The 115,343-nt window shown below is 43.0% G+C and carries 102 protein-coding genes (2 of these 102 only partly in view); 55 read left to right on the top strand and 47 right to left on the bottom strand.

Translation table 11 applies throughout. The features are described from left to right. The 4 genes from recD to rpsI all read left to right on the top strand — a co-directional run. On the top strand, positions 1 to 1,466 hold the 3' portion of the coding sequence (gene recD / locus DK415_RS03250; RefSeq protein WP_109432444.1) for an exodeoxyribonuclease V subunit alpha. 514 nt of this gene lie to the left of the window's left edge; 1,466 of the gene's 1,980 nt are visible here — the last part of the coding sequence; the start codon falls outside the window, past its left edge; it ends in the stop codon at positions 1,464 to 1,466. 10 nt (positions 1,467 to 1,476) lie between these two features. After that, the gene (locus DK415_RS03245; protein WP_109432443.1) at positions 1,477 to 2,073 is read left to right on the top strand and encodes a class I SAM-dependent methyltransferase; all 597 of its coding nucleotides are present in this window, start codon (positions 1,477 to 1,479) and stop codon (positions 2,071 to 2,073) included. Positions 2,074 to 2,315: 242 nt separating this feature from the next. Further along, positions 2,316 to 2,744 (top strand): 50S ribosomal protein L13, encoded by a 429-nt coding sequence (gene rplM, locus DK415_RS03240; protein ID WP_006718336.1) that lies wholly within the window; start codon positions 2,316 to 2,318, stop codon positions 2,742 to 2,744. Positions 2,745 to 2,761: 17 nt separating this feature from the next. Continuing rightward, a complete protein-coding gene (gene rpsI, locus DK415_RS03235; protein WP_006718334.1) occupies positions 2,762 to 3,154 on the top strand; it encodes a 30S ribosomal protein S9 in 393 nt (130 codons plus the stop codon). 472 nt (positions 3,155 to 3,626) lie between these two features. Here rpsI and DK415_RS03230 read toward each other — a convergent pair whose 3' ends face one another. The 4 genes from DK415_RS03230 to DK415_RS03215 all read right to left on the bottom strand — a co-directional run bounded on the left by DK415_RS03230 (position 3,627) and on the right by DK415_RS03215 (position 9,531). Further along, on the bottom strand, positions 3,627 to 5,798 hold the full coding sequence (locus DK415_RS03230; protein WP_109432442.1) for a TonB-dependent receptor: 2,172 nt from the start codon (positions 5,796 to 5,798) through the stop codon (positions 3,627 to 3,629). Between the two features lie 118 nt (positions 5,799 to 5,916). After that, a complete protein-coding gene (fhuB, locus tag DK415_RS03225) occupies positions 5,917 to 7,887 on the bottom strand; it encodes a Fe(3+)-hydroxamate ABC transporter permease FhuB (RefSeq protein WP_109432441.1) in 1,971 nt (656 codons plus the stop codon). Beyond that, complete coding sequence (locus tag DK415_RS03220) at positions 7,881 to 8,765, bottom strand: iron-siderophore ABC transporter substrate-binding protein (protein ID WP_109432440.1); 885 nt, start codon at positions 8,763 to 8,765, stop codon at positions 7,881 to 7,883. Before DK415_RS03220 ends, fhuB begins: the two co-directional genes overlap by 7 nt. A 1-nt stretch (position 8,766) precedes the next feature. Then, a complete protein-coding gene (locus DK415_RS03215; RefSeq protein WP_109432439.1) occupies positions 8,767 to 9,531 on the bottom strand; it encodes an ABC transporter ATP-binding protein in 765 nt (254 codons plus the stop codon). Positions 9,532 to 9,715: 184 nt separating this feature from the next. On the opposite strand from DK415_RS03215, the gene truA reads away from it, so the two are divergent. After that, positions 9,716 to 10,501 (top strand): tRNA pseudouridine(38-40) synthase TruA, encoded by a 786-nt coding sequence (gene truA / locus DK415_RS03210; RefSeq protein ID WP_109432438.1) that lies wholly within the window; start codon positions 9,716 to 9,718, stop codon positions 10,499 to 10,501. A gap of 99 nt (positions 10,502 to 10,600) precedes the next feature. Here the strand turns inward: truA and DK415_RS03205 are convergent, their stop codons facing one another. Then, a complete protein-coding gene (locus tag DK415_RS03205; protein WP_109432437.1) occupies positions 10,601 to 12,058 on the bottom strand; it encodes a DASS family sodium-coupled anion symporter in 1,458 nt (485 codons plus the stop codon). A gap of 209 nt (positions 12,059 to 12,267) precedes the next feature. Here DK415_RS03205 and DK415_RS03200 point away from each other — a divergent pair, with 209 nt between their 5' ends. After that, positions 12,268 to 13,044 (top strand): MmcQ/YjbR family DNA-binding protein, encoded by a 777-nt coding sequence (locus DK415_RS03200; RefSeq protein ID WP_109432436.1) that lies wholly within the window; start codon positions 12,268 to 12,270, stop codon positions 13,042 to 13,044. 76 nt (positions 13,045 to 13,120) lie between these two features. On the opposite strand, the gene DK415_RS03195 is transcribed toward DK415_RS03200, so the two are convergent. Beyond that, positions 13,121 to 14,605 (bottom strand): aldehyde dehydrogenase family protein, encoded by a 1,485-nt coding sequence (locus tag DK415_RS03195; protein ID WP_109432435.1) that lies wholly within the window; start codon positions 14,603 to 14,605, stop codon positions 13,121 to 13,123. Positions 14,606 to 14,895: 290 nt separating this feature from the next. Here DK415_RS03195 and thiI point away from each other — a divergent pair, with 290 nt between their 5' ends. Further along, positions 14,896 to 16,344 (top strand): tRNA uracil 4-sulfurtransferase ThiI, encoded by a 1,449-nt coding sequence (thiI, locus tag DK415_RS03190; protein WP_109432434.1) that lies wholly within the window; start codon positions 14,896 to 14,898, stop codon positions 16,342 to 16,344. 91 nt (positions 16,345 to 16,435) lie between these two features. On the opposite strand, the gene pepE is transcribed toward thiI, so the two are convergent. The 3 genes from pepE to DK415_RS03175 form a co-directional block, all read right to left on the bottom strand. Then, entirely contained in the window at positions 16,436 to 17,146 is a 711-nt protein-coding gene (gene pepE / locus DK415_RS03185) for a dipeptidase PepE (RefSeq protein WP_109432433.1), read from the bottom strand. Between the two features lie 165 nt (positions 17,147 to 17,311). Next, positions 17,312 to 17,899, bottom strand: coding sequence for an aminotransferase class IV family protein (locus DK415_RS03180; RefSeq protein ID WP_109432432.1), 588 nt, complete (start codon positions 17,897 to 17,899; stop codon positions 17,312 to 17,314). Between the two features lie 2 nt (positions 17,900 to 17,901). Continuing rightward, positions 17,902 to 18,894, bottom strand: a complete 993-nt coding sequence (locus tag DK415_RS03175) for an aminodeoxychorismate synthase component I (protein ID WP_109432431.1) — start codon at positions 18,892 to 18,894, stop codon at positions 17,902 to 17,904. Between the two features lie 94 nt (positions 18,895 to 18,988). Between DK415_RS03175 and DK415_RS03170 the strand changes: the two genes are divergently transcribed. From DK415_RS03170 to DK415_RS03135, 8 genes are all read left to right on the top strand, one after another. Then, entirely contained in the window at positions 18,989 to 19,555 is a 567-nt protein-coding gene (locus DK415_RS03170; protein WP_109432430.1) for an anthranilate synthase component II, read from the top strand. Between the two features lie 152 nt (positions 19,556 to 19,707). Continuing rightward, entirely contained in the window at positions 19,708 to 20,652 is a 945-nt protein-coding gene (locus tag DK415_RS03165) for a 2-hydroxyacid dehydrogenase (protein ID WP_109432429.1), read from the top strand. Positions 20,653 to 20,739: 87 nt separating this feature from the next. Next, complete coding sequence (locus tag DK415_RS03160; protein ID WP_109432428.1) at positions 20,740 to 22,686, top strand: TonB-dependent receptor plug domain-containing protein; 1,947 nt, start codon at positions 20,740 to 20,742, stop codon at positions 22,684 to 22,686. 66 nt (positions 22,687 to 22,752) lie between these two features. Continuing rightward, the gene (locus DK415_RS03155) at positions 22,753 to 23,559 is read left to right on the top strand and encodes a substrate-binding domain-containing protein (protein ID WP_109432427.1); all 807 of its coding nucleotides are present in this window, start codon (positions 22,753 to 22,755) and stop codon (positions 23,557 to 23,559) included. A gap of 100 nt (positions 23,560 to 23,659) precedes the next feature. Further along, positions 23,660 to 24,142: an REP-associated tyrosine transposase gene (locus DK415_RS03150; protein ID WP_109432426.1), complete on the top strand. Its 483-nt coding sequence runs from the start codon at positions 23,660 to 23,662 to the stop codon at positions 24,140 to 24,142. Between the two features lie 72 nt (positions 24,143 to 24,214). Next, on the top strand, positions 24,215 to 25,192 hold the full coding sequence (locus tag DK415_RS03145) for a FecCD family ABC transporter permease (RefSeq protein WP_109432425.1): 978 nt from the start codon (positions 24,215 to 24,217) through the stop codon (positions 25,190 to 25,192). 4 nt (positions 25,193 to 25,196) lie between these two features. Continuing rightward, positions 25,197 to 25,958: an ABC transporter ATP-binding protein gene (locus tag DK415_RS03140; protein ID WP_109432424.1), complete on the top strand. Its 762-nt coding sequence runs from the start codon at positions 25,197 to 25,199 to the stop codon at positions 25,956 to 25,958. A 383-nt stretch (positions 25,959 to 26,341) separates the two neighbouring features. Continuing rightward, positions 26,342 to 27,130: a YadA C-terminal domain-containing protein gene (locus DK415_RS03135; RefSeq protein ID WP_239305539.1), complete on the top strand. Its 789-nt coding sequence runs from the start codon at positions 26,342 to 26,344 to the stop codon at positions 27,128 to 27,130. Positions 27,131 to 27,272: 142 nt separating this feature from the next. On the opposite strand, the gene uvrC is transcribed toward DK415_RS03135, so the two are convergent. The 6 genes from uvrC to DK415_RS03105 all read right to left on the bottom strand — a co-directional run bounded on the left by uvrC (position 27,273) and on the right by DK415_RS03105 (position 35,519). Beyond that, positions 27,273 to 29,102 carry an excinuclease ABC subunit UvrC gene (gene uvrC / locus DK415_RS03130; RefSeq protein WP_109432422.1) on the bottom strand — a complete coding sequence of 610 codons (1,830 nt, stop codon included), beginning with the start codon at positions 29,100 to 29,102 and terminating at the stop codon, positions 27,273 to 27,275. 234 nt (positions 29,103 to 29,336) lie between these two features. Further along, positions 29,337 to 30,110 carry a 3-deoxy-manno-octulosonate cytidylyltransferase gene (kdsB, locus tag DK415_RS03125; protein ID WP_109432421.1) on the bottom strand — a complete coding sequence of 258 codons (774 nt, stop codon included), beginning with the start codon at positions 30,108 to 30,110 and terminating at the stop codon, positions 29,337 to 29,339. A 1-nt stretch (position 30,111) separates the two neighbouring features. Continuing rightward, complete coding sequence (locus DK415_RS03120) at positions 30,112 to 30,291, bottom strand: Trm112 family protein (protein ID WP_006717924.1); 180 nt, start codon at positions 30,289 to 30,291, stop codon at positions 30,112 to 30,114. A 6-nt stretch (positions 30,292 to 30,297) separates the two neighbouring features. Next, positions 30,298 to 31,278: a tetraacyldisaccharide 4'-kinase gene (gene lpxK, locus DK415_RS03115; protein WP_109432420.1), complete on the bottom strand. Its 981-nt coding sequence runs from the start codon at positions 31,276 to 31,278 to the stop codon at positions 30,298 to 30,300. Between the two features lie 18 nt (positions 31,279 to 31,296). Continuing rightward, positions 31,297 to 33,045: a lipid A ABC transporter ATP-binding protein/permease MsbA gene (msbA, locus tag DK415_RS03110; protein WP_109432540.1), complete on the bottom strand. Its 1,749-nt coding sequence runs from the start codon at positions 33,043 to 33,045 to the stop codon at positions 31,297 to 31,299. Positions 33,046 to 33,089: 44 nt separating this feature from the next. Continuing rightward, a complete protein-coding gene (locus DK415_RS03105) occupies positions 33,090 to 35,519 on the bottom strand; it encodes a DNA internalization-related competence protein ComEC/Rec2 (RefSeq protein WP_109432419.1) in 2,430 nt (809 codons plus the stop codon). A gap of 294 nt (positions 35,520 to 35,813) precedes the next feature. On the opposite strand from DK415_RS03105, the gene dksA reads away from it, so the two are divergent. The 3 genes from dksA to folK all read left to right on the top strand — a co-directional run bounded on the left by dksA (position 35,814) and on the right by folK (position 38,323). After that, the gene (gene dksA / locus DK415_RS03100) at positions 35,814 to 36,251 is read left to right on the top strand and encodes an RNA polymerase-binding protein DksA (protein WP_006717934.1); all 438 of its coding nucleotides are present in this window, start codon (positions 35,814 to 35,816) and stop codon (positions 36,249 to 36,251) included. Between the two features lie 115 nt (positions 36,252 to 36,366). Continuing rightward, positions 36,367 to 37,824: a polynucleotide adenylyltransferase PcnB gene (gene pcnB / locus DK415_RS03095; protein ID WP_239305522.1), complete on the top strand. Its 1,458-nt coding sequence runs from the start codon at positions 36,367 to 36,369 to the stop codon at positions 37,822 to 37,824. Beyond that, positions 37,817 to 38,323: a 2-amino-4-hydroxy-6-hydroxymethyldihydropteridine diphosphokinase gene (gene folK, locus DK415_RS03090; RefSeq protein ID WP_109432417.1), complete on the top strand. Its 507-nt coding sequence runs from the start codon at positions 37,817 to 37,819 to the stop codon at positions 38,321 to 38,323. Before pcnB ends, folK begins: the two co-directional genes overlap by 8 nt. Before the next feature lie 141 nt (positions 38,324 to 38,464). Here the strand turns inward: folK and pta are convergent, their stop codons facing one another. Beyond that, positions 38,465 to 40,600, bottom strand: a complete 2,136-nt coding sequence (gene pta, locus DK415_RS03085; RefSeq protein ID WP_109432416.1) for a phosphate acetyltransferase — start codon at positions 40,598 to 40,600, stop codon at positions 38,465 to 38,467. 71 nt (positions 40,601 to 40,671) lie between these two features. Beyond that, positions 40,672 to 41,874, bottom strand: a complete 1,203-nt coding sequence (locus tag DK415_RS03080) for an acetate kinase (protein ID WP_109127904.1) — start codon at positions 41,872 to 41,874, stop codon at positions 40,672 to 40,674. Between the two features lie 293 nt (positions 41,875 to 42,167). Here DK415_RS03080 and yfbV point away from each other — a divergent pair, with 293 nt between their 5' ends. The 4 genes from yfbV to DK415_RS03055 all read left to right on the top strand — a co-directional run bounded on the left by yfbV (position 42,168) and on the right by DK415_RS03055 (position 46,001). Continuing rightward, positions 42,168 to 42,611, top strand: a complete 444-nt coding sequence (gene yfbV, locus DK415_RS03075) for a terminus macrodomain insulation protein YfbV (protein WP_109432415.1) — start codon at positions 42,168 to 42,170, stop codon at positions 42,609 to 42,611. Positions 42,612 to 42,788: 177 nt separating this feature from the next. Beyond that, positions 42,789 to 43,334, top strand: a complete 546-nt coding sequence (locus tag DK415_RS03065; protein ID WP_109432413.1) for a CvpA family protein — start codon at positions 42,789 to 42,791, stop codon at positions 43,332 to 43,334. 13 nt (positions 43,335 to 43,347) lie between these two features. Continuing rightward, positions 43,348 to 44,859, top strand: a complete 1,512-nt coding sequence (purF, locus tag DK415_RS03060) for an amidophosphoribosyltransferase (protein WP_109432412.1) — start codon at positions 43,348 to 43,350, stop codon at positions 44,857 to 44,859. Between the two features lie 179 nt (positions 44,860 to 45,038). After that, on the top strand, positions 45,039 to 46,001 hold the full coding sequence (locus DK415_RS03055) for a hypothetical protein (RefSeq protein ID WP_109432411.1): 963 nt from the start codon (positions 45,039 to 45,041) through the stop codon (positions 45,999 to 46,001). Positions 46,002 to 46,155: 154 nt separating this feature from the next. On the opposite strand, the gene moeB is transcribed toward DK415_RS03055, so the two are convergent. Then, entirely contained in the window at positions 46,156 to 46,884 is a 729-nt protein-coding gene (moeB, locus tag DK415_RS03050; protein ID WP_109432410.1) for a molybdopterin-synthase adenylyltransferase MoeB, read from the bottom strand. A gap of 15 nt (positions 46,885 to 46,899) precedes the next feature. Next, complete coding sequence (moeA, locus tag DK415_RS03045) at positions 46,900 to 48,114, bottom strand: molybdopterin molybdotransferase MoeA (protein ID WP_109432409.1); 1,215 nt, start codon at positions 48,112 to 48,114, stop codon at positions 46,900 to 46,902. A gap of 192 nt (positions 48,115 to 48,306) precedes the next feature. Here moeA and folE point away from each other — a divergent pair, with 192 nt between their 5' ends. Beyond that, entirely contained in the window at positions 48,307 to 48,963 is a 657-nt protein-coding gene (folE, locus tag DK415_RS03040) for a GTP cyclohydrolase I FolE (RefSeq protein ID WP_109432408.1), read from the top strand. Between the two features lie 110 nt (positions 48,964 to 49,073). Here folE and dacB read toward each other — a convergent pair whose 3' ends face one another. Beyond that, positions 49,074 to 50,492, bottom strand: a complete 1,419-nt coding sequence (dacB, locus tag DK415_RS03035; RefSeq protein WP_109432407.1) for a serine-type D-Ala-D-Ala carboxypeptidase — start codon at positions 50,490 to 50,492, stop codon at positions 49,074 to 49,076. A gap of 183 nt (positions 50,493 to 50,675) precedes the next feature. On the opposite strand from dacB, the gene greA reads away from it, so the two are divergent. After that, entirely contained in the window at positions 50,676 to 51,152 is a 477-nt protein-coding gene (gene greA / locus DK415_RS03030) for a transcription elongation factor GreA (protein ID WP_109432406.1), read from the top strand. Between the two features lie 64 nt (positions 51,153 to 51,216). Here greA and yhbY read toward each other — a convergent pair whose 3' ends face one another. Both yhbY and DK415_RS03020 read right to left on the bottom strand, forming a co-directional pair. After that, positions 51,217 to 51,519, bottom strand: a complete 303-nt coding sequence (yhbY, locus tag DK415_RS03025) for a ribosome assembly RNA-binding protein YhbY (RefSeq protein ID WP_109432405.1) — start codon at positions 51,517 to 51,519, stop codon at positions 51,217 to 51,219. Positions 51,520 to 51,619: 100 nt separating this feature from the next. Further along, the gene (locus DK415_RS03020) at positions 51,620 to 52,234 is read right to left on the bottom strand and encodes a riboflavin synthase subunit alpha (RefSeq protein WP_109432404.1); all 615 of its coding nucleotides are present in this window, start codon (positions 52,232 to 52,234) and stop codon (positions 51,620 to 51,622) included. A gap of 26 nt (positions 52,235 to 52,260) precedes the next feature. On the opposite strand from DK415_RS03020, the gene DK415_RS03015 reads away from it, so the two are divergent. The 3 genes from DK415_RS03015 to DK415_RS03005 all read left to right on the top strand — a co-directional run bounded on the left by DK415_RS03015 (position 52,261) and on the right by DK415_RS03005 (position 57,846). Then, entirely contained in the window at positions 52,261 to 53,658 is a 1,398-nt protein-coding gene (locus DK415_RS03015) for an MATE family efflux transporter (RefSeq protein WP_109432403.1), read from the top strand. A 155-nt stretch (positions 53,659 to 53,813) separates the two neighbouring features. Continuing rightward, on the top strand, positions 53,814 to 56,045 hold the full coding sequence (locus DK415_RS03010; RefSeq protein WP_109432402.1) for a TonB-dependent siderophore receptor: 2,232 nt from the start codon (positions 53,814 to 53,816) through the stop codon (positions 56,043 to 56,045). A gap of 55 nt (positions 56,046 to 56,100) precedes the next feature. Continuing rightward, on the top strand, positions 56,101 to 57,846 hold the full coding sequence (locus tag DK415_RS03005; RefSeq protein ID WP_109432401.1) for an ABC transporter ATP-binding protein/permease: 1,746 nt from the start codon (positions 56,101 to 56,103) through the stop codon (positions 57,844 to 57,846). Between the two features lie 114 nt (positions 57,847 to 57,960). Here DK415_RS03005 and ybaK read toward each other — a convergent pair whose 3' ends face one another. Beyond that, entirely contained in the window at positions 57,961 to 58,440 is a 480-nt protein-coding gene (gene ybaK / locus DK415_RS03000; RefSeq protein WP_109432400.1) for a Cys-tRNA(Pro) deacylase, read from the bottom strand. 60 nt (positions 58,441 to 58,500) lie between these two features. Between ybaK and DK415_RS02995 the strand changes: the two genes are divergently transcribed. Together DK415_RS02995 and DK415_RS02990 are read left to right on the top strand one after the other, a co-directional pair. After that, complete coding sequence (locus DK415_RS02995; RefSeq protein ID WP_109432399.1) at positions 58,501 to 59,472, top strand: oxidoreductase; 972 nt, start codon at positions 58,501 to 58,503, stop codon at positions 59,470 to 59,472. Between the two features lie 58 nt (positions 59,473 to 59,530). Further along, positions 59,531 to 60,160 carry a DUF1919 domain-containing protein gene (locus DK415_RS02990; RefSeq protein ID WP_109432398.1) on the top strand — a complete coding sequence of 210 codons (630 nt, stop codon included), beginning with the start codon at positions 59,531 to 59,533 and terminating at the stop codon, positions 60,158 to 60,160. A gap of 73 nt (positions 60,161 to 60,233) precedes the next feature. Here DK415_RS02990 and DK415_RS02985 read toward each other — a convergent pair whose 3' ends face one another. From DK415_RS02985 to msrB, 3 genes are read right to left on the bottom strand one after another with little or no spacing between them, the layout of a single operon-like run. Then, positions 60,234 to 60,716, bottom strand: coding sequence for a redoxin family protein (locus DK415_RS02985; RefSeq protein ID WP_109432397.1), 483 nt, complete (start codon positions 60,714 to 60,716; stop codon positions 60,234 to 60,236). A gap of 15 nt (positions 60,717 to 60,731) precedes the next feature. Further along, positions 60,732 to 61,373 carry a cytochrome c biogenesis protein CcdA gene (locus DK415_RS02980; RefSeq protein WP_109432396.1) on the bottom strand — a complete coding sequence of 214 codons (642 nt, stop codon included), beginning with the start codon at positions 61,371 to 61,373 and terminating at the stop codon, positions 60,732 to 60,734. Between the two features lie 3 nt (positions 61,374 to 61,376). Then, complete coding sequence (msrB, locus tag DK415_RS02975; RefSeq protein ID WP_109432395.1) at positions 61,377 to 62,447, bottom strand: peptide-methionine (R)-S-oxide reductase MsrB; 1,071 nt, start codon at positions 62,445 to 62,447, stop codon at positions 61,377 to 61,379. Between the two features lie 212 nt (positions 62,448 to 62,659). Here msrB and can point away from each other — a divergent pair, with 212 nt between their 5' ends. After that, positions 62,660 to 63,352, top strand: coding sequence for a carbonate dehydratase (gene can, locus DK415_RS02970; protein WP_109432394.1), 693 nt, complete (start codon positions 62,660 to 62,662; stop codon positions 63,350 to 63,352). A gap of 94 nt (positions 63,353 to 63,446) precedes the next feature. Here the strand turns inward: can and dolP are convergent, their stop codons facing one another. From dolP to DK415_RS02950, 4 genes are all read right to left on the bottom strand, one after another. Further along, positions 63,447 to 64,034, bottom strand: coding sequence for a division/outer membrane stress-associated lipid-binding lipoprotein (dolP, locus tag DK415_RS02965; protein WP_109432393.1), 588 nt, complete (start codon positions 64,032 to 64,034; stop codon positions 63,447 to 63,449). A gap of 65 nt (positions 64,035 to 64,099) precedes the next feature. Beyond that, positions 64,100 to 64,684: a D-sedoheptulose-7-phosphate isomerase gene (locus DK415_RS02960; protein ID WP_109432392.1), complete on the bottom strand. Its 585-nt coding sequence runs from the start codon at positions 64,682 to 64,684 to the stop codon at positions 64,100 to 64,102. A 5-nt stretch (positions 64,685 to 64,689) separates the two neighbouring features. Further along, entirely contained in the window at positions 64,690 to 65,049 is a 360-nt protein-coding gene (locus DK415_RS02955) for a YraN family protein (protein WP_109432391.1), read from the bottom strand. A gap of 9 nt (positions 65,050 to 65,058) precedes the next feature. Then, on the bottom strand, positions 65,059 to 66,777 hold the full coding sequence (locus tag DK415_RS02950) for a penicillin-binding protein activator (protein WP_109432390.1): 1,719 nt from the start codon (positions 66,775 to 66,777) through the stop codon (positions 65,059 to 65,061). Positions 66,778 to 66,853: 76 nt separating this feature from the next. Here DK415_RS02950 and rsmI point away from each other — a divergent pair, with 76 nt between their 5' ends. Continuing rightward, a complete protein-coding gene (gene rsmI / locus DK415_RS02945; RefSeq protein WP_109432389.1) occupies positions 66,854 to 67,702 on the top strand; it encodes a 16S rRNA (cytidine(1402)-2'-O)-methyltransferase in 849 nt (282 codons plus the stop codon). A 149-nt stretch (positions 67,703 to 67,851) separates the two neighbouring features. Here rsmI and glpK read toward each other — a convergent pair whose 3' ends face one another. After that, on the bottom strand, positions 67,852 to 69,351 hold the full coding sequence (gene glpK, locus DK415_RS02940; RefSeq protein ID WP_109432388.1) for a glycerol kinase GlpK: 1,500 nt from the start codon (positions 69,349 to 69,351) through the stop codon (positions 67,852 to 67,854). Between the two features lie 34 nt (positions 69,352 to 69,385). Next, on the bottom strand, positions 69,386 to 70,180 hold the full coding sequence (locus tag DK415_RS02935) for an MIP/aquaporin family protein (RefSeq protein ID WP_109432387.1): 795 nt from the start codon (positions 70,178 to 70,180) through the stop codon (positions 69,386 to 69,388). Between the two features lie 319 nt (positions 70,181 to 70,499). Here DK415_RS02935 and DK415_RS02930 point away from each other — a divergent pair, with 319 nt between their 5' ends. Together DK415_RS02930 and DK415_RS02925 are read left to right on the top strand one after the other, a co-directional pair. Further along, entirely contained in the window at positions 70,500 to 72,089 is a 1,590-nt protein-coding gene (locus tag DK415_RS02930) for a glycerol-3-phosphate dehydrogenase/oxidase (protein ID WP_109432386.1), read from the top strand. A gap of 257 nt (positions 72,090 to 72,346) precedes the next feature. Then, positions 72,347 to 73,684 (top strand): NAD(P)/FAD-dependent oxidoreductase, encoded by a 1,338-nt coding sequence (locus tag DK415_RS02925; protein WP_109432385.1) that lies wholly within the window; start codon positions 72,347 to 72,349, stop codon positions 73,682 to 73,684. A 90-nt stretch (positions 73,685 to 73,774) separates the two neighbouring features. On the opposite strand, the gene DK415_RS02920 is transcribed toward DK415_RS02925, so the two are convergent. Further along, positions 73,775 to 74,365 (bottom strand): FMN-dependent NADH-azoreductase, encoded by a 591-nt coding sequence (locus tag DK415_RS02920; RefSeq protein WP_109432384.1) that lies wholly within the window; start codon positions 74,363 to 74,365, stop codon positions 73,775 to 73,777. A gap of 199 nt (positions 74,366 to 74,564) precedes the next feature. On the opposite strand from DK415_RS02920, the gene sohB reads away from it, so the two are divergent. Then, on the top strand, positions 74,565 to 75,623 hold the full coding sequence (gene sohB, locus DK415_RS02915) for a protease SohB (protein ID WP_109432383.1): 1,059 nt from the start codon (positions 74,565 to 74,567) through the stop codon (positions 75,621 to 75,623). 59 nt (positions 75,624 to 75,682) lie between these two features. Here sohB and DK415_RS02910 read toward each other — a convergent pair whose 3' ends face one another. Then, positions 75,683 to 76,558 (bottom strand): fructosamine kinase family protein, encoded by an 876-nt coding sequence (locus tag DK415_RS02910; protein WP_109432382.1) that lies wholly within the window; start codon positions 76,556 to 76,558, stop codon positions 75,683 to 75,685. A gap of 239 nt (positions 76,559 to 76,797) precedes the next feature. Here DK415_RS02910 and thrS point away from each other — a divergent pair, with 239 nt between their 5' ends. From thrS to rplT, 5 genes are all read left to right on the top strand, one after another. After that, positions 76,798 to 78,729 (top strand): threonine--tRNA ligase, encoded by a 1,932-nt coding sequence (gene thrS / locus DK415_RS02900; protein ID WP_109432380.1) that lies wholly within the window; start codon positions 76,798 to 76,800, stop codon positions 78,727 to 78,729. A 104-nt stretch (positions 78,730 to 78,833) separates the two neighbouring features. Beyond that, positions 78,834 to 79,709: a hypothetical protein gene (locus tag DK415_RS02895; protein WP_109432379.1), complete on the top strand. Its 876-nt coding sequence runs from the start codon at positions 78,834 to 78,836 to the stop codon at positions 79,707 to 79,709. Between the two features lie 292 nt (positions 79,710 to 80,001). Beyond that, complete coding sequence (infC, locus tag DK415_RS02890) at positions 80,002 to 80,550, top strand: translation initiation factor IF-3 (protein ID WP_446053820.1); 549 nt, start codon at positions 80,002 to 80,004, stop codon at positions 80,548 to 80,550. Between the two features lie 207 nt (positions 80,551 to 80,757). Then, complete coding sequence (gene rpmI, locus DK415_RS02885; protein WP_005542274.1) at positions 80,758 to 80,955, top strand: 50S ribosomal protein L35; 198 nt, start codon at positions 80,758 to 80,760, stop codon at positions 80,953 to 80,955. Between the two features lie 55 nt (positions 80,956 to 81,010). Next, a complete protein-coding gene (gene rplT, locus DK415_RS02880) occupies positions 81,011 to 81,364 on the top strand; it encodes a 50S ribosomal protein L20 (protein WP_005596075.1) in 354 nt (117 codons plus the stop codon). 388 nt (positions 81,365 to 81,752) lie between these two features. Here rplT and dxs read toward each other — a convergent pair whose 3' ends face one another. From dxs to DK415_RS02860, 4 genes are all read right to left on the bottom strand, one after another. Further along, a complete protein-coding gene (gene dxs, locus DK415_RS02875) occupies positions 81,753 to 83,609 on the bottom strand; it encodes a 1-deoxy-D-xylulose-5-phosphate synthase (RefSeq protein ID WP_109432378.1) in 1,857 nt (618 codons plus the stop codon). An 81-nt stretch (positions 83,610 to 83,690) separates the two neighbouring features. After that, positions 83,691 to 84,581, bottom strand: coding sequence for a (2E,6E)-farnesyl diphosphate synthase (ispA, locus tag DK415_RS02870; RefSeq protein WP_109432377.1), 891 nt, complete (start codon positions 84,579 to 84,581; stop codon positions 83,691 to 83,693). Between the two features lie 10 nt (positions 84,582 to 84,591). Continuing rightward, positions 84,592 to 84,837 carry an exodeoxyribonuclease VII small subunit gene (xseB, locus tag DK415_RS02865; protein ID WP_109432376.1) on the bottom strand — a complete coding sequence of 82 codons (246 nt, stop codon included), beginning with the start codon at positions 84,835 to 84,837 and terminating at the stop codon, positions 84,592 to 84,594. Between the two features lie 138 nt (positions 84,838 to 84,975). Continuing rightward, positions 84,976 to 85,926 (bottom strand): alpha/beta hydrolase, encoded by a 951-nt coding sequence (locus DK415_RS02860; protein WP_109432375.1) that lies wholly within the window; start codon positions 85,924 to 85,926, stop codon positions 84,976 to 84,978. Positions 85,927 to 86,122: 196 nt separating this feature from the next. On the opposite strand from DK415_RS02860, the gene accD reads away from it, so the two are divergent. Together accD and folC are read left to right on the top strand one after the other, a co-directional pair. Continuing rightward, positions 86,123 to 87,010, top strand: coding sequence for an acetyl-CoA carboxylase, carboxyltransferase subunit beta (gene accD, locus DK415_RS02855; RefSeq protein WP_109432374.1), 888 nt, complete (start codon positions 86,123 to 86,125; stop codon positions 87,008 to 87,010). Between the two features lie 2 nt (positions 87,011 to 87,012). After that, entirely contained in the window at positions 87,013 to 88,359 is a 1,347-nt protein-coding gene (folC, locus tag DK415_RS02850) for a bifunctional tetrahydrofolate synthase/dihydrofolate synthase (RefSeq protein WP_109432373.1), read from the top strand. A 58-nt stretch (positions 88,360 to 88,417) separates the two neighbouring features. Here folC and DK415_RS02845 read toward each other — a convergent pair whose 3' ends face one another. From DK415_RS02845 to DK415_RS02835, 3 genes are read right to left on the bottom strand one after another with little or no spacing between them, the layout of a single operon-like run. Further along, a complete protein-coding gene (locus DK415_RS02845) occupies positions 88,418 to 89,059 on the bottom strand; it encodes a histidine phosphatase family protein (protein WP_109432372.1) in 642 nt (213 codons plus the stop codon). A 58-nt stretch (positions 89,060 to 89,117) separates the two neighbouring features. Further along, the gene (gene cls, locus DK415_RS02840) at positions 89,118 to 90,575 is read right to left on the bottom strand and encodes a cardiolipin synthase (protein ID WP_109432371.1); all 1,458 of its coding nucleotides are present in this window, start codon (positions 90,573 to 90,575) and stop codon (positions 89,118 to 89,120) included. 13 nt (positions 90,576 to 90,588) lie between these two features. Then, positions 90,589 to 91,497, bottom strand: coding sequence for a LysO family transporter (locus tag DK415_RS02835; protein ID WP_109432370.1), 909 nt, complete (start codon positions 91,495 to 91,497; stop codon positions 90,589 to 90,591). A 138-nt stretch (positions 91,498 to 91,635) separates the two neighbouring features. On the opposite strand from DK415_RS02835, the gene DK415_RS02830 reads away from it, so the two are divergent. The 3 genes from DK415_RS02830 to DK415_RS02820 all read left to right on the top strand — a co-directional run bounded on the left by DK415_RS02830 (position 91,636) and on the right by DK415_RS02820 (position 93,638). Continuing rightward, positions 91,636 to 92,316, top strand: coding sequence for a TIGR01621 family pseudouridine synthase (locus tag DK415_RS02830; RefSeq protein ID WP_109432369.1), 681 nt, complete (start codon positions 91,636 to 91,638; stop codon positions 92,314 to 92,316). A gap of 44 nt (positions 92,317 to 92,360) precedes the next feature. Next, positions 92,361 to 93,242, top strand: coding sequence for a DMT family transporter (locus DK415_RS02825; RefSeq protein WP_109432368.1), 882 nt, complete (start codon positions 92,361 to 92,363; stop codon positions 93,240 to 93,242). A gap of 72 nt (positions 93,243 to 93,314) precedes the next feature. Then, entirely contained in the window at positions 93,315 to 93,638 is a 324-nt protein-coding gene (locus DK415_RS02820) for a zinc ribbon domain-containing protein YjdM (RefSeq protein WP_048750901.1), read from the top strand. A 127-nt stretch (positions 93,639 to 93,765) separates the two neighbouring features. Here the strand turns inward: DK415_RS02820 and tdeA are convergent, their stop codons facing one another. The 3 genes from tdeA to DK415_RS02805 form a co-directional block, all read right to left on the bottom strand. Further along, complete coding sequence (gene tdeA, locus DK415_RS02815; protein WP_109432367.1) at positions 93,766 to 95,136, bottom strand: toxin/drug exporter TdeA; 1,371 nt, start codon at positions 95,134 to 95,136, stop codon at positions 93,766 to 93,768. A gap of 87 nt (positions 95,137 to 95,223) precedes the next feature. Then, the gene (locus DK415_RS02810; RefSeq protein ID WP_109432366.1) at positions 95,224 to 97,155 is read right to left on the bottom strand and encodes a MacB family efflux pump subunit; all 1,932 of its coding nucleotides are present in this window, start codon (positions 97,153 to 97,155) and stop codon (positions 95,224 to 95,226) included. Between the two features lie 19 nt (positions 97,156 to 97,174). Then, positions 97,175 to 98,350 (bottom strand): efflux RND transporter periplasmic adaptor subunit, encoded by a 1,176-nt coding sequence (locus tag DK415_RS02805; protein ID WP_109432365.1) that lies wholly within the window; start codon positions 98,348 to 98,350, stop codon positions 97,175 to 97,177. Positions 98,351 to 98,556: 206 nt separating this feature from the next. Here DK415_RS02805 and DK415_RS02800 point away from each other — a divergent pair, with 206 nt between their 5' ends. The 4 genes from DK415_RS02800 to DK415_RS02780 all read left to right on the top strand — a co-directional run bounded on the left by DK415_RS02800 (position 98,557) and on the right by DK415_RS02780 (position 102,610). After that, positions 98,557 to 98,832: a type II toxin-antitoxin system RelB/DinJ family antitoxin gene (locus DK415_RS02800; RefSeq protein ID WP_109432364.1), complete on the top strand. Its 276-nt coding sequence runs from the start codon at positions 98,557 to 98,559 to the stop codon at positions 98,830 to 98,832. A gap of 171 nt (positions 98,833 to 99,003) precedes the next feature. Beyond that, positions 99,004 to 100,674, top strand: a complete 1,671-nt coding sequence (gene glnS, locus DK415_RS02795; RefSeq protein WP_162540458.1) for a glutamine--tRNA ligase — start codon at positions 99,004 to 99,006, stop codon at positions 100,672 to 100,674. A 485-nt stretch (positions 100,675 to 101,159) separates the two neighbouring features. Continuing rightward, positions 101,160 to 102,047, top strand: coding sequence for a GH-E family nuclease (locus DK415_RS02785; RefSeq protein ID WP_162540457.1), 888 nt, complete (start codon positions 101,160 to 101,162; stop codon positions 102,045 to 102,047). A 2-nt stretch (positions 102,048 to 102,049) separates the two neighbouring features. Continuing rightward, entirely contained in the window at positions 102,050 to 102,610 is a 561-nt protein-coding gene (locus DK415_RS02780; RefSeq protein WP_109432360.1) for an ankyrin repeat domain-containing protein, read from the top strand. Between the two features lie 201 nt (positions 102,611 to 102,811). Here DK415_RS02780 and DK415_RS02775 read toward each other — a convergent pair whose 3' ends face one another. The 3 genes from DK415_RS02775 to DK415_RS02765 are packed head-to-tail and all read right to left on the bottom strand — an operon-like array spanning position 102,812 to position 104,572. Further along, the gene (locus tag DK415_RS02775; protein ID WP_109432359.1) at positions 102,812 to 103,486 is read right to left on the bottom strand and encodes a DUF799 domain-containing protein; all 675 of its coding nucleotides are present in this window, start codon (positions 103,484 to 103,486) and stop codon (positions 102,812 to 102,814) included. Next, complete coding sequence (locus tag DK415_RS02770; RefSeq protein WP_109432358.1) at positions 103,483 to 103,893, bottom strand: DUF4810 domain-containing protein; 411 nt, start codon at positions 103,891 to 103,893, stop codon at positions 103,483 to 103,485. Before DK415_RS02770 ends, DK415_RS02775 begins: the two co-directional genes overlap by 4 nt. A 10-nt stretch (positions 103,894 to 103,903) precedes the next feature. Next, positions 103,904 to 104,572 carry a CsgG/HfaB family protein gene (locus DK415_RS02765; RefSeq protein WP_048750344.1) on the bottom strand — a complete coding sequence of 223 codons (669 nt, stop codon included), beginning with the start codon at positions 104,570 to 104,572 and terminating at the stop codon, positions 103,904 to 103,906. 286 nt (positions 104,573 to 104,858) lie between these two features. Between DK415_RS02765 and DK415_RS02760 the strand changes: the two genes are divergently transcribed. The 7 genes from DK415_RS02760 to glgX all read left to right on the top strand — a co-directional run. Next, a complete protein-coding gene (locus DK415_RS02760) occupies positions 104,859 to 105,563 on the top strand; it encodes a DUF6882 domain-containing protein (RefSeq protein WP_162540456.1) in 705 nt (234 codons plus the stop codon). A 159-nt stretch (positions 105,564 to 105,722) separates the two neighbouring features. Further along, a complete protein-coding gene (gene codB / locus DK415_RS02755) occupies positions 105,723 to 106,949 on the top strand; it encodes a cytosine permease (RefSeq protein ID WP_109432355.1) in 1,227 nt (408 codons plus the stop codon). 9 nt (positions 106,950 to 106,958) lie between these two features. Further along, positions 106,959 to 108,221, top strand: a complete 1,263-nt coding sequence (locus DK415_RS02750; protein WP_109432354.1) for a cytosine deaminase — start codon at positions 106,959 to 106,961, stop codon at positions 108,219 to 108,221. A 174-nt stretch (positions 108,222 to 108,395) separates the two neighbouring features. After that, complete coding sequence (locus DK415_RS02745; protein WP_109432353.1) at positions 108,396 to 108,845, top strand: YcgN family cysteine cluster protein; 450 nt, start codon at positions 108,396 to 108,398, stop codon at positions 108,843 to 108,845. A gap of 246 nt (positions 108,846 to 109,091) precedes the next feature. Beyond that, complete coding sequence (gene malQ, locus DK415_RS02740; protein ID WP_109432352.1) at positions 109,092 to 111,185, top strand: 4-alpha-glucanotransferase; 2,094 nt, start codon at positions 109,092 to 109,094, stop codon at positions 111,183 to 111,185. Between the two features lie 12 nt (positions 111,186 to 111,197). Then, positions 111,198 to 113,387 carry a 1,4-alpha-glucan branching protein GlgB gene (gene glgB / locus DK415_RS02735; protein WP_109432351.1) on the top strand — a complete coding sequence of 730 codons (2,190 nt, stop codon included), beginning with the start codon at positions 111,198 to 111,200 and terminating at the stop codon, positions 113,385 to 113,387. Between the two features lie 3 nt (positions 113,388 to 113,390). Beyond that, positions 113,391 to 115,343: the 5' portion of a glycogen debranching protein GlgX gene (gene glgX / locus DK415_RS02730; RefSeq protein WP_109432350.1), read on the top strand. Its footprint extends 63 nt past the window's final position; the window shows 1,953 of its 2,016 coding nt (coding positions 1-1,953); its start codon is at positions 113,391 to 113,393; its stop codon lies beyond the right edge, outside the window.

Here is a 115,343-nt window from a genome sequence, read left to right as displayed (position 1 = left end):
AAGAGCAGGGCATTGATTGGCAGAAAATCGCTGTTGCCATGGCGTTACGTCAGCGTTTTTGTTTAATTACCGGCGGGCCGGGAACGGGGAAAACAACAACCGTAACCAAGTTGCTTTTAACCTTGCAAGAACTGCATCAAAACGGCTTACGTATTAAATTGGTTGCGCCAACAGGTAAAGCCGCAGCGCGTTTAACGGAATCTATTGTGGATGCCGTGGAACGTTTAAAACAGATATTTGCACAGGAACCAAGTAAGCGGGAAATCATCGAAAATTTGCACATTCCGATGAACGCAGAAACGATCCATCGTTTGCTTGGTGTGCGTTTTTTCAGTGAAGAAACCCGTTATCACGCCGAGAATCCATTGCCGTTAGATGTGTTGGTGGTGGATGAGGCGTCCATGATCGATCTCACCTTAATGGCTAAATTACTTAATGCCCTCAAACCGGAAACCAAACTGATTTTGTTGGGTGATAAAGACCAACTTGCTTCCGTAGAAGCCGGTGCTATTTTGGGCGAATTAGGGCGTTTTGTGAATGCGGCAAAACCGACATACAGCTCGTCGATGGCGCAATATTTACAGGCAACAACAGGGATGACATTGCCATCAGAAGATAAGATAAACGCCATTAGCGACAGTATTTGTTATTTACAAGTCAGTCGCCGTTTTGGGGCGAATCCGGAAGTGGGTGAGTTGGCAACGACCGTGAATTTAGGCAATGCGGTGAAGAGTTGGCAGTTATTGCAACAATATCAGCAACATCAAGATAAGCATTGTGGTGTGTACTTAACGGATTTTGCGCATTATTTGAGTAATAAAGACGACGTGCAACAGCGTAAAGCTTGTGTGAAATTGATTGTCGATCGTGCTGCGGAAGAATACGCGCGCTATTTGCAACAAATTCCGTCCGATGGCGTTCTTCAGGAAGATAAAGTGCGGTCAATTTTTGCTGCGTTTAATCATATCCGTTTTTTAACCGCATTACGCGTAGGGGAGTTTGGTGTCGAGCAGTTAAATTTGGCTATCGCGGAAAAATTGCGTCAAAAACGGTTGTTGCAATTTCATCAGGAACGGGAATGGTATATCGGCAAGCCGATTATGGTGACGCAAAATGACAGCGGTGTCGGCTTGTATAACGGCGACATCGGCATTTATTTAGGCCATGGGCGCGTGTGGTTTGAACAAGGACAAAATAGCTACAAAACGGTGCTGGCAAGCCGTGTGCCGAATCATGAGACTGCCTTTGTCATGACCGTGCATAAATCTCAAGGCTCCGAATTTCCACATACGTTCCTGATTTTACCGTTGGAGAATAGCCCGGTTTTATCCAAAGAGCTGGTTTACACGGGAATCACCCGCACTAAAGATTTCCTCACGGTGTTTGCATTGCAAAGTGTGTGGGAAAGTGCGGTGAAAAATCCGGTGCAACGCCAGAGCGGATTAGGGCAGTTATTAGAAGAATAAAGGAAAATACATGACAAAATGGGATGAGCGTTATCAAACGGAAGAATACATTTTCGGCACGGAACCCAATGAGTTTATCGCCAGAATTCAGCCTTACTTGCCAACCTCGGGAAGAGCCTTAGATCTTGCCACGGGAGAAGGGCGTAATGGCATCTTTTTAGCCCGTCACGGATTAGAAACGGAGGGCGTGGATCTCTCTCAAGTGGGATTGCGAAAAGCGCAAGCGTTAGCACATCGTTATCAGGTGCCATTCACAACGAGATTGGCAAATATTGCCGAAATGACAATGCCCACGGCGCATTATGCCGTGATTACGTCTGTTTTTTGTCATTTTATGGAACCAGAACGAACCCAAATCATGCAACGTATTGTGAATGCCTTGCAACCGGGCGGCTTGTTTGCCGGCGTCTTTTATCATCCTGATCAACTTCGTTATGGCACCGGCGGGCCTAGTCACGTTGAAATGCTCGGCACCTTAGCGGAGATGCAACAAGCATTATTGGGGCTGGAATGGCTATTGGCAGAGCATGATGTGCGAGAAATGAATGAAGGCAGCCGTCATGTTGGCGCCAGTTCCGTGATTTGTCTTTTAGGGCGCAAACCCTAGATTTTTTATTTGACGGTGAAGAACAAAAAGACAAAGTGCGGTCAAAATTTATCCTATTTTTCCTGTAAAACCGTTAGCTTTTCGCTGAAATTTTCTGTATAATCGTCCGACCCTGTAAATGCTGCGGATTCCCACCGCACATTAATTTTGTCGAGATCGCACTCGAAGGGGTGAAGATTAAGATAACTGGTTGTGCTTTTTTAAGCACTGGGTATTAATATTATTATATTGGTAATTAATTAATGAAAACTTTTGTAGCAAAACCAGAAACGGTTAAACGCGACTGGTATGTAGTAGATGCGACAGGTAAAACTTTAGGTCGTTTGGCGACTGAATTAGCGCGTCGTCTTCGTGGTAAACATAAAGCTGAATATACTCCGCACGTTGACACAGGTGATTACATCATCGTTATCAACGCGGACAAAGTTGCTGTAACCGGTAACAAAGACAGCGATAAAATTTACTACTGGCACACAGGCTATGTAGGCGGTATCAAACAAGCGACTTTCAAAGAAATGATCGCACGCCGTCCTGAAGCAGTGATTGAAATTGCGGTTAAAGGTATGTTGCCAAAAGGTCCATTAGGCCGCGCAATGTTCCGTAAATTAAAAGTGTACGCAGGTGCTGAACACCAACACGCTGCACAACAACCACAAGTATTAGATATTTAATCACGAGGTTTTAGGATATGGCAGAGAATCAAAACTACGGCACAGGTCGCCGCAAAAGCTCTTCAGCTCGTGTATTTATCAAACCGGGCAATGGTAAGATTGTTATCAACCAACGCGAATTAGACGTTTATTTCGGTCGCGAAACTGCTCGCATGGTAGTTCGTCAACCGTTAGAATTGGTTGAATTAACTGATAAATTAGACCTATACATCACTGTTAAAGGTGGTGGTATTTCCGGTCAAGCGGGTGCAATCCGTCATGGTATTACCCGTGCATTGATGGAATACGATGAAACCCTACGCCCAGCACTTCGTGCAGCAGGCTTCGTCACTCGTGACGCACGTCGCGTTGAACGTAAAAAAGTGGGTTTACACAAAGCACGTCGTCGTCCACAATACTCCAAACGTTAATTTTTTATTTTCGTTTTACAAAAATGGCAACCGAAAAAGGTTGCCATTTTTTTATGTCGTTCCAAGCAATTAAGAAGGCGTAACTTTAAGCATGGATAAATGATTTTACGAGGTTGAACCTCCCGTTTTTAGTGGGGATTTCTTATAGTCCATTGGGGATCAAACAAAGTACACAAGGGAAATTAAGAAGTACAATGGGGATCAAGCTCAGTCTTGTTGTACATAATGACTTCCCGTCACGCCTAGGCTATTTTTATGCCTAAGCTGCATAAAGTTTAAGTGAAAAAGGTTTTTTGTCTTTGTCTCTACTGATTTTACGGCGAATACAATCAAAAAGATTGAATTGAGAAAAGTAGTCACTTATCTCAACGCCAAGCTGGAATAAAAAGTGTGGTGGGTTTTTCCAACGTTTTTTTCAACATTCCTTCATTTGATAAAAATAATAAGGGTCGGTTTTAACCGACCCTTTTGCTTAGAAATCAAATGACGCGTTGAATGAGAATGTGCGCGGTGCGCCGGATACAAGGTAGCCTTGACCCGGATAGCCGCCGGCGGATTCCCAGTATTTTTTATTCGCCAAATTGTCAATGCGGGCGCGCAAGGTTACCGGCGTGTTGCCCAACATCACGATATAGCGTGCGCCGACATCCACGCGCGTCCAGTCGCCCACTTTAAGCGTGTTTTGCGCATTGGCGTAGCTGGATCCGGTGTAAGTCAGGCGAGATTCTAAGGTTAAACCTTGCAATGCCGGAACGTCCCATTCTGCGCCGAGGTTGGCTTGGAATTTCGGTACGCCGATAGTGTATTTGCCGTCCGTATCGGCAGAACCAGTGTTGCGTTGTTTAGCGTGTAAGAAAGTGGCGCCGCCTAACAAGCGTACATTGTCGGTTACTTGACCGTACACATTGATTTCAGCGCCGTTGTGACGATCTTTCCCTTTTTCGCTGAAAATCAGATTTTCATCTACATAACCGCGCGGTTTTTCCGTTGAGAACAAGGCTAAACTTGCGCCGAAACCGCTTTGCGATTCATATTTCACGCCAATTTCTTTCTGTTTGGAAACGTACGGGCTGAGCATATCACCTTGGTTGCGTGCGGTTGACGGTGCGGTTTCGCCTTGCGCCAAACTTTCAATATAGTTAGCATACGCGGATATTTCCGGCGTGAAACGGTAAACTACGCCGAGGCTTGGGCTGACGTGCACTTCTTTATAACGTTGATTCAACGCGCCGGTATTATAAGCGAAGTTTTGCGTATAAAGCTGTTGCCAACGTGCGCCAAGGGTAACTTGTAAAGTTTTATCCAAGAACGATAGCGTATCGGCAAGCGCCACGCTGTTTAAGACAACGCGGTCGGTCAATGCCGGCGAAGCAAGATCGTTACCTTTTAGCGCATTGGCGGAATAGCTAATGCCGTTAATGTAAGTCGGACGATATAAATTGGTGGCAAAAGTATTCTGCCAGTCCATGACATAGGCATTTTTGCGTTTTTCCTGATAACGATTAGCGGCAAGCACAACTCCATGATCTACCGCACCGGTTGCAAAGGAACCTTTTACGCCCACTTCGCCAGTATGGATAATATTGCGACGCGCATTGTCAAAACGATATTCCGTGCCGTCACCGTTTACGTCTCGTACGGTAAGGTTGGCTAATACGTTTTCTTCTTTACCGTCGCGGAAACCGTAAGCGGCATAGCCGGTTAAGTTCGGTAGGAAATCATATTCCGCCCGCACGGTACCGAATACGTCGCGTTCGTCGGAATAAGTCCAGCGTTGCGCCCAGTTTGAGGTGGCTTTTGGTGCCGCCGGTACGCTGCTGACACCGGATAAGGTGATGCTTGGGCGTGTGCCGCTCAGATTATTTTTTTGATAGCCTAAGTCGGCGGATACGCGAGCTTGTTCACCTTTCCAGTCCAAGCCGAGGTGGAACATGGTATTACGCGCATTGTCGTGATCAATTTCGCTTTCGCCTTCCGTATGCGCCACATTTAAACGCACGCCGAATTCTTTGTTATCACCAAAACGACGGGAAATATCCGCGCCGACGTTGGTGCGTTCACTGGAACTGTAACCGATGTTTAAACGGTTTAAATCTTCTTGCGGTGCACGTTTCGGCATTAAGGCAATCGTGCCGCCGATAGAGCCGCCTCCCGGCGCCATGCCGTTTAAGAATGCCGACGCGCCGCGTTGCACATCAACCCGCTCGAACATTTCGGAGGCGATATATTGGCGCGGTAATAAGCCGTATAAGCCGTTATATAAAATGTCATCGGAGTTGGTAATGAAACCGCGCATAAAATAGGCTTCCTGAAAATTACCAAAGCCGCGCGCCACCCGAACGGTCGGATCGTTTTTGAGCACGTCCGCCACGCTGCGGGCTTGTTTGTCCTGAATGAATTTATTGGTGTAGCTGGTCGTCGAGTACGGATTTTCCAAATTGGCTTTGTTGCCTAAAATACCGACACGGCTTCCGGCGGCAACCTGTCCGCCGGCAAATTCTTTGCTTAAGCCGTCATAGGAAGCGTCCGCACTGATTTCGATCGCCTCCAATTGTTCGCTTTGGGTTGATTCTTGCGCATAAGCGAAATTAAGCGCAAAAAGCACTGCACTTGCGATCGTGGTGCACATAAAGGTTTTTTGCATAAAAATGCTCCTAAATAAAAGTTAAATTGCGTAGTCGTCAAACTACATTTACATTTTCGGCAAGCCGCGTTGTGTGTTTGGCGCAGAACGGGTTTACCATAAAAATTCCTGTGGCGGATTAAATTTTCCGTATCATGAACAAGAAATAAGTGCCGCCGAGTAGGGTGGCGACCAAGCCCGCCGGAATTTCGTACGGAAACAAAATTTGCCGCCCGAACCAATCCGCCAGCAACATAATCGTGCCGCCTAACAAAGCGGAAATCAGCAGTTGCGCCTTGGCTTTGTGCACGCCTAAGGAATAAGTCAGATGCGGCACTAACAACCCGATAAAACTTAACGGACCGATCATCAGCGTGGCAAGTGCGGTCAGCACGGCGCTGAATAAAATCAGCAGCAGGCGCGCACGTTTTAAGTTCAAGCCTAAAGCCTGCGCCATTGGCGCTTGCAGGCTCAACAATTCCAGCCAACGGCTGAACAATAAACTGCCCGCTAGCAGAACAAGGCTCAACCCCATAAACGGCACGGCAAGTTCCGGCGTGGTGTTTTGCGTCGAGCCGGAAGTCCACGCGATCAGTTGATTGGTGCGCGGATCGCCGCTGGCAATCGCAATCCGTTGTAAGGTGTCGAACAGCGCGGACAAACTGATACCGGTCAGCAACACTTTTTCCGGCAACATACCGTTGCGGCGATTAATCGCGGATAAAATCAACAGGGCGACCAGCCCGCCGCCGATGCCCGCCAGCCAGAACCACAGCGGCTGCTGGGCGGAAAACACGAACAATAGCAGCAAAATCCCCATACTCGCGCCGGAAGACACGCCCAATAATTCCGGGCTTGCCATTGGGTTTAAGGTCAGGCGCTGCAATAACACGCCGGCAACGGACAGCAAAATGCCGGCGCACAGCGAGATTAAAATGCGCGGATAGCGCAGATTGAGGATTTCCGGCGCAAACGGGTGATTTAAATCCAGCACCGACCACTGATCGAACGCGCTTTTGCCTACATTCAGCGCCAGCCACAAACTGACGGCGAACAGCATAATCAGCAGCCAAGTAAAGTACGGTCGAAATCGGCGTTGTTTTTTCCGTTCCTCGCCGGTTAGCCGTCCGCTGTGTGGCAACGCGCGGAACATCAGCCACAGCAATAACGGCGTGCCTAATAAGGCGGTGACTGCGCCGGTCGGGAAACTGAGTTGCGTATAAAAATTAAGTAGTTGTAGGAATAAATCGGTGATCGCCAATAACAACGCGCCCACCAAAAATGCCGAAATTAACTGCCACGCTAAAGTGCGCACGCCGAGCTGGCGCACAATGGTTGCCGCCGCCAAGCCGATGAAACCGAGCATACCCACCGCGCTGACCACGGCGGCGATTAAATACGCGCTGACGATCACCGCAAACAGGCGCAATTTGCCCACCGGCACACCGAGGCTCTGCGCGTTGCTGTCGTTCAAGGTCAGAATGGTGAGCGGGCGGATAAATGAAAAAACAAGGCAAAAACCGACCGCACTTTGCGCCAGCAGCCACTTGCTGTCGCGCCAGCTTTCCTGCACCAATGAGCCGGCGCCCCATTGCGCCAAGCCGCGCGATTCTTCCGGATAAAATAACATCATCATGCCGGTGAACGCGCCGAAATATAAATTAACCACCAAGCCCGCCAAAATTAACAATAACGGCGACATGGTTTTGCGCAGCGACAAGCTCATCACCAACAATAAACTCAAGCTCGCGCCGAGCAACGCGATTAAGCCGCTGCCGTATTCCAATAACTGCGGCGCGAAAATAGCGCTTAAAAACAGCCCGAACTGCGCGCCGCCGCTGATACCGAGGGTGTTGTCGGAGGCGAGCGGATTGCTCATCACTTGTTGCAACAATAACGCGGCGAACGCCAGCCCGCCGCCGGCGAGTAACGCGATGCTAATGCGCGGCAGAGTATAGCTTTGCACCAACAATAACGGCAGCGAATCGCCGGCGCGCAATAAATCGGTCAGTGCCGCATCGGGCGGCAGTTGCAGGTGCAGTAAGAATGCGCCGAGCGCGACGAAAATCACGCTCAACACGACAATCAATAATGCGGCGCGGTTTACCATGCGTCACCTCCGTGCAGTAAGCCATCGGCAAACACATGGGCGAAACGCAGTGCCGATGGAATCGCGCCGAACGACCACACCGCCGGCAGAATCAACGCTTCTCTGGTCATCGGCAAATGTTGCCACAGCGTATTATGCGTGAGCGCGCTGGCAATGTTGGCGGGATAAGGTTTGACGATCACAAAACGAGTGTTCGGCGGCAGTTTGGCGAGTTCGGTGATTTCGATATTCTGAAAACCCCAGTAATTCACCTCCGGCAGATAGGCGTTGCGGAAGCCGAGTTGTTTCGCCACTGCGCCGAACAGACTGTTTTCGCCGTAAATGCGCAGGTGACGGGTATCGATAAATTGCAGCAAGGCGAGCGGGCGAGCGGTAAAGGCGCTTAATTCTGTTTTCAGCCGTTGCACGTCTTGTTCATATTGCGCTAGCAGTTGTTGCACCGCCTGCGGTTTGCCGATAATTTGCCCGATAGTTCGGGTGGCGTTCAGCACGTTTTGCCACGCGTCGCCCGCCTGATAAAAATCTACGTTATGCACTTGCGCATAAGGACGCAGTAAATTATTGAGTGACGCATAAAAATTGCTGTTAATGAAAACTAAATTCAGGTCATCGACAGAATGTGACAAGGTGGCGATAAGTTCTAAATTCGGCTGCAAACGAACGCCTAAATCGACGGTAGTTTTCGGCAATTCAGGTTGCTTGACCCAAGTTTGATAACTTTGCATATCGCCCACCGCGAGCGGCGGTTCGCCCAATGCAATGAGGGTTTCCGCCACCGTCCAATCCACCGTGGCGTAGCCGTTATGCGACGCGGCAAATAGCACGCTGTGCACTAAAAGTGCGGTCATTCCGAGCAGTGTTTTTAATAATTTACGCATTTTAATAAAAACTCACCGGACGTTGGGTTTGTGGGTGCGGGATCACGTTCAGCCGAATGCCGTAAATCGCCTCCAACGACGGCGGGGTGACGATTTGCTGCGCGTCGCCCTGCGCCAGCAGTTTGCCGCTGTGCAGCGCCACCAAATGATCGCAAAAACGCGCCGCCAGATTGATGTCGTGAATCACGATCACCACGCCCAGCCCCAAATCGCGACTTAATTGATGCACTAACTGCATAACTTCCACTTGGTGCGCAATATCCAACGCGGCGAGCGGTTCGTCCAACAGCAGAAAACGGCTTTGCTGCGCCAACAGCATGGCGAGCCAAATGCGCGAGCGTTCGCCGCCGGACAGCGTATCCACCAGCTGATCGGCAAATTTTTCCGTGTGGGTCAGGCGCAACGCTTCGGCGATCGCCTGTTTATCCGCCGCCGTTTGGCGTCCGAACAGCCCGTTCCACGCATAACGTCCCATGCCGATTAATTCGCGCGCGGTTAAATTGGTGGCGGCGGGCAGATGTTGCGGCAGATAGGCGACCCGTTTGGCAAATTCTCGTTGGTTCCAGTGCGCAATATCTTTGCCGTCCAACAAAATCGAACCGCCGGACAGTTGGGTCTGACGCGCCATTAATTTGATTAAGGTGGATTTACCGGAACCGTTATGCCCGATCAAACCGTACACCTTGCCGGCATCAAACGTTAATGAAGTGGGAAAGAGCAAGGTACGCTGCGGAATGCGAAAAGAAATCTGATCAAGTTGGAACACGGTTTCACCACGGCTTATTTAGTCGGTTGTCAAAAGTCACGCAATCTTATATGAAAACTATTTTCATTTCAATTTAAACGCTGAATTGTTTCAGGCGGGTAAAGTGCGGTTGTTTTCGCGGGCGTTTTTTCAAGCCGCAAGCCTTGCTATAATGTCGCCCGTTTGAATGAAATTAAGGGAAAACATGAAAATTGCATTAGGTGTGGAATACGACGGAAAACGGTATTTCGGTTGGCAGAAACAAGAAAAAGTAGCCAGCGTACAGGCTGAATTGGAGCGGGCGATTTCCACTGTTGCCAATGAAGGCATCAGTATTTTCTGTGCAGGTCGTACGGATTCCGGCGTACATGCCACAGGGCAGGTGATCCATTTTGAAACAACAGCCAATCGTCCTGAAAAAGCCTGGAGTTTTGGTGTCAACGCCAATTTACCTGATGATATTGCTGTGCGATGGGCGAAAGTGGTTGATGATGATTTTCATGCCCGTTTTAGCGCCATCGCCCGCCGTTATCGTTACATTTTATATTGCAACAAACTGCGTTCAGCCATTTTGCCGCAAGGCGTGACGCATTGTCATTTGGAACTCGATCATCAATTAATGTACCAAGCGGGGCAAGCGTTGCTCGGTGAAAATGATTTCAGTTCTTTCCGTGCTGCACAATGTCAATCCAACACGCCATGGCGCAATGTACATCATTTAAACGTGAGCCGTCTGGGGCAATATATTGTCGTGGATATTCAAGCAAACGCCTTTGTGCATCACATGGTGCGTAATATTGTGGGGAGCTTAATTGAAGTGGGGTGTGGTAATCAACCGGTGGAATGGTTAGCTTGGTTGTTAGCGCAAAAAGATCGTACTCTCGCCGCACCGACAGCGAAACCGGAAGGATTATATTTGGTCAATGTGCTTTATCCTGACCGATTTGCATTGCCGAAAATGCCGATGGGGCCATTATTTCTCGCAGATTAATTTAAAAATATTGAAAAAAGTGACCGCACTTTAGGTTGAAAAATAAAGTGCGGTCATTTTTTTATAAGAATTTTAGGTGATCGATAAAGCGCAATATAGTTACCACCAACCTAATAGCTTCATCCATAAACCGCCGACACCAAACCAGATAATCAGTGATACGATGGAGGTGGCGAAGCTGACGCCCCACCATTGGCCGGTTGAGTTATAACCGGAACCATAGAGAGCTGGGCCAGGGCCGCCGGCGTATTGGGTTAAGCTCATTGAGAGGGTAGAGGTATAACCTAAGCCGAGAGCAGCAATAATCGGTGGGGTGCCAACGGCAATGGCTGCCGCAACGAACGCCAAGTACATGGCTGAAATATGTGCCATGGCAGAAGCGAAAAAGTAGCGAGTGTAGAAATACACTAAGACTAAAATCGTAAAGGCAACCGGCCAACTGAATGCCCCCACAGAGGAGGAAATATGGCTGGAAATCCAGGCAATAGCCCCGTATTTATTCAAGGCATTTGCCATCATCACCAAAACCGCGAACCAGAACATGGTGTCCCATGCGGTGGTTTCGGCAACGATATTTTTCCAACTCATAATGTTGGTGAGTAACAAAATCACCAAACCGATAAAGGCGGAAACTGTTGCCGGAATATGGAAGACCAAATCACCTACGGTCCATAAGAACAACAATAAGATGAAATCAAGCGCTAAAATCCATTCTGCTTTGCTCATTGGCCCCATATTATGCAATTCTTCACGCGCCATTTCTGCCATTTTCGGTGTGTCTTTGAGTTCAGGCGGATAAATTAAATAGACGAAATACGGCAACACGATCAAACTGATAACGCCCGGTACGATGGCACCTAAGAACCAAGTCATCCACGTAATTTCAACGCCTTGACCTTTGGCAAGTTCTGCGATTAACGGGTTGCCCGCCATGGCGGTGAGGAACATGGTACACACGATTGTGTCGATTTGTGATACGGCGATGGCAAGAAATGCACCGGCACGTCTGGCAGTTGGACCCGGTTTGGAATCATAGGCATCCGCAATGGATTGCATGATTGGGTACATGATACCGCCACCACGCGCAGAGGCAGACGGAATCCCCGGACCAATGACCACATCAGCTAGTGCGATACCATAAGCAACGCCCATCATTTTTTTACCGAAACGTGCGACGAAATAGAGGGCAATGCGTTTTCCCAAACCGGTTTTGATGACCGCGCGAGATAAAAACATCGCAATGGCGATTAACCAAATGGTTCCGTTGGAGAAACCGGATAACATGCCCACTTCCCCTTTGGCGGGCGATAACGGTGTTAAGCCGGTTAAACCGCTAATAACAAGCGCAACTAAGGTTGCCGCCCCCATAGGCATGGCTTTAGCGATAATCGCTACAATAGTGGCAACAAACAGGGCAAGCATACCCCATGCTTTGGCAGAAAGGCCTTCCGGTATTGGAATCAACCAAATTGCCATCCCGACAATCACTGAAAGCAGTAACCCTTGCCATTTGAAGCCTATTTTTACTTCAATTGGTGCAATTGTTTTCCCTTCCATATAACTCCTCCGAGTTTATTAATTAGAGTGAGATTGCTCTCTGCGGTGAATAATCCATTATTCATATGATTAAATTGAGTCCTTTCTCAAGGAATATAATATGCCTGTTGAACTAAAAAGCACAATAATGATGTGGAAATTAATGTCTTTTATTTTGAGGGCTAAGTTGGCGTAAAATGATGTTATCAAAGTAATAAGAGGAACCTGGAATGGCTGAGCTAACCCAACAAATTTTCGACTATGTCTTCACCCAATATGGCACTAAACCGGAATATTTGTGGAAGGCCCATCCAGATTATGCGGTGTTGCGTCACGCCGATAATCGAAAATGGTATGCCATTGTGATGAATGTCGAAAAATCGTCATTAGGGCTAAGCGGAGCAGGGAAATTGGCGGTGATGAACGTGAAATGTTCCCCTGAAATGCTGAGCGTATTTTTGCTGCAAGCAGGTTTCCTACCGGCGTACCACATGAATAAAAATCATTGGCTGACGGTGTTGTTAGATGGCTCAGTAGAAAAAGACACCATACTGTTTTTATTAAATGCCAGTTTTGATCTCACCGCCACCCGACAAGTGAAAAAACAACTTGGAATCGCCCGTTATACGGAATGGATCGTGCCGGCAAATCCAAAATATTATGATGTGGAGAAAGATTTGCGTGAAGGTGGCGAAATTTACTGGAAGCAGAGTAACAATATTGCCGTGGATGACATTGTGTATATGTACGTCACCGAACCTACGGGCGCCATTCGCTATAAGTGTTTGGTATTAGAGGTGAATATTCCGTATCACCAAAAACGTACGGATAATTTACAGGTGAATCGTGTGATGAAAATTCGTTGTCTGAAAGAATACGATAAGCGTCTTATTCCCCGCGCGAAAATGGCGCAATTCGGTGTCAGTGCCGTACGCGGACCACGGCATATGCCGTATGCATTAAAACAGGAAATTGCGCAGTTGAGCGGAGAGTCCTGCGAAAAGTAAAAACATATGAAAAATAAACCGCACTTTGAGGGATTGAATCAAAGTGCGGTTTGTTTTTAGACTGGAAATGAAGAGATTAATACATGCCTTCGCGTTCTTCACGGGTGCTGATAAAGATATTTTTCACCTGTGTATAAGCGGCAAGCATCATTTTATGGGTTTCACGGCCGATACCGGAAGTTTTATAACCGCCGAATGGTGCGCCGGCCGGTAAACGGTTATAGCAGTTCACCCAAACACGACCGGTTTCGAGTGCGCGTGCAACCCGCAGTGCACGGTTAATGTTATACGTCCACACCGCACCGCCTAGGCCATAATCACTGTCATTTGCCATTTGGATCACATCTGCTTCATCTTTAAACTTGATCACCACAGCAACCGGCCCAAAAATTTCTTCTTGCGCGACACGTTTTTTGTTGTCCGGCGCCAAAATTAAAGTCGGTTGGAAAAATTCGCCGCGAGACAATACCGGATCGGTTGATTTGCCGCCACCAAGGATGATTTGGCAACCTTCTTCTTTGGCAATATCTACGTATTTACTGATCACTTTAATTTGATTTCCGTTTACCTGTGCGCCCATTTGCGTGTCATCTTCCCAAGGCAAACCAACTTTAACTTTCTTAAATTCTTCTTTTAATGCCGCGATGAATTTATCGTAAATGCTTTCTTGTACGAAGATCCGTGAACCGGCACAACACACTTGCCCTTGGTTGAAGAGAATCCCTTTTTGTGCGCCTTCTAATGCTTTATCAAATGGCATATCGTCAAAGAAAATATTGGCGGATTTGCCACCTAATTCCAAGGTGGATGGAATCAACATTTCAGCCGCAGCCATACCAATTTTTCGACCGATTTCGGTGGAGCCGGTGAACGCCAGTTTGCTAAATCCCGGGTGACGTAACATATATTCGCCGGATTTAGATCCCTTGCCGGTAATGACATTGAAAACGCCTTTCGGCAACAAATGATTAATTTTTTGCGCCAAGGAAAGCAGACTCAATGACGTGGAGGAAGACGGGTGAATTACAACGGTACAACCTGCCGCCAACGCCGGCGCAATTTTCCATGCGGCCATTAAAAACGGGAAGTTCCACGGAATAATTTGACCAACAACGCCAATCGGTTCGCGTAAAATCAACGATAAGTCTTCGTTATCCAGTTGGTTTGCCACACCTTCTTCGGAACGAATTACACTAGCAAAATAACGGAAATGATCGGATGCCAACGGAATATCGGCAGCGCGTGTTTCGCGAATCGGCTTACCGTTATCCAGCGTTTCTTGCAAGGCAAATAACTCGGTATTTTCGTCAATAATGTCTGCGATTTTATTTAAAATCGTGGCACGTTCTGTCGCACTGGTATTTTTCCAGGTTTTAAAGGCTTCTTTGGCGGCATTTACGGCAGCATCCACATCCGCATCGGTGGCGTCAATAAAAGTGGCTAATGCTTCACCGTTTGCCGGATTATGGGCTATTAAGGTGTTGCCTTCTGAACCATCCGTCCATTCGCCGTTGATCAATAAACCGTAGTGTTTGTCAAAGACATTAAGATCTTTTGCCATCTGTTCTCTCCTTTTTTCTACGTTGTGAATCAAAGTGATACCTGATTTTTTATCGTCAGGTCTTTAACATTTGTCCGTAAAAGAGGACCGTCGTTCAATTTGAGCACAACGCGAGACTTGAAACTGGGAGAACGATCACATTTTGGCGGTGATGAAGAAAGGCAGGAAAAATTAATGGCGGAGCAGAGTAGATAATTGTTCATTATTAATAAACAACCCTCAGCATGGTAATTTCTGCGCTATCTGCTAAAATACGCCGCATTTTTCTATTGAGTAAAAAGTGAATTAACATGAAATTTATCGTCAAATTATTTCCTGAAATTATGATTAAAAGCGAATCTGTGCGGAAACGGTTCGTGAAAATTCTGACCAGCAATATTCGTAATGTATTAATAAAGCATGATGATACGGTCACGGTGGTGAAACATTGGGATTACATTGAAGTGCGGTCGAAAATTGAGGCGAATTTTCCGATGCTCATTGAGCAACTGCAACGCATTCCTGGGATTCACCATTTTCTGCAAGTAGAAGAGAAACCGTTTTCCAGCCTACATGATGTTTTTGAACAAACCTTGTCAGACGTGGCATCTCAGTTAGAAAACAAGACTTTTTGCGTGCGAGTGAAACGTAAAGGGAAACACGAATTTACGTCAATAGAAGCAGAGCGTTATATCGGTGGCGGATTGAATCAACATATCGCCAGCGCCAAAGTGCAACTGAAAAATCCTGATGTGACGGTGCGTATTGAAATTGAAGACGACAAAATGATGTTGGTTCGCGCCCGTTATGAAGGCGTCGGCGGTTATCCGATTGGCACGCAGGAAGATGTGTTATCGCTGATTTCCGGCGGGTTTGACTCCGGTGTGTCCAGTTATATGCTGTTACGTCGCGGTTCACGTGTGCATTATTGCTTCTTTAATTTAGGCGGTGCGGCGCATGAAATCGGCGTAAAACAAATGGCGTATCACATTTGGCAACGTTACGGTAGCTCCCACAAAGTGCGTTTCGTAGCGATTAACTTTGAAGGCGTGGTGGGTGAGATCCTCGAGAACGTGGATAACGGGCAAATGGGGGTGGTGCTTAAACGGATGATGGTACGTGCAGCGTCTAAAGTGGCTCAACGTTTTGATATTCAGGCGATTGTGACCGGCGAGGCGCTAGGCCAGGTTTCCAGCCAAACCTTAACCAATTTGCGTCTAATTGATGAAGCTGCCGAGGTGTTGGTGTTACGCCCGTTAATTACGCACGACAAAGAACAAATCATCGCCATGGCAAAACATATCGGCACCGATGACATCGCTAAATCCATGCCGGAATTTTGCGGTGTGATTTCCAAAAATCCGACAGTGAAAGCGATAAAAGCGAAAATTGAACAAGAAGAAGGCAATTTCAATTTTGCTGTCTTGGAAAGTGCGGTGGAAAATGCGCAATATTTAGATATTCGCCAAATTGCCGAGCAAGCGGAGAAAGAAGTTGTTTCCGTGGATGCCGTGTCTGTGTTGGGTGAAAATGATGTGATTATTGATATTCGTAGCCCGGAAGAAATCGACGAAAACCCGTTGCACATTGAACATCAAGCAATGATTCTGCTGCCGTTCTATAAACTTTCCAGTCAATTTGCTGAGTTGGATCAAAGCAAGAATTATGTGCTGTATTGCGAACGAGGTGTCATGAGCAAATTGCAGGCGTTGTATTTAAAAGAAAGCGGATTTAACAACGTGAGAGTGTTTAAGAAATAACTTTCTTTAATCATGCCTCTAAAAGTGCGGTCGATTTTCAAAACGTTTTTACATTCGAAAAACAAGCTGAAAACCGACCGCACTTTTTTATTCACAATGAGATTTCAAACACCGAGCCGGCAGGAATGTCACAGCGCTGCATATTTTTACTGAAATGCACAATATTATTCTCACCCAGAATTTTCACCTGATTGCCGTTAATTAAAAACGCCGTGCCTTCCGGCATGGCGTAAATTTGTGCCGTTGGGTTCACCAGTAAAAATTCCTCAAAACGTTCTTCACGGCTTTCCCCGTTATGCCCAGGCATTTTTCCTGAAATGAAGTGCGGGTTGATTTGATAAGGGAATAGATTAAGCGCATCAAAAGATGGTGGATAGGTGATAGGCATATCGTTGGTGGTCATAATGGATTTGCTCGCCATATTGGCACCGGCGCTCCAACCGAAATATGGCGTGCCACTTTTCACTTTTTCTCGAATAATACCCAATAAATCATGTTCATACATTTGCTTTAGCAAACAAAACGTATTGCCGCCACCAATGGCGATCACATCCACTTGTTCAATAATGGCGCTGTGCGGTTTGCCATGATGTACTGACTGAATTTCCATATTTAAGGGCGCCAAAATTTGTTGCACTTTTTGTTCGTATTGATCGTTAGTTTGACGCACACCTGCGTAAGGCACAAAGGCGATTTTCTTGCCTTGGTATGCTGCTAAAAAATCTTGTAACCATGGGATCGCATGTTCTAAATAACCTGTATTGCCATATCGAGAACCGCTAAGCAGTAACATTTTTTGCATAATTCAATCTCCTGATGAAATAACCTTTACCATTATGCTGACTTGTGCATTTTTATTAAACAAAAAATGTGAATTTTGTGATCTGAATAAAGATTTAAGTGCGGTGAAAATTCTCGCTGTTTTTTCATCGCACTTTTTCTTGCTTAAATATTGCAGGATGATTTTTTATTCCAATCCATTCAACGCATTGATCAACCTGATTTCTTCAAACAAACTCAAATCCGTCGCTAAAATTGACCGCACTTTTAGGCGACCTTGGGCTAATAATGCAGCCCGTTGGGTGCCTTCAAGGAGTGGCGTGTCGGGGGTGAACCATTGTGTGCCTTGGCGGAAAATAAGATTGCCGATAGTGCAATCGGTGACATGCCCGTTTTTGATGATCATGATTTCATCGCAATCGCCTTTTTGCGCGAGTAATTCGTTTAATAAAGTGCGGTCAGCGTATTTCAAGCCGTAGTCAATGTGGTCGCAGACAACCGGTTTAAAGGTGCGGTAATGTTTACGCTGATAAGGAAAATAGCGGCATTGAATTTGCTCCGCATTGTAATCGATTCGGCAACGAATCAGCGGTTCGGTAGCCAGTTCGAGTGGTACACGAATATGTTCGGCAAGCTGAAAAATGCGAGGAAAAACGACCGCACTTTGTTTGCCATAAAACGCCTGTAAACTGCGTTCGTAGCGTTGTTGATGGCGTTCGATATTGCGGATCTTGCCTTGTTCGATGGCAAGGGTTTCAAATAGCGAAAATTCCATGATTAAGCCCTCTGTAACGGCACATACACTTTTTGAATCAATTCTTGATATTCTTCCCGTGCGTCACTTTGAATGGTAATGCCACCGCCACTGCGGAAAACAAAGCCTTTTTCTGTGTCTTCAATAAAACGAATTGCCACCGCACTTTGTAATTTTTCCCCATCAAAAATACCGAATATACCGGTGTAATAGCCACGAGGTTGTTGTTCCGCCTGTTGAATAATTTGTACGGTTTTTTCTTTTGGGGCGCCACTGATAGATCCGGCAGGTAACAGTTTGGCAAGAAGAGAACCGATTTCTTTCTGCCAGTTTTCCGCCAATTCACCACGAATTTCGGAGCTGGTTTGCAAAATGGCGCCGCGTTCTGTTTGGATTTCTTCCACATAACGAAAGCGAGTCACTTGAATGTTTTCAGCGATGGTGGCTAAATCATTGCGCATTAAATCCACGATGGTGTAATGTTCTCGCTGTTCTTTCTGATTGTTGAGCAAGGTGGCTTGGGCATGGGGTAGCGTGGCATCAATGGTGCCTTTCATCGGATAAGTGAAAATCTCGTTGTCGTATAAATTGACAAAACATTCCGGTGAAAAACACACAAATTGATCTTTGAACAACAACTTGTATTTTGCCTGGCTGTATTGGAAGAGTTGACGCAGTGAATAATGGGTTTCAATTGGCGTCGGATACGTCAGATTCAGCAAATAGGAATTACCGAAGCGCTGTTCCTGTTGTACTAAATCAAACCCCTTTTGATATGCGGCAAAATCCATTGGCTGTTTATGTAAATAAAAAGGTGGCATCGGCGATGTTTTATGCGGTAAATCTTCCCGCCAATTCACGTTGGTATAATCAGGAAATTGGACGAAAATCCCTTGTTCAGCCATTTCATTTAACGGACACAATATCGGTTTTTGTTGCTCAAAATCGATTAAAAAGAAGAAGGGTGTTTTCGCTTTGCCAAATTGGTTTGCTTGTTGAATAAAATCTTGCCACATAACATTATCTCGTGAAAAATTGGCGAAAATTTTAGCTTAAATCGCCATAAAATTATATACTTCACCGCCTACTTAGCCCTTTGAGAAAGATGTTATGTCGCTACTGATCATCAATAATCACGATTCTTTTACGTTCAACTTAGTGGATCTCATCCGTCGCTTGGATGTGCCATTTCAAGTGGTCAATGTGGAAGAATTGGATTTAGATGCCGTGGGCGATTTTTCTCATTTATTGATTTCTCCCGGCCCGGATGTGCCGGGTGCTTATCCGATATTATTTGACTTGCTGGCACGTTATCAGCACAGCAAATCCATTTTGGGCGTGTGTTTAGGGCATCAAATGTTATGTGAATTCTTTGGCGCAGAATTACATAATCTTCCTACCCCTCGTCATGGGCAAGCCAAGCGGTTGCAGTGTGTGGCGGAATCCCTTCTCTTTAAAGAGGTGCCGCAGGCCTTTCAAATTGGCTTATATCATTCTTGGGCGGTAAGTGAGCAGAATTTCCCAAGCGCATTACAAATTACCGCCCGTTGTGATGACAACATCATTATGGCCATGCAGCATAAAACGTTGCCGATTTACGGTGTGCAATTTCACCCGGAATCCTATATTTCGGAATATGGTGAGCAAATTTTGCGAAATTGGTTGCTGGACTCTTAAGAATCGCCATCAAAGTGCGGTGCTTTTTCGCTGTATTTTTTAGATCGAGATCACACAAATCACAAAAATCCTTTCTCTCCCTTGTTTTTGCGCAAGGGCTTCTTTAAGGTTAGACGCTATATTTAAACGTTGTGAAACTAAAGGAGTTTTTGATGAACATTGTTTTTCTCGATCGTACCGGTATTCCCGCAAGCCATGATATTCCACGCCCAAGCTTTCCACACACGTGGACGGAATATGACCGCACTTTGCCGGAGGAAACGTTTGAGCGCACCAAAGACGCCGATATTGTGGTGACCAGCAAAGTGATGTTTGATCGAGAGTTATTAAGCCGATTACCGAAATTAAAACTCATCGCCATTACGGCGACCGGTACCAACAACATTGATTTAGACGCTGCGAAAGACTTGGGTATTGCTGTGAAAAATGTGACGGGTTATTCCAGTGTGACCGTGCCGGAGCATGTATTGGGCATGATTTTCTCATTAAAACATAGCCTTATTGGGTATCATCGCGATCAAGTGACCTCTGATCGTTGGGCCACCTGCGGACAGTTCTGCTACACCGATTACCCGATAACAGATGTGCGTGGCGCGACGTTAGGTGTATTTGGTAAAGGTTGCTTAGGAACAGAAGTGGGGCGTTTGGCCCAATTATTGGGCATGAACGTGTTGTATGCGGAACACAAAGGGGCAAGCCATATTCGTGAAGGCTACACTGAATTTGAAACCGTATTGAAACAGGCTGATATTGTTACGTTGCATTGCCCGTTAACCGACACCACCAAAAATTTAATCAATGCGGAAACGTTGGCATTAATGAAACCGACGGCTTATCTCATCAATACCGGCCGTGGCCCATTAGTGGATGAAGCTGCATTATTAGATGCGCTAGAAAACGGCAAAATTGCCGGGGCAGCCTTGGATGTATTGGTTAAAGAACCACCGGAAAAGGACAACCCATTAATTCAAGCGGCAAAACGTTTGCCGAATTTATTAATCACGCCACATATTGCGTGGGCGAGTGATTCAGCAGTGACCACCTTAGTGAATAAAGTCGCGCAAAATATCGAAGATTTTGTGGCGCACGGTAAGTAATTTTCGCTTCCTGTGCTATGATGTGGCGCCTGAAAAAGGGCGCCATTTTTTGTGGCAAATTTCGTCTTTCACATTGGAAAATTTAGAATGAAGAAGAATCTTATTACGACAGCAATGTTATTCAGTTTACCGGCGCTTGCCTTTGCCGCTGAACAAGCAAAAACCGAATTAAAACCTATCAGCGTTTATTCTGCGTATGCCACACCGGTGAACCAAGATCAAACCGCTTCCTCTGTTACCGTTCTCACTGAAAAAGATTTTGCTGAGCGCAACGCCACTTATGTGAGCGATGTGTTGAAAACCGTGCCGGGCGTGGCAATGGGCGCCAGCGGTGGACGTGGTGCGATAACAAGCCTTTTCCTACGTGGCGCAAATTCAAAACATACTGCGGTCATTATTGACGGCATTCGCGTTAATCCGGCTGATACTAACTTTGATTTTGGCGGTTTGGCATTAAGTAACATTGAACAAATCGAAGTGTTACGTGGCGAGCAATCTGCACTTTGGGGCAGTGATGCCATGGGTGGCGTGGTTTATATCACCACCAAAAGCGGATTATATAAAGACAAAGAATTTAACGTTGATTTCGACTTAGGTGCAGGTTCACACCGCACCCGTGGTGGCTCTGTCACCCTTTCCGGTCAACATCACGGTCTTTATTATGCCCTTCATGGTGATAGTCATCGTACGCAAGGGATCTCTGCGCGTAGTGAACGCGTATTTAATTATACGAGCGTATCCGGCGCGAAAAGTACAAACGTGCCGGCGACTGAAAAGGATGGCTTCCACCGTGATAACGTGTCTATGCGTTTAGGTTTTGATGATGGTAAAAAAGGCGTTGATTTCCTGGCTTCACATTCATCTCAAACGGTTCATTTTGATAATAGTGCTGAAAATGAACGTGCATTTGATGACAATACCCGTACACGCGAAACTCGTTATAAATTAAGCGGTTATTTTGGTAATGCAGAAGATTTATTCGTGCATAAAGCGGCGGTAAGTCACGTTAAAACGGATGCTGATACTGCACAATATCAAAGTTGGGCTTCCGCTGTTGGTAAAACAGAATACGACAGCAAAAAGTTGAATACGAACTATCAACTTGATATTAACTTCGACCGTGAAGGCGAAGTCAAACAAGCCGTCAGCGTATTAGCGGATTACCAAAATACGAAATATATCGCTTCCGCTTACAATTTTGCCGAGAAAAAATTAACAGAGAAAAGTGTTGCCGCAGAGTACCGTTTATTTACTGAAGCGGACCACAGCCTTTCTGTTAGCGGTCGTTATACTGACAACAGCGTATTTGAAAATGCTTTCACCGCACGTCTTGCCGGTGCTTATCGCTTCTCACCAAATGTAAAAGCACACGCTAGTTTGGGTAAAGCTATTCACAATCCGACCATGTCCGAATATTACGGTTGGGGCGGTACTTGGTTAGCTAACCCGAACTTGAAAGCAGAAAAAAGCTTGGGGGGCGAATTTGGTGTCTTACTTGAAACTGATGATAAGCGTCATAGCTTGGATACGACCTATTTTGCCCGTAATGTAGATAACTTTTTAAGTGACGAAAATTCTCTTACCGGCAATTACATGAATCCAACAAATCGTGCAGTAAACCGCGATGGTAAGACGAAAATCAAAGGCGTAGAAGTGGCGTATAACGGTAAATTTACCGATAGCCTTTCAGGTTATGTAAACTACACTTACACTTATATTAAATCTGAAAATGATCAATATGGTTCAAACTATGTTCGTCGTCCGAAACACACCGGAAACCTAGGGTTAGCTTATCAAATCACGGAAAAATTAGGTTCTGATGTCAATGTGTCTTATGTGGGTAAACGTCTTGATTCCGGCGATTTCAAAATACCTTCATATACCTTGGCAAATCTTGGCGTGAACTACCAACTTACGTCAAACCTCAACATCTATGCGAATTTAAACAACGTATTCAATAAAAAATACGAAAACGTCCTTGGCTATGGTCAAGACGGACGTCATGTTTATGTTGGCTTGAGAGGAGCGTTCTAATTGTAAGGCGGGCTTTAGTCCGCCGAATTTTTTAATCATGGCGGGCTGAAAACCCGCCTTCGTTATATGAAAAAAACATCCGTTATTTTCACCGCACTTTTTCTTTCCTTTTCTGCACACGCTGAGCAATTTGTTTCGCTCACCTTGTGCAGCGACCGACTGCTTGCGGAAATTGCCCGTCCGGAACAAATCGCGGCGATGTCGCCTTACTCTCAAAATCCGCGCATGATGCTGGATAAAATTAATCGAGATAAACCTATCCTTGAACCGCAACTTACCGCATTGTTGCCTTATTTGGATAAAACGCTGTTGATTAATGAAACCTTTTATCCGCAATTGGTCGCCGATTTAAAACGCCTCGGCGCAAAAATTGTACCCATTAACGACAGCCCGAAAACGCCAGAAGAATTGTTTGATTTGATGTTACAACTGGGCAAACTCACTGGTAATGAAGCTCATGCGGAACAGTTGGTGGCAAAATTAAAATCTCAAAAGACCAAACTGGATGTGACATTGACCGATACGCTAATGTTGTCGGAAACCGGCGTAGTGGAACCCATTTTCCCGCAATATAATGTGCTATTAACATTGCTTGGTTTAACACCGTTAAAATACCCATTGACCCCGCAAAATTTTTCATTGGAAAAAGTGCTGCTTGCCCAACCTAACTGGTTGATCGAAATTACCGATCAACAAAGCTATAACGAACAGGCGGAATTGCTTGACCATCCGTTGTTAAAAAAATACTTTGAAAATCGACCGCACTTTCGCATTCCGATGAAATATACTTATTGCTTTGATCACGGCGTGTGGCAGGGAGCGGAGAGGATTTATAATCAAAGTATTCACAATCAGAAACTTATGAAAAAATGATCGTAGGGACAGACTTTATGTCTGTCCGATGGCATAACAAATATTGATAGAACAGAGATAAGTTTATTTCTACAAAAGCAAGAGAAAATAAAAGGTCAACATGATTCAGTCATCTTATCGCCGCCGTGAACATTTACGATTACCGTTTTTCGATTATTCTCAATACGGTTGTTATTTTGTTACGATTTGCACTAAAAATCGTCAGTGTGTATTTGGCGAAATTATTGATGGTGTAATGCAATTAAATGTATTTGGTGAAATATTAAAAGAAATTTTATTAAGTCTAACGAAGTATTATCCGAATAGTATTCTTACGGATTTTGTCATTATGCCAAACCATTTACATTTTATTTGGTTTAATCAAGATAATGTGCAGTTATCAGAAATTGTCAAAAAATTTAAAGGAAATGTAACAAAGCAGTACCATAGTTTTATGATTTCTCAAAATAAAGCTTATGAACCTTTATGGCAACGTAGTTTTTATGAACATATTATTCGGGATGATAAAGATTATGAACGAATTGCTACATACATTGAAAATAATCCTTTGCAGTGGGAATTAGATCGATTTTATAACTCGTAGGAGTTTATCCCTGTCTGATATTACTCATAATATTTATAGGACAGACATAAAGTCTGTCCCTACGGAATAATAATGAAGAATCCAAAACGTCTAAACGCAATACTTTTTTTATTCTTGCTGCTGATAACAGGCATCGCTCTTTATCATCAACTTGGCGATTTTGCGCATCTTAAAAATGCAGATGGGGTGCTGACTGATATGCGTTCTCTCGTGCTGTGGGATGTCCGTATGCCGCGCATTGGTTTAGCGATTTTAACCGGTGCCAGTCTTGCCCTTGCGGGCAATGCCATGCAGGGTATTTTTCAAAATCCATTGGCAAGTCCCGGTTTGCTCGGCAGTAGCGCCGGGGCAACTGCTGCCAGTGTGCTCATTCTTTATTATTTTTCTGTGCCGTTTACGGTATTGCTATTTGGCGGTATTGCAGGGGCATTAGCGAGTTTTTTATTGGTGTATGCCATTGCCAAAAATCATGGCACGACCATGATGCTCCTTAGTGGTTTGGCGGTGAATATGTTGCTTGGCGCCGCCATTGCGTTGTTGTTATCTAACGCTGAAAGCCCTTGGGCATTGGCAGAGCTTTACCGTTGGTTGCAAGGCTCATTGGTGTGGGCGAAGCTTGATACATTGTTGATTTCACTGCTGATTGTCTTGTTTGGTTTGGTTTGCTTACACCGCCAACGTCGTTATGTGGATTTACTCAGTTTCGGTGAAGAGACCGCCGGCACCATGGGGATCGATCCGAAACGCAGCTTTTTTATTACCACCTTTGGCGTTGCGTTGCTCGTCGGCGCAACCATTCCACAAACGGGTGCCATCGGTTTTATCGGTTTAATCGCACCGCACTTTGCACGAATTTTATTGAAGCAACGCCCATCACAACTTTACATAACAAGTGCCTTATTTGGGGCTTTATTGCTGTTAATTGCAGATCTTTGTGTGCAATATGTGCCGTTTTTCTCTCACATTTATATTGGCACACTCACGGCAATGATTGGTGCCCCATGCTTGATTTGGATTTTATTGACGGAACAACGCAGATTGGCAAGGTAACTTTATGATTAAAATCGAGAATCTCTCCCAACCTTACGGCTTAAAAGACATTAACTGTACTATTTCAAAGGGCAAATTGGTCGGCATTATGGGCCCTAACGGTGCGGGCAAATCGACGTTGCTGAAAACCATCGCCGGTATTTTGCCTATCAAAAGCGGTGAAATTTGGTTAGACAACCACAAATTAACCACCATGAGCGCTGTACAAAAAAGCCAACAGTTAGCTTACCTTGCACAAAACACGGAAATTCACTGGGATTTATCTGTGTATGACGTTATCGCGTTGGGCCTGCCGAATCCACTTAACCGAGCTAAAGAACAAGAAAAAGTGCGGTCGATTTCAGAAACGTTTTCCGTTTCGCATTTATTAGAAAAATCCTTTCGCCAACTTTCCGGCGGCGAAAAAGCTCGTGTACAACTTGCCCGTTGTTGTATCAAAAACGCCCCTTTATTGCTCGCTGACGAACCGATTGCCGCCCTCGATCCGTTTTATCAAATCGATATTATGGAACAACTGAAATCTCTTACGCCTAGCCACACCTGCGTGGTCGCAATCCATCACCTTTCTTTAGCCTATAAATTCTGCGACGAAGTAATTTTATTGAATCAAGGACAAATCATTGCCAACGGCGAAACAACGCAGGTGTTAACTGCTGAGAATTTGGCAAAAGCGTTTGGCATTCGGGTAGAGATTGATGAAGAGAAAAAAGAAATTATGGGGATTGAGAAGTTAAGTAGATCCTCATCTACCCAATGCTATGAATGATACATCTATAAACATGAAGATAGGTATTAAATTTGTAGATTAGATAATATCTTATTACCTTTTTATATAAGTTATTATATTTCTATGTGTTAAGCAATTTGGGTTTTTATATATTTTCTTATATTTAATTATTGTTACATTGATCACAAAATTAAATAAAATCCATTGAATAAAATAATTTTAGTATTAGCTTAGTAATTGATTGCAGGGAAGCTCTAAGTGCAATCAAATGAAGGACTGTTGTATATTGTCTATAGTTTATAGTAGTGATATTAAGAGGGTCTAAATATGAAAAACGCCACATTTAAAAGTAGCCTAATTGCATTATTTGTCGCAGGGATGTGTGTAGGCACTGTGACTGCAGCGACAGGACAGTAGATGATTTGGATAAAATTGTTACTCAGCACGGAAAGGTCATTGGTTCCCATGAGAAAGTAATCCAAGCTCATGAGAAGGTAATTCAAGATCATGAAAAGGTAATTCAAGTTCATGAGAAAGTAATTAATAAGCATTCTGATCAGTTGGCTGATCAGAATGATAGATTAGTGAAGTATAAAAGAGAGATTGATGGCAATAAGGCTACAATTGATAAGCATGATGGCATCATTACAGCGCATGAGAATGTAATTCAAGCGCATGAAAATGTCATTCAGGCACATGAGGGCGTTCTCAAAACTCATGAGGGAGCAATCCAAACTCATGAGAAGGCCATTCAAACTCACGAGAAAGCAATCCAAACCCATGATGGAGTTCTCAAAACTCATGAGGGAGCAATCCAGACTCATGAGAAAGCAATCAATGCGCATAGAGAAGTTTTAAACACACATGAAGGTGCAATCAATGCACATAAAGCCGTATTAAATATTCATGAAACGGCTATCCGTGAAAATAGAGCTAATATTGCTAGTTTGAATACTCGAGTAGATAGATTAGACCGTGAAGTTAAAAATGGTTTATCTACGCAGTCTGCATTAAACGGTCTCTTCCAACCTTATAATGTTGGTAAGCTTAACGTGAGTGCAGCGGTTGGGGGATATCGTGATAAAACTGCTTTAGCGGTAGGTACCGGTTTCCGTTTTAATGAAAAATTTGCAATGAAAGCCGGTGTAGCAGTGAACACCAATGGTGGTGGCGGTATGGCGTATAATGTTGGTGCTAACTTTGAATTTTAATTCAAGTTTTTACTAAATTTGAAAGCGCTATTTCGAGAGAAATGGCGCTTTTTGTTTTGATTGTATTAAAAGTGCGGTTCGTTTTTTCAACATTTTTCATTTGAAAAATACCAAGAAAACTGACCGCACTTTCTATTTAAATCTAATGCTGCAATGTTTCAAAAATCTTTTCTGCCAATGCTTTTGAAATGCCGGGGACGGAGGCAATTTCATCGAGGGTAGCGTTTTTAACGCCTTGTAAGCCGCCAAGGTATTTGAGAAGGGCTTGGCGGCGTTTGGCGCCTACGCCTTCAATGCTTTCTAAGCCACTTTGGGTAAAATGCTGTTGGCGTTTTTTGCGGTGTCCGCTGATGGCGTGATTGTGGCTTTCATCGCGGATATGTTGGATTAAATGGAGCGCGAGGCTGTCCGATGGCAAATGTAATTCTTTATCCCATTTGCTTAAAATCAGGGTTTCCAAGCCGGCACGACGATCGACGCCCTTGGCAACACCGATTAAGTGCGGTCGGTTTTTATTCCATTTTACCTTGAGATTTTCAAACACCTGTAATGCACGATTGAGTTGCCCTTTGCCGCCGTCGATAAAAATAATGTCGGGGATTTTGTCTTCTTCTAGATCTTTGTCGTAGCGTTTTAACAGTACTTGCTCCATAGCCGCGTAGTCATCGCCTTTGGTAATGCCGCTGATGTTGAAACGACGGTAATCGGATTTTAGCGGCCCGTCCTGATTGAACACCACGCAGGAAGCGATGGTTTGTTCGCCCATCGTGTGGCTGATATCAAAACATTCCATGCGTTTGATAACATCAATGCCGAGTAACTCCTGCAGGGCTGCATAGCGATCATGTTGCAAGGTAGATTGTTTTAACTTGGTCACTAACGCGGCTTTGGCATTCATTTGTGCGAGTTGCAGATATTTGCTTTTATCACCTTTGGCATGATCTTGAATGATAACTTTTCGCCCCGCTTGGTCGCTTAATAAGGTTTCCAAATCCGCTTTTTCTTCCAGTTTTTGATCCACGATAATGGTATTCGGAATAGTTCTGCCTTGGTGTGCCTGTAGATAAAATTGCCCAACAAAGGTTTCAGTGAGTTCTGCCAGGTTGGTATTGCTTGGTACTTTCGGGAAGTAGCTACGATTACCCAAAATCTTACCTTGACGGATAAACAACACCTGCACGCAAGCCACACCAAGTTGGTAGGCGATGGCGATAATATCAATGTCATCATGGCGGTCGTTAGCGACAAATTGTTTTTCAATTACTGCGCGCACCGCCTGAATTTGATCGCGAACCCGTGCCGCCTCTTCAAAATTCAGTTGCTGACTTGCCTGTTCCATTTGTTTCACTAAATGATCCAACACTTGTTGATCTTTTCCCTGTAAGAACAAGCGGGCAAAATTCACTTGCTGCGCATAGGCTTCGTCTGTCACATAACCTTTCACGCAGGGGGCAAGACAACGCCCGATTTGATATTGCAAACAAGGGCGCGAGCGGTTGTTATACACAGAATTTTCACATTGCCGAATAGGGAACAATTTTTGCAACAAAGACAAGGTCTCACGCACCGCGCCAGCATTGGGGTAAGGGCCGAAATATTCTCCTTGGATTTTTTTCGAGCCACGATAAGAGGTAATACGAGGATGCGTTTCTTTGGTTAATAAAATATACGGATAGGATTTATCATCGCGTAACAACACGTTATAACGCGGCTGATAGGTTTTGATGTAATTGTGCTCAAGCAGGAGTGCTTCTGTTTCCGAGGTGGTAATCGTGGTTTCAATATGATGAATTGATGCCACCAATGCTTCCGTTTTTTTGCTGTTTAACTGCTTACGAAAATAACTGGATAAGCGTTTTTTCAGATCTTTCGCCTTGCCCACATAAATCACTGTGTTGCTATCGTCATACATACGATAAACGCCCGGTAAGTGCGGTACGTTAGCGAGGAATTTTTTGGCGTCGAAAGTCATCATGAGTGATTAAGTCAGATTTTATATTGAAATGATTTTAAACATTATCGTCGTTGAATTTTTAAAGCAAATTCCCCTCTTTAGTAAAGAGGGGTTAGGGGAGATTTGTTATTCCTGATAGCAACACAAAATTGTAAATTGCTTAATTGCGTTGAGAAATACATTATTTTCTCTGTCAATTCCGTATGTCAAATCTCCCCCAGCCCCTTTTTTCTAAAGAGGGGAGTATCTTCTTTAATACGATTTCTTCGCCAAAATCGACCGCACTTTTTCCAGATCCTCGGCTGTATCTACGCCCACAGCCGGCACTTCTTTGGCGAGCTCTACATGAATTTTTTCGCCGTTCCAAAGCACGCGTAGCTGTTCCAGTTTTTCGATGTGTTCTAATGCGGTCGGTTGCCATTGCACATATTGTTTAATGAAACCGGCGCGGTAAGCATAAATGCCGATGTGGCGTAGGTATTGTGTGTTCAGTTGCAATTTTGCTACGTCATCCATTTGCGCAAATTGATCGCGATCCCAAGGAATCACTGCGCGGGAGAAATAAAGTACATAGCCGTCTTTGTCCGTTAGCACTTTCACCACGTTGGGATTAAATAATTCCTCTGGCTCGTCGATATTGACCGCAAGGCTTGCCATGTTGACAGGGTATTTGGCGAGATTTTCTGCCACTTGTTTGACGATCACCGGCGGAATAAGCGGTTCATCGCCTTGAATGTTCACAATGATTTCGTTGTCGGGAATCGCTAGTTTTTCCACCACTTCAGCCAAGCGTTCTGTGCCGGAGTTGTGGCTTTCTGCCGTCATGCACACTTCCGCACCAAAGTTTTTAGCCGCGGTTGCCACTTGTTCATTGTCAGTGGCAATAATAATTCGGCTAGCACCGGATTGTTTGGCTTGTTCAAAAACATGTTGAATCATCGGTTTGCCGGCAATGTCTGCTAACGGTTTGCCCGGCAGACGGCTGGAGGCATAACGGGCGGGAATGATTACGGTGAATTGGGTCATGTTATTGTTCCTCTGATTGGCTTAATGTTTCTGCCTGTTCTGCTAATAATATCGGAATACCGTTTTTGATCGGGTAGGCAAGCTTTTCAATGCGGCAAATTAAACGTTGATGTTGCTCATCGTATTCCAAATGTCCATGGCAAGTTGGGCAAGCCACGATATCCAATAATTGTTTGTTCATGGTGTTTTATTTTGATTTTTGACCGCACTTTTGCACGATTTTTTGAATCAATAGCTGTGTTTTATCCCCTTGGATTTCCGTGGTTACCGGCACATACCACCAATTTTCTCGCGCAAAGGCGAGACACTTCACCGCATCTTTTTCGGTCATGAAGAGCGGTTGATTTTTATCGAATTTATCAAACAAAGACGCGGTAAAAGCCTGATGATCTTGGAAGGCTTGGGTTTCGCTTAATGTGATTCCCTGTTGTTCTAACATTGCAAAAAAACGTGGTGGATTGCCGATACCGGCAATAGCCGTAGCGTGGTTAAATTCATTTAACGGGCGTTGCGCTTTGGTCACTAAATTGACGGCGTATTGTGGTTTTAAGAGCATCACCACATCGCTGTATTGATTTTCTGCGCCGTTAGTAATAATGAAATCGACGGTATGTAAACGACTTGGCAACTCGCGTAGCGGGCCTGCCGGCAATAAGAAACCGTTGCCTAAACCACGTTGAGCATCCATGATCACGATTTCAATATCACGCTGTAATTTGTAATGTTGTAAGCCGTCATCGCTGATGATGACATCACAAGGCGCATGTTGTAATAGACATTCGATGGCTTGTTGACGATTAGGTGAAATGCAAACCGGGGCTTGGGTCCGTGTGGCAATTAAAACCGGCTCATCACCGGCTTGCACCGGATCACTGCTCGGCGTGACCAACAAAGGATAGGTTTTCGTTTGGCTACCATAACCTCTGGAAATCACCCCAACATTCAGATCGCACTTGCGGAGTTCTTCGACTAACCAAATCACCGCAGGTGTTTTTCCGTTTCCGCCCACAGACAAATTACCAACGACCACAACGGGAACCGGTGCGCGATAAGATGTTAAGACATGAAAGCGAAAGAGCGCTCGACGAAGAGTACTAATCAGCCAAAATAACAAGGAGAAAGGGCAGAGTAGCCATGTGATCCACGAACGGGAATACCAAAACTGCATACTTTCTCCTTAGGTTAATTATTGACTGAACTGCATGCCGTGTAATTGTTTATACGCACCGCCTTGTGCCAATAGGGCTTGGTGATTGCCGCGTTCTTTAATTTGTCCGTTTTCAATGACAAGAATTTCGTCCGCTTTTTCAATGGTGGATAAACGATGCGCGATCACCAAAACGGTACGATCTTTTTGAATTTCTTCCAATGCGGCTTGAATCGCACGCTCAGATTCCGTATCTAAAGCGGAGGTCGCTTCATCTAAAATTAACACCGGTGAATTCCGTAATAACGCACGAGCAATGGCTAAACGTTGACGTTGACCGCCGGATAAGCTGGCGCCATTTTCGCCGATAACGGTATCCAAACCATGTTCTAAATGTTCGATAAATTCCATGGCGTGAGCCGCTTTTGCTGCGTTGATGATTTCTTCACGGCTATATTTATCTTTCGCTGCATAAGCGATGTTATTGGCGATGGTATCGTTGAATAAGTGCACTTGTTGTGAGACAACGGCGCAATTTTCGCGTAAATCCGATAGGCGATAATCTTGAATATTCACACCGTCTAACAAAATTTCACCTTGGGTAACATCATAGAAACGGGTGACTAAATTCGCGATGGTAGATTTACCGGAACCGGAACGCCCCACTAATGCCACCGTTTTGCCATGAGGAATCTGGAAGGAAATATTATCCAAGGCAAGTTCTTCTTTTCCTTCATAGTGAAAGGTAACATTTTTAAATTCAAGGTCGCCTTTCACATTGTCCGCTTTATGCGTGCCGGTATCTTTTTCCGTTTCCATATCCAAAATGCCGAACAAGGTTTGACAGGCTGCCATACCGCGTTGGAATTGGGCGTTGACGTTCGTTAAGGATTTTAACGGACGCATTAAGGCAAGCATGGAAGAGAAAACAACGGTAAATGTCCCCGCACTTAAGTTTTGATCCATGATGGAAGGGAAACTTGCGAGGTATAACACGGCGGCAAGGGCAAAAGAGGCAATGATTTGCACCACAGGATCGGCAATGGCATCTGCTGCAGTCATTTTCATGCCTTTACGGCGCATATCATTGCTGACGTGACTGAAACGTTCTTCTTCAATAATTTGGCCACCGAAAGACAGTACCACTTTATGTCCTTTTAACATTTGTTCTGCCGTTGAGGTTAAATCCCCCATGGAGTTTTGCATGTTACGGCTTAAATTGCGGAATTTTTTAGAAACCATGCTGATCAAGATACCGATGATTGGCCCGATAACAAAAAGCACCAAAGAGAGTTGCCAGCTGGTGTAAAGCATCACGCAAAGGAGAGAGATTAAATAAGCCCCCTCACGCACGATGGTAATTAATGATCCGGAAGAGGCACTGGCGATCATTTCGGAGTCATAAGTGATGCGGGAAAGGAGTTTTCCGGCAGCGTTTTTATCAAAAAAACTGACCGGCATAAACATTAAATGTTTGAATAAACGGCGACGCATGGTCATCACCACTTTACCGGAAACCCAAGCCAAGCAATAGTTGGAAATAAAGCTGGACACGCCGCGTAAGATAATGATTAACACAACAAAGACAGACATGTATTTCAGAAATGATGCGTCTGCTTTACCAAAACCCTCATCCAATAAGGGTTTGAGTAGGAAAATTAAGCCGGAGTCGGTTAGGGCGTTGAGAATTAAGGCAACAGCGGAAACAATCAAACCGGCTTTATACGGACTAATCATTGGCCACAGACGCTTGAAGGTTTGCATAGTAGAAAGATCTTGATCTTGCATAATAATTTCTGTCTTTGGGTCAAAAATAATGGCGCATTGTACCTTTATTTGCCCTTCAAGCCAATTAATCTGCGATACCATGGCGAAAATTCCGCCCGAGCAGTTTGAATTTCTATTTTATTTTCATGAAATAACAAACTGATTTGACCTGTTTCTGCCGTATTGTAACTTTGCGTACCTTGCTGTTTTAGCCTTGCCATAACCTCCTTGTTTGGAAAGTGCCAGGGATTCCAACGTCCACTGGAAATCAGCGCAATATCGGGCTGAGTATGGCGCACCAATGCCTCTCCTGTCGAAGTTTTACTGCCGTGATGTCCCACTTGTAGCACGTGGATTTTATTCAGTTTCGGCAGAATTTTGTATTCCACGCTGAGATCCGCATCACCTGTCAGTAAAATATTGTGTTTGCCGTCCGTTAACAACAGTGTGCAGGAATCTGGATTTTCCGCACGTGGCACGATGTTGTCGGGGGAGAGCACAGTAAAATATAATCCTTGCCATGTCCATTGTTTACCGGCAAGACAAAAAGTGCGGTCGTTTTCTTCCGTGTTTTTTTCGCCATAGCGTTTTTGCGAAGCGGTGGTCAGTTGAATGTCGGGATAAGCGGCTAACATCGCACGGGCACCGCCCGAATGATCGTTGTCATCATGACTTAAAATCAACCATTCCAGCTGAATGCCTTGTCGCTGTAAATAAGGCAGAATTTCTAACTGCGCCATACTGCCGCTTTCCCAACTTGAGCCGGTGTCGTATAGCATGCCTTTGCCATCTTTCACGATCAATGTCGCTAGCCCCTGCCCCACATCTAAAGTATCTAACTGCCATTTGGGGTGAGTAAGATAAGCATGCACCAAGGCAATGCCACAAAAAGCAATCAATCCGCCACCTAAGCCATAAATTGTCTTTTGTAAGGGAAAACTTAAGGTGCGTTCAGCAGCGAGGTGAAATCCTTTTAAACGAGTGAGTTTTGCTAATTCCAATGTAGAAGAAAGGGGTTTCTGTGGTTTATAAACGTAATGAAGAAAGCCTAAAAACAGGCAGGTTAAAACAAGCGTAATCCATAAACTGTGGGGAATAGAAATAGCCAGCCAATGATCCTGCAACGGGGCTAAAAGTGCGGTGATTTTTTCTGCCAGATTATTGGCAAGCCTCCATGTGCTCCAACTGCCTTGGGTGAGTACGGCAAACAGCACCAATGGCACGAGAATGAAGCTATAAAGTGGCACGGCAATAAGATTAGCAATAAAACTGTTTAAGGAAATGCCGTTGAAAAAGAATAATTGAATGGGCGTGAATAACCAAAGCAAACCGAGTTGCAAATGAAATAAACCGAAAACGTACCGCACTTTTTCCCAATGAGTGTGAGTAAGTGGCTTGCCGCGCCAGTGTAATAAGGACAGTGGAAAACATTGATACCAAATAATCAAACAGGTGACCGCGCCGACAGATAGCCAAAAACTGGTGGAAAGCAACATGAGCGGATCGATAAAAATCAACAGCGCGACGACGCGCAATAACAGTTGCCACACCGTCCAATGTAGTCTTAAATGCTGAATAGCGTAGAGTAAAGCAAGGGCAATCATGGCACGTAACGTAGGAATGGCAAGCCCTGCAAGTTGACTATAAAGCAGGGCTAAAATCATGCCGCAGAAAATCGGAAAGGTTGGGGTGATGCAATGGGTTGGAAAGGTAAATTGGAGTAAACGGGCTAAGGCAAAGCCTAACATCATCGCCAGTCCAATATGTAACCCAGAAATAGCGATTAAATGTGCTGTATTGGTTTTTTGATAAATTTGCCATGTGGCGTTTTCGAGCCAAGCCCTTTCGCCAAAACCAAGCGCCAATAGTAACCCTTGTTGAGAGAGATTTTCTGTTTGTTGTCTTGCCTGATGTAATGTCGTTTGTCGCCATGAAAAAACGTGATCTATTTTGACCGCACTTTTCACTTCTGCCCACGCAGTGATGCGTTTACTGAAGTACCATTGTTGGCGATCAAACCCGTCTTTATTGAGCCGTGAGGAAATAGGGCGAAGGCGTAAATCTCCCACATAACGTTCGCCAATATTCACGTTTTGTTTAAGTTTCCAATTGGCGTAAAGACGTTGTTCCGGCTGATTATCCGCAAGTTTCGCACGGATGACTAAGGTTTGATATTGTTGCTGATGCAGGATCTCTTCCACGGTAAATTCGGTATGAATGGTTTTCGGCAAACGGGCAATGTCATCCGCTTGTGTTAGCAACTGTATTGCTGGCTGATGCACATAAGCCAGATTGAGCGTGAACAAAAGCAGCCAAAGAAGCGAGTATTTCGTTTTATGACAGGATAAACGTCGGGCAAGCAAAATGAGCGGACATAAAAGAAGGAATAAATAAAGTGCTGTTTGCCAAGAGACTAAAAACCTATCGGGTAAAAACAGCAAGGTGATGCCGCTTAACATCAAACTTCCAGCAAATTTATCTAACGAAACGCCCACATTTTCTACCGCACTTTTATTCCATGGCAGGGACTATGAAAGAATTTCGAGGGAGGGAAAATGAGTCTTCAAAAATATTGGAATCTAAATCACAAAAATAAAAAAAATCCTTAGAAAACTGAATGGATATGCAAATATTATTTGATAAATAGGGTGAGTTCTGCTATTTATACGCCTTCAAAATTTGGGTCCATTTTTTAATCGGTTTTACTTTTGGAGTAGTAATCATATTAAGCGACACTGATTGTGGGCTTAACACTATGAAATGGATGAATTTTTTATTAGGAGATACACATGAGTAAAGCGTCTTTAAGTTTATTGGCTTTAGCTGGCGTTGAGCCTTATAAAGAGAAGAAAGGTGAAGAATACATGAATGAGCATCAAGTGCTACATTTCAAAAAAATTCTTCAAGCCTGGCATGATCAAATTAGAGATGAAGCTTCTCGGACCGTTGCTCATATGCAAGATGAAGCGGCTAACTTCCCGGATCCGGCTGACCGCGCAACACAAGAAGAAGAGTTTAGCTTGGAATTACGTGCTCGCGATCGTGAACGTAAATTAATGAAGAAAATCGAAAATACATTGAAAAAATTGGATACAGACGATTTCGGCTATTGTGATTCTTGTGGCGTAGAAATCGGGATTAAACGTTTAGAAGCGCGTCCGACAGCAGATTTGTGTATCGACTGCAAAACATTAGCGGAAATTCGCGAAAAACAAATGGTCGGTTAATTCGACTCAAAACAGATAAAAGTGCGGTCAAAAAACACCTTATTTTTCGACCGCACTTTCACATTATTTTTCTGATAAACGGAGATGTCTTATCTTTACCTATATTAAAAATCTTTTGAGCAAGAAAATCAAAAAACATCCTGCTGCTCAAAATGACATTAAAGCCTCACCTAAAAGACCCTCTATCACAGTGACTGAACCTGTAAAAAACAAGGCTCAGGGTTCATCCCACAATAAAAGAAACACACCTAAAAAAGATTTCAGACATAGCATTAAGGCATCCATGCATGGTATTACACCGCGTATGTTTAATCGTAATGCATTGACTGTGGTGGAAAAATTGCAACGTCAAGGGTATGAAGCCTATGTGGTCGGCGGTTGTTTGCGTGACTTATTGCTCGGTAAAAAACCAAAAGATTTTGATGTGGCGACCAATGCCCGTCCGGAACAAATTCAAGCGGTTTTTCAACGTCAATGCCGTTTGGTTGGGCGACGTTTCCGTTTGGCGCACGTGATGTTTGGTCGTGAAATTATTGAAGTGGCGACGTTTCGCGCCGGCCATGCGGAGCATCATAATGAAAAGCTTGCTAAGCAAAGTGAAGAGGGCATGCTGTTGCGCGATAACGTGTACGGCACCTTGGAACAAGATGCGGAACGCCGTGATTTCAGTGTCAATGCGCTGTATTACAATCCACAAGATAACACGTTGAAAGATTATTTTAACGGTATTGAAGATTTAAAAAACGGTAAATTACGTTTAATCGGCGATCCCGTTACTCGTTATCAGGAAGATCCGGTACGCATGTTGCGCTCCATTCGCTTTATGGCGAAATTAGAGATGTTCTTGGATAAACCGAGTGAAGCGCCAATTAAATCCCTTGCGCATTTACTCAAAAATATTCCACCGGCACGTTTATTTGAAGAAAGCTTGAAGTTATTACAAAGCGGGCATGGCGTAAAAACATACCATTTATTGCGTCAATATGGCTTGTTTGAACAGCTTTTCCCGTTGTTGCCAACGTATTTCACTGAGCGTGAAGACAGCATGGCAGAAAAAATGATTTTGCGTGCGTTGACTTCCACCGATGAACGCATGGTAGATAAATTACCGATTAATCCGGCGTTCTTATTTGCCGCATTCTTCTGGTATCCGTTACGTGAAAGAGTCGAAATTCTGAAAAATGAAGGTGGCTTAAATAACAATGATGCCTATGCTTTGGCCTCTAACGATTTGTTGGATGTGTTATGTAATGCATTAGCGGTGCCACGTCGTCATACCACGGTGATTCGCGATATTTGGTCGTTACAGTTGCAGTTCTTAAAACGCACGCCGAAATCTGTGCAGCGAGCTATCGAACAATCAAAATTCCGTGCGGGCTTTGATTTATTGGTGATGCGTGCGGAAATTGAGGGCGGTGAAGCCGTTGAATTGGCGGCATGGTGGCATGAATATCAATTTAGCAACGAAAGCCAACGACAAGATTTGGTGAAAGATCTGCCGAGTCAACCGAAAAAACGCAAATATCATCGTCGTAAACGACATCATCCTGCGAAAAAGGCCAGCTATGGATAAGGTGTACATTGCCTTAGGAAGTAACCTCGCCGATCCTCAGACGCAACTGATTTCTGCATTGCAGGCGATGAATGAATTGTCTGACTCAAAATTAGTGGCGGTGAGTTCTTTTTATCAAAGCAAGCCTCTTGGGCCACAAGATCAGCCGGATTATGTGAATGCTGTGGCTTGTTTGGAAACCGCACTTGCGCCTCTTGCATTGTTGGATGAATTGCAACGCATTGAACATGAACAAGGTCGTGTGCGTCTGCGTCGCTGGGGAGAACGGACATTGGATTTGGATATTTTGCTGTATTCTAATCAGATTATTCAGTCGGAACGCCTGACAGTGCCGCATTACGATATGCACCAACGTGAATTTGTGATTATTCCGTTGGCAGAAATTGCGCCTCATCTTTCGTTGCCAAATGGGCAATCAATTCAAACGCTTGTGCAGAAATTTGCCGATCATCAAATGATGATTATGAAGCACAAAAATGAAATTCACCTCAAAAACTGACCGCACTTTTCCCTTTAAATAAAAGGCGATTGGCGCCAAAAGAACGGATGAGTTAATTCAATTATTTCGGTAAATAAAAAAGGCTTTCATCATGAAAGCCTTTTTCTTTTGCACGAAAGTGCGGTGTGTTTTTCAAGCGTTTTATTGTGTTGCTTGAATTGCTGTTAATGCAATGGTGTACACGATGTCATCGACCAACGCACCACGGGATAAGTCGTTCACCGGTTTGCGCATACCTTGAAGCATCGGGCCGATAGAAACAAGGTCGGCAGAACGTTGAACTGCTTTATAAGTGGTGTTACCGGTATTCAAATCCGGGAAGACGAATACGGTAGCTTGACCGGCAACCGGAGAATTTGGCGCTTTAGAGCGAGCCACATCTTCCATAACCGCTGCATCGTATTGTAATGGACCGTCGATGAGTAAATCAGGGCGTTTTTCTTTCGCAATACGAGTCGCTTCTTTCACTTTTTCAACGTCTGCACCGCTACCGGAAGAGCCGGTAGAGTAGGAGATCATCGCCACTTTCGGTTCGATACCGAAGGATTTCGCCGATTCGGCAGATTGAATCGCAATTTCCGCAAGTTGTTCTGCGGTCGGATCCGGGTTCACTGCGCAGTCACCGTAAACCAACACTTGATCCGGTAATAACATGAAGAAGATGGAAGAGATAATGGAGCTACCCGGTGCGGTTTTGATAATTTGCATCGGTGGGCGAATAGTGTTCGCTGTGGTGTGAACTGCGCCGGATACCAAGCCGTCCACTTCGTTGGCTTCTAACATCATGGTACCAAGTACAACATTGTCTTCCAATTGTTCACGCGCCATGGTTTCTGTCATGCCTTTGGCTTTACGTAATTCCACTAAACGCGCGACATAGTTCTCACGTACGCTTGCCGGGTCAACAACAGTGATGCCTTTGACTAATTTTACACCTTGAGATTCAGCAACGCGTTTTACTTCTTCAGGGTTGGCTAACAAGATACATTCTGCGATACCGCGTTCGGCACATAAGATTGCCGCTTTGATTGTACGTGGTTCATCCCCTTCCGGTAAGACGATACGTTTATTCGCCGCACGGGCTAATTCCGTTAATTGGAAGCGGAATGCTGGTGGAGATAGACGACGTAAACGGCTTGAAGCTTCAACTAATCCGTTAACGAAGGCGGCATCTAATTTTTCGCTGGTGTAGCGTTTGATGTTTTCAATGCGCTCTTTATCGTCAACCGGTACTTCAAGATTAAAGTTTTGTAGGCTTAAAGCCGTTTGCCAGGTGTTACCTTCAATACGGAAAACCGGCAATTTTTTGTTTTCAAAAACATGCTGACAAAGTTTGTTGATTTGTGGATCTAATTTGTAACCGCCGGTTAATAATAAACCACCGATTTCAATACCGTTGGACACCGCAAGTGCCGCGGCCACGATCACATCCGGGCGGTCAGCAGAAACCACGAGTAAGCTTCCGGCACGGAAGTGTTCCACCATATTTGGCAAGCTTCTTGCACAGAAAGTGATACCGCGAATACGACGATTTACATCGCCTTCATTAAGAATGGATGCGCCTAAATGTTTAATTAAATCAATCGCACGGGTTGCAATAAGATCAGCAGACCATGGGATACATGCCAATAAGTTGAGCTGGCTTTGTGCGAATAATTTTACCAACTCGGATTCGCTGTTGTGGCTGTGTTGGAAAGAATCGAAAATTTCGCTTAAATCTGGGCGGGTTCTGCCGGATTCATCTACTGGCGCATTGAATTTGTTCACGATTACGCCAAGAAGATTTTTATTGCCTTGACCACCGAATAGAGAGGCTGCTGCTTCTACACGTTCTTTTAATTGTGCCGGAGTTTCTGTGGCCGGTGCCGCAACTAATACGATTTCTGCATCAAGTGCTTGGGCGATTTCGTAGTTAATACTATTGGCGAAAGAATGTTTGCGGGTTGGAATCAAGCCTTCCACAATGACAATTTCATTGTTTTTAGCAAGACGTTGATGATTTTCAACGATTTTTTCTAATAAAACATCAGATTGATTTTGACCGATCAGCGATTCTGCCACGCTTAGCATAAACGGCTCAGCCGTTTCTAAAGCGGTGCTGGTGCGTACGATAGAGGTTGTGCGGTCGATAATATCTTCACCGGTATTTGGTTGAGAAATAGGTTTCATGAAACCGACTTTGGCACCTTTTTGTTCAAGTGCGTTGATTAAACCAAGACTTACGCTGGTTAAACCCACGCCGGTACTAATCGGAATTAAAATAATAGTACGAGACATAATTTACCTTCGATTGGAATAGAGGATTAAAAAGAAACTGCCGAATAAATCGGCAGTTTATAGATTACGTTTTAGATGCAAAGACGAGCGGTGTCTTGTGCGATCACTAATTCTTCATTGGTTGGAATTACCATGGCGATTGGTGTGTTATCAGCGGTAATCACGCCTTCGTTACCAAAACGGGCAGCCATGTTTTTCTCATTATCCAATTTATAACCGAATAATTTTAAGTGCGCTAAGGTGAGTTCGCGTACGTGCGCAGAGTTTTCACCAATACCACCGGTAAAGACGATGGCATCCAAACGCTCGCCGATAACGGCCATGTAAGAACCGATGTATTTCGCTAAACGGTAGCAATAAACGTCTAATGCGCGTTTTGCTGGGATTTCTTTATCGTAGTTGTCTTCGGCATAACGGCAGTCGCTAGTGACTTCGGTTAAACCAAGCAAACCGGATTTTTTCGTTAAGGTGGTGTTGATTTCTTCAACGGACATGCCGAGGGTGTCGTGCATGTAGAAAACGATAGCCGGGTCGATGTCACCACAACGGGTGCCCATGACTAAACCTTCTAACGGGGTTAAACCCATAGAGGTATCGATACATTCGCCATGACGAATTGCGGATACGGAACCACCGTTACCTAAATGGCAAGTGATCACGTTTACTTTGTCTTCTGCGACGCCTAAACGTTTTGCTGCTTCACGGCTGACATAATAGTGGCTTGTACCGTGTGCGCCGTAGCGACGAACACCGTGATCGCGATATAAAGAGTAAGGTAATGCGTATAAGTACGCCTCTTCCGGCATGGTTTGATGGAACGCAGTATCAAATACCACCACGTTTTTCTCTTTCAAATGCGGGAAGAGTTTGAATGCTTCTTTGATACCGATTAAGTGTGCAGGGTTGTGCAATGGTGCAAATTGAATTGCATCTTCAATGCCTTTAACCACTTCATCAGTAACGATAACAGAGGATGTGAATTTTTCGCCGCCGTGTACGATACGGTGACCGATAGCAACAACGCCTTTTTGTAATTCAGGATCAAGCGAGAAAATGTTATTAACAACAAAATTTAACGCTTCGGCGTGAGCGGCGCCGGCACCTAAATCAGCCTGTCCTTTTTCGCCGTGTAATTTCCATTTAATACGGGCTTCAGGTAAGTAAAACGCTTCGGCTAAGCCGGACAATTTTTCTTCGCCGGTGGCAGGATTCAAAATAGAAAATTTTAATGAAGAGCTACCACAATTGAGGATTAGGACTAATTTTTCAGACATAAGCGACCTATACTGGTTTGAGTTAAACAAAATTCGTTCAAATATTGAACGAATAATAGAAAATTAAACTGCCATAGGATACACCTTTCACTCTTTAAAATAAATTCTCAACGACAAAAAATGCGACTTGCATCAAAAAATTTAGCAAATTTTTTACATTTGGTAAGTGATTCATTTTCCGCGAAAAAAGAGACTACCAAAGAAGAGGTGGTTATATAGAAAATTAAAAAATAGCTCGGTTTATGTTATGTTGAGCAACCTTCATTCGGATTAAAACTAAGGATAAGCATGGGATGGGTTTTTATCGCACATTAAAAGTAGGGCAACAATATTTAAATAGTTGGCCTTTAGAACTAAAGTTAGGCGCTATTTTTCCCGAAAATCGCATTATTAAAGCAACCTTATTTGCTCAGAAAATGATGCCGTTTCTCGCGGTATTATTTGTGGTGTGGCAGCAAATTTATGCGCATGGCGACAATATGGCGCTTGCTGTTGCGGTGTTAAGTGCTTTATTTGCGTTATGCTTGCCTTTACAAGGCTTTTATTGGTTGGGCAAACGTGCACAAACGCCATTATCACCTCAAAGTGCGGTCGGTTTTCAACGCGTTTTTGAAAAATTGAGAGAGACGCAGGATACCTTACCTTCTTTCCCCGATAAGCTCACTTATTTGGATTTAGCAAAGCTACTGAATCTTGCTCATAAAAAATTACCCCGTGATTTTTGGCAGGAGCTTTAACCCACCGATTTTTTCTATATTCCCAAACATAACAATGGTATAGTGACGCCCCTTTGCTTCTTTGTGCAAAAGGGCGTTTTTTAGTGCGTAAATTTTTGCGCAAACGTTTTCGTTTTTTGCTAGAATAGCGCCCGTTGTAAATAGAAGTGTCTTTTTCAACACTTTAGAGATGATTTGATGATTGATTACATTATTATCGGCATTATTGTTTTTTCCGTTATTGTCAGCTTATTACGCGGTTTCGTCCGCGAAGTCATGTCACTAGCCAGTTGGATTGTGGCATTTTTTATTGCAAGCAATTTTTATGTGTATTTGGCGGGTTTGTTAACCTCCATTGAATCCCTGTATATCCGCAATGGTGTTGCCATTGCTATCTTATTTATTGCCTCATTGATTGTTGGCGCTATCGTGAATTATGTGTTAGGTCAGCTGGTGGACCGCACCGGCTTAAGCGGGACGGATCGAGTACTTGGTGCTTGCTTCGGGCTATTACGTGGCGTGCTCATTGTGGCGGCAATTTTATTTTTCTTGGATACGTTCACCGCGTCAAATCAAAGTGATTGGTGGAAAGAGTCAAAATTAATACCGCACTTTCGTTTTGTGGTGGATTGGTTCTTCCAACAGATACAAGCAAATTCCAGTTTTTTAAATTCAACCTTGAATTTGGAGCAGGTGACTACACCTACTTCAAATCCAATCCCAACTTCAACTCAGAATCAGTAGAGGAACAACAAGCATGTGCGGTATTGTCGGTATTATCAGTCAAACCCCGGTAAATCAAGCAATTTATGATGCCTTAACCGTTTTACAGCATCGCGGACAGGATGCAGCGGGCATCGTCACCATTGATGACGAAAATCGCTTTCGTTTGCGTAAAGCGAACGGTTTGGTGAGTGATGTGTTTCAACAGGAACATATGTTGCGTTTAGCGGGCAATACCGGTATCGGCCATGTGCGTTATCCGACGGCGGGGAGTTCCAGCGTCTCGGAAGCGCAGCCGTTTTATGTGAACTCGCCTTATGGTTTAACCTTGGTGCATAACGGCAATTTAACAAACTCTGCCGAATTGAAAGAAAAACTCTTTAATCTTGCCCGCCGTCATGTGAACACCAATTCCGACTCCGAACTTTTATTGAACATTCTTGCTTATCACCTCGATCAACCACAAAAATACGCTTTAACACCGCAAGATATTTTTAATGCGGTTAAGCAAACGCATAAAGATATTCGAGGTGCTTATGCGTGTATTGCGATGATCATCGATCACGGCATGGTGGCGTTTCGCGATCCTCATGGTATTCGTCCTCTGGTGTTAGGTAAACGTGAAGAAAACGGCAAAACTGAATACATGGTGGCTTCTGAAAGCGTGGCATTAGATGTGGTTGGTTTTGAATTCATGCGTGATGTGGCACCGGGAGAAGCGATTTTTATTACCTTTGATGGTGAACTATATGCGGAACAATGTGCTGACAATCCCGTGTTAACGCCGTGTATTTTTGAATATGTCTATTTTGCCCGCCCGGATTCCTGCATTGACGGAGTTTCTGTTTACGCAGCCCGTGTGCACATGGGACAACGTTTAGGGGAAAAAATCGCCCGTGAATGGCAAGACACGGATATTGATGTTGTGATTCCGGTGCCGGAAACCTCTAATGATATTGCCTTGCGTATTGCTAATGTGTTGAACAAACCTTACCGTCAAGGATTTGTAAAAAATCGTTATGTCGGCCGCACATTCATTATGCCAGGGCAAGCGCAACGCGTGAGTTCTGTTCGTCGTAAATTGAATACCATTGCCTCTGAGTTTAAAGGTAAAAATGTGTTATTGGTGGATGACTCTATCGTGCGGGGAACTACTTCCGAACAAATCGTGGAGATGGCTCGAGCTGCCGGTGCGAAAAAAGTGTATTTTGCCTCCGCTGCACCGGAAATTCGTTATCCGAACGTGTATGGCATCGATATGCCAACGCGCAGCGAATTAATCGCCTATGAGCGTAATACTGACGAAATCGCCAAACTTATCGGCGTGGATAAATTAGTATTCCAAGACTTAGCGGACTTAACCGGCTCTGTGCAACAAGAAAACCCATCCATTAAAGCATTTGATTGTTCCGTGTTCACCGGCTGTTATGTTACCGGTGATATTACCGAAGCCTATCTGGATAACATCGCTGAACAACGTAACGATGCTGCGAAGAAAAAACGCGAAAAGGATTCTTCTAATCTTGAGATACATAACGAGAGATAGGATAGATTTTCATAATGAAAACAAACGGCGCATTAGGCGCCGTTTGTTTTATAGAGAAGACTGCAAACAAGAAATTTAATAGAAACCTCATTTACTTATGAATTTTTTTTGTGACAGGTTTGTCGTAAATCGCATAAGATAGGGTGAATACGGCATCGATATAAGTAAAGGAGCTACATATGAAAAAATCCTCTTTGTTAGCGGCATCGGTTTTTATCGGTTTGTTACCGTCCTTCGGTGTTTTAGCTGAAGAACAGGAAAAAACATGGGTAGATGAACAACATCAAGAAATACGCACCAAACTGCATAGTTGGGCGCATGCGATGGATGAATGGATGGGAGAGCCAGATCCCAATCAGTCAGCGACTGCCGGATTGCGTATCATGTTGGATAGCCAATGGAATCATTATGATCACTTTTCTATGAAACCACGCGTCCGTGGGAAGATTCGCCTACCGACCTTGAAAAAACAGCTGAGCTTGGTTTTCGGGGATGAAGATTTAGATAATGAATCACGAGACAAAAAACACATCGGTAAGGTCTATAACCAGCCATTGAATAAAAATAAACATTATGATCGGCGTCAAACACGGGAAGATAATGCCTCGGTCGGTTTACGCTGGTCCGACTCCATTAAAAAATTAGGTATCGATACCGATCTCGATCTGGGTATTCGTTCCGGTAGCGATATTTATTTGCGCTTTAAAGCGGGAAAAGAATGGCTTATTACTGATCGTTTCTCTACACGGTTGGAGCAAATTTACCGCTACGGAACCAATAGTAAACATTATTTGCGGACGAACTTTGAAAACAAGTATCGGACTTCAGATAACACCTTTATCGCTAATCAGCTGTATTTGCAGTCCGAACATGATGTAGATGAAAAAAATTCTTGGGGAAACAGTTTTTATCGTCAACACGATTTCAATAACTATAAACGGCTGAATTATGGCATTTTTATTGGTGGTGATATCGATAATAAACAATTTCATATTAACCAATACGGCCCATTTATTACTTGGCGTCAGCCGATTTTGCGTCAGTGGTTTTTTATTCAGCCTGAACTGAATTACTACAATGATAAAAACCAGGATCGCCGCCATCATATCGGTGCATTTTTACGTTTAGAAGCCATCTTTTAAAATAACGTAACGCATTTTTATTGTCTGATGGCTTATTGTTGAAATAGAGGGGATAAAGTGCGGTGGATTTTGAAGGTATTTTTTAGAAAAGCGTAATTGAATATTTAAACAATTTCATGGCGGCACGCATTTTCCGTTGCGTGCCGCCATTGTTTTATATACTGCTATTTAGCAATTTGACTTCTCTTACCGACATGGTCATTCCATCAATCAACAACAATCTGCCGCATAAATTCGTGCCGATTTTTAACCGCACTTTGATGGCTTCCAAGGCTTGAATAGAACCAACTAAGCCGACAATCGGTGCCAACACACCGGCTTCTACACAGCTTAACACGTTGTCGCCGAATAAGCGGCTGAGCGTATGATAGGTTGGTGTGTTGTCTTCATAAGTGAAAACAGAAACCTGTCCTTCCATACGAATTGCCGCACCGGAAATGAGTGGAATTTTATGTGCGGCACAAGCTAAATCTAATTGATTGCGTGTCGTGATGTTGTCGGTGCAATCCAATACCATATCAAATTTGCTAACTAAGTCGTGAAGTTGCTGTTCATCCAATAATTGATGGATAGTGTCCACCTGAATGTGCGGGTTCAGACGTTGCAAGGAAAGTTTCGCTGATTCCACTTTTGGCATACCAAGGCGACTGTCATCATGCAACACTTGGCGTTGTAAGTTAGATAAATCCACGGTGTCGAAATCCAGTAAGGTCAAATGACCCACACCGGCAACGGCTAAATATTGGCCGGCAGCACAACCTAATCCGCCGAGACCAACAATCAACATTTTTGTATTCTTTAGCGTTTCCTGCCCGTCAAAATCAATGTCCTTCAACACGATTTGACGGTTGTAACGCAATTCTTCTTGATGAGTTAATTCCATAACAAACTCAATATATTAGCGTAATAAATCGTTGAAAGGCTCGATGGTGACGGTTTCGCCCGCGGCAATGTTGCCACGCTCTTGTTCCAGCACGATAAAGCAGTTGCTTTTCACAAAGGAACTAAACAAATGCGAGCCTTGGAAGCCCACCGGTTGCACTTCAATTTGCCCTTGTGCGTTGAGTTGATAGAAACCCCGTTGGAAATCCAAGCGTCCCGGGGCTTTTTTCAGATTGCTCGCCGCAATGGCCGGTAAACGCATTGGGGCTCTCCATTGACTGTAACCGCTTAGTTTGGCAATTGCCGGTTGTACTAATTGATAGAAAGTGACCAAAGCTGACACCGGATTGCCCGGCAAACCACAGAACCAGGCTTTTTCTAATTTACCAAAAGCAAAAGGTTTGCCCGGTTTAATGGCGATTTTCCAGAAGTTGATTTTGCCGACTTTTTCTAAAATATGTTTGGTGAAATCCGCTTCCCCCACAGACACACCGCCACTGGTGATCACCAAATCCGCTTGTTGTTGCGCGTCTAAAAAGGCTTTTTCAAATTGTGCTTCGTTGTCCGGTAAAATGCCGAAATCCAATACGTCGCAATTGAGTTTTTCTAACAACAGTTTTACGGTGAAACGGTTCGTATCATAAATTTGACCGGCTTGTAACGGTTGACCGACCGGAACCAGCTCATCGCCGGTAGAAAGCACGGCCACTTTTAAACGTGGAAACACAGCCACTTTTTCAATGCCTAGAGAGGCAAGGAGGGGTAAGGATACCGCGTTTAACAATGTACCTTGTTGTAATACCACATTGCCTTCTTTCACATCTTCCCCAATACGGCGAATGTTTTGACCCAATTTAGGCAGACTGGTGAACGTTACTGAGCCATCATCGTTCACTTGGACATCTTCTTGCATCACCACCGCATCAGCACCTTGCGGAATCATCGCACCAGTCATAATTCTGACTGCACTTTGTGCTGTCCATTCTCCCTCAAAAGGCGCACCGGCAAAGGCTTTCCCGGCAACAGAGAGTGTCATGGATTGTTGTAAATCTGCCAACCGTACTGCATAGCCGTCCATCGCAGAGTTATCGAACGAAGGCACATTAATCGGAGAAACGACATTTTCAGCACAAATTCGTTGACTGGCTTGATGTATCGGCAACGTTTCCGTGCCAGTCGGAGAAGGAAGTTGATTTAACATTTGTTCAAGTGCTTGAGACAGTGGCAACATACGGAATCCTTGTAAGAATAAAAAAGTCCGCCCATTATACTCGGGCTTTAGGATGTTTCAAAAAATACTTGTAAGAGAACAGGTTGAAATAGGTTTTAAATAAAACTTTTCATGGAGGATAGTCATTATCTTCATTTTATTATTGCCGGTGATTTTGTTAAAATGCGGCATTATTTTTATTGGGAGCAGTAAATGAACGATATTTCACCTGAAGCAGAGAAAGTCCGCACGGCGCTGGTTCAGAAAGGAATTGAAACACCGATGGCGGTGTTGAATGAAACAAAAGATGATCGCCGCACAAAAATCGAACAACACATGCAGGAAGTTTTGCGTTTAATCGGTTTGGATTTAAATGATGATAGCATTGAAGAAACCCCGTCACGTCTTGCAAAAATGTTTGTGGATGAAATCTTCAGTGGCTTGGATTATGCCAACTTCCCGAAAATCACCAATATCGCCAATCGTATGAAGGTGAGCGAAATGGTGTTAGTCAATGATGTTACCTTAACCAGCACCTGCGAGCACCATTTTGTCACGATCGATGGCATGGTTTCCGTGGCTTATTACCCTAAAAACTGGGTGATCGGGTTATCGAAAATTAATCGCGTAGTGGCATTTTTCGCCCAACGTCCGCAAGTGCAGGAACGTTTAACAGAGCAAATTTTATTGGCTTTTCAAACGATTTTGGAAACGGAAGATGTGGCAGTGTATGTGAAGGCCACCCATTTCTGTGTGAAATGTCGCGGCATTAAAGACACCAACAGTTATACGGTGACATCCGCCTTTGGTGGAGTATTCTTAGAAGATCGTGAAACACGCAAAGAATTTTTGAGTTTGATTAATAAATAATCTTGCGACGGATTCGTCGGTCGCTCAATTAAATTAAAAGTGCGGTGGATTTTAGAGGCGTTTTAAAACGTTTGAAAAATCCACCGCACTTTCATTTCTGCTGTATTAAATCAATCCTGATACAATGCGTTATACACGCCGCTTTCAAATTGTACCAGCGGGGCACGTTTGGTTTTGCTTTCTAAATCGCCGGTAGAATATCCATTGATGAATTGTACGAATGCCACTTTTTCACCACGTGCGTTGGTGAGGTAGCCTGCCAAATTGTACACGCCTTTTAATGCCCCGGTTTTAGCTATCACATTTTTTATTAACGGCGGATTGATTAAGGAGCCGCGTCCGCTCAATGTGCCATCAACACCGGCAATCGGGAAGGTGTCCAGCAAATGTAATTTGTCTTCATTTTTAGCGATGTAATCCAATACCTGTAACATGGTTTGTGGTGCGACCAAATTATGGCGGGAAAGCCCGGAACCGTCAGCAATAATGCTGTTACCAAATTTAATGCCTACCTGCGATAACACGCTTTTCATCGCTAATGTACCCAATTGGAACGATGCAGGGCGTTTATATTTATAATAAGCAATGGTACGGAACAAGGCATCGGCAATTTGGTTATCGGATTTTTTCATCATTTTCTTGATGAGTTCTGGCAACGGTTTCGAAAGATGTTGTGCTAAAACCTGTCCTTGTTGCTGACGATAGGGTTGTTGCACTTGACCGTTAAATTCAATGTTCAGGCGTTTTAGCTGACGTTGAATAATCGCCGCAGCGTAAGCATCAGGATCTTGTACGGCAAAACTCAATCCAAAAGGCTTGGCTTGGCGCGCTAAACAACCTTTCACTTGATAGCGGTTATTGTCGTGTACCACCGCATCTAATTGGCAATAGCCGGCTTCCTCTTTACCAGCCACATAAACCTGTCCAAACACTTGAATCGGGTACTGTGACGGCACGTTAAATTTAACTTGTTGTCCTTCCGGCAGGTTCGCATCAATATCCACATAGAAGCAGTTATTATCAATGTTTACCGCCGCAGGTGGAGAATTAAAACACATGGTCAGGTCGTTCCAAATCCAACCTAAACCGCGATCATGACCGGTAAACACAGAGGTATCCAAGATCAAATTGCCGGTGATTTTATTGATGTTTTGTTTCTTTAATTCTGCGAATAAGTTGAATAATTGTCCGCTGGTGAGATCAGGGTCTCCTGTGAAACGTACGATTAAATCGCCGTCGAGTTGACCATTTTGTACTTTTCCGTTGGTTAAAAGAGCGGTCTGAAATTGAAATGAATCGCCGAGCGCTAATTTTGCCGCCAACGCGGTGAACACTTTTTGTGTACTGGCGGGTAACATGAAGGTTTGCCCTTGATAGTCGGCAACAATCTTATTTTGATTAATGTTTTTGGCGATAAAAGCCAAATTTGCACCCTCAGGTAGTTTGTCGAGGTAATTGTTTACATCAACATTGGCAAAAGTCGAAGTGGTTGCTGTTAAGCCAAGGAAAAAACAGATTTTTTTGAACATACGAAATGAGTAAAACTGACACATAATTTAGACTTGAGGTTGCTATTTTTTTTCAGGCGAACAATAATAGTACGCGAATACGCGGGAGTAAATGCTTTTCTCCCTCTATAACGGATTAATTTATGCTGTGGAATCCCTGGGATTCCACGGTTTTTCTTTTGTTTAAATTTAGGGAAAAGAAGAATGCAACAAATTCCAATGACCGTTCGTGGCGCGCAATTATTGCGTGAAGAACTGGATTATTTGAAGAATGAACGTCGTCCGGAAATTATCAAAGCCATTGCAGAAGCACGTGAACATGGCGACTTAAAAGAGAATGCGGAATATCATGCAGCGCGTGAACAACAAGGTTTCTGCGAAGGACGCATTCAAGAAATCGAAGGTAAACTCGGTAACAGCCAAATAATTGATGTCACAAAAATTCCCAATAACGGCAAAGTGATCTTTGGTGCAACGGTGGTGCTATTTAATACCAATACAGATGAAGAAGTGACTTATCGTATTGTGGGCGATGATGAAGCCGACATTAAAAACGGGTTGATTTCTGTGAATTCGCCGATTGCTCGTGGTTTGGTGGGTAAAGAAGTGGACGATGTCGTCAATATCACCACACCGGGCGGTGCGGTTGAATTTGAAATTATTGAAGTAGAGTATGTTTAAACTCACTAAAACGGATAATAAAAAGGCAGTTTTAAACTGCCTTTTTTCATGTTTACTTTTTAGGTTATTTACGCGGAAGTTGGATTTTATTTTCTTCACTTGGGCGATACAACACTAATACATGACCGATAGTTTGTACTTCCGCAGCACCGGTTTCACGCACGATAGCATCAATAATTAATTGTTTGGTTTCACGATCGGAACCGTTGATTTTCACTTTAATCAATTCGTGATGATTGAGTGACAAATCAATTTCCGCCAACACGCCTTCCGTTAAACCATTGCCACCGAGCATGACCACCGGACTTAAATGGTGGGCAAGGCCTTTTAAATATTGTTTTTGTTTGGTTGATAATGTAATTGACATAATAATCTCGTTGAAAAAATTGATGGCTGATTCTAAAGCAAAACGGGCGTTTTAGCTAATAAATTCTGATGAAAAAACGCCGCTAAAAAACACCGCACTTTTAGGCTTCTTTCTGTGTCAAATAACGTTCAACCGTATCCACAATAGCTTGCGTTTGCGGATCGATTTCAATATTGACTTTGTTACCGATGTCTTTCTTGCCGATCAATGTACGATGAATTGTTTCCGGAATGAGATTCACGCAGAAGCTTTGTTCACGGACTTCACCGATGGTTAAACTAATGCCATCCACGGCAATAAAGCCTTTGGTTAACACATATTTCATCATGGCTTTATTTGGCAGTTGGAACCAAATTTGTAGGTTGTTTTCGGAAGGGATTCGTTCAACGATGTCCGCCGTGCAATACACATGGCCGGATAAAATATGTCCACCGATTTCTGTGCCCATTTGCATGGCGCGCTCGATATTCACAAAATCGCCGATCTTTAACTCGCCCAAATTAGTGATTTTCAAGGTTTCTTGCATTAAGTCGAAACTCACCAAATTGCCTTTGATTTCCGTGACAGTTAAACACACGCCGTTGTGCGCAACAGACGCACCGATTTGTAATCCTTTCAGCATTTCTTGTGGCATTTCCACCACGTGTGTTCTAAAATTAGTCCCTTCTGTAATAGCCTTAATTTGTGCCGTACCTTGCACAATGCCTGTAAACATAATGACCTCTCGACATCTATTTATTTATGAATGTAAACTTCGTCAAAGAATATCATATTGAAGCCAAAAAATTAATTGCTATCGCCATTCCGATTTTGCTTGCGCAAATTGCGCAAAATTCCATGGGGATGGTGGATACCATTATGGCAGGGCGCGTGAGTGCGGCTGACATGGCGGCTATTTCCGTCGGCGCATCCATTTGGTTGCCGTTGGTGTTATTCGGACACGGGTTGTTACTCGCCTTGCCTCCGACCATTTCCTATTTGAATGGCTCCGGTCAGCGTAAACGGATTGCTCATCAGGTACGCCAAGGCATCTGGATTGTGTTCTTTAGCTGTATTCCGCTCGGTTTATTGATTTATCACAGCGATGTTGTCTTACAAAACATGGATATGGAACCTCGTTTGGCGGAGATCACAAGCGGCTATTTACACGCCATGATTTGGGGCTTGCCGGGTTATTTATTAATGATTAATTTTCGTTGTTTAAATGACGGTATTGCCAAAACCAAGCCTGCCATGGTGATTGCTTTCCTCGGTTTAATGCTCAACATTCCCCTTAACTATATTTTCATTTACGGCAAACTCGGTATTCCGGCATTTGGGGCGGTGGGCTGTGGTATTGCGACGGCAATCGTGAACTGGATGATGTGTCTTCTCATGTTGACTTATTGTATGCGCGCGAGAAATCAACGTGATTTAAAGGTCTTCGACAAGATTATCGAACGTCCGAATGTGCGTACATTGAGCAAGTTGCTGAAACTTGGGTTTCCTATCGCCATGGCGCTGTGTTGTGAAGTGGCGTTGTTTGCATTAACTTCATTATTTTTATCGCCGCTTGGCGCCGATGTTGTGGCGAGCCACCAAATTGCCTTAAACACCAGTTCGTTTGTCTTCATGTTGCCTATGTCGATTGGCATGGCAACCACCATCTTAGTGGGACAGCGTTTAGGTGAAAAATCTCCACATGGGGCAAAATTGGTGTCGTATTCTGCCTTGGCGGTCGGATTATCGGTTGCGATAATCACTGCATTTTTAACGGTAATTTTACGAGAACATATCGCCGCTATTTTTGTGAAAGACGTTGAAGTGATTGCCATGGCAGGCACCTTATTATTAATTGCCTCGCTATACCAATTTTCTGACACGGTACAAGTGATTATCGGTGGCGTGTTGCGTGGTTATAAAGACACCAAAGCCATTTTATACATCACATTATTTTGCTATTGGGTTGTCGGTATGCCACTCGGTTACACATTGGCGCGTACCGATTTGATTATTACCGGTGGTATTGCGGCGAAAGGGTTCTGGATTGCCTTTATTGTGAGTTTAACCTTAGCGGCCATTTTATTAATTTATCGTCTCCGAAAAATTCAGCGTTTGCCGGATGAAGTCTTGTTAGCACGTTTAGAAAAATTGAAATAAAGAGAAGCCTGTTACCGTTGTAGCAGGCTTTTTTCATCTAAAGTGCGGTTGTTTTTTGAGATGTTTTTTTAGTGTTTAAAAGAGAATAATTCTCTTTTTCAGCTGAACCTTTTCAGCTATACTGTCGCCGTTTTTTGACTCGAAAAGGTAATGTTATGAAATTTAAATTAAGCCTGATTTCCACCGCACTTTTAACGGCGGTATCCATGTCTGTTTATGCGGAAGAAAAAACGGAAAATCTTGAACAAATCACTGTTGAAGATACCGGCATTAAGCAAAACGGTTATCAAACCACCGGGACCTCTGTGGTCTCAAAAGCCGAGGTGCCTGTGCTGGATACACCGAACACGGTCAATATTCTTTCCACCCAATTATTAAAAGATCGTAAACCCGAATCCTTAATTGATGCGCTTTACAATGTGAGTGGCGTTAGTCAAGCTAATACCTTAGGCGGCATGTTCGATTCCATTCAAAAACGCGGTTTTGGCGGCAATCGTGATAATTCGATTATGCGTAACGGCTTGCAAGCCGGCCCTGCCAAGAACTTTAGTGCCACCACGGAAACAGTCGAAGTCTTAAAAGGCCCAGCCTCTGTGCTTTATGGCATTCAAGATCCGGGCGGTGTCGTCAATATCATTACCAAAAAACCGCAACAAACACCGAAATATGTAGTGGGCGGCACATTGGGAAATCATCGTTTGTGGGGAACACAAGTGGATTTCACCGGCGGCTTAGGCAATGGCTTTGCTTATCGTTTTATTTATGACAAACAAGAAAAGAACTATTGGCGTAACTTCGGCAAAATTAAAAACACCACTTATGCGCCTTCTCTTTCTTGGGAAAATGACACCACCAAAGTCTTCGTGGCGTATGAGCATAAAGATATTCTTGAGCCGTTTGATCGTGGGACGAATTTATTAACGGCGACAAATTCTCTGCCGAATATTCCGGTCTCCCGCCGTTTAGACGAACCGAATAATGAAACCACGGCAAAAACCGATAACATTGATTTTAAAGTTGAGCATAAACTTAACGATAACTGGAAGTTAAACGCTGGTTATAACTATGCCCGTTATGAATATTTCTATAATCAAGCGCGTATTTCGAATATTAATGTTGCAGACACACCGATCCCTGCGGTTAAAAATAAAAAGGGCGTGATCACCTCTCCAGAATTAAAAGCACGCCATGTACGCCGAGCCATAGAGCAACAACAAGGCGATCAACGCGTGCATAGTGGCACATTAAATATCGTGGGTGAATTCGGTATTGGTGAGATTGCTAACCGTTTTGTCGCCGGTGTGGATGTTATGCGTAATATTCGTGATATTGGTCCAATTTATAACCAAGGCATCATGGATTCCGATATTAATATTGATCATCCAAACTACACCAATCCTGTTGCGCAGAAGAAAAACGGCAATGGCAATGCTTACCAATATAACTATTTAAAAACTGTCGGTGTTTACGTTCAAGATACCGCTTATTTCACTGACCGCTTTATTATGACCGGCGGTTTACGTTATGAATATTTTGACCAATTTGCCGGTCGCCATTGTTTAAATGCAGCAAATTGTGATGTGTCAAAAGGACAAAACGTAACGAAGACCGGTAATACGGATCAGCACGATGGTAAGTTGCTTTATCAATTAGGTGCGGTATATAAATTTACGCCTGATTTTGCCACTTTTGCTAATTACTCGGAATCCTTCCGTCCGCAAATGAGCGTTGCAACTCCTGTGAACGGCGATTTGAAACCTGAACAAGGCAAATCCGTTGAAATTGGTGCGAAGTATGAAAATGCCGGTTTTAATGCAACAGTTTCGTTATTTAACATCAATAAACGTAATGTGGCAGAAGCAGTGGGTAGTGGCGCTAATGCCGAATTAAATATCGTCGGCAAACAACGTTCCCGCGGTGTGGAATTTGACTTAAACGGTCAACTTACCGATCAGTTGAGCGTGGCGGCGAACTATACTTACACCAAAGTGAAATCCTTAGAAAATGAAAAATACCCTGACGCGGTGAATCAGCAGCTTTCCGGCGTACCGAAGCATCAAGCCTCCTTATTCTTGGCTTATAATGTGGGCGAATTTGATTTCGGCAATATCCGTGTTGGCGGTGGCGCTCGTTATTTGGGATCTTGGTATGCCTATACAAATAACTACGCGAAATCGTATAAAATTCCACATGCCGTAGTGTATGACGCCTTCATTGCCTACGATACCAAAATCTCCGGCAAGAAAGTGTCATTCCAACTTAACGGTAAAAACTTAACGGATAAAACCTACTTCCCATCTACTTCAGGCAATGCAACAAACACACTGATTCCGGTGGCGTTGGGTTATGGACGTGAGTTTATCTTTAATACCAAAGTGGAATTCTAATTAAATACATTCATCCCTAAAGGGCGTTTAACGCCCTTTCTTTTTGGATATTCAAATGGATTGGCAAACAGAAGTTAATAATAGTTTATCTTGGATTTTGACCGCACTTTTGGGCGTGTCGGCGGTGTTGGCGGTATTGGCATTGGCGCTTAAACGAACAGACTTCGGGCAACGCTTTTGGCTGATTACACAACCTTGTGTGCAAACCTCATCGGCATACAAAATTATCGGTTTGCTTTTATTGTTGCTAACCTTGATTTTGCTGGAAGTGCGAATCAGCGTGCTGAATTCCTTTTTCTATAACGGGCTTTATACCTCGTTACAAGAACAAAAAGCTGATGCCTTTTGGTTTTTTGCCGGGCTGAATGCCTTGTTGGTGATGTTCAAAATCGTGCATTCCATTATCAATTATTTTGTACGCCAGCTGTTTGAAATTCGTTGGTTAGAAAAACTCAATAATGAAATGCTAGTGCGTTGGTTGCGCCATAAAAATTATTATCGTCTGAAATACGAAAAAGAATTGCCGGATAACATCGATCAACGTATCGAACAAGATGCCCGTGAATTTATTAGCGGCACGGTTACCATGTTGCAAGGCTTGATTAATTCCGTGATGTCCACTATTGAATTTACGATTATTCTGTGGGGCTTGTCAGGGATATTGGTGTTGCTCGGCGTGCCGATTCCGAAAGGCGTGGTGTTCTTTATTTATATTTTTATCATCGTCGCCACCGCACTTTCCGTTTGGATTGGGCACCCGCTGATTAAATTGAATTTTGATAAAGAACGATTGAACGGGGATTACCGTTATTCCTTAATTCGCGTGCGTGATAACGCAGAAAGTATTGCGTTTTACGGCGGTGAAACAAAAGAGCGGTCAAATTTACAAGCGAAATTTCACGCTATCATTCACAACCGTTGGGTAATTGTGCGCCGTATGTTGGGGTTGGATGGATTTAATACCGGCGTGACGCAAATTGCCATGATTCTACCGCTCATGTTGCAAGCACCACGTTTCTTTGCCGGACAGGTGAAATTAGGTGATATGCACCAAACGGTGCAAGCCTTCAATCGCCTTATGCGGGCGTTGTCTTTCTTCCGCTTGTTCTATGAAGAATTCACGTTGTATCAAGCGCGTCTCAATCGTTTGTATGGTTTTTTTACCAAATTAGACGAATTAGACGGCACGGACATTCATCAGCCGGTGGAATGTTCTCATAGGGTATCATTGCATCATTTCGGGATTAAAGACGGCAACGGAAAAGTCTTGCTGAAGGATCTGAACGTGGATTTGCAAAATGGCGATGCTTTGCTCATTCAAGGCCCGTCAGGCGCAGGAAAAACCTCGTTACTCAAAGCCATTGCGGGGATTTATCCGTTTGATACGGAAGGTCTGGTAGAGCGTCCATGTAGCAACAGTCTGTTTCTGCCACAACGCCCGTATATGCCGCAAGGCACGTTACGCGAAGCGATTTGTTATCCGAATATTGAGCCTAAACGTGGCGAATTGGAGTTGGCTATGGAGCAGTGCCGTTTGAGCAAATACATTCCGTCTCTTAACGAATCCAACGATTGGCAAGCTATTCTTTCGCCGGGAGAATTGCAACGGGTGGCGTTTATTCGCATTCTTCTGATGCAACCCGATGTGATTTTTTTAGACGAAACCACATCGGCACTGGACGAACCGACGGAAGAATTGCTGTATAAAATCATCCGCAGCCGTTTCCCAAACATAATTATTCTCAGTGTCGGTCATCGTTGCACGTTGCAACAGTTTCATAATAAGCAGTTAGTGCTGTAAAAGTGCGGTGGTATTTGGGGACAAATTGGGGAAGACATTAAAAAATATCTTCCTCGCATTTTTGTGTGAGGGGAGAGGTTGAATCATAAAAAAACCTCAAAATTGACCGCACTTTTATCCTTCATCCACAATGTCCACAAATTGCGCATTTAAGATCTTCGCTAAATCTTGCGGAGCGAGTTCCACGCTTAAACCGCGTTTTCCGCCGGAAACGTAAATCTGATCAAAGTTTAAGGCGGAATGTTCAATGACGGTGGTGACTCGTTTCTTTTGACCTAATGGACTGATGCCACCTACCAGATAGCCTGTACTTTTTTGGGCTGCGTCTTTGTCTGCCATTTCTACTTTTTTCACCCCGAGGGCTTTCGCGGCTTTTTTTAGGCTTAACATGTGGCTGGTCGGTAAGACGAAACAGGCGAGTTTTTTCTGATCGCCATTCTCTGCCACTAATAAGGTTTTGAAGGATTGCTCGGGATTAATGCCTAATTTTTCAGCGGCTTCATCCCCAAAATGGGTGTTGTCAGGAGCATGATCATAATGGTGTAGCGTGAAAGGCACCTTGTGTTTTTTCAGTAAGTCAATCGCCGGTGTCATTGTATTTCCTCATGATAATTCAGTAAAATGTAGCCCGTTTATTTTACTGCGGAGAAAAAAATGAGTACAAGTTTAAATGTCGCCCTTGTTGCGGAATTTGATTTATGCGAGAAGTTGGCGGAGACATTAGAGCAGAGTCGTTTAGAAATTGAGAATTTATCCGTCGTTGAGCTTTTCCCTTTTAGTGAAGAACAAGGAATTCGGTTTAATAATAAAAGTGTCGAACAACGTCCATTAGACAAAACGGAATGGTCAGATTTCAATTATGTTTTCTTTGCCGGCGATGTAACGCATGCCGCGCATATGGCTAAAGCAGCACAATCCGGTTGTGTCGTGATTGATTTGAAAGGTGTGTGTGCCTCGTTAAATGATGTGCCGTTGATTGTGCCAAGTATTAATGATGAACAGTTAGTTGTATTACAACGTAACATTGTTTCGTTACCAGATCCGCAAGTCACTCAATTTGTTTTCTCTGTGTCACAATTTGCCCGCGAAAATACGCTTTCTCAGGTGCTAGTTACATCCTTATTACCGGCATCTTATATCGATAGTGATACCGTGAATAAACTGGCCGGGCAAACGGCGCAGTTGTTAAACGGTATCCCATTAGATGAAGAACAACAACGCTTGGCGTTTGATGTGTTCCCGTCTCCGAAATCGACAACAAGTCTTGCTGCGCAAGTAGAGAAAATTTTTCCTCAATTATCGAATGTGATTTTCCATCAAGTGCACGTGCCGGTTTTTTATGGCATGGCGCAAATGGTGACGTTGCGTTCGGAGTATGAATTTGACGCGCAAGCACAGCTTCAAGCATGGCAAGCCAATGAGCTTGTGGATTATCGTGAAGCGTCTGCATTGACACCGGTTACAAACGGGGAAGCTGAAGCCGGTGAAGCGCCTAAATTGCATATTGGTGGCTTAACCGCACTCGAAAACGGCATGCAATTTTGGTCGGTTGCCGATGAACAACGCTTTGATATTGCGTTGCTTGGCGTGAAATTGGCGGAATTGGTGTATCAAAAAGGGTATTAGTTTAAGTTAAAAGTGCGGTAGAAATTCACCGCACTTTTTTGTTGTCAGAGAATCCATCATGTTTTTATTTTCAAAAATCAGAAGTGCAATCAATAAATATCACAGAAGAGCCATTAATCGTGAATTAAGAGCGCGATTACAAAATCACGGAATGTCTGTGCTGTCGAGTAATTGTGTTGGTGCGTTCATTTTGCACGATTTAAACGAGCCGTTTAATTCGCCTTTTGTGAATTTATTTATTAAACCGCGGGATTTTATTCGTTACTTGCAAAATATGTCCCATTATCATCAGCAAACCTTGGTATTTAAGCCGAGTGATAAAGCGTATCCCATTGGTTGGTTGGACGACATTCCCATTCATTTTATGCATTACCGCAGCGAGCAGGAAGCTCAAGAAAAATGGGAAACCCGTTTAAAACGTGTCAATTTGGATAATTTATTTATCATTATGACGGATAAAGACAGCCCTCAAGGTATGATTGAAGAAGAGCTTGAAGCCTTTGATCGCTTACCCTTTAAAAATAAAGTGGTGTTTACCCATAAACCTTATCCGCACTTGAAATCGGCGTTTTATATTCGTGGTTTTGAGCAAGATGATCAGGTGGGCGATTTATTCGCATTCTCTGGTTGGAACGGCAAAAAATATTACGATCAATTTGATTACGTAGCCTGGTTTAACCAAGCTTAAATGCAATTTACGATAACAAGAGAATAAAAAAGTGCGGTGGATTTTCACCGCACTTTTTTCATGGTGAGTGAATTTAATTTTCCATTAATTGTTTAATTTGCGCCGTGCCTAAATGCCCTGGTAAGGTTTTTTGAAGGGTGAAATTGGCATCTAATACCAAGCTAGAAGGATAACCTCGAACTTTTCCGCGTTTAATGACTTCGCCGCTTTCATCGAGCAACACAATGACGTTTTTGTAATCCAAGCCTTTGTACCACTCAATAAAATCTTGCGTTTCCTTTTCGCCTTTGGCTTCTGGAGAAACGATGGTGATAACGTCAAAGTTTTTGCTTTGATCGGCACTGAGTTCGTTAATTTCCGCTAAACCGGCAAGACAAATCGGACACCAAGACGCCCACGTTTTGACGTAAACCGGTTTGCCTTTAGTGGTAACTTGATCGAGTGTGACCACCTTGTTATTTAAGTCCTTAAATTGAATGTCTTTCAATGAGTTTTCTCCTTCGGCAAAGCTATTTACGCTGAATGCCATTAATAATAATGCAATAATTTTTTTCATAGTTAATATTTCCTTTTATTGTAAGTTATTGGTGATGAGTAAAACACCCATGACGATAATTAATAATCCACCGACAATTTTGAATTTACCTAAGTGTTTATTCAGTGCTTTGCTGCGTTTGAGTAATTCTTGGGAAAACAAAGAGAACAGCACAAACGGGGTAGCCAAACCGAGTACATAAACCAACATCATTCCTGCGCCATATAATGCAGATCCTTCGTCACCGGAAAGTGCCAAAACGGAAGCCAAAATCGGACCGATACAAGGTGTCCAGCCAAGACTAAAGGTCAGTCCGAGGAAAAAGGCTTCAAAGGAGGCACTTTTGCCTTCGGTTTTCACTTCTACCACTTTGGTTCTTTCTAAGAAATTCAACTTGATAATACCTAATTGGTGAATTCCTAAAATAATGACGATAATGCCGGCACCGATTCTAACGGTGTCATTAAAGAACAAATTGCCGAGAAAACCGAAACTGAATCCAAGGCTCACAAAGGTTAAGGATAAGCCTGCAATGAACAAAAAGGTGTTCAGAATCTTTCTGCCGCCTTTCGCCAAAATGCCAAAATAAATAGGAATAATGGGGAAGATACAAGGCGACAAAAAGGAGGCGAGACCAGCAAGGAAAACCGTGCCAATTAATAGTTGCTGATCAAACATTCTTTACTCCTTCACCGCATTAATCAGGTAGCCATAGTTTTCTTTTGTCATATCTTCCAATGGAATGAATTTGATCGATGCGCTGTTAATACAATAGCGCAAACCACCTTTATCTTTCGGGCCATCGTCAAATACATGACCTAAATGGGCTTTTCCGCTACGGCTGATGACTTCCGTTCTGAGCATATTAAAGCTGTGATCGTCTTGATAAGTTACCACCTCTTTAGTAATCGGTTTGGTGAAACTCGGCCAACCACAACCGGACTCAAATTTATCCTTGGAGGAGAACAACGGTTCGCCCGTGGTGACATCCACATAGATGCCCGGTTTGAAGTTATCCCAATATTCATTACTGAAAGAATGTTCGGTATTTTTGTTTTGTGTCACGCTATATTGCAACGGTGTTAATTTGGCTTTGAGCTCCGCATCGCTTGGTTTTGGATAATCTTTCTCATCAATGATGACGTTATTGGCTTGCTCCAAATCGATGTGGCAATAGCCGTTTGGATTTTTCTTTAAATAATCCTGATGGTAGTCTTCCGCCAACACGTAATTGCGTAACGGTTCCACTTCAACTTGAATTTTGTTTTTGTATTTTCCTTGCAGTGCGGCAAGTTCTTTTTCAATCACAGCTTTATCCGCTACGTCTTGATAATAAATACCGGTGCGATATTGTCTGCCGCGGTCATTGCCTTGCTTGTTGACACTAGTCGGATCAATGACTTGAAAATAATATTTCAGTAACTTATCTAGCGAAATTTTATTGCGATCATAGGTCACTTTTACCGTTTCTGCGTGATCCGTAATGCCGATCATTTGGTAACTGGTTTTGTCACCTTTACCGTTAGCATAGCCGGATACGGCATCTTCCACGCCGTAAATACGTTCCACGTAAGCCTCAATGCCCCAGAAACAGCCACCGGCTAAATAAATTTCGTGGATATCTTTTGTTGCTTCGGACATGTTGCTTTTCTCCATGGTTGATTGAACGTGATTTTCTGCCATAACACTTGTCGGGATTGCCGCACAGGATAAAAGTGCGGTCAATATCAGGACTAATTTTGATTTTTTCATGAGAACTCCTTGGTAACTTGAAAAGAATGTAATGCCGATTTCTTTGTATTTATTAGACGAAGTGGCTAGGGCTTTCTTACACATTTTTCATGAATTTTAGGCACAATTAAATCATGAATAGAAAGAAGAACGTATGATAAAAAGAAATTTTATCGAAAAAATAATTGGGCTATACTGAGCACCTTTTGATTTTTGAGGAAAGAGGATTGGCGATGAAAAAAATAGAAACCTTGTTTGCCAACAATTATGCGTGGGCAACGAAAATGAAAGAGGAAAACTCCACTTACTTTCAAGAATTGGCAGAGCATCAACAGCCGCATTACTTATGGATTGGTTGCTCAGATAGTCGTGTACCGGCAGAGAAATTGACGAACTTGGAGCCGGGAGAATTATTTGTTCATCGTAACGTGGCTAACCAAGTGATTCATACAGACTTTAACTGTCTCTCCGTGGTGCAATATGCCGTGGATGTGCTGAACATCGAACACATCATTATTTGTGGCCATACAAATTGTGGCGGTATTCATGCTGCAATGAATGATAAAGATTTGGGTTTAATTAATAATTGGTTATTGCATATCCGAGATATTTGGTTCAAACATGGTCATTTGCTTGGCAATCTTTCACCGGAACGACGTGCCGATATGTTGACTAAGTTAAATGTGGCGGAGCAGGTATATAATTTGGGACGTACTTCCATTGTGAAAAATGCCTGGAAAAACGGCAAGAAATTATCTCTGCATGGTTGGGTTTATGACGTGAATGATGGTTTCTTGGTTGATCAGGGTGTAATTGCCACCAGTCGTGAAACTCTCGAAATTTCTTATCGCAATGCGATTGCTCGTTTATTGAAATTAAACGAAGAAGAAATGTTGAAAAAAGATCATGAGCGAGAGGTGGAATAATATAAAAAGGGTTGAACGTAAATGTTCAACCCTTTTAGTTTGAGTCATGTTTGGTTGAAAAAGTGCGGCCATTTTTGACCGCACTTTTCAGGTATTAATTCAAATAATTAAAGACTTTCACTACTTTAGTCACACCGGAAACATTACGAGCAATTTCTGCCGCAGCATTGCCTTGGTCATGCGTTACGTTACCCAATAGGAAGACCTCATTGTTTTCGGTAATCACTTTCACATCACTGGTTTTTACTTTGGAATCTACAAGCATTTTGGACTTGATTTGGCTCGTAATCCAAGCATCTTTACTGATTTGAGAAAAGCTCACTTTTGGTCCGACGCGCACTTCGTTATAAACATCACTTACATTTTGTACGCCTTTGGCTAATGATGTCGCGATTTCTCGTAAATTATCATTAGGCACTTGACCAGTTAATAAGATGCGGCCGCTATAGGAGGTGATACTAATGCGTGCTTCGGATTTAATTTGTTGATCTTTATAGATGGCTGATTTTACTCTTTCTTCTAAGGTTTCATCATCAATTTGGGTACCTACTGTTCTTGGGTCTGTTGCGACTTTGGTGGCACCGGCAACGGCTGCTCCACCAATAGCTGCGGCAACACATCCTTGTAATAACATGGCGCCAGCAAAAATGAATGCCAGTTTTTTTAGTGAACTTGGTAACATAGTCATCTCCTTTTTATGTTTAATTATTAGCGTTAGTGTGACTTGAACGCTTACTTTCTGTCAAGTTACGAATGTGAGAATAGTTTGAAATCAATCAGTTCGCAAATGCTGTTAATAATGAATAAATGATTTTCCAAAATTCGACTTTCTTTTGAACTTGGTACGGAAATGTGTAAATCCTTTTCCGTTAAAATCCCTTGAATATGATCGTTACTGTTTCCCGTTAAGACAATCACATTGATCTCTTTGTTCACGGCGTGCGTGATAATGTTGAGAATATTGCTCTCATTGCCTAATGGCGCAAAGACCACCAAAATATCGCCTTGCTGTGCAATGGCATTGAATTGGTGTTGATAAAGCTTTTCTAGGGTATTGTCAGAAACGAAAGTAGAACCGACCGCACTATCCAAGCTTAATAGAACAGAAGGGAAGCTTGGTCGTTTTAATTCATAGCGATTGAGTAAATTTGCTACCAAGCATTGTGCGTTAATGTAAGAACGTCCTTCTCCACAAGCGATAACTTTGTTACCGCGTAAGAGACTGTTGATTAATAGCTGTGTGGCCTCAGCGATTTGTGGGCTAAGCAAGCTTTTTGAGTAAATATGCGTTTTGATATTTTCTTCATATAACGCATTGAGTTTATTTAACATAGTGATTAATCAAGAAAGTTGGGAATCCATTGAATGTCATGCTCGGAATGGCCAAAAGCAACTAAATCGAAACGACAATCTGTATCTTCTAAGCTTTGCTTTCGTTGCGCTAACCAAAGACTTGCGGCATCCATCCAACGTTGTTGTTTTTGCCAATCAACACTTTCTACGGCGGAACCGAAATGATCGTTTTTACGTTGACGTACTTCTACAAACACAATGGTGTCTTGATCTAACATGACGAGATCTAATTCACCGCATTTGAAATTCTGATTGGCTGCAAGAAAAGTTAAGCCTTGAGATTCTAAAAAGAGGCGAGCTTTTTGTTCAAATCTCGCCCCTTGTTGACGTTTTAGAGAGAACATACGTTCAACTTAGTTTAATACCTGGATGCCACCATTTTGGTATTGGAACCAAGTCATGTCGCGTTCGATATTGCAGTTTGGGCCGGCGCTTAATTTACCGGTTAAACCGTCAATTTGATAACCCGGTACTTGGCGTAATTCATTGAAATGATTGATAAGCAACCAAGCATCTGCGCCCATGGCATATAAACGCATGAGAGAGTAATCGCCATTCGTATTGTTGGCAATTTTTTGATATTGGGCGGAATCCGTATCTTTAAAGAACGGAATATCGCTGAATTGTAATCCGTTCATCAATAAACGATATTCAGGGCTGTTATTGGAAGAGTTGCTGCGTGAGCTTGCATACAATTTGATGTTGCTACCGCTGTTGTCAATAACTGTTTTTAAATCGGCCAATTCATCGCTTTTTGCTACAACATATAATCCTTGTAGATTTTGACCTTGTAATGCAACGCCGACATCTGCAGATTGATTGTAGTATTTGATATTTGCATCTGTACCAGCCAATTGTTGCCAACGTACGTTAAACGCGGTGGCGGTGCGTTGTCCAAAATCGTTTTGTGGTACAGCAACCATCGGTTCACGAATACCGTCTGCCCACATTTTATTGGCTGCAGATTCCGCCTCATCTTCTGGAGATAGACCGTAATAGCACACTTGACCGATTGCACGGGCATTTTGTGTTGCATTTAAGGTTAACACGCTTAGATCTTGAAGTGCAGATGGGTTGTTGAGTAGGGTATCAACGTTTTGTTTCAATAATGGACCGATAATCGCACGGGCACCGGCTTGTTTTGCTTGAGCAATAATGTCATTCACCGGTGTTGCCACGGTGTCATAAAATTGTACTTGAACGGAGGTGTCGCCGCCTCTTGCTGCATCAAAACCGGATTTGATCGTGTTGCCTAGGATTTGACCGTTCCCACTTAAAGGTAAAAGTAGGGCAACGTTGGTCAATGCTGTTTGTTGGAAATTAAACAAACCTTGTAACTCTGTCGGGAATAGATAAGCTGCAGTGTGATTTGAATAAGAGGCTTTCCAGTTTTGTAATGCTTGGCTTAATTGTGTCGGTTGATTGATATTGTCGTTATACGCACGGGTTAATGCCAACCAGCCGGCTAAAGCAAGGTTGCCTTCATCTTGTGTGTTATTAATGATGCCACGATTTGCACTGCGTAATAACGCCCAAGTGCGGTCGTTATTTTCTTGTTTTCTTTGTACATCGCTAAGCACTTGATCCATTTGAATACGAGCTTTTACTGCTTCAATAATGTCTGCTTTATTTTCTGCAATGCGTGCTTTTACAGCATAATAGCGACCGGTTTGAGATGGACTTAATTGCGCTAAATTCACGCTTTTTAATATGTTTGTTGCACTGGTATTATCGTTTTTTACTGCCGCGATATGCGCCTCAATAAGGGATTTATCGACAAGTTGATCCGGATTGAGATCTTTTAATTCATTTAATAAGGCTTGTGCTTGAGGGATTTTATTTTCAGTTATCAAGACACGCGATGCCAACAATTTATAGGTTTGTTGTTCTTCCACTTTTTGTGTTTGTTCGATTTTGTTCATATAAAAATCGGAACTGGCATTCGCATCCTCTTTTAGCATATTAGCCGTATTACCACCGAAAAAACTGGTAGTACAACCCGCTAATAACAGCGTAAAGAAAAAAGGCATTAATCCTTTTTTAAAATTAATGCGTTGTAATAGAATAGGCATAATTACTCCATTTGTTGAAACAATTGGGGCGATCTTACTTATGTCACTCACTAAAAGCAAATAAAAGAAACACGAAATGAGCAATTCAAACGGAATTTTATACATTGTCGCCACGCCGATTGGTAATTTGCAGGACATCACTCAACGAGCATTAGAAACCTTTGAAAAAGTCGATTTAATTGCCGCGGAAGATACTCGCCACAGTGGGCTATTGTTAAGCCATTACGGCATTAAAAAGCCGTTTTTTGCTTTACACGATCATAATGAGCAACAAAAAGCGGGCGCGTTGGTGGAGAAATTATTGCAAGGCACGAATATTGCGTTAATTTCTGATGCGGGCACGCCACTGATTAGCGATCCCGGATTTCATTTAGTGCGTCAATGCCGCCAAGCGGGAATTCAAGTTGTGCCGTTGCCGGGTGCCTGTGCGGCAATTACCGCGTTATGTGCTTCGGGTATTGCTTCTGATCGTTTTTGCTTTGAGGGGTTCTTGCCGGCAAAAAGTAAAGCACGTTTGGATAAACTAAAAAACGTGGAGAATGAAGACCGCACTTTGATTTTCTATGAATCGACCCATCGTATTTTAGACAGCCTTGCGGATATGCAAACCGTGTTTGGTGGCGAACGTTATGTGGTGTTGGCGCGTGAAATTACCAAAACGTGGGAGACGATTCATGGCGACAAGTTAGTCGATTTAATCTCTTGGTTGGCGCAAGAACCGAATCGCACCAAAGGGGAAATGGTGGTGATTGTTGAGGGAAAAACACAAGAAGAAAACAATGATGAAATTTCTCCGCAAGCGGTAAAAGCACTTGAATTGATTAGTCAAGAATTGCCTTTGAAGAAAGCAGCTGCTATTGTTGCAGAACTTTACGGCTATAAAAAAAATCAGTTGTATCAGTTCGGCTTAGAATTTTTAAGCTAAAAGTGCGGTTGGTTTTTTAAGTATTTTTTATCTTGAAAATCGCGAAATACCATTTCCATTTTCTTCCATAATAAACGCTTTCTTCCATATAAAAAGGCGAGAGGAAAATCTCTCGCCCATATATAAAAAATGTAGGAAGGTTAATTTTTTTATTCCTCTTCCCACGCCAATGCACGCTGAACCGCTTTCTTCCAGCCTTGATAAAGTGCGGTGCGTTTTTCCGGCGTTTCTTTCGGTTCAAATGTCCGTTCGACAATAGCTTTGCCACGCAATTCTTCCAAGTCTTTCCAGAACCCTACGGCAAGCCCAGCCAAATAGGCGGCACCGAGCGCAGTAACTTCGCGCACTTTTGGTCGTTCTACTTTCACATCAAGAATATCTGCTTGGAACTGCATCAAGAAGTTATTCGCAACAGCGCCACCGTCCACGCGTAAAGCTGCTAATTTCTCGCCACTGTCCGATTGCATCGCATCTAATACTTCACGGGTTTGGTAGGCGATGGCTTCTAGCGTGGCGCGGACGATATGGTTACGGTTAGCACCACGGGATAAGCCGACAATTGCACCGCGTGCATACGGATCCCAATATGGCGCGCCTAAACCGGTAAAGGCAGGAACGACATATACGCCATTGGTATCTTTCACTTTAGTAGCGAAATATTCGGAATCGGCGCTGTCGTGAATTAAACGCAATTCGTCACGCAACCATTGGATAGAAGCGCCGCCCATAAAAATGGAACCTTCCAAGGCATAGCAAGGCTTACCTTTGGCATTGCACGCAATGGTGGTGAGCAATCCGTTTTTAGATTCGACCGCTCTGTCACCCGTATTCATCAACATAAAGCAGCCGGTACCGTAGGTATTTTTCGCCATGCCAGCATCTACGCATAAATGACCGTAAAGCGCGGCTTGTTGGTCACCGGCAATACCTGCTACCGGAATCCGAACGCCGCCTTTACCCCCAATGTTAGTTTGTCCGTACACTTCAGAGGAGTTACATACTTTCGGCAACATGGCTTTTGGAATATCCAATAACTCAAGCATTTTATCATCCCATTGCTTGGTGTGGATATTAAACAGCATCGTACGAGATGCGTTGGTGTAATCGGTGACGTGGGCGCGACCTTGGGTGAGTTTCCAAACTAACCACGTATCCACGGTACCAAACAACAATTCGCCTTTTTTCGCCCGTTCTCTGGCGCCTTCTACGTGATCCAAAATCCATTTAATTTTTGTTCCGGAAAAATAAGGGTCAACCACGAGACCGGTGGTTTTACGAATGTAGCTTTCGTGCCCGTCAGCTTTTAATTGGGTACAAATATCAGCAGTACGGCGACATTGCCAAACAATTGCGTTATAAATCGGTTTGCCTGTTTCTTTTTCCCAGACAATCGTGGTTTCGCGTTGGTTGGTAATTCCGATAGCAGCAATTTTATCGGAGGTAATACCCGCTTTAGCAACGACTTCGTTTAATGTGGAACTTTGGCTTGCCCAGATTTCCATTGGATTATGTTCAACCCAGCCTGCTTGCGGATAAATTTGGGTAAATTCACGCTGAGCCACTTCGACGATATTGGCGTTTTTATCTAATAAAACCGCACGGGAACTTGTGGTGCCTTGGTCGAGAGCAATAATGTATTCTTGAGTCATGAGTTTCTCCTTATATAGAAATAAAGCGGGTTAATTAGGATTCGCCGCAGTTACACGGTAAATGTTTACCGATAAAACGTTGGTACCCCCAAGCACCAAGCAAACCACCGACAATGGGTGCAATTAAAGGGACGAGGAAATAAGGAATGGCTAAACCACCGGTGAGCGCAATGTCGCCCCAGCCGGCAAAATAGGCAAATAATTTCGGGCCAAAGTCACGCGCCGGGTTCATGGCAAAGCCGGTTAATGGACCGGTGGCTCCACCGATGACGGCAATGAGTAAACCAATCAATAGGGGAGCCATAGGGCCTTTGGGTACGCCGTTGCCATCATCGGTTAAGGCTAAGATTAGCCCCATTAAAATGGCGGTAATCACCGTTTCCACTAAAAACGCTTTGTAAAATGTGATGTTTGGATGCGGATAGGTTGAGAATACATTGGCAACACCAATGCTTTCTCCACGAACGATATTTTGTGCGGCTTCCGTTGCGGCAAAAAGATCTTGATAAAGTAAGTAAATCAACGCGGCGGCAACAAACGCACCTGCCATTTGCGCGATGATATAGGGAATGACTTTTTTACCGTCAAAGCAGGCAAATTTCCATAAAGCAATGGTTACTGCCGGATTTAAGTGGGCTCCCGACACGCCGGCAGTACAGTATACCGCCATAGCGACCCCGATCCCCCAAACTATAGATATTTCCCAAAGCCCGAATGCCGCACCCGCTAGTTTTGCTGCTGCGACACAACCGCAACCAAAGAAAATCAGAAGTCCTGTACCCAAAAACTCCGCAATACAAGCGCCTTTCAGTGTGTAATTTGTAGCCATAAGCTCTCCTTAATGAGAAGGAATTTATAAGAAGCATTTCGTTTTAAAACAGAATGCGGCGTCAAATTAATGAATAAATTTTCGCCAAGCAAACAGAAATAGTTTAATTTGTGAGCATGATCACAGAATATTTAATCGTTTAAGCAAACGTTTGCGTAAATTTTAGAATGATTGAGCGTTAATCGTGATCATGATCACAAATTTAGAAATTTATATTTTCTTTTGTTTACTTTGTTTTCGTTTGCTGTGATAAAATGAGCATAAACGAACATTTCGTATTAAAAGTAAACAATTCGATATCAATCTTCGAGGTGAAAAAATGCAAAGAAATACGCAGCTTGAAAACGTAAAAAATACAGCGCAATGGGATTTTATTGTTGTTGGTGGCGGTGCCAGTGGTTTAGGTATTGCTTTAGACGCAGCATCACGTGGTTATAAAACATTGTTATTGGAAGGCTATGACTTTGCAAAAGGCACTTCAAGCCGTAGTACTAAATTAGTACATGGTGGTGTGCGTTATTTGGCTGCAGGTGATGTCGCTTTAGTAAAAGAGGCTTTACGTGAACGTGGTCGTTTAGCAAAAAATGCCTCCCACTTATTTAAAAACCAAAATTTCATCATTCCTAACTACAATTTTATTGATAGCGTGAAGTACCGCATCGGTTTAGGTTTATACGATTATTTATCCGGTAATTTAAGTTTAGGTAAAACCATCGCCATCAGTAAAAATACAACAATGCAACGTTTACCAACCTTAAACGGCGCAGATTTGAAAAACGGCGTAGTGTATAAGGATGGTCAGTTTGATGACTCCCGTTTAGCGGTGAATATTGCGCAAACTGTTGTAGAACAAGGCGGCACCGTGTTGAATTATGCGAAAGTAACCAAATTGCTCAAAGATCAACAAGGCAAAGTTAACGGCGTTAAATTTACGGACGAATTAAGTGGCGAACAATATAGCGTACAAGGTACTGCAGTGATTAATGCTACCGGTGTGTTCATGAATGATATTTTATCTATGGATCACGGTACTGATAAAAAATTCGTTGTGCCAAGCCAAGGGGTGCATTTGGTGTTGGATAAATCCTTCTTGCCAAGTGATGACGCATTGATGATTCCAAAAACTTCTGACGGTCGTGTATTGTTTGCGGTGCCATGGCATGAAAGATTGGTGGTTGGTACAACCGATACGTTGGTTAAAGAGCCGTCTTATGAGCCGGTTGCTTTAGAACAAGAAATTCAATTTATTTTGGATACTGCCGGTCAATATTTAACGAGAAAACCAACACGCGATGACGTATTGAGTATTTTCGCCGGTCTTCGTCCATTAGCCGCACCGGAAAAAGCCGGTCAAAGTACCAAAGAAGTGTCTCGTAGCCACAAAGTTGTGGTTAGCGACAGTGGCTTGGTGACAATAACCGGTGGTAAATGGACGACTTATCGTCAAATGTCCGAAGACACTGTTGATGAAGCATTGAACGTGCATCCGCAATTAGCGAAAAAACCTTGTGTGACAACCGATTTGGCGATTCACGGTAAAATTCCGGCAGAACAAGTGGATTTGAAAAATCACTTATATATTTACGGAGCAGACATTCCGGCAATTAAAGCCTTGGAAGCTGAACATCCGGAAATGGCGGAAAAAATTCATCCGCGTCATCCGAATACCGTTGCTGAAGTGGTTTGGGCAGTACGTGAAGAAATGGCACAATCTGTTGAAGATGTTCTTGCACGTCGTGTTCGTTTGTTGTTCCTTGATGCGCGTGCAGCCATTGACAGCGCGGCAAAAGTGGCAAGCGTCATGGCAAAAGAATTAGGCAAAGATGAACAATGGCAAAAAGAACAAGTAGAAACGTTCTTAAGCATTGCGAAACATTATTTGCTTGTGGATTACGCGCCACAAAACTAATTTTCGTTTTCTCCTGAAGTTAAGATAAAAGGCAACATCATGTTGTCTTTTTCTTTTTAGTATTGAATGACTGAATATTGGTAGGAAAGTGCGGTAAAAAATGACGCTATTTTTTACCGCACTTTTGTTTTTATTCGAATAACAGGAATGAGGTATTTTCCGGCTTTTCTAAATCACGTTTAAGGAAAATGGCAAAACTGGTGTTAAAATATTGTTAATTAATTTTTTACTTTTTATTTTTTAGTTTAGAGGTATTTATGAAAAACATCGTCATTGTTGGTGGTGGTGCCGGCGGGCTTGAGCTTGCTACCCATTTAGGCAATAAACTTGGGCGTAAGAAACGTGCCAATGTTACCTTAATTGATCGCAATCAAACCCATTTATGGAAACCGTTGTTACATGAATTGGCGACTGGTGCATTGGATGACGGCGTAGAAGCATTAAGTTACCGCGCCCATGCCCACAATCATTATTTCAACTTTGAGCAAGGTTCTATGGTTGGCTTAAATCGCCAACATAAATATGTGGAACTGGCGCCGGTTTATGGCGACGACGGTGATATGATCGTGGTTTCCCGTCGCATTCCTTACGATTATTTAGTGATTGCCATTGGCAGTAAATCTAACGATTTCAACACAAAAGGTGTGGCGGAAAACTGTATCTTTTTAGATAGCTCGGCGCAGGCCATGCGTTTTCAACAAAAAATGTTAGAGCTTTTCCTGAAATTCCATGAAAACCAAGCATTGGACGATATTGGTGAGACTGACAGTAAACAAGAATTAGTGCAAGATGGCCACATCAATATCGCGATTGTGGGCGCCGGGGCAACGGGCGTGGAGCTTTCTGCTGAGCTGTATAACGCCGCAGAGCATTTGTCTTCTTATGGTTATGGGCAAATTGATAGCAGCCGTTTAAAAGTGACCTTAATCGAAGCCGGGTCCCGTATTTTGCCTGCATTGCCTGAACGCATTTCCAATGATGCTACGGAAGAGCTACGCAAATTAGGTGTGAATGTGAAAACCAATACGATGATTGTTGAAGCGGAGAAAAAACAGTTGGTGACAAAAGAGGGACAACATATTCCGGCGGATTTAATTGTATGGTCGGCAGGCATTCGCACTTCGGGTATTACGAAACGTTTTGACGGATTGGAAATCAATCGAATAAATCAATTAGTGGTGAAGAAAACCTTGCAAACCACAAATGATGACACGATTTTTGCCATGGGCGATTGTTGTTTCTTTATGCAAGATGATGGCAAACCGGTGCCGCCAAAAGCGCAAGCCGCACACCAAATGGCAAGCCGTTGTGCGAAAAATATCATTGCTTTATTTGATAACAAACCATTGAAAGATTTTAAATATAACGACAAAGGTTCATTGGTGTCTTTATCTGAATTTACCGCATTTGGCGCATTAGGCGGCAAGATTACCGGCGGTTCTTCTATGACCATTGAAGGTAAAATTGCGCAATGGATGTATGTTTCTCTTTATCGTATGCATCAAGCGGCATTACACGGTTGTTTTAAAACCGGTTTAATTATTGTGGTCGGGCATTTGAATCGTTACTTACGCCCGTCATTAAAACTGCATTAAGAAAAATGCGGAAAAAAATGACCGCACTTTTCTTTGTATTTTGTCCACAAAAAAAGCACCTTCATGGTGCTTTTTTGTTTTTAGGCGTGATTAAAGTGCGGTCGCCATTTTATCAATTTCTGCTTTGGCTTGGGCTTGGGCTTTTTCGACCGTTTCCGGACCAAATCCAATGCCTTCCACATAAACGAATTGTACATCGGTAATACCGACAAACCCTAAGATAGCTTTCATGTATGACGTTACCAAATCTGTTGGTTGATTTTGATGAAAACCACCAAATGCCGCTAATACCACGGCTTTTTTGCCTTTTAATAAACCTTCCGGGCCTTTTTCAGAATATTGGAAAGTGACACGCGGACGTGCAATAAAATCAAAATAACTTTTTAGTTGTGTCGGAATATGGAAGTTATACATCGGCGCGTTAATAATCAAGGTGTCTGCGTTTTTGATTTCTGCCACTAATTCATCAGATAATGCCAAAAGTGCATTTTCTTCAGTACTTGTTGGTTGGCCGCGCAATGCCGTTGCAGCCGTTGCATCAAAATGCGGTAGAGGATTTGCGGCAAGATCACGGATAACCACATTTTTGTCGGCAAGTTTACTGATGAAATAATCGGATAATTGGTTGGTTTGTGAATTGTCTGCCAGAATGCTGGATTTTAAGACGAGAACATTATTCATGTTAGCTCCTTTTTGAAATCATGAAATGAAAAGTGTGGTCATTTTAACGGGTATTTAAGAAAGATAAATAGGGCTTTTTGAAAAGCATTATTAATGCTGGGTTAATAATCCTTTATTTTTCAGCTAGGCGTGAAGGTGGCATTGAGATAAGTGATACTTTATAATCCTGGACCTTATTTATTCTTACTAAGGAACAATTATGTGGTCTGATATTTTTGTCGGTTATGGCGTGTTTATTTTAGAAGTGATCACCTTGTTATTGGTGGTTGCGGCGGTGGTTGCCATGATCATTACCATGAAACAGAAAAAAGCGCATTTGCACGGTGAATTGGTGATTACCGATTTATCAAAAGAATTTGAGGAAAACAGCAAAATATTGAGTAACTTTCACCTCAGCGAAGAAGAATTAAAAGAGGCGGAAAAAGCTGAGAAAAAGGCAGAAAAGGCGAAAGCAAAAGCCTTAAAAGCACAACGTAAAAAGGGTGAAGATACAGAATCCGAACGTAAACCAAGCCTTTATGTATTACATTTTAAAGGCGATATTTCTGCTTCAGAAACGGCGGTATTGCGGGAAGAAATCAGCGCCATTGTTCAGGTGGCGAAGCCAAATGATGAAGTGTTACTGTGCTTGGAAAGCCCCGGCGGTGTGGTTCATGGTTATGGGTTAGCCGCATCGCAATTAATGCGTTTGAAACAGCATAATATCAAGTTGACGGTTGCAGTGGATAAAGTGGCGGCAAGCGGTGGTTATATGATGGCCTGCGTTGCCGATAAAATTGTATCCGCGCCTTTTGCGATTATTGGGTCTATTGGGGTCGTTGCTCAGATCCCCAATATTCATCGTTTATTGAAAAAACATGATGTAGACGTGGATGTGATGACGGCAGGCGAATATAAACGCACGGTGACAATGTTGGGCGAAAATACCGAAAAAGGAAAACAAAAATTCCAACAGGAATTGGAAGAAACCCACCAATTATTTAAACAATTTGTTTCACAAAATCGACCGCACTTAGATGTAGAACAAGTAGCAACCGGCGAGCACTGGTTTGGTCAACAGGCATTAAATTTGAATCTCGTGGATGAGATTATGACCAGCGATGATTTATTGCTAAAAGCGATGAAAGAAAAACAACTTATTGGTGTGAAATATGTGGTGAAGAAATCGTTGTTGCAGAAAGTGGGTAAGCAAGCAGAGGAGAGCGCGGACAATATCGCTTTGCGTTGGCTGAAGAAAAATGAGCGAACGCTGATGTAAGGTTGCGTCATATAAACAATAAGAAAGGGCATAGAGCCCTTTCTTTTTTTGTGTCGCCTTTAGCGATTTTCGTAACGTTGTAACACATCATGTACAAGTTTATTGGCAAGTGCCACATAGTTGCCGTGGAAACGGCTACTGAAGTTAAGCAGATGATAAAGCTGATAAATGATTTTCCGCTCTTGATAACCTTCGTCTAACGGGAATGTGCGGTGGTAATTTTCATAGAATTCCTGTGGGAACGGCTCGAATAATTCGGTAAAGGCCAAATCGCATTCCCGATCGCCCCAATAGCATGCCGGATCATAAGTCACTGTATGTCCGTCAATGTTGGCGCAGTTTTCAATCCACAAGTTTCCATGCAATAAGGATGGCTGAGGTTGATGTTTGGCTAACAAGGTTGCTACGGCTTTGATGATTTCTTCTTTATCACCGAAATGCAGATTCTTTTCCGCACAGAGCTGTAATTGCCAACCAATGCGTTGTTCACTGAAGAATTTTGCCCAACGGGAACCCCATTCATTTGGTTGATATTGCGGCCCGAGCCAGGTATCGAAAGATAAACCGTAATTTTCCGAACCTTGATATTGGTGTAGCCGAGCCAATTGCTCACCAAATTCCGCCATATTTTGTGGCGTATTCGGCTGCATTGCTAATCCTTCTAACAACAGAAAACTGTGATTTTGCGAACAACCGACGCCATAGACTTCCGGTACACGAACGGTATTGGTTTTTGCCAACATGATTAACTGATCCGCTTCGGCACGGAACATGGAACGGTAGGACTTTTCATTCATTTTTACAAAAACAGGTTGAATGCCGTCATCAATGATCCAAGATTCATGCATTTCGCCGGTATGAATTTTGGTTTTATTTTTGATGGAATAATACGCCCCGAATTGATCAGCTAAAACTTGAGAAATCGACTTCCACATACTCTGTTCCTTCTTTTCAGTTAATCATGTTTCTAGTGTAAAAGATTAAGAAAAAATTACTGTGACTCAAGTCAAAATTTAGGCATTTGGTTGTCCTCCTAAAATATGCTAGAATTGCGCGCCGCACTTGGCTTGTCCGTTTGTAAGGATGATAAAAGTGCGGTGCTTTTTTAAAACGTTTTTTAACTAAATGAAACAAGCCACCTTGCGTATGGGTGACCACTGTATAAGGATGCATTATGCCAGTTATTACTTTACCTGACGGTTCACAACGTCAATTCGATAAACCTGTTACCGTATTAGAAGTTGCGCAAAATATTGGCGCAGGCCTTGCCAAAGCGACCATTGCCGGTCGTGTCAACGGTGAACGTAAAGATGCCTGTGATCTGATTACTGAAGATAGCACATTAGAAATTATTACCGCTAAAGATGAAGACGGTTTGGAAATTATTCGTCACTCCACAGCACATTTACTCGGTCATGCGATTAAACAATTATTCCCTGATGTCAAAATGGCCATCGGCCCAACGATTGACAACGGTTTCTATTATGACGTGGATTTAGACCGCTCTTTAACCCAAGAAGATATTGATGCCCTTGAAAAACGCATGTTGGAATTGGCGAAAACCGATTACGACGTGATTAAAACGCCGGTAAGCTGGCAAGAAGCAAGAGATACGTTTGAAAAACGTGGCGAGCCGTACAAGATGGCAATCTTAGATGAGAACATTGAACGTACTGCAACACCAGCGCTTTATCATCACCAAGAATACATTGATATGTGTCGTGGCCCGCATGTGCCGAATATGCGTTTCTGCCATCATTTCAAATTACAAAAAATTGCCGGTGCCTACTGGCGCGGTGACAGCAAAAATAAAATGTTGCAACGTATTTACGGTACTGCATGGGCGGATAAAAAACAACTGGATGCTTATTTGCAACGCTTGGAAGAAGCAGCAAAACGTGACCACCGTAAAATCGGTAAAGCGTTAGATTTATATCACATGCAAGAAGAAGCGCCAGGCATGGTGTTTTGGCACAACGATGGTTGGACGGTTTTCCGCGAATTGGAAACCTTCGTACGTACCAAATTAAAACAATACGATTATCAAGAAGTGAAAGGTCCGTTCATGATGGACCGCGTGTTGTGGGAAAAAACAGGTCACTGGCAAAACTATGGCGATTTGATGTTTACCACCCAATCGGAAAACCGCGAATACGCCATCAAACCGATGAACTGCCCGGGACACGTTCAAATCTTTAACCAAGGTTTGAAATCTTACCGTGATTTACCGATTCGTATGGCGGAATTCGGTTCTTGCCACCGTAATGAGCCTTCCGGTTCTTTACACGGTTTAATGCGTGTACGTGGTTTTACTCAAGACGATGCACATATTTTCTGTACTGAAGATCAAATTGAAAGCGAAGTAACCAGCTGTATTAAAATGGTTTACGACATTTACAGCACGTTCGGTTTCCAAAATATTCAGGTGAAATTATCCACTCGTCCTGAAAAACGTATTGGTGCCGATGAGATGTGGGATCGCGCGGAGGAAGGTTTGGCGAACGCGTTGAAACACAATGGTCTTGAATATGAAATTCAAGAAGGCGAAGGCGCGTTCTACGGCCCGAAAATTGAGTTTGCTTTACGCGACTGCTTAGATCGTGAATGGCAGTGCGGTACTATCCAATTAGACTTCGCGCTACCGGGTCGTTTAAATGCGTCTTATGTGGCGGAAGATAATGATCGCCGTACACCGGTAATGATTCACCGTGCGATTTTAGGTTCTATCGAACGTTTCATCGGTATCATCACCGAAGAATACGCAGGTTTCTTCCCAGCATGGTTAGCGCCAACGCAAGCGGTCGTGATGAACATCACTGACTCTCAATCCGGGTACGTGCAAGACGTAGCGAAAAAGCTATCTGATGCAGGTTTACGCGTGAAAACCGATTTACGTAACGAAAAAGTGGGTTTCAAAATCCGCGAACACACCTTACGCCGCGTGCCTTATATGCTGGTTTGCGGTGATAAAGAAATTGAAACCGGTAAAGTGGCAGTCCGTACCCGTAAAGGTCAAGATCTCGGTACATTCACTGTTGAAGAATTCTTAGACGTTCTGAAAAAACAAGTGAGAAATCGTGACTTGAAATTGTTGGGTGAAGAGTAGTTAATTAAATCGGTTCACTAAAAGGTGCGCCGATTTTTTTTATACTTATTTAAAATTTTTATTAAGATTAGAATACTAATTTTTATATTAGGGTTGATAACTAAATGACTTTAATTTCCATAGACGATATTCGAAAAATTGATGATAAATTAATTGCAAAAAATGTATTGATTTATCAGAGACCTCTTGAGGCTACATTGGAATGGATGAGTTTAAACAAGATTCAAGGAGATATTTCAGCTTTTTTAAAATCTGTGGGAGAAGTATATAAGATTCTTTATCCAAGGCAAAAATTTAGTTTTCCTAACTTATTAATTGGAGGAATTAGCTTTAGAGATCAAGTATATATAGCTAGAATCCCACTTGGATATGGAGCCCTAAGTGGTAGTCTCTTCAATTTTGTTGATATTGATCATTCTGAATTAGCATTAATGCATAACATTTATTATGAACAATATAAAAGAGCTTCATATACAATCTGTGATTTATTTGATATTGCCTTTGGCATAGATGATATTTTTAAAGAGAAGGAATCTAATGAAAGCTTAACGTATTGGTTAGAAATGATTCTATCATCAACTATGTCAGCTGCGTTTGCTTTGTCTGAGAATATTAATCTTGCTAATGCAATTCAATCATCACTGCTTTCGATTGAGTTGGCAGCAAAGTCTAGTTTAATGTATTTAGGTTGTAATTATGAATATATAACATCGTTAAGGCATAGTAAGAAGAAGATTAAAGAAAATCTAATTTCTTACAAGATAATAAATGAAAATAATGTTTTTTTTGAAATATATGATTCGTTACCTGAATATGTCGATTTAAGATATAACCCTCATAATCTAAGTAAACAAGAACTGGTGGATATAGCAATTAAATCTCAATTCTTAGTATCTGAAATAATTAGAAAAATAAGTAAAAGAAATTTAGCGAGAGACATGCAGTTAGAACAGCAGTTTGTTAGACCTTCTTTGTTATAATTGTTAAAAATACAAAAGTGCGGTCAAAAACGACCGCACTTTTTTATTTGTTAAACGGTAACTGTTTCTAGTTAATAGCCGCCTCAAATATGGTGTGTCTATTTTTAACAAAATTAATCGCTCTCGAACATAAATAAAAGGCGGAATTACTGTGTTTTCTGCTATTGCGTAACATGGTGAAATTCTGTAAAATGCACCCCGTTTTTGCTCATTCTTAGAGCATTAAAAATGAATTTAACTTCTGTTTTTGTATAGTAAAACAGTAGTTTTGAGGCTTAATTAATAGAGGAATATCATTATTAAAACCGTAAAAAAAGCACCTGCAGTAAATCGCCCTAATCGCATTAATGACGAAATTAGAGTAAAAGAAGTCCGCTTGATTGATCAGGACGGCGAGCAAGTTGGGGTTGTTGCGATTCAACAAGCGTTAGAAATGGCGGAAGCCGCAGCTTTAGATCTTGTAGAAATCAGTCCAAATGCGGAACCACCTGTGTGTCGCATTATGAACTACGGTAAATTCCTCTACGAAAAGAGCAAAACAGCCAAAGAACAGAAGAAAAAACAAAAAGTGGTGCAAGTGAAGGAAATTAAATTCCGCCCGGGCACAGATGAAGGCGACTACCAAGTTAAGTTGCGTAGCCTAATCCGCTTTTTAGAAGATGGCGATAAAGCCAAGATTACTGTACGTTTCCGCGGTCGTGAAATGGCTCACCAAGACATCGGTTTTGATGTATTGGAGCGTGTAAAAAATGATTTAGCCGATATTTCTGTGGTTGAATCTGCACCGGGGAAATTAGAAGGTCGCCAAGCAGTTATGGTATTGGCGCCTAAGAAAAAATAATTTTTGTTCAGATTTTATCTGAATAATAGAATTTTCACTTCGGTGAAGATACAACGGTACATTGGGCACACTACGCAGCCTAATGACGTTTGAAGAGGGCAATTTTCAATTGTCTTAATTGGAAATAATCAGTGCCTACAAGTAATCGCCTTAAAACGGTTCGCCTGATTATGTTGTTTAAACTTAAAAATGCGGAGTTATTTAACAATGCCTAAAATTAAAACAGTACGCGGTGCTGCTAAGCGTTTCAAAAAAACTGCTTCTGGTGGTTTCAAGCGTAAACAATCTCACTTACGTCATATTTTGACTAAGAAAACAACAAAACGTAAACGTCACCTACGCCATAAATCCATGGTTGCTAAGTCCGACTTAGTATTAGTAGTAGCGTGCTTGCCATACGCATAAGCACAAACGTACGTCAGTTCATTTTAGTTAAAAATATTACATAGGAGATTAAATAATGGCTCGTGTAAAACGTGGTGTTATTGCAAGAGCACGCCATAAGAAAGTTCTTAAGGCTGCTAAAGGTTATTATGGTGCACGTTCACGCGTGTATCGCGTTGCTTTCCAAGCGGTGATCAAAGCTGGTCAATATGCATATCGTGACCGTCGTCAACGTAAACGTCAATTCCGTCAATTATGGATTGCACGTATCAACGCAGCGGCTCGTCAAAATGGTTTATCTTACAGCAAATTCATCAACGGTTTGAAAAAAGCGTCTGTTGAGATCGACCGTAAGATCCTTGCCGATATCGCAGTATTCGACAAAGTAGCATTTGCTGCATTAGTTGAAAAAGCAAAATCTGCACTTTAATTCATTAAAGTTTAGGTAAAAAATTAGGACGCTTTGGGGCGTCCTTTTTTATACTGATTGTTTAGGTTTTATCGTTTTCTATGTAATAGAAATAGAATCAGATTGTTAATTTAGTCTCATAAAACCCACCTAAAACAGACCGCACTTTTTTTTTTCTCCAAAAAGAAAAAACCGCTACCCAATTTCTGGATAGCGGGGAGGTCTTAAATATAAGAAAACTTTAAAAGACAACTGCATTTGCAGTGCACTAGCAATCTTTAAGACTAAGTATCTTTAAAATAGTTCAAATAAAAAAGAAAAATTTATTTTATTTTTTAGAAAATGAGATGAATTGCAAAAAGAAAAACGACAGATGCTGAATCACCTGTCGTTTTTTATGGCGGTAGGATTATTTCTCAACAAGAAAATCCACGATTTGTTGTTCAATCCCAGCAGCGTCTAATTTTAAATCGGTGAGCGTTTCTGCTTGCGATCCTTGCGGGATAAAGAAATCCGGTAAACCTAATTGCAATAATTTCACCTGGTGTTGTTGCTGATTCAATACTTCCGCCACCGCACTTCCGGCGCCGCCTTGAATCGCATTTTCTTCTAATGTCACAAGGAGTTCATGGCTGTTGGCAATCTCGTTAATACGGATGACATCCAACGGTTTTACAAAACGCATATCAATGACGGTTGCATCCAGTTTTTCCGCGGCAATCAAGGCATTTGGTAAAAGCGTACCAAAATTTAAAATGGCTATTTTTTTACCTTCACGAACAAGTTTTGATTTACCCAATTCCAATGGTTGTAAAGGTTCTAAGGTAACGCCTACGGCACTTCCGCGTGGATAACGCACGGCGGCAGGCTTACCGTAATGGTAGCCGGTATAAAGCATTTGGCGGCATTCATTTTCATTGCTTGGCGTCATGATGATAAGGTTTGGAATACATCGCATGAAACTGATATCGAATGCACCTTGGTGGGTTTGTCCATCGGCGCCGACAATGCCTGCACGGTCAATGGCGAAGAGAACGGGTAGATCTTGAATGGCGACATCATGAATGAGCTGGTCATAAGCGCGTTGCAAGAAAGTTGAATAAATAGCAACCACAGGCTTGTATCCACCAATTGCCAAACCGGCTGCAAATGTCACTGCGTGTTGTTCAGCAATCGCCACATCAAAATACTGTTGTGGGAAACGTTGAGAAAATTCCACCATGCCGGAACCTTCGCGCATTGCCGGGGTAATGCCGATAAGTTTCGGATCTTGTTCTGCCATTTCGCATAACCAATCACCGAAAATTTTGGAATAGGTTGGGGTGGTATTGGATTTTGGTAACTGACCGCTTAAATGGTCGAATTTGGGCACGCCATGGAAACCGATAGGATCTTTTTCTGCCGGTGTATAGCCTTTGCCTTTCTTGGTTTTTATGTGGAGTAATTGAGGACCTTTTAGATCGCGCATATTGCTCAATGTCGCGATTAATTCATCAATATTGTGTCCGTCGATAGGGCCAATATAGTTGAAACCCAATTCTTCAAATAAGGTACTTTCCGGTGAGAACATCACGCCTTTCATGTGTTCTTCGGTTTTTTTCATAAAGTTTTTCACCGTCGGCACTTTATCGAGAATTTTTTTGCTACCGTCGCGCACGGTAGAGTAGAACGAACCGGAGAAAATTCGGGCAAGATGGTTGTTTAACGCGCCGACATTTTCCGAAATAGACATTTCGTTATCATTTAAAATCACCAACATATTGGTGTGCAACGCGCCGGCGTGATTTAATGCCTCAAATGCCATGCCGGCAGTAATGGCGCCGTCACCGATGACACAAACCGTTTGCCTTCCGGCATTTTCTCGTTCTGCGGCAATGGCAATGCCTAATCCCGCGCTGATCGATGTAGAGGAGTGCCCTACGCTTAACACATCAAATTCGCTTTCACCACGCCAAGGGAAGGGGTGTAACCCGCCTTTTTGGCGAATGGTGGACATTTGGTCACGACGACCGGTTAAGATTTTATGAGGATAGGCTTGATGGCCCACATCCCAAATTAACTGATCGAAAGGCGTTTTAAAGACATAATGCAGTGCAACGGTAAGTTCCACCGTGCCTAAACCGGACGCTAAATGTCCACTACTTTGACTCACCGATTCCAACAGGTATTCGCGCAGTTCTTGACACACTTGAGGGAGTTGTTCTTTGTTTAACAAGCGTAAATCTTCAGGCGAATTAATCAATGATAAAAGGGGGTAGTTTTGCATAAGGAGTAATCAATCCAACGTTAAAATTTATCTATCACTACGTTAAAAACAGGTCTAATTTCCACCGCACTTTGGGGCAGATTAGCTTTTTCGTTTAATGATAAATTCCGCCAACGCATAAAGTGCGGTGGTATCAAAAGGTAAATCTTTGAGTTCGGCTAATGCCATTTCGTAAAGTTCTTGTGCTTTTTGTTTGGCACCTTCCAGCCCCAATAATTTCGGATACGTGCTTTTATCTGCCGTCAAATCGGAGCCGGCCGTTTTGCCGATGGTTTCGCTGTCGCCTTCAATGTCTAAAATATCGTCTTGCACTTGGAAAGCCAAACCAATAGCTGTAGCGTAGCGTTCCAGTTGTTGAGCTAAAGCCTTGTCAGCAAAATGAGGGGAGCAAATAAAGCCCATCGTGAGCGCTGCCGTGAGCAAGGCACCGGTTTTATTTAGATGGATGTGTTCCAATTCTTGCAGAGTAATTATTTTTTGTTCTGACATTAAATCCAAACTTTGTCCCAAGCACATGCCTTTGACTCCGGAGGCGGCACTTAAGGTTTTAATGAGTGCCAGTTTTTGTTCCGCCGATAGCGTTGGAATATCCGTTAAAATCTCAAAGGCAAAGGCTTGTAATGCATCACCGGCTAAAATTGCGGTGGCTTCGTCAAATGCAATGTGGCAAGTTTTGTGTCCGCGACGTAATTCGTCGTCGTCCATGGCCGGCAAATCATCATGAATCAATGAATAAGCATGAATGGCTTCAATGGCGGCTGCCGCATAATCAAGCTGCGTTAAATCGGCACCGAGCATTCTGCCGGTGGCATAAACTAAAAATGGGCGAATACGTTTTCCGCCCAACAATAAGCCATATTTCATGGCGTCAGCTAAAGGCGCCGGCGAGCTATCAAGATGGGCAAATTGCTCTGCTAAAAAGTGATTAATTCGCTGCTGAACTTGCTGTAAATCTTCTGAGAACTGATACATTGCCACCCCGTTATTCTTCCGCTTGATAATCGCTGAGTTTGGCACTTTCGTTTTTTTGTAACAAAATTTGGATGTGCTGTTCCGCTTGCTGTAAGCGTTCTTGACCTAACTGAGCCAGCTTGATGCCTTGTTCAAAATCTTTTAATGCCTCTTCAAGAGAAAGGTCGTTATTTTCCAAGCGGGAGACGATTTCTTCCAGTTGTTTTAAGGTATTTTCAAAATCCGGTTCGTTTTTTTCAGCCGCTTTGCGAGCCATGGTCTTATCCTTTTTTGCAGCAAAATAGAGTTGCCGTATTGTACTTGATTTTTATCGCTATTGTTAGGGCGAATTTAGGGTATTTCCGGTGAATAATCTCTTCTAAAAAAACAACTGAAAAAGACACCGCACTTTGGGTTAATGTGCACAATTTTGTTGTGTTTTACAGCGAGAAAAAAGCCACTTCAAACCATCTAATAAAGCAGGCATGACACTGGTCATATGGGTTTCTTCATCATAAATTTTACTCACAACGGATAGCTTGTCATTAGGCAGCGCATTCAGTTTTTCCGCTAAATTTTTTACTTGCGTCACCATGGCGCGCTGATCTAACTGCTTTTGTCGTTCGGGATCTTGTTTCATATAAGGCGCCAATTTTTGTTCATATTCCCCAACGGTAAAACGCACGCCAATTTTTTCTTTTATTTTTTGCAGATGTTCGGAAAATGTAGGTAAATCTTGCAAAATCCGTTGCTGATTCCACCATACTGAAGGGCTGGCGATAAGATAGTTGCGGAAGCCATTCGGGTGATTAAACAAACTATATAAACTAAATAGACCACCATAAGAATGCCCGAAAATGCTTTGTTGAGCGGTGTTAATTGAAAAACGGCGGTGTAAATCCGGTGAGAGTTCTTCCTGAATAAAACGATAAAAATTTTCCGCACCACCAAATTTTTTATTGGTTTTATCGCCGGTATTATCGTAACGTTCTGACGGCGGCGTATAATCTTGCGCGCGTTCTGCCGGATTAAGAAGTTGAGTATTCGGGTAGCCGATGCCGACGATTAAAAATGGTACGGCATTGGTTTCTTGTGAGCGCGCCATCATGTTTTGCGCCATGCTGGCAGCCGCTGGGAAAAGGGCATCGCCGTCTAACACGTAGAGAACGGAATAGCTGATATGCTTTACTTCTCCAACAGGCATCACCTGAATGCGATAATCTTTTTTCGTAAATTGGCTGTGAAGCATATATTCTTGTGCATTAGGGAGAATTGCCGGTTTTAAATTGCCCATTGAAGTTGCTTGATGCCCCTCGGCAAGATTAAAGAATACGCCACAAGAAAGTGCCAATAATAACGGTTTCATACATGTTCCTATGTGAGTTTTTGCGCTAGCGTAGCAAAGTGCGGTCAGTTTTTCTAACGTTTTTATCAGATAAAAATACCCGAAAAAATGACCGCACTTGATGACTAATCAGATCAGTATAAATTGCTATAAAATTTTTCAAAATTATGGTCTAATAGCGCGTAATTTTTTGTTAATCAAGAGAAAAAGGTTAAATATGAGCTGGATTGATAGAATTTTTAGTAAAAATACCTCGTCTTCTTCCCGCAAAGCCAATGTACCTGAAGGTGTGTGGACAAAATGTACCTCATGCGATCAGGTGCTATATCGTGAAGAATTAAAACGTCATTTGGAAGTTTGCCCAAAATGCGGACACCATATGCGTATTGATGCGCGCGAGCGTTTATTGGGCTTATTGGATCAAGACAGCGTACAAGAATTAGCGGCAGAGTTAGAACCGAAAGATATCTTGAAATTCAAAGACTTGAAGAAATATAAAGATCGTATTACCGCCGCTCAGAAAGATACCGGCGAAAAAGATGCCTTAATTGCATTTTACGGTACGTTATACAATATGCCGATTGTGGCGGCAGCCTCTAACTTTAGCTTTATGGGCGGCTCCATGGGGTCTGTGGTGGGTGCGAAATTTGTCAAAGCCGCAGAAAAAGCCATTGAAGAAAATTGCCCGTTTGTCTGTTTCTCTGCCAGTGGTGGTGCACGTATGCAGGAAGCCTTGTTCTCCCTCATGCAAATGGCAAAAACCAGCGCCGTGTTGGCTAAAATGCGTGAAAAAGGCGTGCCATTCATTTCCGTATTAACGGATCCAACCTTAGGTGGCGTTTCTGCAAGTTTCGCGATGTTGGGTGATATCAATATTGCTGAACCAAAAGCATTAATCGGGTTTGCCGGTCCGCGTGTTATTGAACAAACCGTGCGTGAAAAATTGCCGGAAGGTTTCCAACGCAGTGAATTTTTATTGGAAAAAGGCGCAATTGACATGATCGTAAAACGTGCTGATATGCGTAATACCTTGGCAAGTTTGGTCAGTAAACTGATGAATAAGCCATCTCCTTTTGTGGAAAGCGAATTAATCACAGAAGAATAAATATGAACACGATTTTAAAAGCCACTTCGCCACTCGACGAGTGGCTTTCTTATTTGGAAAACAGCCATTTTAAAGCGATTGATTTAGGGCTGGAACGCATTAAATCTGTCGCCCAAGAATTGGATTTGCTTACGCCGGCACCTTTCGTGATTACCGTGGGCGGTACAAATGGAAAAGGTACCACTTGTCGTTTGTTAGAAACCATTTTATTGAATGCGGGCTATCGTGTCGGCGTGTATTCTTCTCCCCATTTGTTACGTTATAACGAACGTGTTCGTATTCAGAATCAAGAGTTGGATGATGCAGAGCATACAGCATCTTTTGCCTATATTGAGCAAAACAAAACGCAATCATTAACGTATTTTGAATTCAGCACCTTGTCTGCGTTACATTTGTTTAAACAGGCAAAATTGGATGTGGTGATTTTAGAAGTGGGGCTAGGCGGCCGCTTGGATGCCACGAATATCGTGGATAATGACATGGCAGTCATTACCAGTATTGACATTGATCATACGGATTTCCTCGGTTCTACACGCGAACAAATCGGTTTTGAAAAATCGGGAATTTTCCGTGCCAATAAACCGGTGATTATCGGCGAACCTAACATTCCGCAAAGCATGTTGGCGCATGCCGAAACATTAGCTTGCCAATTATTTTGTCGTCACCTTGATTGGCATTTTTGCCAACAGGAACAAAGTTGGACATGGCAAACCGCGCGTGAAGACGAAAAAGTGCGGTGGAATTTGCTCACGGATTTACCGCTTTGCCACATTCCCTTAGCCAATGCCGCAACTGCATTGGCGGCAGTACAAAAATTGCCGTTTGAGATTTCTCTTGAAACCGTGAAAAAATCCTTGCTTGAGGTGGAACTCACCGGGCGTTTTCAGACTATGAAACCGGCAAGCTTAACGCATTTGGCGCAAATGGTTCAGCGTGAAGTGGAAGCGCTACCGCGTATGATTATTGATGTGGGGCATAATCCGCACGCAGCACGTTATTTAGCAGAAAAATTGACCGCACTTAAAGCCCAATCGCAAGGAAAACTGATTGCCGTTTGCGGTATTTTAAAAGATAAAGATGCGGCAGGCGTGTTGACGCCGTTACTTCCGCTGGTTGACGAATGGCGTTGTGTTACATTAGGCGGTTATCGAGGGCAACAGGGCAAGGATTTATTTGTGACGTTGCAACAGATTGCGACTCAGCAGCATTTGAATGCACAAGGCAGTTATGCCGACTCCGTCGAAGAAGGGGTCAAAAGTGCGGTGGAAATTGCCAATGAAAATGATACCGTACTGGTGTTTGGATCTTTTCATACTGTTGGCGAGTTTCTGACATTAATCCAAGCCTAAAGACGTTAGCTTCACCAAAAAACAAAAGCGCCGAGGAACAACCCTTGGCGCTTTTCTTTTAACGTAAATGTCCCGCTTCATTTATGCTTTCAATAATAAATTTTCTGTATGTCCCATTGCTTTGTTTATAGTGCACGATGTTAATCGCACAATTTAACAAAGATTGGCTCTTGCCTTCATGACGATGTTCTTGCCAGCCTGTTCCGGCAAGTAAAGCAAGCAATAAGCGCAATGTATGCCCGTGCGAGACAACCAAGATATTGCCTTGATCATGTACTTGAATAATGTCTTGAAGCGCTTTCATTGCCCGTTTGGCAAGTTGTTCAAAGGTTTCTCCGCCATTGCTTTGCGCTTTATAATTTGCGGCATCTTTGAGCATTTGATTGAATTCTTCTAAAGAACGCAATTTCTCCACCGGTAAACCTTCCCAAGACCCGAAATATTGCTCGTTTAACCCTTTATGTTGAAACAGCGGCACATCGCGCTCGCCTAAAATATATTGCGCTGTGTCGATGGTACGTTGTAAACAGCTGGAATAGGCAGCAACAAAAGGAATGTGCTGCAGTGCTGCTCCGGTTTGTTTGGCGCCTTTAACACCAAGCTCCGTTAAGGCGGAGTTGCCGAACCCTTGTAATAGTCCTTGTTCGTTCCAAAGAGTACGTCCGTGGCGGACGAAATAGAACGTGAGATGTTTATTCATGAATTATCCTGTTAAATCTTATTGAGATAAAAACGCAGAAAAAAATGGCCGCACTTTTTTATAAGAGCGGGCTGAAAAGGAAAAACAATTTTTCGATAATGCGTTGATAGATGGAACGATTTGCCCACTCGGCGTAGTTAAGCAATTCAGCATTTTTGATGTAGCCTTCATGCAACAGGGCAATTTCGTTCGCAAATGCTGCATCTTCCACCACCATGGTCACTTCAAAATTCAATAAAAAGCTGCGCATATCCATGTTTACAGTACCAACCAACGCCAATTTATTATCAATCAGCATGCTCTTAGTGTGCAGTAAGCCTTTATTGAAATGATAAATTTTTACACCGGCGGCGAGTAAATCATCAAAAAATGTGCGACTTGCCCAATGTACCATCATCGAATCATTTTCTTTTGGCAGAATGATAGAGACATCCACACCTCGTAGGGCGGCTGTGCGTAATGCTTCGGCAATATTATGGCTTGGCACAAAGTAAGGAGAGGTGATGACAATGCTTTTCCGTGCAGAAAAAATTGCGATGGCGAGAGATTGCGCCATCAAATCATCCGGAAAACTCGGGCCGGTGGCAAGAATTTGCACTGCGTGAGAATTGTTTTGTTCCAAAGGCAATAACGGGCAATCAGGAATATCTAATGGCACGGATTGTCCTGTTTCAATTTCCCAGTCCCACGCATGTAAGCCGTTGAGAACGGCAGATACCGGGCCATTGATACGTACCATGACATCAATCCATTCGCCTACATTACTGTCTTTTTTGAAGAACTTCGGATCCACCATGTTCATGCTGCCGGTGTAAGCAATTTGGTTATCGATCACAATAATTTTGCGATGTTGACGTAAATCGATTCGACTGAAAAACATGCGGAATAAATTCACATGTAAGGTTTCAACAATCTCAATTCCTTGGGCTTGCATAGCACGACAATCCGCACTTTTTAAAAACGGACGACTGCCCACGGAATCCAATAAAATACGTACTTTCACCCCACGTTGACAGGCTGCGATAATGGCTTCTTTGACGTCGTTCACCAAACCAGAAGGCGACCAAATATAAAACACCATATTGATGGATTTTTCTGCGCGTTCGATGTCTTCAATGATGCTGTGCATGATGTTTTCCGGAGTGTCCAGAATATGCAGTTCGTTTCCTAAAACACAAGGAATGCCAAGACGTTGTTTGGCTAAGTCGAAAATCGAACGATAGAGTAGATTGGTTTTCGTATTCACCAAGTTATCGCATTTCGATAGCCTGTCGAACCACGCCATAAATTGCGGTTTGAGTTGGTTGAATAGTGTTGCGCGGCGCTTTCCGAGATTAATTTCACCGAAAATCAAATACGCCACAATGCCGATGATAGGAAACACATAAATCACCATCAACCAAGATAGCATGGCGGCGACAGATTGCTTTTTCATGACCAAACGAATGGTAATGGCAATGGTGAGAACCCAGATAAGTGCAGGAATAATGTAGGCGATAATTTGTTCGATATTCATAAAAATGACCGCGTTATAAAGGTGTTGAGGTAAAAAGCATTAATAAAATCGGCGGTGTGATGTTTGTGATAAAGCCAAAACTAAAAGCAAGCGGTAAAACCTCTACGCCACCGGCTTTTTGAATAATGGGTAAGGTGACATCCAGTGCGGTTGCCCCCGGAAAACCCACTGCCGTGGAACGGTAGTTTTGCATGAATAGCGGGATAATAAATAAGCTAATCAATTCACGCGATAAATCATTAAAAAACGCAATACTGCCCCAAATCGGCCCCCAAGCATTACTGAGGGTTACGCTAGACAAAGAATACCAGCCAAAACCGGAGGACACGGCTAACCCTTGTATCACTGGCACTGACAACATGAAAGCCGCGATAATGCCGCCAAGTAATGAGGTGAACATGAAAATCACGCCCATCGCCAAGCCGCGTTTATTGAAAAATACCGCTCGCATGGAAATGCCATTGTTGCGCAATTGCACGCCCACACAAAAAATCATGACAACCAGCACATAAGTGGTGGCGTCGTGGGGCAATGCGAAATATCCTTTTGTCAGCCAACCTATTACAAAACTAACTAACACTACGGCGCATAATTGCAATGAATCCAGCATAATGTGCCAACGCGAGGCGATTTTTTCTGCAACGTGTTTTAGTGGTAGAGGGTGGAGCCTATCGTAAAAGAATAAGCCGATGAAATTTAGGCCTTGGATAAACAAAATAAAGGTGAGGGCATAAACGCCGATTTGCGGTAATTGTTGTGCTAAATCATCCAGTTGTCCGAGTGAAAAACCCATGGTGAAGAGAATCATGTACAGCAAAATCATGGTCACGCGACCGAAAGATTGCAAAATGGCGTGATTTTTCACTTTCACCATGTAACCGATAAACATCGGCACTAAAATAATGAGTAATCCTTCGTACACTATTGCCACCTTCAAATGCTATATGGTGCAGAGTATAGCACTTTTCCCTATTTTCGCCTATCGGTGAGCCTTAACACTAAAGCTAAGGTCATTGATTGTGCTATACTTTCGGCCATCATTTTCCTCTAGTATTTCCCTATGACATTCCAAATTGTATTTCGACACCCTGATTTTATTGTGATCAATAAGCCTAATGGCATTAGCGTCCATAAAGATGACGCGGATGTGGGGTTAACTCAATTAGTGGCGCAGCAACTTGGCGTACCGAAGGTTTGGCTGGTGCATCGGCTGGATAAAGTCACTTCAGGCTTATTGATTCTCGCCTTAAATGAACGTGCGGCTGTGACGTTGTCGCAGAAATTTGCGCAGCATCAAATTCAGAAAACATACATTGCATTATCAACGCATAAACCGAAGAAAAAACAAGGCAGAATCAGTGGAGATATGCAAAAGGCCAGAAGATGCGCATGGAAACTTTGCCAAAGTAAAGAAAACCCTGCGGTGACAGATTTTGTGTCTCACAGTTTGGCACCCCATTTGCGTTTATTTATCTTGCAACCAAAAACCGGTAAAACCCATCAACTTCGTGTCGCAATGAAAAGTTTAGGCAGCCCGATTTTAGGGGATGAGCTATATGGTGGGGATAAGGCTGATCGTACTTATTTACACGCCTACCAATTATCGTTTGACTATTCGGGTTTGAAGGTTCAAATTAAGGGAACACCGATTAATGAGAGTGAAAAGTGCGGTGAAATTTTTCAACGTTTTTGGCAGGACATTGAAAAATATCTTCATGGTGAAAATGAAAAAACACTTTAAGAATTGACCGCACTTTTTTCGCTGCGAATCAAGGAACGTTGCCAATGCCGAATAAGATCATAACCAGTTCATACCACAAAGCCATTGTTTGTATGGTGCTTGCCTATATCAGCATTGCCTTGATGGGCGTGTTCGTAAAATATGCCTCGGACGAATTACCGGCAAGTGAAATTTTGTTTTCTCGCTTTCTGATTGGTTTTGTTTTCTTGTTACCTTTTATGATTCGCGATGGCGATTTCCGAGTCGAAATGCGCCAATGGCTGTTTTTGGTGATTCGCAACCTTGCCGGCATCGGCAGTATGTTATGTACTTTTTATGCCATCAAATATTTGCCACTTTCCATTTCTATTTTGCTGTTGAATACCTCTGGGTTATTCGTGCCGGTATTGCTCTTTCTTTTGCGTACTCGCACGCCGCTGAAAGTCATTGCCTGCAGTGTGCTTGGGTTTATTGGTGTAGCGATTATTTTGCTCACCGATCACCATGGTGAGGTGGAACCTTATTATATTTTTGTGGCATTGGGCGGTGCGACTTTAGCCGCCATGGCGTTTATCAGTTTGCAGGAATTAAATAAGCATAATTCACCGAAAAATATCGTTTTTTATTTCCATTTGCTTGGCGCTATTTTGTTACCGTTATTTTTTATGGCGCAGTGGACACTCCCAACAGCGCATGGCTTGTTCATGCTTTTATTGGTGGGCGGATTTGGCTTAATTTTCCAACTTTTGCTGACGCGTGCGTTTAAATACGCACCGGCAAATGTCATCACGCCTTTTGCGTTTACCGGTGTGATTTTTTCCAGCATCTGTGACTGGCTGTTTTGGCAGAATGTACCGACAGTGCATTTCTGGTTTGGCTCTTTGGTGATCATTGTGTCTGTTAGTTTATTGGCTAGAATGCGTGGTCAAGGAAAAACGAAGGCGTAATTTATTCCCCAAAAATAGTTGTTTTCCGCTACAATAGCGCACTTTAAAATGACATTGAAAACGAGGAAATCCATGGAATATCCAATTTGTCCATCTTGCAAAGGCGAAAACACCTATCACGATTCCATCCAATTTGTTTGCCCGGATTGCGGCCACGAATGGACCGGCAACGAAGTCGAAGAGCATGACGATGATGCGCTTATTGTCAAAGACAGCAACGGCAATTTATTAGCTGATGGTGACGATGTGTTGTTAATCAAAGATCTGAAATTAAAAGGGTCTTCCGAAGTATTGAAAAAAGGCACAAAATTTAAAGGCATCCGCCTTGCTCGCGGCGACCACAACGTGGATTGCGGCAAAATTATGTTGAAATCAGAGTTTTTGAAGAAAGCATAAAAATACGCTAGAAAATCACCGCACTTGATTTGTGCGTAGTGAGCTTCATAAAAAACGGCGCTTTGTTAATTAAGCACCGTTTTTGCTTTTTTAGAGAAAGTGCGGTGATTTTTCACCGCATTTTTGTTTAACGAGAGTAGTAACCTGCCATGGAGCTGTAAACGGCATTTTCTGCCTGAATCACGTTGAATTTGGCTTGCAAAATGGAAAGCTGGGAGGCTTTTTCTGTATTGGCTGCCGTCAACCATTCGCGCAATTCAGACACACCCGCGTTATAGCGGTTGCGGTAATATTGCGTGATGCGTTGGTTGTAATTGTACGTTTGTTGCACGTTGCCAAAATGGCTTTGCGCTTGAGTGAACGCAAAGTAGTTGGTGTCCACGTCATTTAACGCGGTGGTGATACTTTTTTCATAGTTTAAACGGGCTGTTTCGTAATCCGCTTCAGAAATTTTCACGTTCCATTTTACGGTGTTCCAATTTAAGAACGGCAATGTAATACCAACGTTGCCGGCGCCAATAGAGGAGAATGTAGTCGCGCCGGTTTGATTGGTGGCATTACGGCTTAAACTTCCGCCCAAGGTAATTTCCGGGAACCAGCTTTTTTCGGTGGCTTTGGCATTTTTGAATGCGCTGCTTAAACGGGCTTGATAGCCTTTGACATCAGGACGGTTGGCAATCACGGAAACCGGCACGTTTAAATTCACACCTACGGTTTTTACGCTCAAAATATGCGGGAAGTTGATGTTTAATGCGTCATCCGGTTTTAAGTTAAGTAAATTGCGTAAGGTTTTTTCTGCGTTTTTACGGTTTGTTTGCAAGGTGATCAAATTATTACGCGCCGTTAATACCGCTTGTTGCGCCTGATCTACGCTGGCACTGTCTGCGACACCTTGTGCCAAGCGATTTTTCATGATGTTGCTGATGTCGGTGTAATACTTAATGCTTTCTTGAGTGGTGCTAATGGCATCGTTTAAATAGGCAATTTGATAGTAGGTTGTCACCACCGAGTTGATTAAAGAAAGACGGGTAGATTCCATGTCTTCAATGGTGGCTTTATGTGACCATTCCGCCGCATCGGCGGTATCTGCTAAACGACGCCATAAATCCAACGTATAAGACACATTTAACGCACCGGTATGTGTGATTGCTGAATTGCCGCCACGATTAATGTCTTTTTGGGCAGAGGATTTTGCCGAACCGCTAAAGGCCGGAATCAAGCTTGCACCGGCAAGGTTGGCGCTATACAGCGCACGGTTGACGGAAACCGCTGCTTTGGCTAAGTCTTTGTTATTTGCAAGGGCTTGTTCGACCACACGGTTGAGTTGTACATCGTTATAAAGCGCCCACCAGTTGTCTTTAATGTTGTATTGCTTGGTAATATCTTCATATTGTTTGTAATTATCGAGGCTGGCTTGATAAGAATCGCCAATATTGGCACAGCCGGCGAGCGTTGTTGCTATCACCGCTGCAAGGGCTAGTTTTTTCATTTTTAACATTTTTTATCCTTCTTTAAGGTTCAAGGGGGCTATTTTATGCCTCAAAAGTGCGGTCGATTTTAACCGCATTTTTAGGTTTTACAAAATCTATTCACGGGCTAATGCCGTAATCGGATCTAATTGTGCTGCACGTTTTGCCGGGCTGTAGCCGAACACTACGCCGATTAAGCTGGAAAAAGCGACTGCGGCAATAATCGAACCACCGGAAAATGCCATGGTGAAATCGGTCATAAAGGTGTTAAACAGCACTCCAATCGCACCGGAAAGCAAAATACCGGTGACACCGCCGATGAGGCAAATCAACACGGCTTCAATTAAAAATTGTTGCAGGATGTTGGATTGTCTTGCGCCGATTGCCATGCGCACGCCGATTTCTTTGGTGCGTTCTGTCACTGACACCAACATAATATTCATCACACCAATCCCGCCGACGATTAAGGAAATAAAAGCAATCGAGGAGATAAGCAATTTCATCGTGCCGGTGGTGCTTTCGATGGTTTGTTTAATGGTGTCGCTGTTCATGATGAAGAAGTCTTTTTTGCCGTGGCGTAGCGTCAGCAATTCCGTAATGCCTTTTTCTGCGGCTGTTGAGTTGATCTCTTCCGCCACTTTCACCGTAATCGAGCCGATTTTTTTGCTGCCTGAAATACGGTTCATGACGGTGGTGTAGGGTGCATAAAGATTCAGTGAACTGCTCGCACCGCCCAGTTGACGGTCGGTCACGACACCGATAATGCGCAACGGACGTTTGTTAAATATCACCACTTTGCCAAGCGGATCTTCATTGGGGAAAATGGCTTTTTTGGCACTTTCATCAATTAACGCCACTTGCGCGTTTTCTGCGACATCCTGCGCTGAGAGTAGGCGACCTTGTTTTAATTTTAAACCTTCAACATCAAAAGATTCTTCGCTCACGCCTTTTAAGGACGTCGTCGAAAAGGCTTTATTCGCATAAATCAAGGTGCCGCTTGACGCGCTATTCGGCGTAACGCTTTGCACGTAGGTTTGTTGGCGTAGCGCGTTGGCATCATTAACCGTGAGATTCTGCATTTGTTCCGCACGGCGATCGCCAAAGCCGGTGCCGTTAAAAATGGTGATGGTGTTTGTGCCGATACCGCGAATATTTTCCAGAATTTTTTGTTGTGAGCCATTGCCCAATGCCACCACGGACACCACGGAGGTAATCCCAATAATGATGCCAAGCATGGTGAGTAGGGAACGCATTTTATGCGCCACAATGGCGCTAACAGACATCCGAAAGGCTTCCATCAGCTGATCTTTGCTGAAGCCGAAACGTCCTTTAAAAACACCTGAATTTTTGACCGCACTTTTCACCGGCTGGGTTTGCGTGTCACTGATAATTTCGCCGTCTTTGATTTCAATCATCCGATTGGCGCTGGCAGCGATGTGCTTGTCGTGGGTGACCATAATAATGGTATGCCCTTCTTGGTGCAGTTGGCGCAAAATTTCCAACACGTTTTCGCCGCTTTGCGAATCCAACGCACCGGTGGGTTCATCGGCTAAAATGATTTCACCGCCGTTCATCAAAGCGCGAGCAATACTCACGCGTTGTTGTTGCCCGCCGGAGAGTTGATTCGGCTTATTCTGCCATTTATCGCTTAAGCCCAGTTTTTCCAATAATTGTTTGGCGCGTTCTAAACGTTGATTGTGGGGCATGCCCGCATAAATTGCCGGTAATGCCACGTTTTCTGCTGCGGTAAGGCTGCTCAATAAATTGTAACGTTGGAAAATAAAACCGAATTTTTGACTGCGTAAATCGGAGAGCTGATCGGCGGTTAATTCGATGGTTTCTTTATCGTCGATTTTGTACGAACCGCTGGTCGCCGTATCGAGGCAACCAATAATGTTCATCAACGTGGATTTGCCCGAACCCGATTGCCCGATAATGGTAACGAAATCGCCTTTTTCGATATTTAACGAAATGTCTTTCAGAATATGAACACGATTTTCGCCGGCACCAAAGTAGCGGTTGATGTTTTTCATTTCAATAATATTCATTGGAAATTTCCACCGTACTTTAGAAAATTCGTGGTCCGCGCATATTGCCGACGGCTTCGCCGGCAGCCACTTGTGACACAATGACTTTTTCGCCTTCAGCAACGCCGGATTTAATTTCTGTTTGGTAATCGTTTTGTACGCCGATTTCTACTTCTCGCTGTTCCGGTTGGTTGTTGCTGTTTAATACCTTCACAAAGGTTTTACCGTTTTGCGTTTGAATTGCCATATTCGGCACGGAAAGCACGTTTTGCACGTTGGCAATTTTGATGTTGTTTTCTGTGGTCATGCCGATGCGCAAAATCTGGTTAGGATTTTCTACGATAATGTTGGCGTAGTAATAAACTGCACTGTTACTGGTGCTTGACGTTGAACTTGTGGTACTGGACGTAGAGCTATTGCTAATCGTCGTTGTCGCCGGATCAACGGATTCAATTTTGGCGTGATAAAGGGTTTTGCTGTCGGACAAAATACTAAAGGTCACCTCTTGTCCGGCTTTCACTTTCGTAATATCGCCTTCGGAAATTTCCGGTTTAATGCGCATTTTGCTTAAATCCGCCACTTTGACGATGGTCGGCGTGGTTTGATTGGAGTTTACCGTTTGGCCTTCAGAAACCGGCGTAGCAATCACCGTGCCGTCAATCGGTGAAGTGATTTTGGTGTAGCCTACATTGGTTTCCGCGGTATTCACTTCAATTTCTGCTTGTTTGATGTTTTCCTGAACCACATTCATTTCTGCTTTGGCGTTATCTAAGGTCGCTTTTGCGCTGTTTAAACTGTCCAAGGAGGTGCCTTTTTGCGCATACAATTTGGTTAAACGATGGTAATTAGAAAGCGCCACATCATAGGCGGTTTTACGTGCGACAAACTGGGCTTGGTAGCTTGCAAGTGCCGCTTTTCGGGTGTTTAGCGTGTTGATTTGCGTGGTGGAATCAATCTGCGCAATCAAATCGCCTTTTTTCACTTGCTGACCTAAAGCCACATAGAGTTTGGTGACTTTACCGGAAACCTGCGCGCCCACATCAACGGTGTTGACACTTTCAATTGAGCCGGTCGCCACCACATTTTTTTCAATGTCGCCACGTTGCACGGTTTCCGTTAAATAAGTGGTTTTAGGCGTGGAATCGCCCATAAAAAAATAACCGCCGGTGATCACCGCGGCAGCCAGTGCGGCCATTATCCAATGTTTTGTTGTCATATTTTCTCAAGGGTTAAAAGAAACAGTGAAAATAGAATACAGGAGAAAGATTAAGGAAATCTTAATTATTAATGAATGAACGTTCATTTAGTGGCGCATTTTAGTGATTCTTCTTCGGATATTCAAGTGAGAATCAAAAACGAAACTTGAATATTTACGTATTGTCATTAAATTGTAAGACAATTGTATTACATTAGGAGACTAAAATGACTTCATATACTTTTCGATTAGATCCTGAATTAAAAGAGCAGGCCTTTTCCGTTTTCAGAAGCTACGGATTAAACCCGGCTCAGGCACTAAAAATGATTTTACAACAAGTGGTTTCGACAAAATCCATTCCTGTTCAGTTAGATTATCAACCGAATGAAACAACGATCCGCGCTATGCAAGATGTATTAAGTGGAAAAGTGGAAATCGTAGAAGCTGAGAACGTAGAGGAGCTGATTAAAAAATGCAACGTGTCGCAAACGAGGCATAAATGAAAATTAGCTTTACTAAAGACTATAAACGCGATCTCAAATGATTAGCCAATCAACACCCATTCTGAAGTTTTTCGCTAATCGCTTTCAATAACAAACTGCCTTCTTCGCTTTTTATGTCATAGCGTGTAGAATAGTGCGGTTATTTTTTTATGCGTTTTAATTGAGAAAATTATGAGTACAGAAACTATCTTAGAAACGACGGAAAATGCCCGTCCGCACAATTTTATTACCCAAATTATTGATGAAGATTTAGCGTCCGGTAAACACCAACGCGTTCACACCCGTTTTCCGCCTGAGCCAAACGGCTATTTGCACATCGGTCATGCCAAATCTATCTGTTTAAACTTCGGTTTAGCAAAAGAATATAACGGTTTATGTAACCTCCGTTTTGACGACACCAACCCGGTGAAAGAAGATGTGGAATATGTAGATTCCATCAAAGCCGATGTAGAATGGTTAGGTTTCAAATGGGAAGGCGAGCCGCGTTATGCTTCCGATTATTTTGATGCACTTTATGGCTATGCTATTGAATTGATCAAAAAAGGATTGGCGTATGTGGACGAACTTTCACCGGAAGAAATGCGCGAATATCGCGGCACGTTAACCGAGCCGGGGAAAAACAGCCCGTATCGTGATCGTAGCGTAGAAGAAAACCTCGCGTTATTCGAGCGAATGAAAAACGGCGAATTTGCAGAAGGCACACTGAGTTTGCGTGCGAAAATCGACATGGCGTCGCCGTTTATGGTGATGCGCGACCCGGTGATTTATCGCATTAAATTTGCCAGCCACCACCAAACCGGCGACAAATGGTGCATTTATCCAATGTACGATTTCACCCATTGTATTTCCGATGCCATCGAACGCATTACACACTCATTATGTACTCTTGAATTCCAAGACAACCGCCGTTTATACGACTGGGTGTTGGAAAACATCAGCATTGAGCGCCCATTGCCGCACCAATATGAATTCTCCCGTTTAAATTTAGAAGGCACGCTCACTTCTAAACGTAAATTGTTGAAATTAGTCAATGAAGGCATTGTAGATGGCTGGAACGATCCGCGTATGCCGACCATTTCAGGTTTACGTCGTCGCGGTTATACGCCGGCGTCATTGCGTGAATTCTGTCGTCGTATTGGCGTGACCAAACAAGACAACGTGGTGGAATACAGCGCATTAGAATCTTGCATTCGTGATGATTTAAACCAAAATGCGCCGCGAGCCATGGCGGTGATCGATCCTGTTCGTGTGGTGATTGAAAATTTTGAAGGCGAAGAAATGTTAACTGCGCCGAATCACCCGAATCGTCCTGAATTAGGCGAACGCCAATTGCCATTCACCAAAGAAATTTATATCGATCGTGCGGACTTCCGTGAAGAAGCCAACAAACAATATAAACGCTTAGTGTTAGGCAAAGAAGTGCGTTTGCGCAATGCTTATGTGATTAAAGCAGAACGTGTGGAAAAAGATGCCAACGGTGACATCACCACCATTTTCTGTACCTACGATCCGGAAACCTTAGGTAAAAACCCGGCAGATGGCCGCAAAGTGAAAGGCGTAATCCACTGGGTTTCCGCCACGCACAACCACCCGGCAGAATTCCGTTTATATGAACGCCTTTTCACTGTGCCAAACCCGGGTGCGGAAGAAAACATCGAAAGCGTGCTAAACCCAACGTCCTTAGTGGTGAAACACGGTTTTGTCGAACAAAGCCTTGGTAATGCGGAAGCAGAAAAAGGCTACCAATTTGAACGTGAAGGCTATTTCTGTGCCGACAGCAAAGACAGCCACCCGGAACATTTGGTGTTTAACTTAACGGTGAGTTTGAAAGAAGGTTTTTAACCTCATCACTCATTAAAAAGTGCGGTCGTTTTTCGTGATGAATTTCGACCGCACTTTTTATTTAAGCTGTTTATTGTATCGCTCTAAACTATAAAAAAACTGAAGTGATTAATAAATGGCGAGAATCTAATTCAAATGAAACTGATGTTTTGGGCTCGCGTTAGGAAACGCGCTTCATCGTTGGAAATAACTAATGAAAAAAAATTTTTATATTACTTTCTTTTCTTTTCTTTTGCGGTAGCCTTGTTCTATTTATTTTTGTCATTTGTTATGGGGAGGATGTTTTATAACATTGATAATGGAATTGCATTTTATCAAATTAATTTATTTTCATTTTTTAAAAACTTTAACATAAAGGATGTAGGGTTCTTTTTTCTTATATTTTCAATTTTTTTCTTTATTACATATATTCGATATAAAGATTATTAGTAATAGTAAAAATCTGAATTAAATGAAATTGATGTTTTGGGCACGCGTCAGGAGACGTGCGCCATCGTGGGGGTATTTCAGCCGGTAAGGAAATGTTATCGGATTCAGGAAAGGCAGTATGGCAATCGGGTAAAGACATTTTGGGCGCAGGCTATCATCTTGATGATGTAAATTACCTTTATGGTAAAAATATGGTCAATGAGATTGATGCGATAGCAGCTGTGAGAGGTGGTACAGCCTTGTTGGAGCTTACGGGGGCCGGGAAAGCTGCTGGCGTGGGGGTAAAGGCTGTGGGTGAAGTTGCTGGTAAGGTTGCCGAAAGAACGCTTACTCGTTTACCTAATTTACAAACCGGCAATTTAGTTAAACCTAAAGTAGATTCTGAATTTCTGAGCAAACCCTTGCCGGAAGGATATAAGTATGTTTCGTTAAGTGAGATTGAAGGTCCGAAGGGTGGTGTTTATCACTATATAGGAGATGATGTAAAAGGAAATCCTGTTTTCTTCAATAATAATAAGTTTGTGTCGTTTGAGGGTGGGGTGAAGAAAGAATTGAAATCAGAACCTAATCTATTAATGAATAAAACGGCAGTAGGGGATAAATACCCAAGACCAACACTTAGAGTTGAAACTAAGAAAAATATTCTTTCGCAATATGAGCAGGTTTCAGATAATGTATTTCTTCATAAAGAAACAGGTGAAATAGTGAATGGTCCATTTGATATAGGGCATATTCCTGGATGGGAGCATAGAAGATTAGAAGAGGCTGCTAAACAATTGGGTTTAACAAGACAGGAATTTAATGATTACGTTAACGCTAGACCGCAGAATTTTAGATTGGAGAATCGTTCTGAAAATCGAAGTCATAGAAATGAGATGCCAGGAAACGATAAATTAGATCCAATTATAACTGATATGAAAAACTTTTTTAAAAGAGGAAAGTAAGAATGATAGAATTAACAACAAATAGAGAAGTAAAATCAGATCTAGAAGTTGAGACTATTAGGGCAATTCAAGAGGGTGATGTTTTATTCTTGAAGCGAATTTTTCTAGTTGAGAAAAAACTTGATATCTTATATAAGTCAGAAAAAGAAAACTGGAATTGGCTACATATGGGATTACTTTTATGCTCAAAAGAGGATTTTATAGTACCTTCTATTACATTTTTTATTGAGAATAATGTTTCAGTTAATTTGCAAGATATATACGGAATGACACCATTACATTATGCGTTAAGAGGTAAAAATATTGATGCTGCGATAGCGTTACTTAAGGCTGGTGCAAACCCTAATTTACCAAATGAAAGAGGAATTACACCTTTATCCTATATTAATGGTTTCCCAGAAAGACTGGATTTGCTTCAATTAATGCTAGATAACGGGGGAGATGTAGATTTCTTTACTGGACAGCATGGTATTTTAGAAGGGATCAAAAAATATCGTTCACAAGATCCTAAATTTAAACCAGTGATTGAGTTGATGGAAAAGTATTCCAAAAAGGGCATTTAATTTACTTTGGGAATAGATTTTAAAAGCGTGCTATATCAAGCCCATTTTTAATTATTTACAAGTATATTGGAAAAATGGAAATATCAAGTGCGGTCAATTTTCAAAGAGTTTTTAAACCTCTCAAAAATTGACCGCACTTATTCATTAAAAAAGGCTGATATTGACAGTGTCGACATCAGCCTTTGGTTTATCGAAAGGGGATTATTTAGGCATCTTTAATTGGGGATCTTGTCCGTAGGATGGATGTCTTGGGCCGTAAAGCAAGCAGCCATTACAAGAACGACCTAACATGTTTCCGGTTGCCCATCCTGCCACTTTATATCCTTTATCAGATACGTTATTGGCAATCTGTTTAACGACTGCGGTCACCAGCATAGCCAGCGCGTTACCGTTGTTATTGCTTTCAGCATCGTCCGCATAGCCTTTGCCTTCCCATAATGTTTTACCATTGCGTAAGTCAACGAGTTTGCCACTCACTTTCACTCTGGTTACGCTGTCGAACACTTGGTAATTCACACCGTAGTCGTCCACATTAATGTAGAGCACGGCATCGGCACCAAAAATCTCGCGTAATTTTTGTGGGTTGACGTTATGAATTTCTTGCGCTTGTGTTAACCCGTTATTTTTAAAGGTTTGATAAACAAGAGCCGGTGGAAAAACATAGTAACCATTTTCAGCCAATGGCGAAATGGCTTGTGCCAACACAGCCGGGGAGCCTTTTACATCATTGGTGGTATCGGTTGGAAGCAATACAAGAATAGACTGCGGTTTGCTCTCTAAATAGTTGGTATAGTCATACGGCGTTGGCTTCATTGCAGAACACGCTGAAAGCAAAAATGCGCAAGCCATGGCTAAATAGAGTGAAATATTTCTCATTTTTTCTCTCCTTTTTTCGCTTTTTTATTTGCGCGATTTTCTTGGGCTGTCTCTACTTTTTTTCCTTTATTTAACAGGAAATTGATGTATTGCGTTGATTCAGGAAACAGGCTCATTTCTTTTTGATAAGATTCAGCCATTTTTCCCGGATTCCCTAATTGCCCATATAGAAGACCAATTTGTGCGTATAAACCGGGTGGCACTTTGTTGCCGCCATCCAGTTGAGCCAGTTCTTCTAATTTTTGCAGTTGTTCTTGCGGATCACCTTCTTGTGTTAGGTGTTGATAAACTGAAGAAGGGTAAACATCACCATTCCAAGTGTAGAGCGAGTGTTGTTTGTGCCCTGATGAACAAGCCGTCAATACAGCGACGGCAGACAAGCAAATGAGAAGTGTTAATTTCTTCATTATCTAACCCTTAATTAGCCGGTTTCCATTGACCTGCTTCAACACCTGAAACAAGGTTGTTTACCGCTTCACGAATGGCTAAATCTAACACTTTACCATTGAGTGTTGAGTCGTATCCTGATGTACCGCCAAAGCCTAATACTTCACGGTTGGAAAGATTGTATTCGCCGGCACCTTGAACGGAATAAACCACTTCGGATGTTTGGGTGTTGACAATATTTAAGGTGACTTTTGCGTAAGCTACTTGTTGTTTTCCGCGACCTAAAATACCAAATAATTGTTGGTCGCCAACGGTTTTACGGCCAAATTCCGTTACATCACCGGTAACAACATAATTTGCGCCTTTTAAGGTTTGTTTTTTACCTTTAATTTTCGCTTCTGCTGCAGTTTCAGACATATTGGTGCGATCTAACACACTAAAACGGCCTGATTGTTGTAAATGAGAAACTAAAATCGTTTTTGCTTGATTTCCTAATTGATCGACGCCATCGGAGAAGACGCCATTTTGATAGCTTGAACGGTTATCAAATTTACCGACAGAAATCGGTGCTTTTACGCCATGATAAGCGGTGTTGTAGCTAGTGACTTTTTGCACTTCTACTGTACGAGAACCTTCAGTTGCACAGCCTGCTAATGCTAAAATGCTGGCTGATAATAAAACGGGATAGAATTTTTTCATCATAGAATCCTTATATTTTCATGAATAAAAAGAGCCCTGAATATCAAGGTCGCTACATTTTAAAGAATTTATTGTACCTTCGCTATCGAATTTTCTGCGGAATTTATGTAAGTTAACTATCTTTTAGCGGTGGTGAATTTTTCTATGGCGTGTTTATCCGACGTATGTTTTACCTCTAATCAAAGAAAATATGAAATTACTCACATTTACGCGGTGTGTCTATCAGACCTAAAAAACAATTTAAAAACGCACCGCACTTTTATTAAACCAGTCAGGAGAAACCTTCGTGTTATTTAAAAAAATATTCGGCATGATTCAATTTAGCGGCTATAAAAGTTTTTCCAGCTTATACGATCGCTATGCCATTATTGGGTTTGAAAAGCAGCTTGATTTTGCCGAGCGAGTAGAGAATTTGGATTGGAACGTGGATTTGAAAACCGGGAAAATCACCTTTGGCGAGCAATATACTTATCCGGTTCAGGTGTTGGGCTCTTTTTCTTTTGAGAGTCAAACTTGGCTTTGGAGTTGGGCAAACCAAGCCGCCAATATTCCTGCGAAGTTGCTGGAACAAGCGAAAGAATTTCGTGCTTACGGCAAAAAATACAAAATTGATGAACTCACAAAACCTAATCGGGAACTTGCCTTAAATGACGTGCATAGTTTTGGATTAGTTGCGTTGGGCATGTTTGAGTCTGACGGCTATTACGTGGGCAATTTTGGTGCAGGTGCATTGTTGGTGACGGTGAAAGATCGCAGTTTACGCAAGACATTCTCTTTGGAAGAAGAACATTTGAGAATCTTGTCGGTTTATCCGCAATTCATTTCCTTATTTGAAATTAAAGCCCAGAAAAAAGTGTTACAACATTATGTAACGGCAAAGGAATATCGCATTATCGAAAATACGGAAACCCATTTAATCGCCCGTCGTGGTGAAAAAGAAATTGTCGGTATTTTTAATGAAGAAGGGCGTTTGTCGCAGCTGAAAGGGTAGTGTGAGAGGAAGTGCGGTCAACATTGACGATGTTTTTTTAATTGAAAAACACGCTAGATGTTGACCGCACTTTTATTTTTTTTCATAAAGCAAACGTTTGCTTTTGGCTTGGCTAAGGATTAGAATTTGCCGATTTTTTTACTTTGAAAGGATACAAAAATGAGTTCTGAAAATTTTAGTTTGAAGCCCGTTCCACAACATGAACGTAAAGGTGCCGTGGCGCTGACGTTTGTTATGCTGGGATTAACGTTTTTCTCTGCAAGTATGTGGACGGGCGGCACGCTGGGCACATCACTCACTTACCATGATTTCTGGTTAGCCGTGATCATCGGTAACTTAATGTTAGGGATTTACACGTCATTTCTTGGCTACATCGGTGCAAAAACCGGCTTAACAACCCATGTTTTGGCGCGTTATTCCTTCGGTGTGAAAGGCTCTTGGTTGCCATCTTTAATTTTAGGCGGCACCCAAGTGGGCTGGTTCGGTGTCGGGGTGGCGATGTTTGCGATTCCGGTTAATAAAGTTACCGGCATTGATGTGAACTATTTAATTTTAGGCTCAGGTTTATTAATGACCATTACGGTTTTCTTCGGCATTTCTGCACTGACCATTCTTTCCACTATCGCTGTGCCGGCAATTGCGGTGCTTGGTTCTTATTCGGTGTATTTGGCGGTAACGGATGCCGGTGGCTTATCTGTGTTAGAAAATATCATGCCGAAAAACGACATTTCTTTACCAATGGCAATTACCTTGGTTGTGGGCTCTTTCATCAGTGCCGGTTCATTAACGGCAGACTTCGTGCGTTTCGGACGCAAAGCCAGACAAGCGATTTTAATCAGTATGATTGCGTTCTTCTTGGGCAACTCATTAATGTTCGTCTTTGGCGCCGCCGGGGCAGCAGTGACGGGGATGTCTGATATTTCTGATGTGATGGTTGCACAAGGATTAATTCTGCCGGCGATTATTGTCCTTGGTTTAAACATTTGGACCACTAACGATAACGCGCTTTATGCCTCCGGTTTGGGGTTCGCCAACATTACCGGCTGGAGTAGCCGTCCATTATCGGTGTTAAATGGTGTGATCGGTACGCTTTGCGCCTTGTGGTTATACAACAACTTTGTGGGCTGGTTAACGTTTTTATCTGCCGCGATTCCACCGATTGGTGGCGTGATCATTGCCGACTATATTTTACGTAATAAAGCCTATGCCAATTTTGAACAAGCCAGATTTGTTAGCATCAACTGGACGGCAATTATCTCTGTAGCTATCGGTATCGCGTGCGGTAAATTCTTACCGGGTATTATTCCGTTAAATGCCGTTATTGGCGGTGCTGCGGCTTATTTTGTGTTAACGCCGTTATTCGGTAAAAAATTGGCGTTCAAATAGGAGCGATAAATGTTAGTTAAAAATATTCATATTAACGGGCGTGAAGGCTTATGGCAGATTGCCATTGAAGACGGCAAGATTGCCCGTATTCTGCCTAACGAAGAACAAATTGATTTTTCCGGTGACATTTTAGACGGCGAACAGGGCATTGTGTATCCGCCGTTTGTTGAACCGCACATTCATTTAGATGCGACACAAACCGCAGGACAACCGAACTGGAACCAATCCGGTACCTTATTTGAAGGGATTGAACGTTGGGCTGAACGAAAATCTTTATTGAGCCATGAGGATGTGAAATCCCGCGCGTGGAAAACCTTAAAATGGCAAATCGCAAATGGCGTGCAACATGTGCGTACCCATGTGGATGTGTCCGACCCAACGTTAACTGCACTCAAAGCCATGCTCGAAGTGAAAAAAGAAGTGGCTCCTTGGGTCGATCTTCAAATTGTGGCTTTTCCACAAGAGGGGATTTTGTCTTATCCGAACGGCGAAGCCTTGTTAGATCAAGCCATGGCAATGGGCGCAGATGTGGTGGGCGGCATTCCGCATTTTGAATTTACCCGTGAATACGGTGTGGAATCTATGCACATTGCCTTCAATATTGCGCGCAAATACAACAAACAAATCGATATTCACTGTGATGAAATTGACGATGAACAATCCCGTTTTGTGGAAACGGTTGCCGCATTAGCATTGAAATATGAAATGGGCGACAAAGTGACGGCGAGCCATACCACTGCAATGCATTCGTACAATAACGCCTATGCCTCTCGTCTTTTCCGTTTGTTGAAATTATCCAAAATTCATTTTGTGGCCAATCCGCTCGTCAACATTCATTTGCAAGGTCGATTCGATACTTATCCAAAACGTCGTGGTGTGACGCGCGTCAAAGAGATGTTGAAAAACAATATCAACGTGTGTTTTGGCCATGATGACGTATTCGACCCTTGGTATCCGTTGGGAACCGCGAATATGTTGCAGGTGTTACACATGGGGTTACACGTTTGCCAACTCATGGGCTACGGACAAATTAACGACGGCTTAAAATTAGTGACTGAAAACAGTGCAAAAGCGCTAGGGTTGCAAGGTTATGGCGTGGAAGAAGGAAATGCCGCTAACTTTATCATTTTACCGGCAGAGAATGGCTTTGATGCAGTACGTCGTCAAGTGCCGACACGTTATTCTATTCGCCTCGGTAAGGTCATTGCAGAAACCAAATTAGCTGAAACGACCATTCATTTAAACGATAACGAACGCGTCACCTATCGTTAATCTGTTATTTTTAAGGATAAGTGCGGTCAATATCCGATGTGTTTTTTCCGTTGAAAAACATCGTCAATATTGACCGCACTTTTTTGTTTTTGCAAACCTCTCTTTCAGTATTTGTCACAGGCTGCGTTCCTCACTATAATTTCCGCTTTTAAAACCAAACCGGTAAATAATTTTATGCAATTAGAACCTGATTTCTGGCGACACAAAAACCTGCTTGATATGAATGATGCCGAATGGGAGGCATTATGTGATGGTTGCGGCAAGTGTTGCTATCGTAAATATATTGATGGCGAGGGCAAATATGAGCGTTTGTATTACACCCGTATCGCGTGCAATTTGTTGGATTTAGAAACAGGAAAGTGCGCTCATTATTTGAAACGTTTTGAGTTGGAAGAGGATTGCACCAAACTGACCAAAGACAATTTACCTGAATTTGGTTGGCTGCCAGCGACTTGCGCCTATCGTTTGCTTTATGAAGGTAAACCGTTGCCGTCATGGCACCCGTTAATTAGTGGTGATTCTAAAAGCGTTCAACGTGCAGGCGTGTTAATCCAAAACGGCATTCATGAGTGTGATGTCATTGATTGGTTTGAGTTTGTTGTGGATGAAGAACAATCGGTTTAAACGTTAAACGATTCATGACATCAAAAAGCATTATTCTTTTTAAAAGGCTCACGTAAAGTGAGCTTTTTTCATTCGCCAAACAGACGATTGAAAATTCAGCCAAAATTACTGCTTAATCCTTGTAAATACTGAAAGATTTATTTTGATGGAGATCACTAATTTGGATTAAAAACGTTGTTTTTACCTGCCCCTTCACTACAATACTTATAAATCGTTATTTTATGTTGTATTGAGTTGTAGGTTTATATGCAAGTTTCTGATTCTCTTAAACGCTCTGCTGAAGATGTTGGCATTTCGCTTTCTCATTATGATATCGATGGGCATTTGATTTATGCGCCTCCGGAAACGTTACGTTATTTCACCGCACTTTTGCAACCGCCGAGTAAACGGGAAAAAGGGGCGTTCGATGATGTGATTACCGCCTTTGAAAACGAGCCGATTCATTATGATTTAGCGCGTTTATTCCTTTCCGAGCCTGTTTCCCTAAATATTCAACTTCTTGATGAACAAGGTAAAAAATGTGTTGAACAAACCTGTTCTTCAAGCCAATCGCTTTTATTGCCTTCATTACCATTTGGTTACTATCAATTAAATCTTTCCACGGCGAATCAAAAATATGTGATTCGTGTGTTGGTAGCGCCGCGTACCGCCTATCAACCGCCGGTGTTGCAATCGAAAAAAGCCTGGGGGATAAATGTTCAGTTATATAGTTTACGTTCTCAAACCAACTGGGGCATTGGCGACTTCGGTGATTTAGCTTATTTAATCGAACAGGGCGCAAAACAGGGTGCAGATTTTATTGGTATTAATCCGTTGCATTTGATGTATCCCGCCGTGCCGGAATGGGCAAGCCCTTATAGTTCGTCCTCCCGCCGTTGGTTAAATTTTATTTATTTGGATGTTGCCGCTTTGCCGGAATTTAAATTATCCCGTTCCGTACAAACGTGGTTTCATTCTGCACCTGTGCAAGAACAAATAACCTCCTTGCGTGAAGCCAAAACGGTGGCTTACGGCGAAATCATGCAGCTAAAACTGACCGCACTTGAACAACTATTCGATTTCTTTAAACGTAGCAAATCTGCACAAATCATCGCCCGTCGCCAAGATTTTGATGCCTTCAAAAAAGCTCAAGGCGAAGCGTTGTTATTGCAAGGGCTCTTTAATGTGTTAGATGGAATTGAGCATGAACACCAACAGGCGGAAGAAAATACCATTGGTTGGTTGGGCTGGCGTAAAGCGTGGCAAACGCTCTCAGCGCGTGACCGCAAAGCCTTGTTAAAAGAACATGAAGCGCAAGTGGAATTCTTCGCGTGGTTACAATGGGCGACATCACAACAATTAAGTGAGCTACAAGCGTTATGCCGTCAAGTGGGAATGCAGCTTGGCATTTATGGCGATTTAGCCGTAAACAGCTCTCGCGGAAGTGCCGATGTATGGTCTGATCCGGAACTTTATTGTGTAAACGCGTCTGTCGGTGCGCCGCCTGATCCGTTGGGCCCTGTCGGACAGAATTGGAATTTGCCGCCCTACAATCCAAGTGTGTTAAAGGCGCGTGGTTTCCAGCCGTTTATTGAGATGTTGCGTGCCAATATGCAGAACTTTGGCGTGTTGCGTATCGATCATGTGATGGGCTTATTCCGCTTGTGGCTGATTCCGGAAAATAAAACAGCGGCAGATGGCGCTTATGTGCATTATCCGTTTGATGAGCTGATGGCGATTCTTGCCATTGAAAGCCAACGCAACCAATGTTTAGTGATTGGTGAAGATTTAGGCACGGTACCTGATGAAGTGCGGTTGAAATTAAACGAGTTTCGTATTTTCTCGTATTTTGTGTTGTATTTTGCACAACGTAACAAAATGTATCCGCTTAAACAGGATTTCCCACCACATGCCTTTGCCACCATCGGCACCCATGATGTCCCCTCTTTGCAAAGTTTCTGGCATTGCCTTGATTTGGCGTTATTCGGTCAGCTCGGCATTTTAGAGGGCGACGTGTTAAAAGAAAAATATGATCAACGCGTCGTAGATAAACAAGCCTTATTAGACAGCTTGCACCGCGACGGTTATTTACCGCCCGATTATTGGGGCGATGCTTTAAGTATGGCTATGCACGACAATTTGAACCGTCAAATTCACCGTTATTTGGCAGAAAGTGCAAGCCAGTTGGTGGGCGTGCAATTAGAAAATTTATTGAGCCAAGAAGTGTCATTCAATTTGCCTGGCACTTCAACGGAATATCCGAATTGGCGGAAAAAATTAAGCCAATCCTTAGAACTTATTTTTGATGATGCGCAAATGACCGCATTTTTCTCTTTAATTAATCAAGCCCGCAGAGCTTAGCGAGGATTTATTATGACCCAACTAGTAGCGCAATCCGTGATTAATCAATTTTTTGATGGAACACATTCTGATCCTTTTTCCGTATTGGGTATGCACGAAACCGATAACGGCATTGAAATTCGTGCCTTATTGCCGGATGCGTGTCGTGTCAGCGTCATTGATAAAGAAAATCAAGACACCGTCTGTGAATTGGATTGCTTAGATGACAGAGGTTTTTTTGCCGGTGTTGTGCCGAAAACCCGTGATTTCTTTGCCTATCAATTGCAAGTGTATTGGGGTAAAGAATCGCAAATCCTTGAAGACCCTTATCGTTATCATCCAATGATTAATGATTTGGATGAATGGCTTTTAGCTGAAGGCTCATTCTTGCGTCCGTATGAAGTGTTAGGTGCGCATTTTATCGAATGTGATGGTGTTTCCGGTGTGAACTTCCGTTTGTGGGCACCGAACGCGAAACGAGTTTCTGTAGTCGGGGATTTCAACTATTGGGACGGTCGTCGCCATCCGATGCGTTTACATCCGGCAAGCGGCGTATGGGAATTATTCCTGCCGAAAGTGTCGTTAGGGCAGTTATATAAATTTGAATTAATTGATTGCCACGGCAATTTACGCTTAAAAGCTGACCCTTATGCCTTCAGTTCACAGTTACGTCCTGATACAGCGTCACAAATTAGTGCGTTGCCCGATATTGTGCCAATGACAGAAGCCCGCCGCAAAGCCAACCAATGGGATCAACCGATTTCCATTTATGAAGTGCACCTAGGCTCTTGGCGTCGTAATTTAGAAAATAATTTCTGGTTAGATTACGACCAAATCGGCGATGAATTGATTCCTTATGTAAAAGAAATGGGCTTTACGCACATTGAGTTTTTACCGCTTTCCGAATTCCCATTTGATGGGTCTTGGGGCTATCAACCGCTAGGTCTGTATTCTCCAACCAGCCGTTTTGGTACACCGGAAGGGTTTAAACGTTTAGTTAAACGCGCCCATGAAGCCGGCATCAACGTGATTTTGGACTGGGTACCGGGTCATTTCCCAAGCGATACCCATGGTTTAGTGGCTTTTGACGGCACGGCATTATATGAACACGCCGATCCGCGCGAAGGATTCCATCAAGACTGGAACACGCTCATTTACAACTATGGTCGCAACGAAGTGAAAAACTTCTTATCCAGTAACGCTTTATATTGGATTGAACGTTTCGGGATTGACGGTATTCGTGTCGATGCGGTGGCCTCCATGATTTATCGTGATTACAGCCGTGCCGAGGGAGAATGGATTCCGAACCAATACGGCGGACGGGAAAATTTAGAAGCCATTGAATTCTTAAAACACACCAACTGGAAAATTCATAGTGAAGTGCAAGGGGCGGTTTCCATTGCGGAAGAATCGACCTCGTTCGCTGGTGTAACACACCCGACAGAAAACGGTGGTTTGGGCTTTAATTTCAAATGGAATATGGGTTGGATGAATGACACCCTTTCTTACATGGAAAAAGATCCGGTCTATCGCCAATATCACCACAATCAAATGACTTTCGGCATGGTGTATCAATACAGCGAAAACTTTGTATTACCACTTTCTCATGACGAAGTGGTGCATGGCAAATGTTCCTTAATCGGTAAAATGCCGGGCGATGCATGGCAAAAATTTGCTAACTTACGTGCTTATTACGGTTATATGTGGGGTTATCCGGGTAAAAAATTATTGTTCATGGGAAATGAATTTGCCCAAGGTCGCGAATGGAATTACCGCGAAAGCCTTGATTGGTTCTTATTGGATGAATCCATCGGCGGAAGATGGCACATCGGTATGCAACAGTTGGTGAAAGACCTCAATAAAATTTATCGCGAAAATGCACCGCTCTTTGAACTGGATTCTGATCCGCAAGGCTTCGATTGGTTGGTCGTGGATGATGCGCAAAATTCTGTATTTGCCTTTGAACGACGTAGCAGCAAAGGCGAGCGCATTATTGTGATCAGTAACTTTACGCCGGTACCACGCCATGATTATCGTATGGGTGTGAATGTTACCGGTAAATATCACGAAATGTTAAATACGGATTCAGCCTTTTACGAAGGCTCAAATCTTGGTAACTGCGGTGCAGTGGAAAGTGAGGCAATCTCAAGCCATGGACGAGATCATTCTATTTCTGTTTCGATTCCGCCATTGGCAACCCTCTATTTGAAATATCAAGGATAAGGCATGGTTGCAGTAAAAAATCAGGGCAAGGCTTATCCGTTCGGTTATAGCCAATATGAAGAAAACGGCGAGCAAGTCACTCACTTTGCACTGTATTCTTCTGTGGCGGATGCTGTGGAATTGTGCCTGTTTGAGAACGGCAAAAAAGAGCAGCGTTTTGCTATGCATCGCAGCGAAAATGTTTGGCATATTGCGCTTTCCGGTGTGGCTAACGGTATGCAATACGGTTTTAGAATCACCGCCGAAAATGACCGCACTTTGGCCAATCCAAACAAGCTCATGCTTGATCCTTATGCGAAAGCCGTGGTGGGTAAACCGGATTTAAGTTCGCCAGAAGTGCGGTCGATTTTTCAGTTAAATGATCCACGAGATAACGCTGAATTTGCGCCGAAAGGTCAAATTATTGAGACCACCTTTGACTGGCAAAACGACAAAGCCCCGAAAACACCTTGGGCAGAGACAGTAATTTATGAGCTAAGCGTAAAAGGCTTTAGCCAATTACGTGCTGAACTACCGGAAACCGTACGCGGAACTTATGCCGGTTTAGCTCACACGCAAAGTGTGGCGTATTTAAAAGCATTAGGTGTCACGGCAGTGGAGCTGTTGCCGATTAATTACCACGTAAACGAACCGCACTTACAAGAAAAAGGACTACAAAATTATTGGGGCTATAACCCGTTGGCCATGTTTGCCGTTGAGCCAAAATATTGTTCCGAAGAAAACCGTGAAAACCCGTTGTATGAATTTAAAAGCATGGTGAAAGCGTTACATGAAGCGGGAATTGAAGTAATTTTAGATGTGGTATTTAACCACACGGCAGAATCGGAAAAACCATTCCCAACGTTCAGCCAACGTGGCATTGATGATCGGACGTATTATTGGCAAAACGAACAAGGCGAATACATTAACTGGACGGGTTGCGGCAATATGCTGAATTTATCCAATGACATCACTCGAAAATGGGTGGTGGATTGCCTACGTTATTGGGTAGAAGAATGCCACGTGGATGGTTTCCGTTTTGATTTAGGTACGGTATTAGGGCGTGAGTCACCGGATTTCAATCCACACGCCAAACTGTTTGACGATATCGCACAAACACCGAGTTTACAGCAGGTGAAATTCATCAGCGAGCCTTGGGATATTGGCCATTACGGTTATCAATTAGGGCGTTTTCCCCATTATTTTGCCGAATGGAACGATCGTTTCCGTGATGATATGTGTCGTTTTTGGTTATGGAAAAGTGGGAAAGTGGGCGCATTTGCCGAACGTTTTGCCGGCTCAAGTGATCTGTTCAAGCAAGAAGAACGCTTGCCACACACCACCTTGAATTTTATTACCGCTCATGATGGTTTTACGTTACGCGATTTGGTCAGTTATAACCATAAGCATAACGAGGCGAACGGCGAAGATAATCGCGATGGTCGCAATGAAAATTACAGTTACAACCATGGCATTGAGGGCAGTCAATTAGACCTAAATGACGAACACCAAAGTGCGGTGGAAAATCAGCGCGTTTTAGCGCAAAGCGGATTATTGGCAAGTTTGCTGCTGGGCAATGGTACACCGATGTTGCTTGCCGGTGACGAATTCGGCAACACGCAATTCGGTAACAATAACGCCTATTGTCAGGATAATGAAATCACGTGGCTGAAATGGCAGGATTTCAATCAGGAATTATTTGACTTAACCAAACAACTGATTGCAACACGAAAACAAATTCAAAGTTTGCAACGGGATGTTTGGTGGTCAGATGAAAATGTCACTTGGCTCAATATTGAGGGAGAATCAATGCAAGCCAAGGATTGGCATAATCGGGAAAGCAAAGCGCTGCAAGTGGTATTAGATCAGCAATGGCTTTTCTTAATCAATGCGAAAGCAGAACCCCAGTCTTTTATGTTGCCCGTCGCGTTTGATGGACACTGGAAGGCCGTGGCAGGTACAACAAACTTAACGGAG

The organism is Aggregatibacter segnis (genome assembly GCF_003130075.1).
In the GTDB taxonomy this organism is placed as follows: domain Bacteria; phylum Pseudomonadota; class Gammaproteobacteria; order Enterobacterales; family Pasteurellaceae; genus Aggregatibacter; species Aggregatibacter segnis_A.
Note: the sequence above shows the minus strand (reverse complement) of the source record. Positions and strands in the feature narration are given on the sequence as shown.

Bases quoted from the DNA above. Each gene is read 5' to 3' on its own strand.
- DK415_RS03245 (WP_109432443.1), top strand. From the start codon at position 1,477: ATGACAAAATGGGATGAGCGTTATCAAACGGAAGAATACATTTTCGGC.
- rplM (WP_006718336.1), top strand. From the start codon at position 2,316: ATGAAAACTTTTGTAGCAAAACCAGAAACGGTTAAACGCGACTGGTAT.
- rpsI (WP_006718334.1), top strand. From the start codon at position 2,762: ATGGCAGAGAATCAAAACTACGGCACAGGTCGCCGCAAAAGCTCTTCA.
- DK415_RS03230 (WP_109432442.1), bottom strand. From the start codon at position 5,798: ATGCAAAAAACCTTTATGTGCACCACGATCGCAAGTGCAGTGCTTTTT.
- fhuB (WP_109432441.1), bottom strand. From the start codon at position 7,887: ATGGTAAACCGCGCCGCATTATTGATTGTCGTGTTGAGCGTGATTTTC.
- DK415_RS03220 (WP_109432440.1), bottom strand. From the start codon at position 8,765: ATGCGTAAATTATTAAAAACACTGCTCGGAATGACCGCACTTTTAGTG.
- truA (WP_109432438.1), top strand. From the start codon at position 9,716: ATGAAAATTGCATTAGGTGTGGAATACGACGGAAAACGGTATTTCGGT.
- DK415_RS03205 (WP_109432437.1), bottom strand. From the start codon at position 12,058: ATGGAAGGGAAAACAATTGCACCAATTGAAGTAAAAATAGGCTTCAAA.
- DK415_RS03200 (WP_109432436.1), top strand. From the start codon at position 12,268: ATGGCTGAGCTAACCCAACAAATTTTCGACTATGTCTTCACCCAATAT.
- DK415_RS03195 (WP_109432435.1), bottom strand. From the start codon at position 14,605: ATGGCAAAAGATCTTAATGTCTTTGACAAACACTACGGTTTATTGATC.
- thiI (WP_109432434.1), top strand. From the start codon at position 14,896: ATGAAATTTATCGTCAAATTATTTCCTGAAATTATGATTAAAAGCGAA.
- pepE (WP_109432433.1), bottom strand. From the start codon at position 17,146: ATGCAAAAAATGTTACTGCTTAGCGGTTCTCGATATGGCAATACAGGT.
- DK415_RS03180 (WP_109432432.1), bottom strand. From the start codon at position 17,899: ATGGAATTTTCGCTATTTGAAACCCTTGCCATCGAACAAGGCAAGATC.
- DK415_RS03175 (WP_109432431.1), bottom strand. From the start codon at position 18,894: ATGTGGCAAGATTTTATTCAACAAGCAAACCAATTTGGCAAAGCGAAA.
- DK415_RS03170 (WP_109432430.1), top strand. From the start codon at position 18,989: ATGTCGCTACTGATCATCAATAATCACGATTCTTTTACGTTCAACTTA.
- DK415_RS03165 (WP_109432429.1), top strand. From the start codon at position 19,708: ATGAACATTGTTTTTCTCGATCGTACCGGTATTCCCGCAAGCCATGAT.
- DK415_RS03160 (WP_109432428.1), top strand. From the start codon at position 20,740: ATGAAGAAGAATCTTATTACGACAGCAATGTTATTCAGTTTACCGGCG.
- DK415_RS03155 (WP_109432427.1), top strand. From the start codon at position 22,753: ATGAAAAAAACATCCGTTATTTTCACCGCACTTTTTCTTTCCTTTTCT.
- DK415_RS03150 (WP_109432426.1), top strand. From the start codon at position 23,660: ATGATTCAGTCATCTTATCGCCGCCGTGAACATTTACGATTACCGTTT.
- DK415_RS03145 (WP_109432425.1), top strand. From the start codon at position 24,215: ATGAAGAATCCAAAACGTCTAAACGCAATACTTTTTTTATTCTTGCTG.
- DK415_RS03140 (WP_109432424.1), top strand. From the start codon at position 25,197: ATGATTAAAATCGAGAATCTCTCCCAACCTTACGGCTTAAAAGACATT.
- uvrC (WP_109432422.1), bottom strand. From the start codon at position 29,102: ATGACTTTCGACGCCAAAAAATTCCTCGCTAACGTACCGCACTTACCG.
- kdsB (WP_109432421.1), bottom strand. From the start codon at position 30,110: ATGACCCAATTCACCGTAATCATTCCCGCCCGTTATGCCTCCAGCCGT.
- DK415_RS03120 (WP_006717924.1), bottom strand. From the start codon at position 30,291: ATGAACAAACAATTATTGGATATCGTGGCTTGCCCAACTTGCCATGGA.
- lpxK (WP_109432420.1), bottom strand. From the start codon at position 31,278: ATGCAGTTTTGGTATTCCCGTTCGTGGATCACATGGCTACTCTGCCCT.
- msbA (WP_109432540.1), bottom strand. From the start codon at position 33,045: ATGCAAGATCAAGATCTTTCTACTATGCAAACCTTCAAGCGTCTGTGG.
- dksA (WP_006717934.1), top strand. From the start codon at position 35,814: ATGAGTAAAGCGTCTTTAAGTTTATTGGCTTTAGCTGGCGTTGAGCCT.
- folK (WP_109432417.1), top strand. From the start codon at position 37,817: ATGGATAAGGTGTACATTGCCTTAGGAAGTAACCTCGCCGATCCTCAG.
- pta (WP_109432416.1), bottom strand. From the start codon at position 40,600: ATGTCTCGTACTATTATTTTAATTCCGATTAGTACCGGCGTGGGTTTA.
- DK415_RS03080 (WP_109127904.1), bottom strand. From the start codon at position 41,874: ATGTCTGAAAAATTAGTCCTAATCCTCAATTGTGGTAGCTCTTCATTA.
- yfbV (WP_109432415.1), top strand. From the start codon at position 42,168: ATGGGTTTTTATCGCACATTAAAAGTAGGGCAACAATATTTAAATAGT.
- DK415_RS03065 (WP_109432413.1), top strand. From the start codon at position 42,789: ATGATTGATTACATTATTATCGGCATTATTGTTTTTTCCGTTATTGTC.
- purF (WP_109432412.1), top strand. From the start codon at position 43,348: ATGTGCGGTATTGTCGGTATTATCAGTCAAACCCCGGTAAATCAAGCA.
- DK415_RS03055 (WP_109432411.1), top strand. From the start codon at position 45,039: ATGAAAAAATCCTCTTTGTTAGCGGCATCGGTTTTTATCGGTTTGTTA.
- moeB (WP_109432410.1), bottom strand. From the start codon at position 46,884: ATGGAATTAACTCATCAAGAAGAATTGCGTTACAACCGTCAAATCGTG.
- moeA (WP_109432409.1), bottom strand. From the start codon at position 48,114: ATGTTGCCACTGTCTCAAGCACTTGAACAAATGTTAAATCAACTTCCT.
- folE (WP_109432408.1), top strand. From the start codon at position 48,307: ATGAACGATATTTCACCTGAAGCAGAGAAAGTCCGCACGGCGCTGGTT.
- dacB (WP_109432407.1), bottom strand. From the start codon at position 50,492: ATGTTCAAAAAAATCTGTTTTTTCCTTGGCTTAACAGCAACCACTTCG.
- greA (WP_109432406.1), top strand. From the start codon at position 50,676: ATGCAACAAATTCCAATGACCGTTCGTGGCGCGCAATTATTGCGTGAA.
- yhbY (WP_109432405.1), bottom strand. From the start codon at position 51,519: ATGTCAATTACATTATCAACCAAACAAAAACAATATTTAAAAGGCCTT.
- DK415_RS03020 (WP_109432404.1), bottom strand. From the start codon at position 52,234: ATGTTTACAGGCATTGTGCAAGGTACGGCACAAATTAAGGCTATTACA.
- DK415_RS03015 (WP_109432403.1), top strand. From the start codon at position 52,261: ATGAATGTAAACTTCGTCAAAGAATATCATATTGAAGCCAAAAAATTA.
- DK415_RS03010 (WP_109432402.1), top strand. From the start codon at position 53,814: ATGAAATTTAAATTAAGCCTGATTTCCACCGCACTTTTAACGGCGGTA.
- DK415_RS03005 (WP_109432401.1), top strand. From the start codon at position 56,101: ATGGATTGGCAAACAGAAGTTAATAATAGTTTATCTTGGATTTTGACC.
- ybaK (WP_109432400.1), bottom strand. From the start codon at position 58,440: ATGACACCGGCGATTGACTTACTGAAAAAACACAAGGTGCCTTTCACG.
- DK415_RS02995 (WP_109432399.1), top strand. From the start codon at position 58,501: ATGAGTACAAGTTTAAATGTCGCCCTTGTTGCGGAATTTGATTTATGC.
- DK415_RS02990 (WP_109432398.1), top strand. From the start codon at position 59,531: ATGTTTTTATTTTCAAAAATCAGAAGTGCAATCAATAAATATCACAGA.
- DK415_RS02985 (WP_109432397.1), bottom strand. From the start codon at position 60,716: ATGAAAAAAATTATTGCATTATTATTAATGGCATTCAGCGTAAATAGC.
- DK415_RS02980 (WP_109432396.1), bottom strand. From the start codon at position 61,373: ATGTTTGATCAGCAACTATTAATTGGCACGGTTTTCCTTGCTGGTCTC.
- msrB (WP_109432395.1), bottom strand. From the start codon at position 62,447: ATGAAAAAATCAAAATTAGTCCTGATATTGACCGCACTTTTATCCTGT.
- can (WP_109432394.1), top strand. From the start codon at position 62,660: ATGAAAAAAATAGAAACCTTGTTTGCCAACAATTATGCGTGGGCAACG.
- dolP (WP_109432393.1), bottom strand. From the start codon at position 64,034: ATGTTACCAAGTTCACTAAAAAAACTGGCATTCATTTTTGCTGGCGCC.
- DK415_RS02960 (WP_109432392.1), bottom strand. From the start codon at position 64,684: ATGTTAAATAAACTCAATGCGTTATATGAAGAAAATATCAAAACGCAT.
- DK415_RS02955 (WP_109432391.1), bottom strand. From the start codon at position 65,049: ATGTTCTCTCTAAAACGTCAACAAGGGGCGAGATTTGAACAAAAAGCT.
- DK415_RS02950 (WP_109432390.1), bottom strand. From the start codon at position 66,777: ATGCCTATTCTATTACAACGCATTAATTTTAAAAAAGGATTAATGCCT.
- rsmI (WP_109432389.1), top strand. From the start codon at position 66,854: ATGAGCAATTCAAACGGAATTTTATACATTGTCGCCACGCCGATTGGT.
- glpK (WP_109432388.1), bottom strand. From the start codon at position 69,351: ATGACTCAAGAATACATTATTGCTCTCGACCAAGGCACCACAAGTTCC.
- DK415_RS02935 (WP_109432387.1), bottom strand. From the start codon at position 70,180: ATGGCTACAAATTACACACTGAAAGGCGCTTGTATTGCGGAGTTTTTG.
- DK415_RS02930 (WP_109432386.1), top strand. From the start codon at position 70,500: ATGCAAAGAAATACGCAGCTTGAAAACGTAAAAAATACAGCGCAATGG.
- DK415_RS02925 (WP_109432385.1), top strand. From the start codon at position 72,347: ATGAAAAACATCGTCATTGTTGGTGGTGGTGCCGGCGGGCTTGAGCTT.
- DK415_RS02920 (WP_109432384.1), bottom strand. From the start codon at position 74,365: ATGAATAATGTTCTCGTCTTAAAATCCAGCATTCTGGCAGACAATTCA.
- sohB (WP_109432383.1), top strand. From the start codon at position 74,565: ATGTGGTCTGATATTTTTGTCGGTTATGGCGTGTTTATTTTAGAAGTG.
- DK415_RS02910 (WP_109432382.1), bottom strand. From the start codon at position 76,558: ATGTGGAAGTCGATTTCTCAAGTTTTAGCTGATCAATTCGGGGCGTAT.
- thrS (WP_109432380.1), top strand. From the start codon at position 76,798: ATGCCAGTTATTACTTTACCTGACGGTTCACAACGTCAATTCGATAAA.
- DK415_RS02895 (WP_109432379.1), top strand. From the start codon at position 78,834: ATGACTTTAATTTCCATAGACGATATTCGAAAAATTGATGATAAATTA.
- rpmI (WP_005542274.1), top strand. From the start codon at position 80,758: ATGCCTAAAATTAAAACAGTACGCGGTGCTGCTAAGCGTTTCAAAAAA.
- rplT (WP_005596075.1), top strand. From the start codon at position 81,011: ATGGCTCGTGTAAAACGTGGTGTTATTGCAAGAGCACGCCATAAGAAA.
- dxs (WP_109432378.1), bottom strand. From the start codon at position 83,609: ATGCAAAACTACCCCCTTTTATCATTGATTAATTCGCCTGAAGATTTA.
- ispA (WP_109432377.1), bottom strand. From the start codon at position 84,581: ATGTATCAGTTCTCAGAAGATTTACAGCAAGTTCAGCAGCGAATTAAT.
- xseB (WP_109432376.1), bottom strand. From the start codon at position 84,837: ATGGCTCGCAAAGCGGCTGAAAAAAACGAACCGGATTTTGAAAATACC.
- DK415_RS02860 (WP_109432375.1), bottom strand. From the start codon at position 85,926: ATGAAACCGTTATTATTGGCACTTTCTTGTGGCGTATTCTTTAATCTT.
- accD (WP_109432374.1), top strand. From the start codon at position 86,123: ATGAGCTGGATTGATAGAATTTTTAGTAAAAATACCTCGTCTTCTTCC.
- folC (WP_109432373.1), top strand. From the start codon at position 87,013: ATGAACACGATTTTAAAAGCCACTTCGCCACTCGACGAGTGGCTTTCT.
- DK415_RS02845 (WP_109432372.1), bottom strand. From the start codon at position 89,059: ATGAATAAACATCTCACGTTCTATTTCGTCCGCCACGGACGTACTCTT.
- cls (WP_109432371.1), bottom strand. From the start codon at position 90,575: ATGAATATCGAACAAATTATCGCCTACATTATTCCTGCACTTATCTGG.
- DK415_RS02830 (WP_109432369.1), top strand. From the start codon at position 91,636: ATGACATTCCAAATTGTATTTCGACACCCTGATTTTATTGTGATCAAT.
- DK415_RS02825 (WP_109432368.1), top strand. From the start codon at position 92,361: ATGCCGAATAAGATCATAACCAGTTCATACCACAAAGCCATTGTTTGT.
- DK415_RS02820 (WP_048750901.1), top strand. From the start codon at position 93,315: ATGGAATATCCAATTTGTCCATCTTGCAAAGGCGAAAACACCTATCAC.
- tdeA (WP_109432367.1), bottom strand. From the start codon at position 95,136: ATGTTAAAAATGAAAAAACTAGCCCTTGCAGCGGTGATAGCAACAACG.
- DK415_RS02810 (WP_109432366.1), bottom strand. From the start codon at position 97,155: ATGAATATTATTGAAATGAAAAACATCAACCGCTACTTTGGTGCCGGC.
- DK415_RS02805 (WP_109432365.1), bottom strand. From the start codon at position 98,350: ATGACAACAAAACATTGGATAATGGCCGCACTGGCTGCCGCGGTGATC.
- DK415_RS02800 (WP_109432364.1), top strand. From the start codon at position 98,557: ATGACTTCATATACTTTTCGATTAGATCCTGAATTAAAAGAGCAGGCC.
- glnS (WP_162540458.1), top strand. From the start codon at position 99,004: ATGAGTACAGAAACTATCTTAGAAACGACGGAAAATGCCCGTCCGCAC.
- DK415_RS02780 (WP_109432360.1), top strand. From the start codon at position 102,050: ATGATAGAATTAACAACAAATAGAGAAGTAAAATCAGATCTAGAAGTT.
- DK415_RS02775 (WP_109432359.1), bottom strand. From the start codon at position 103,486: ATGAGAAATATTTCACTCTATTTAGCCATGGCTTGCGCATTTTTGCTT.
- DK415_RS02770 (WP_109432358.1), bottom strand. From the start codon at position 103,893: ATGAAGAAATTAACACTTCTCATTTGCTTGTCTGCCGTCGCTGTATTG.
- DK415_RS02765 (WP_048750344.1), bottom strand. From the start codon at position 104,572: ATGAAAAAATTCTATCCCGTTTTATTATCAGCCAGCATTTTAGCATTA.
- codB (WP_109432355.1), top strand. From the start codon at position 105,723: ATGAGTTCTGAAAATTTTAGTTTGAAGCCCGTTCCACAACATGAACGT.
- DK415_RS02750 (WP_109432354.1), top strand. From the start codon at position 106,959: ATGTTAGTTAAAAATATTCATATTAACGGGCGTGAAGGCTTATGGCAG.
- DK415_RS02745 (WP_109432353.1), top strand. From the start codon at position 108,396: ATGCAATTAGAACCTGATTTCTGGCGACACAAAAACCTGCTTGATATG.
- malQ (WP_109432352.1), top strand. From the start codon at position 109,092: ATGCAAGTTTCTGATTCTCTTAAACGCTCTGCTGAAGATGTTGGCATT.
- glgB (WP_109432351.1), top strand. From the start codon at position 111,198: ATGACCCAACTAGTAGCGCAATCCGTGATTAATCAATTTTTTGATGGA.